Here is a 115,343-nt window from a genome sequence, read left to right as displayed (position 1 = left end):
CAGAGGTGGTTTAATTACAGAACAAAGAAATGTTAGGGCAAGACCTTTAGGTGATTTAGCTGTGAGAACTGTTGGGTATTCTGATTATAGAGGTAATGTTGGAGTAGAAGGAGCTTATATTAATTATTTAAAAGAGCACCACGGTTGGAGAAAGAAGCAAAGAATAGCTAAAGGTCAATGGAAACCTATTAACGATAAAAATGAAAAAGAACCTCAAGACGGGAGTGATGTGATTACTACCATTGACGTAAATATTCAAGATGTAGTGCATGCGGCTTTGTTAGAGCAGTTAGAAACTTTTGAAGCAGATCATGGTTGTGCTATGGTGATGGAAACCCAAACGGGAGAAGTTAGAGCTATTGTAAATTTGGGAAAATCTGCAAAGGGTAATTATTTTGAAAAAAGAAATTATGCCATTTATGAAGCACAAGAGCCAGGGTCAACTTTTAAACTAGCAAGTTTATTGGTAGGCTTAGAAGATAAAAAAGTAGATACTGGAGATATTGTTGATACAGAGAAAGGGGTGATGAAAGTTTACGGAAGAAGTATTATAGATTCTCATAGAGGTGGATATGGAAAAATATCTTTGGCCAGAGCAATTGAGGTTTCTTCTAATGTTGGAATTGCCAAAATGGTGATGAAGGCTTACAGTAACAATCCGCAACAATTTGTTGATGGAATTAACAAACTTGGGTTTGGAGAAAAAATAGGAGTGCCTATTAAAGGAGAAGGACAACCTTTTATTCCAGATCCAAAATATGTAAAAAGAGGAGACCCAAATAGTTGGAACGGTTTGTCTTTAGCTTGGATGGCATGGGGATATGGAGTAAAAGTAACACCATTACAATTGTTAACTTTTTACAACGCCATTGCCAATGATGGAGTCATGGTAAAACCGAGATTCATCAAAGAATTACGCCATCAAGGAGAGGTAGAGAAAGTGTTTGAATCGGAAGTTTTAAATCCTAAAATTGCATCCAAAGAAACCATCGAAGAGCTTCAAGCAATTCTTAAAAATGTGGTGATTCGTGGAACTGCTGAACAGTTATATTCTCCTAGTTTTTCTATGGCAGGTAAAACAGGTACTTGTCAAACAGAATATTGGACAGGGAACACACAGTACGTGTCTTCTTTTACTGGATTTTTTCCAGCAGAAAATCCAAAATATACTTGTGTGGTTGTGGTAAACAAACCCAACAAGCACAAAGGATATTATGGAGCAACCGTTGCAGCTCCTGTTTTTAAAGCGATTGCTCAAAAAATATATACCAGTTCTTTAAAAGAAAAAAAGGTAATGTTGGATTTACCAACATTGACATCTTTAGAAACAGATTATCAAGAATATCAAAAAGAAAATTTAGAGACCAAAACCATCATGCCAGATGTTAGAGGCATGGCTTTAATGGATGCGGTTTCTGTTTTAGAGAATAAAGGATTGTTGGTAGATGTTCAAGGAGGATTGGAATATGTAAAAAGACAATCCATTACTAAAGGAGTAGATATCAAAAGAGGTCAACAAGTAGTATTATATTAATATGGAATTAAAAGATTTATTTAAAAAAGTAGCGACTCTAAATCAAATCAACTTTAACGAAAAGGTTGAGGCGAATGCTATTGCTTTTGATTCTAGAAAAGTTATCAAAGGAACTTTGTTTGTGGCTCAAAAAGGAGTGCATGTTGATGGACATCAATACATTTCAAAGGCCATTGATTTAGGAGCAAACGTAATTGTTTGTGAAGAAATTCCTCCAGCAATTGTTGATGAAGTGGTTTATGTACAGGTTGAAAACGCTAATGAAGCTTTAGCAATGTTGGCGGCTAATTTTTACGATCATCCTTCAGAAAAACTAAAGTTGGTTGGTGTTACAGGAACCAATGGAAAAACTACTGTTGCGAGTTTGTTGTATCAGTTATTTCACTTGTTAGGGTATAAAACAGGCTTGTTATCTACCGTAAAAGTTGTGGTAGATCAACAAGAATTTACAGCCACACACACCACACCAGATTCTTTAGCTATTAATATGTATATGGCAGAAATGGTAAAAGTTGGCGTTGATTATTGTTTTATGGAAGTGAGCTCTCATGGAATTCATCAAGAAAGAACTTTTGGATTGGATTTTAATGGTGGAGTATTTACCAATATTACGCATGATCATTTAGACTATCACAAAACTTTTAGTGAGTATAGAGATGTTAAAAAATCGTTTTTTGACCATTTATCTCAATCAGCTTTTGCATTAACCAATACCGATGATAAAAACGGAATGGTGATGTTGCAAAATACCAAAGCCACCAAAAAGACCTATTCTCAAAAAACATTGGCCGATTATAAGGTGAGGATTTTAGAAAAGAGTTTTTCTGGTATGTTATTACAAATCAATCAACATGAAGTTTGGGTGCAATTGGTGGGAGGATTTAATGCTTCAAATTTAGGGGCTATTTACGGAGTGGCTTGTGAATTAGGAGTTGATGAAATGGAATTGTTAACTGCTTTGAGTCAGTTAAAAAGTGTAGATGGTCGTTTTCAGTATCAAGTTTCTAAAACGGGAATTGTAAGCGTGGTAGATTATGCACACACACCAGATGCCTTAAAAAACATATTAAGCACCATTAAAGAAATGGTGAATTCTTCTGTAAATATTATTACAGTGGTGGGTTGTGGAGGTGATAGAGATAAAACCAAAAGACCTAAAATGGCTGCGATTTCGGCAGAGTTAAGCACACAGGTCATTTTAACTTCTGACAATCCAAGAACTGAAGATCCGGCTTTGATTTTAGAAGATATGGAAGCAGGGATTACAGCTGAAAAAGCACATAAAGTATTAACGATTTCCGATAGAAAACAGGCGATTAAGACAGCTTGTAAATTGGCTAAAAAAGATGATGTGGTTTTGGTGGCTGGTAAAGGGCACGAGACCTATCAAGAAGTAAATGGGAAAAGAACTCATTTTGATGATAAAGAGATATTAATAGAAACTTTTGAAACACTGAATAAATAATGTTGTACTACTTATTTGAGTATTTAGAAAAAGAATATCAACTGATTGGAGCTAGTTTGTTTCAGTTTATTACGTTCCGTTCGGCTTTGGCATTTATGGTTTCATTGTTATTGTCTACCATTTACGGAAAAAGATTGATAGATTATTTACGTAAACAACAAATTGGAGAAACGGTAAGGGATTTAGGGTTGGATGGTCAAGTGCAAAAAGCAGGAACACCAACCATGGGAGGACTGATTATTATTTTAGCCACTTTAATTCCAGTATTCTTATTTGCAAGATTAGATAATATTTATGTAATCATCTTAATCATCACCACTTTGTGGATGGGTGCCATTGGGTTTTTAGATGATTATATCAAAGTATTTAAAAAAGATAAAGAAGGATTAAAAGGGAAGTTTAAAGTTTTAGGTCAAGTTGGTTTAGGATTGTTTGTTGGAGCGATGTTCTATTTTCATCCTGCCGTGACCATGAAAAAAGAATTGCCTTTTTCTCAAAAAATAGCCAATACACATTTGTTTGGAGAGGAAATCAAATCAGTAAAAACTACCATTCCATTCTTAAAAAATAATGAGTTTGATTATGCTTCTGTCATCAGTTGGATGGGAGAAAATGCTGCTGATTACGCTTGGCTTATTTTTATTCCTGTAGTGATATTTATTGTAACGGGAGTTTCTAACGGAGCTAATTTAACTGATGGTATTGATGGTTTGGCAGCAGGAACTTCTACCATTATTGTAGCGGTTTTAGGAGTTTTTGCTTGGGTGTCAGGGAACATTGTTTTCTCAGATTATCTAAACGTGATGTATATTCCAAACTCAGGGGAAATGACCATTTATATAAGTGCTTTTGCCGGTGGTTTGATTGGTTTTTTATGGTATAACACATTTCCTGCACAAGTGTTTATGGGAGATACAGGAAGTTTAACCATTGGAGGAATCATTGCAGTAATTGCCATTGCAGTTCGTAAAGAATTGTTGATTCCAGTGTTGGCGGGAATTTTCTTGGTAGAGAACCTGTCTGTTATTATCCAAGTTTTTTGGTTCAAGTACACAAGAATAAAGTTTGGCGAAGGAAAACGTGTTTTTTTAATGGCTCCATTACATCACCATTATCAAAAGAAAGGATATCACGAAAGTAAAATTGTAGCAAGGTTTTTAATCGTAGGTATTTTATTAGCAGTGTTGTCTATTGTGACTCTAAAGATGAGATAAAAAAGTATCAAGTATGTAGTAGTTAGTATCAAGACAATATGTTAAAATACCAACGACTAGATACCCGATACCAGATACTAAAAAATATGAAAAGAATTGTTGTTTTAGGAGCAGGTGAAAGCGGAGTAGGAGCAGCCATTTTAGCAAAAAAGCTAGGAATGGATGTTTTTGTGTCTGATAAATCTGCGATTAAAGAAAAATATTTACAACAATTAAAAGAAGAGAATATAGAATTTGAATCTGGAAAGCATACAGATACATTGATTTTAAATGCTGATTTGGTCATAAAAAGTCCAGGAATTCCAGATCATATTCCATTTATAAAAAATATAGTAAAGCATGGAATTTCTGTGATTTCTGAAATAGAATTTGCAGCCAATCACAGTCCAGCAAAAATTATTGGAATTACAGGTTCTAACGGTAAAACCACTACCACAATGTTAACACATCATTTATTAAAAGAATGTGGATTTAATGTTGGAATTGCTGGTAATATAGGAGAAAGTTATGCAGCGCAAGTTGCAAATCATGATTTTGAGAACTACGTTTTAGAGTTGAGTAGTTTTCAGTTGGATGGTATTGAAATGTTTGCACCACATATTGCAATCATCACCAATATTACACCAGATCATTTAGATAGATATGATTACGATTTTGATAAATACATCGCTTCAAAATTTCGTATCACAAAAAATCAGAAAGCATCAGATTATTTGATATATGATGCAGATGATGCCACCGTTGTAGAGGGCGTAAAAAAATACAACCCAAAGGCTCAATTAGTACCTTTTTCAATTGAAAAAAAGTTGGAATACGGTGCCTATGTTGACCAAAAAGAGATAGTGATTAACATTAACAAAGAAGAAATTAGAATGAGCATTTCAAAATTATCGTTACAAGGTAAACACAATACCAAGAATGCCATGGCTGCATCATTAGCGGCACAATTGCTTAAAGCAAGAAAACAAACTATTTTAGAGTCCTTAGAAAACTTTGAAGGAGCAGAACACAGATTAGAACATGTGTTAAAAGTAAATGGAGTAGAATATATTAACGATTCTAAAGCAACCAATGTAAATGCAACTTTTTACGCCTTGGAATGTATGACTCACCAAACGGTTTGGATTGTTGGAGGAGTTGATAAAGGGAATGATTATTCAGAATTATATCCTTTGGTTAGAGAAAAAGTAAAAGCAATTATTTGTTTAGGATTAGACAATGCCAAAATTAAAAATGCTTTTGAGGGAATTGTAAATTTTATCGAAGAAACTACAAGTGCTGATGAAGCCGTTAAGATTGCTTATAAGTTGGCAGATAAAGGAGAAACTGTTTTATTATCTCCAGCTTGTGCAAGTTTTGATTTGTTTGAAAATTACGAGGATAGAGGAAGAAAATTTAAAGATGCAGTAAGAAATTTATAACATGAGTTCACTGTTACAAAATATCAAATCATACATAAAAGGTGACCTATTTATTTGGGCACTGGTCGCGTTATTGGCATTGTTTTCTTTTATGCCAGTATACAGCGCTAGTACCAATTTGGTATATGTGGCAGGGAATGGAACTACTATTGGGATTTTAATCAAACATGCAGTGTTGCTTTTAATGGGTTTTACCATCATGTTTTTTATCCATAGAACACCTTACCGATATTTCAGTGGAGTTTCGGTGGTTATGATTCCAATTGTAATTGTATTGTTAATTGTTACGCTAGCTCAAGGAACTACTATTGGTGGAGCCAATGCAGCTCGTTGGATTCGTATCCCAATTATTGGAGTAGGGTTTCAAACGTCTACTTTGGCGGGATTGGTGATTATGGTATATACCGCTAGATATTTGGCAAAACGAAAAGATAGCATCATAGATTTTAAAGAAAGTTTATTAAGGTTGTGGGCTCCAATTGCTTTGATTTTAATGTTTATTCTACCAGCCAATTTTTCTACCACAGCCATTGTTTTTATGATGGTGTTGATGTTGTGTTTTGTAGGAGGATATCCGATAAAATATTTAGCGGGAATTATTGGAGCGGGAATCGTAATCTTGTTATTGTTTGTGCTAACCGCAAAAGCTTTTCCAGGATTAATGCCTAACCGTGTTGATACTTGGATGAGTAGAATAGAATCTTTTTCTGATGACGATTCTAAGGAAGGTTATCAAGTAGAAAATGCAAAAATTGCCATTGCTACAGGAGGATTAACAGGAAAAGGCCCAGGGAAAAGCGTACAGAAAAACTTTTTGCCACAATCTTCTTCGGATTTTATTTTTGCCATTATTGTGGAGGAATATGGATTATTCGGAGCAGGATTGGTGCTGTTGGTTTATTTTGTGTTGACTTTTAGATTGTATGTAGCAGCTAAAAAAGCGGGAACCATATTTGGAAAATTATTGGTGGTTGGTGTAGGTTTTCCTATCGTTTTTCAGGCTGTGATTAATATGATGGTGGCAACAAATTTAGGGCCTGTTACAGGACAAACTTTACCGTTAATAAGTAGTGGTGGAACGTCTATCTGGATGACTTGTTTGGCAATTGGAATGGTGTTGAGTGTAACGGCAAGTGCAAATGTTACTGAAGAGCAATTGGCCACAGAGAGTGAAGATCCGTTAGAAAAATTATATCACACAGAAGAAATTGAGGAGGCATAATTATGAGCAAAACTAAAAAAATATTGATTAGCGGAGGAGGTACAGGAGGACATATTTATCCTGCGATTGCCATTGCTAACGAATTAAAACTTCGTTATGCCGATGCTGAGTTTTTATTTGTAGGAGCTCAGGATAAAATGGAAATGGAAAAAGTGCCTCATGCAGGTTATCCAATTAAAGGATTGTGGATTGCTGGTTTACAGCGCAGTTTAACCTTTAAAAACATGCTATTTCCTATAAAGTTAATCAGTAGTATCTGGAAATCTAAAAAAATTGTTCGTCAGTTTAAACCAGACGTGGTGATAGGAACAGGAGGTTTTGCTAGTGGACCTGTATTGCATGTGGCTAGCAAAAAAGGAATTCCGTGCTTAATTCAGGAACAAAATTCTCATGCGGGAATTACCAATAAAATATTATCAAAAAAAGTAAATAAGGTTTGTGTGGCTTATGAAAATATGCAACGTTATTTTCCAAATGATAAAATTGTATTTACTGGAAATCCTGTAAGGCAAGATTTGTTAAATGTGAGTTCAAAAAGAGTTGAAGCACAAGCTTTTTTTAAGTTAGATCCTAATAAAAAAACATTGTTGGTTTTAGGAGGAAGTTTAGGGGCTAGAGCCATCAATCAAATGATTGAAAATAGCGTAAAAGGTTTACTTGCTCAACAAATACAAATCGTTTGGCAAACAGGTAAGTTTTATATTAAGGAGTATAAAAAGTTTGATGATTTAGAAGGCGTGCAAACACATGCTTATTTATCAAAAATGGATTTGGCTTATGCTGCTGCTGATATTATTGTGTCGAGAGCAGGAGCTAGTTCGGTGTCAGAATTATGCATAGTAGGAAAACCGGTGATATTTATGCCATCACCTAATGTAGCAGAAGACCATCAAACAAAAAACGCAATGGCCATTGTGAATAAAAATGCAGCCATTATGTTAAAAGAAACAGAGAAAGAATATTTGATGACCAAAGTACAGTATTTGTTGCAAAATGAAGACAATGTAAATCAGATGTGTGATAACATGAAAGCTTTGGCAAGACCCGAGGCAACTAAGAGAATTGTTGAAGAAATAGAAAAAATAGCCAAGTGGAATTAAACAACATACATAACATCTACTTTGTAGGAATTGGTGGTATTGGAATGAGTGCCATTGCTAGCTATTTTGTGTCGAATGGGAAATTGGTGTCGGGTTATGACAAAACACCATCGGTGGTGACCAAAGCATTGAATGAGCAAGGAATTAAGATCTCTTTTGTAGATGAAGTTGCTACGATTGAGGAATCATTTTTAAATCCAGCAGAAACATTGGTGGTTTATACCCCAGCGATTCCTAAGGATGGTAAAATATTAAACTATTTTCAGCAAAACGGATTTAAGGTCTTAAAAAGATCAGCACTTTTAGGCTTGATTACCAAAAATAGTATTTGTTATGCGGTAGCGGGAACTCATGGTAAAACCACTACATCGTCTATTTTAGGACATATTATGCATGTTTGTGGTACAGGAGCAACATCGTTTTTAGGAGGGATTACAGAAAACTACAATTCTAATTTAATATTAGGAGAAGACAAAATATCAGTAGTAGAGGCAGACGAGTTTGATCGTTCGTTTTTACAACTATCTCCAAACGTGGCTTGCATTACCAATATGGATGCAGATCATTTGGATATTTACGGAGAGAAAGAAGCTTTAGAAACTTCGTTTAGAGAGTTTGCTAACAAAGTGTCGGATACTTTAATTGTAAAAAAAGGATTGCCAGTTGATGGTTTGACTTACGGAGTAGAAGAGTCAGCAGATTATATTGCTCAGGATGTAAAAATTGAGAATGGTTCTTTTGTGTTTGATGTAAAAACACCGAACGGATTTGTAAAAGACGTGGTTTTTCATTTACCAGGAAGACATAATGTGTCTAATGCTTTGGTGTCTATAGCGATGGCTGAAAAACATGGGTTGGATTTAGAAGAGATCAAAAAAGCGTTGAGTTCTTATAGAGGAGTAAAAAGAAGATTTTCTTATAAAATTAAGCAAGAGGATTTTGTGCTGATTGATGATTATGCACATCATCCTACTGAAATTGAGGCAGTTGAAAATGCGGTAAGAGAAATGTATCCTGGTCAAAAAATATTAGCGGTTTTTCAACCACATTTATTTAGTAGAACTAGGGATTTTATTGATGATTTTGCCAAAAGTTTATCGAAATTTGACGAAGTAATTTTGTTAGATATTTACCCTGCTAGAGAGTTGCCAATAGAAGGAGTCACTTCTGCTTGGTTGTTGGGTAAAATAGAGAATCAAAACAAATCATTGCAAACAAAAGAAAACGCAATTGTTAGTATTAAAAACACAGATGCTACTGTTGTGGTGATGATTGGAGCAGGAGATATTGGTGTATTGGTAGAAGAAGTAACAACGGTGTTAAAACAAGAAATAAAAAGCAACGAATAACAACAGATGAAAAAGTACTTTGTATACATAAAGACTGTTTTATTCCTAATATTTATAGGATTGATTTTGGGCTTTACGTCCAAAAGAAATGCCATGCGAAAAATTGAAAATATTGACATTGTTTTTGCCAATGAAGATAATTTGTTTTTAACACACCAAATGGTTGATAACTTGTTAATACAAAATAAGAAGAGAGTACGAAACCAAGCAAAATCCTTGATAAATTTACAAGAGTTGGAACAGATTGTGCAATCACACCCCATGGTGGAAACCGCTCAGGTATCTGTAGGAGTAGTTGGTGATTTGAAAGTGAGTGTAATACAACGTAAACCACTTGCCAGAGAGTACAGTCAAAATGGTGTTTTTTATATAGATTCAAAGGGGTTAAAAATGCCTTTGTCTAAGAGTTATTCGGCTAGAGTTCCAATAATCAACAACAAAAACGGCTTCATAAAGTCAGAAGAAGTATTTCCATTAATTCAAAAAATTCATCAAGATGAGTTTTTAACAAAGTTAGTGGTTACCATAAAAAAGGATAGTGAAGGATATTGGTTGCAAACAAGATTCAACCATCAACAAGTATTGTTAGGAGAGTTAAATAATACTTCTGATAAATTAAAGAAATTAAAAGTGTTTTACAACTATATGGAAAACGATAGTTTGTCTGCCACTTTCAAAAAAATAGATTTACAGTACAACAATCAAGTTGTGTGCTCAAAATAAGGTAAGGATGGAAAATAACCGCATTGCTATTGGATTAGATATTGGAACAACTAAAATTGTTGCCATGATTGGTCGTGAAAACGAGTATGGTAAAATTGAGGTGTTAGGTATAGGAAAAGCAAAAAGCCTAGGAGTAAAAAGAGGTGTTGTAAATAATATTACACAAACCATACAATCTATTCAACAAGCTGTTGAAGAAGCAGAAAATGTGTCAGGGTTAAAAATTGATACGGTTACTGTGGGTATTGCAGGACATCATATTAGAAGTATTCACCATAGCGATTACATCACAAGACAAGATGCTGAAGAGGTGATTGATGAAAAAGATATAGAAAATTTAATCAATCAGGTTCATAAATTGGTGATGCTACCGGGTGAAGAAATTATCCATGTGTTGCCTCAAGAATTTAAGGTAGATAGTCAAGCAGATGTTTCAGAGCCTATCGGAATGTATGGTGGTAGGTTAGAAGCTAATTTTCATGTAGTAGTAGGTCAGGTTTCTCAAATTAAAAATATTGGGAGATGTGTAACCAATTCAGGTTTAGGATTGTCAGCCATCACCTTAGAGCCATTGGCTTCTGCAGAAGCAGTGCTAAGTCATGAAGAAAAAGAAGCAGGAGTTGCTTTGATTGATATAGGAGGTGGAACGACAGATTTGGCCATTTTTAAAGATGGAATTATTCGTCATACAGCAGTAATTCCTTTTGGAGGAAATGTCATCACAGAAGATATAAAAGAAGGTTTTTCAATTATAGAAAAACAAGCTGAATTGTTAAAAGTAAAATTTGGATCAGCTTGGCCAGGGGAAAATAAAGACAATGAAATTGTTTCTATTCCAGGATTAAGAGGTAGAGAACCAAAAGAAATTACTTTAAAGAGTTTGTCTCAAGTCATTCATGCTCGTATTACAGAAATTATTGAGCAAGTGTACTTAGAAATCAAAAATTATGGGCACGATACTCAGAATGGAAAATTAATTGCTGGAATTGTATTAACAGGTGGTGGTGCACAAGTTAAGCACTTAAAACAATTGGTGGAGTACATTACAGGAATGGATACAAGAATTGGATATCCTAATGAACATTTGGCAGGTGGTTCTGATGAATCATTGTCAAGTCCTGTTTTTGCAACTGCTGTAGGTTTGTTAATGGAAGGATTAGAAAAAATGCCAAAGCAACAACCAGTAGCTCCAGAAGAACCTGTTTTTGAAAAAATAGAAGAGAAAAAAGAAGAAATTATTGCAGAGCATCAGGAAGAGCCAGAAATAGTGGAAGAACCTAAAGCTGTAAAACAACCAAAGAAAAAAGTGAATAAAAAATCTTGGCTAGATAAGTTTACCTCTGGATTAAAAGATTTTTTAAACGAAGCAGAATAACATTCACCCATAAATCCCATTTATTATGAGCGATACACCATTTAACAACGTTGCATTCGATATGCCAAAATCACAATCAAGTTCTATAAAAGTTATAGGAGTTGGAGGTGGAGGTAGCAACGCCGTGAACCACATGTTTACCCAAGACATTAAAGGAGTAGATTTTGTGATCTGTAACACAGATGCACAAGCTTTACAAAACAGTCCGGTACCCAATAAAATTCAGTTAGGAGTTAGTTTGACTTCAGGATTAGGAGCAGGGGCAAATCCTGAGGTTGGTGAAAAAGCAGCGCAAGAAAGCATTGAAGAAATTCAGAAAATGTTGACTTCGCAAACTAAAATGGTATTTATTACTGCTGGTATGGGAGGTGGTACTGGTACAGGTGCTGCACCAATTATTGCTGGGATTGCTAAAAAAATGGACATTTTAACAGTTGGGATTGTTACCATGCCGTTTCAGTTTGAGGGTAGAATGCGTGCAAAACAAGCTCAAAAAGGGATTGACGAGCTTAGAGAAAATGTAGATTCTTTAATTGTTATCAACAATAACAAATTAAGAGAGGTGTATGGTAATTTAGGATTTAAAGCAGGTTTCTCAAAAGCAGATGAGGTTTTATCTACTGCATCAAGAGGAATTGCAGAAGTAATTACACATCACTACAAACAAAATATAGATTTACATGATGCGAAAACAGTACTTTCTAACAGTGGTACTGCCATCATGGGGTCTTCAAAAGAAGCAGGAGAGAACAGAGCTCAAAATGCCATTAAGAAAGCTTTAGATTCTCCGTTGTTAAATGACAACAAGATTAGAGGAGCTAAAAATGTATTGTTGTTAATTGTTTCTGGAGCTGATGAAGTGACTTTAGATGAAATCGGAGAAATCAACGATTATATTCAGGAAGAAGCAGGTTACGAAGCCAACATTATTATGGGGGTTGGTGAGGACGAATCTTTAGGAGATGCTATTGCTGTAACGGTAGTTGCTACTGGTTTCGCTATAGATCAACAACGAGACATTACCAATACTGAGGTTAAAAAAGTATATCATACTTTAAACAACGAACAAACAGCTCATTATAATTTTGAAGATGAGCAAACAGTGGTAAGACCAAGAACCACTCGTATTATAGAAGAGCCTATTGAAGAGAAAAAAGTAGTTCATCAATTGGTAGACGAAGAACCAGAAAAAGTAGTTTTTACACCTAAGAAAAAAGTTGAAAACGAATTGATTGAAACATCAACAGCTATTGAGAATTTAGAAGTTGTTTTTGAAGAAGTTAAAAAAGAAGCATCAGAAATAGTTGAAGAAGAAGAATCTTATGACTTTGTTAGCGAAGATGATTTTGTGATTAATGACATCACGCCAAATTTATTTTCAGAATTAGAGGAAGAGCCAGTTGCTAAAGTAAATGTGTTTGATTTACCAGTGAATTCGGTTGTTGAGGTTAAAAAAGAAGAGCCTATCAATATTTTTGATATCCCTGTAATAGATGCTGAGGAGATAAAGTATGAGGCTAAAGAAGAAGTTTTTAACGTGTTTGATTTGCCTGTAATTGATGCTGAAGAAGTCGTTTTTGAAAGAAAACTTGAAGAGTCTCCAAAAAAAACGGTTTATGTTTTAGAAGATGAGCAGGAAGATATTAATGAAATAGAAGTTGTAGAAGCAAAAGAAATATCTGCACAGCCTATAGCAAAGCAAGAAGAAAGTTTATCAGGGATTAAAAGATATACTTTAGGTCATTTTGATGCACAGCCAACGATTAAAAATTCTTCTTCTTTAGAAATAAAGAAGAAAGTTGAAGCTACAGAAGTAAATGATGTTGAAGAAATTAAATTTGAAGTTAGAGAGCCAAAACAAATGGAGGTAATTGACCACGAAGAGGTTTCTCCTTTAAATTTAACCATCTCTGAAGTGCAACGAAGTGCTGAAAAACGAAAAAATACCTTCAAAAAATATAATCATAGATTTAAAACATCAGCATTTAATGAAGATGTAATTGATGATATTGAAAAGGAACCAGCCTATAAAAGATTAGGTTTAGAGCTACATAGCAAACAAGATGTAAACAATAGATCAAGAACCTCTATAGATGTTGACAAAGACAATGAGGTAACGATTAGAAAGAATAATTCTTTTTTACATGATAATGTAGATTAGTCTTAGTTATATATAAAAACAAGTGCTTTAAAACCCGACCATTGGTTGGGTTTTTTTAATACTTTTGTAGTCCAATCATCAAATCCAAATAAAATGAGTTTATCAACAGAAGTCATGGCAAAAATGAAAGATGCCATGAGAGCAAAAGATACCGTAGCCTTAGAAGCATTAAGAGCTGTAAAATCTGCAATTTTATTAGCACAAACAGAAAATGGAGCTAAAGAAGAGTTAACCGAAGATGCGGAGATTAAATTGTTGCAAAAATTGGTAAAACAACGTAAAGATTCAGCAACCTTATATACAGAACAAGGAAGAGCAGATTTGGCAGAACCTGAAATAGCACAAGCGGAGATTATTTCTCAGTTTTTACCAGAACAAATGAGTGAAGAGGAATTAAAAGCGGCTTTGTCTAAATTAATTTCTGAAACAGGAGCTTCATCAATCAAAGATATGGGGAGATTAATGGGAGTTGCTTCTCAACAATTTGCTGGTAAAGCAGATGGAAAGGCAATTTCTGCAGTCATCAAACAATTATTGTCATAATAATATTACGAATATTAAAAAAAGCGACTCATTCGAGTCGCTTTTTTTATGAAATTATTTATCGTTGTTTAATCTGTCTCTAACAAATTCTACTTCTGTTTTACCATGTGGTTTTGGTTTTCCATCATCACCTAAATTAACCATAATAATATTATCTACTTTGATAATGGTTTCACGAGTCATTTTGTTTCTGACTTCACAATTTAAGGTTAAAGATGATTTTCCAAATTTTTCTACCTCCATTCCAATTTCAACAATATCCCCTTGTCTTGCAGAGCTTAAGAAGTTAATTTCAGACATGTATTTAGTAACGACTCTACTGTTTTCAAGTTGTATGATAGAATATAAGGCAGCTTCTTCATCTATCCATGCTAATAATTTCCCGCCAAATAAAGTTCCGTTAGCGTTTAGGTCTTCGGGTTTTACCCATTTTCTTGTGTGAAATCTCATCTGTTTTAAATGTTTGTGTAAAGGTACATTTCACAATATGAATTAACAATTTTATAGCTTAGATAAAACCTATATGGTAATAATGAATAACTATTGTGGTTTCAAAATAGCTTCTTAAGAATTGTAATTTAGCTTTAAAAAGTTTTTGGTAGAGCTTCTCATGACCAAATCTGTTTTAATAATTTTGGTAACGTAAGGAAGATTGTCAACTTCTGTCTCAATTCTTTCAATCAATAATTTAGCAGCTTTAGCACCCATTTTTTCGCCATGTTGACTAATAGTGGTCATTTGTGGACTGGCGTGTCTTGCTAAAATTCCATTTGAAAAAGCGATGACAGAAAAGTTTCCAGGAATATTATATCCTAATTTCAAGGCTACTTTTTGAGCAGCAATGGCTGTAGCTTCGTTGGTAGTAATGACTCCGTCTATTTTATTTTTTTCTAAAATAGGCGTTAGTAATTTTTCGTATTCTTTGTAGTTATAATCAGATAAGTCAATAATAAGTTCTTCGTTTACAGGAAAATTATATTCCTCTAAAGCTTGTAAATATCCTTTTTTTCTTTTTTTAGTACTCCCAAGTTTTCTATGGGTTGATATAAATGCAATGTTTTTACAACCGGTATTTTTTAGGTGTTCCACAGCGTTAAAAGTTGCTTTATGGTCTTTAATCATCACTTTGTCACACTCTAATTCTTTAGGAACCCTATCAAACATCACAATAGGAAAACCTTCATCAATGACGTTCTGAAAGTGTATATAATCCTTATTAATGCTACTTTCTAAAGCAGGAGAAATAATAAAACCATCAATACTACCATTAGATAACATTTCTAGAATTTCAATTTCTTTGCTTGTTTTTTCGTTAGATACACAAGTAATAATTTTATAGCCAGCCTCATTGGCAACTTGTTCAATTCCATTAAAAACTTGTGCGTAAATATATTTTAGCATATTAGGAATCAATACGGCTATGGTCTTGGTTTTTTTGTTTTTTAAACTAAGCGCATTAAAATTAGGCTTGTATTTAAACTCTTTAGCATAGGCCTGAATACGTTTTTTGGTAGCTTCAGCAATTTCGTGGCTATCATTAAGAGCTTTAGAAACCGTTGAAATAGAAACATTTAGTTCCTTTGCAATGTCTTTAATGGTTAACTTTTTTTTCATAGAGTACGTTTGGTGAAAAAAAATAATCAATCTATTCCGTTCCAATGTCAAATATACTCATAATTAATAAGTTGTAAATTAATATACAACGATTTCTTAAAATTGTAAATTAGCTTTATGCAAGTAGAATATATTATTGTAGGTTTTGGATTGGCTGGGATGGCTATTTCCAAAGAGTTAGAAGATCATGGACACTCTTTTGTGGTGTTAGACAATGCATCGCAAGTGTCTTCCAGAGTGGCGGCAGGCGTTTTTAACCCTGTTATTTTAAAACGTTTTACTCCTGTTTGGAATGCGGATGAACAATTGGACAATTTATTTCCTTTTTACAAAGACATCAGTAAAAGATTGGGAGGACAGTATCTTACTTTTTTTGATACGCTAAAAGTTTTTAAATCTGTAGAAGATCAAAACAATTGGTTTATGGCTTGTGACAATCCATTGTTAGAAAAATACATGGATCCTAAAATCATCAAGGTAGAAAAGAACGGAATTACACATTATGAAGGTTTTGGAAAAGTAAATGGAACCGGAAGGGTGTTGGTGACGAATGTGTTAGATGATTATATCAAATATTTAAAAGAAAAAGAGCAGTTTTTGGATATTCCTTTTATGCATGGCGAATTGGACATTCAGGAAGATAGCATTACTTATAAAAATATAACGGCTACTAAAATTATTTTTGCCGAAGGATATGGTTTAAAAGAGAATCCATTTTTTAATTACTTACCTTTAACAGGAACCAAAGGAGAAATGCTCTTTATTAAAGCTCCAGATTTAAAGATAACAGAACAAATAAAATCAAGTTTGTTTGTGTTGCCTGTTGGTAATGATATTTATTGGATTGGAGCCACTTTTAATTGGACAGACAAAACTTTAGATCCTACAGAAAAAGGAAGAAAAGAATTGTTAGATAAATTAGAAACCATGATTGATGTTCCTTATGAGATTGTCAATCAGTTTGGAGGAATAAGACCAACGGTGAAAGATAGAAGACCTCTGGTAGGGAAACATCCAGAATATAAAAACTTAATTGTTTTTAACGGGTTGGGAACTCGTGGAGTAATGATTGCACCAACTGTGGCAAAACAATTGTACCAACATATAGAACATAATAAACCTTTGTCTAAAGAAATTGATATTCAAAGATTTTTACCCAATAGCTAAAAGAAAAAGAATCATTAAAATTTAATATTATGAACTTAGAAAAGAAAACAAAATCATTGATCATTGGAAAATTAATTTGCGCATTGCTAATTTTTGTTTCAGTTGCGTGTTCTGGCAAAAAAGAAGAAGCACCTGTAAAACAAGAAGTAGCCACTCCATTGAAAAAGGAAGAAGTGAAACAAGAAATAGCAAAGCCGGTAAATGTAATTTCTTATGGAGTGCAAATTGGAGCTTACAAAAAGTTTGACATAGAGTTTGAATCGAGCATTAAGAATATAAAAAACAATGGTCTTAGCAATTATGTTTTAGGGGATTTTAAAACAATAGAAGAAGCTCAAGAATTCCTTAAAATTATGAAAGATTTAAGTATTAAAGATGCTTTTGTTGTAAAAATGAAAGATGGAAAAATTGTAAAAGAGTAATTTTTATTTTACTCTTTTTTCTGGGTCTTTTTGGTATTTTACAAATAGGTGAATCCAAATTACTCTAGAAATTCTTAAACTCCACGGAGCCAATATAAAAAGACCTCCCGCAATCACAAATAAGCTTTGTCTCATGCTCAATCCAAAAAAGACAACGCTTATAAAGTATAAGGCAATGGCCATGGCAACACTCAGTCCATAACCCACATACATCGCTCCATAAAAAAAGGAAGGTTCCCTCATGTATTTTAAATTACATTTAGGACAATGACTTTTGGTTTCGGTAGTTTTTAAGATTTTAAAAGAAAGTTTGTTCTCAAAAAAATCTCCTTCATGACATTGTGGGCATTTAGATTTAAAGATGCTGTAGAGTTTGCTTTCTTTTGTAAACATGGTCTGTATATTTATGGTACTTTTGCATCGTCTAAAAGACGTAATAGCAATTTAAAGGTTCTTAATATTCATCAAATATAGTTCCTATTTTTTTGATAAAAGCAACAAAAGTTACATATGGTTAACGTACATAATTTAACAGTTACATTTAATGGTACAGATCTTTTTTCGGGGATTACTTTTAAGTTAGAAAAAGGAGATAGAGTAGGATTGGTAGGGAAAAACGGAGCAGGAAAATCTACCTTGTTAAAAGTGCTTTCTAAAGATTTACCAAGCGATGGCGGAACCATGGCTTTTGATAAAGACATCCAAATTGGTTTTTTACGTCAGGATATAGATTTTATCCCGGGTAGAACCATTTTAGAAGAAGCTTATCAAGCTTTTGAAGAAATTAAAAAAATAGAAGTTGAGTTAGAAAAAATCAACAATGAATTAGCAGAAAGAACAGATTACGAAAGTGATTACTATGTAAACTTAATGCACAGTTTAGAAGAAAATACTACTCGTTACGAACTTTTAGGAGGATACAATTACCAAGGAGAAACAGAAAAAATACTTCAAGGATTAGGGTTTCAACGAGCAGATTTTAATAAACTAACCGATACTTTTTCCGGAGGATGGAGAATGCGTATTGAATTGGCAAAATTGCTTTTGCAACAAAATGATATTTTGTTATTAGATGAGCCTACCAACCACTTAGATATTGAATCTATTATTTGGTTAGAAAATTTTTTGAGAAATTATGCAGGAGCAGTAGTTTTGGTGTCTCACGATAAAATGTTTTTAGACAATGTAACCAACAGAACTATCGAAATTTCTTTAGGTCAGATTTACGATTATAAAAAATCGTACTCTCAGTTTATGTTGTTGCGTGATGAGATTCGTGAAAAGCAAATTCAAGCTCAGAAAAATCAAGAAAAAGAAATCAAAGCCAAAGAGGAATTGATAGAAAGATTCCGATACAAAGCAACCAAAGCTTCTTTAGCACAATCGTTAATCAAACAATTAGATAAAGTCCAGCGTATTGAGGTAGATGGAGAGGATAATGCGGTGATGAATGTTCGTTTTCCAATATCAAAAGAACCAGGAAAAATTGTGGTAGAAGCAGAAAAGGTATCTAAAAGTTACGGAGACAAACATGTGTTGGCCAATGTAAACATGATGATAGAACGTGGTTCTAAAATTGCCTTTGTGGGTCAAAACGGACAAGGCAAATCAACTTTAGCCAAAATGATGGTTGGAGAAACCGAATACCAAGGAAGCTTAAAGTTAGGACACAACGTAGAAATAGGATATTTTGCTCAAAACCAAGCAGAACATTTAAATGGGGAAATGACTTTGTTAGAAACCATGGAAAATGCAGCGAATGATAGTAATAGAGCAAAAGTAAGAAATATGCTAGGTTCTTTTTTATTTAGTGGAGATGATGTAGAGAAAAAGGTAAAAGTATTATCTGGAGGGGAACGTAATAGATTGGCATTGTGTAAAATGTTACTAGATCCGTTTAATGTGTTGGTGATGGATGAGCCTACCAACCACTTAGATATTGCTTCTAAAAATGTGCTAAAACAAGCTTTAGAAAATTTTGAAGGAACCTTGATTTTAGTGTCTCACGATAGAGATTTTTTACAAGGTTTAACGGAAAAAGTATTCTACTTTAAGGACAAAGAAATTAAAGAGTATTTAGGAGATTTAGACTATTTCTTGGCAGAGCATAAGTTAGAAGACATGCGAGAAGCGGAGATGAAAACGGTGGTAGCCTCAGAAAAATCTAACGAACCTAAAAGCGGAAAATTAAGTAGAGAAGAAGAGAAAGAACTTAAAAAGTTAAAAAATAAGTTTAGTAAAATAGAAAGAACCATTTCTGATTTAGAAAAAGACATTAAAAAAATGGATGATCAGTTGGCAGAAGATTATGAAAAACACGCTGCTGATGGAACTTTCTTTGAAAAATATCAGGCTAAAAAAGACGAATTGGATAATTTAACCGAAGAACTTTTTGAGTTAGATGATGAGATTTCGTCTAGAGAAGGATAGTTAATGTATTCTCTCCCGAATCTTCGGGATGCTTGAATACCTTGGTCATCGAGCGGAGTCGAGATGTAAACAAAATATTTATGATTTCCAAAAACATACAAATCAACCTTCCTCTTTTACAAGAAAAAGAAGTCGAGTTGTACGTAAAGAGAGAAGACTTGTTACATCCTTTTATTTCGGGAAATAAATTCAGGAAATTAAAATACAATCTACAAGAAGCCAAGAAACAAAATAAAGAATGTTTGTTAACTTTTGGAGGAGCTTATTCCAATCATATTTTGGCCACAGCTGCTGCTGGAAAAGAATATGGTTTTAAAACTGTTGGAGTGATTCGTGGAGAGGAATTAGGAATAGAGGTAGAAAAAACATTGAATCAAAATCCGACTTTAAAACAAGCACATCAATTTGGAATGGAATTCCTATTTGTGTCTCGTACTGAGTATCAACAAAAAAACGAAACGGATTTTTTAACCTCACTTTTAATAAAATATCCTAATAGTTATATCGTTCCAGAAGGAGGAACCAATGTATTGGCAATTAAAGGTTGCGAAGAAATTTTATCGGAAAATGACAAAGAATTCAGTTATGTTGCATGTGCCATGGGAACAGGAGGGACGGTTACGGGAATTATTAATAGTAGCACTGCTGAACAGCATATTTTAGTGTTTCCATCGTTAAAAGGAAATTGGATGGTAGATGAGATCAACAGCTTGAAACCAAATAAACAAAATTGGGAAGTAATTCCTGATTTTCATTTTGGAGGCTATGGGAAAGTATCCGATGAAATCATTACTTTTATCAATCAATTTAAAAACCAAACCAACATTTTATTAGATCCTATTTATACAGGAAAAATGCTGTTTGGTATTTTAGAGTTAATCAAAAACAATCACTTTAAAAAAGGAAGTAAAATTTTGGCTATTCATACCGGTGGATTGCAAGGAATAGCAGGAATGAACCTTCTTTTAAAGCAAAAAAATAAAACAATTATCAATGAATAAATTTTTAGTTTTTCTTTCAGTATTCATCATTGTTTCTTGTAGTTCTAGTAAAAAAACAACAAGTAGAAAAAGAACCAAAGTTGTAAATGTGGCTACCGATCATGAAGTAAAAGTGGTGGCGAGCAAAGAGGCTTTAAAAGAAGTAGAAAAAGTTGTAGCAGAAACCAAGAAAGATGCTAAAGATTATTTAAGCGATTATACGCTAACTTATATTGAGCAATATGCCCCAATTGCAATGGAAGAAATGCGAAAATTCAAAATTCCGGCTAGTATTACTTTGGCTCAAGGAATTTTAGAATCGGGAAGTGGAAGAAGTAATTTGGCTTTAAAATCTAATAATCATTTTGGAATTAAATGTCACACGGGTTGGAACGGTGATAAAGTATATCATGATGATGATGAAAAAGGAGAATGTTTTAGAAAATATGAATATCCAGCAACTTCTTATCAAGATCATTCTTTGTTTTTAACCACTCGTTTTAGATATGCAAGTTTGTTTGGTTTAGACAAAGACGATTACAAGCGATGGGCAAAAGGTTTAAAAAAAGCAGGGTATGCTACCGATCCAAAATATCCAGATAAATTGATAAATTATATTGAAAAGTACGAATTGTACAAGTATGATGAAATGGTTTTAAAAGGGAAAAGTTTAGAATACGTATCTGTTAATGAGGACGAAATTAAATCGACGATAGAAGATTACAAGGAAGAATCAAAAAGGCGAAAAAAAATTAACAGAAAAGGAATTCATGTCGTAAAAGATGATGATACTTTATATTCAATTTCTAAAAAATACGGAATTCCAATTGATGAAATCAAAGTTTTAAATGGTCTAAATGATAATATTATTCATGAAGGAGAAGAGTTGAAACTAAGAAGTGATGCAGAACGCAGCGATTATCATGTTGTAGAGAAAAAAGAAACTTTGTATTCTATTGCTAAAAAATATAATTTAACGGTTGATGAGTTAAAAAGAATGAATCATTTAAGAAGCAATGATTTGTCTATAGGGCAAGAATTAAAAGTAGAAGATTAAAAAAAGCGATTCTAAATTTAGAATCGCTTTTTTATTAATAAGATTGTTAATTTATACCCAATCAAAAGTTTCAATAATTTCTTTATAAATAACTTCTCCTTTAGAAATATTTAAACCTTTTTTAAGACCTTCATCAGAGGCTAAAGCTTTTTCCCAACCCATGTTTGCTATTTTAAGAGCGTAACTTGTTGTTACATTTGTTAGAGCTAAAGTTGAGGTATAAGGAACTGCTCCTGGCATATTGGCTACAGAGTAATGAACAACATCATCTATAATATAGATAGGATCCTCGTGTGTAGTTGGTTTAGTTGTTTCAACACATCCTCCTTGATCTACCGCAACATCCACAATTACAGCACCAGGTTTCATTGTTTTAAGCATGTCTCTAGTGATTAAATTAGGAGCTTTTTTACCTTTAAGTAAAACTCCACCAATAATTAAATCGTGAGTTTTTACGTTTGTTCTAATATTATACTCATTAGAGAACTCAGTAACACAGTTGTTTGGTAATACATCATTAGCGTAACGCAAACGTTTCATATCTATGTCTAATATAGTTACTTGAGCTCCTAAACCAGAAGCCATTTTAGCAGCTTGCATACCAACAATTCCTGCTCCTAAAATTAATACCTTTCCAGGAGATACTCCTGGAACTCCCCCTAATAAAAGACCACGACCTTTTACAGGTTTTTCTAAGTATTTAGCACCTTGTTGAATAGACATTCTTCCTGCAACTTCTGACATTGGAGTTAATAAAGGTAAACCACCATCTTTGTCTTCAACAGTTTCGTAAGCAATACAAATTGCTTTACTCTTAATCATTGCTTTAGTTAATGCTTCGCTAGATGCAAAATGGAAGTAGGTAAATACTATTTGATCTTTTTTAATTAAATCATATTCTTTTTCAATAGGCTCTTTAACTTTTACAATCATTTCTGCAACTTGATATACTTCTTCAATAGTATTAAGAATTGTAGCTCCAGCATTTACATATGCTTCATCTGAAAAACCACTATTGTCGCCAGCGGTTGTTTGTATGAAAACTTCATGATTATTTTTAACGAGTTCGTAAACACCACCAGGTGTCATACCAACACGATTTTCATTGTTTTTAATTTCTTTAGGTATACCTACTTTCATGTTGAGTTATTTAATAAGGTTTAAGAGGTTAAGATTTTAATTTGTCATTCTCAAATTTGAAAAAAATAGTTATGATAAAAAATAAAAAGCAGTTAAAATATTCTTAGATAATTGATAATTAGTTTTTTAACAAATATCGAATTTGTTTGTGATGATATGTTTTAAAAAATGATAAACGTTTAATCAAATTCGTAAAAAAAATCTTCTTTTTTTTATTCACCTGTTTTGTTTGTATATATCTAAAGCTTATTATAGATTGTTTACTTAAGATAAGTGTGGTTTAAAATTAAAAATCATATCAAATAGTTGAGTTTTTTAATTTTACTATGGTCATGGTGTTATGTGTCCTTATCCTTAATAGATAATCTTACGAAACAGATATTGTTATTCCTTTTAATCAATGTATCTTTGCAAAATGGAACAAGAGTTAAGACTATCAAGCTGGTTACCAACAACTAAGAAAGAATGTAAAATTAGAGGTTGGGAGGAATTAGATGTAATTCTATTTAGTGGAGATGCCTATGTGGATCATCCATCATTTGGACCTGCAGTAATTGGTCGTTTGTTAGAGAGTTACGGGTTAAGAGTTGCTATTGTTCCACAACCGAGTGTGACTGATAATTTACAGGATTTTGAAAAACTTGGGAACCCAAGATTGTTCTTTGGAGTGACTTCTGGAGTGATGGATTCTATGGTAAGTAATTATACAGCTAGCAAACGTAAACGAGATAAGGATGCTTATACGCCAAATGGTGATATTGGTTTTAGACCCGATTATGCTACAACAGTTTACAGTAAAATATTAAAAGAAAAATTCCCTGATACACCTGTGTTAATTGGTGGGATTGAAGCTTCGTTAAGACGTGTAACTCATTATGATTATTGGTCTGATGCTTTAAAACCAAGTATTTTAAAAGAATCTGGAGCAGATATTTTGGTATACGGAATGGGGGAGCAACCTCTTAAAGAAATTGTAACCTTAATGCAAAAAGGAGTTCCTTTTTCATCGTTAAAAACCATAAAGCAAACGGCTTATTTGCAACCTAAAATAGACCCTTTACAAAAAAATAAAAATTGGGTAGATAAAAGATTAAGTTCTCATGAAGATTGTTTAGCAGATAAAAAAACTTTTGCAGCCAATTTTAAAATTGTAGAGCAAGAATCTAACAAAACCTACGGAGGTAGAATTTTACAAGACATAGGAGATGATGTTTTGGTGATCAATCCACCTTATCCAACCATGCTGGAAAAAGAAATTGATGCTTCTTTCGATTTGCCTTATACTCGTTTGCCGCATCCTAAATACAACAAAAGAGGTCCTATTCCTGCTTTTGAAATGATTAAATTTTCTATCAACACGCATCGTGGATGTTTTGGTGGATGTAGTTTTTGTACCATTTCTGCGCATCAAGGAAAATTTATTGCAAGTAGAAGTAAAGAATCTATTTTAAAAGAAGTAGATCAAGTAGCAAATATGCCAGATTTTAAAGGGTATTTGTCTGATATTGGAGGGCCATCGGCCAACATGTATCAAATGAAAGGAAAAGTTCAAGAGATTTGTGACAAATGTGTAGCTCCTTCTTGTATCAACCCTGTAATTTGTTCAAATTTAGATACTTCTCACGCTGCTATGACGGACTTGTATCAGGCGGTAGATAAACATCCAAAAATTAAAAAATCATTTATTGGATCTGGAATTCGTTACGATATGTTGGTGCCAGATTTTAATAAAAATGCCGATCCTAAAGAGTTAGAGGCTTATACTGAAGAAGTAATTACCAATCACGTTTCTGGACGTTTAAAAGTAGCTCCAGAGCATACTTCAGATAAAGTATTGAGGTTGATGCGTAAACCATCTTTCTCTAACTTTCATGATTTTAAAAAGATTTTTGACAAAATCAATTTAAGAAAGAAGTTAAACCTACAATTGATTCCTTATTTTATTTCTAGTCACCCACAATCTGACATAGAGGACATGGCAAACATGGCTGCAGAAACCAAAGATATGGGATTCCAATTAGAGCAAGTACAAGGATTTACACCAACGCCAATGACTGTGGCAACGGTTATTTACTATAGTGGATACCATCCTTATACTTTGGAAAAAATGGATACGCCCAAAACGGCTAAGGAAAAAGAAGAGCAACATAGATTCTTTTTTTGGTATAAAAAAGAGAACCAAGCATGGATCCGTAAATCTTTAACCAAAATAGGGAGACAAGATTTATTGAATAAATTGTTACCTAAAGGAGGAGGTACTGGTTATAAAAAAGATTTTAAAGCAAAAAACACTTTTGATGATACTGTAGACGTGCCTAAAGGAATCATTCATAAAAAATCTAAACCTACAAGAGGAAAAAGAAATCAAGATGGGTTTGTGAGTGTTTTAGATAAAGATAGAACTCCTAAAGAAGATAAATTTTCGGATAGAAAAAGAAAACCGAAAAGAAGAAAGAGATAAACAAAAGAGCCTTACATTAAAAATGTAAGGTTTTTTTGTTGTGGTAAATTAAACCTTATGTGAAAAATAAAGTCACATTATAGATTGCAAGTAGTAGAAAGATATTTTTGGATATTACAGTGTAATTAGTTTAGTTAGTTTAAAACTCCTAGCCTTGGGTTAGGAGTTTTTTTATTAATAACATGTTTTATCTTTTTTGCTTAGGGGAGTCATAAATCTTTATTTTTGATGTGAAAATGGAATTACTCATGATGAGAATATTTATTTTTAAATAGTTTAAAGGGTTTTGAATGGTGTTTCGTTGATTAATATTTAGTAATTAAACTTAAATAGATGATAAAAAGTTGTTTATCTTTTATAGAAAAATATATTGTAGTTATGGCAGGAGTTTTTTTTGTCTTTCCATTTATAATTATATCATTTTTCAATAATCCTTCTTCGGATGATTATTGCTTTGCTTCTCAAGTAAAAGAATTGGGTTTCTGGGCGGCTCAAAAAGCAACTTATAATGGCTGGTCTGGTAGATATATTTCAACAGCTATTTTAAGTTTGAATATAGTAAATGAAAATAACCTTATTTGGTATAAGTTATTCCCAATTTTATTGTTAATGTTTTTATTAATTGGTATTTACTTTTTAGTTAAAAATTTTTTTAAAATAAGGAGTTTTGTAGTTAATGTTGAAATTTCAATTTTAATATTTTTGTTGTATTTAACCCAAATGCCAATTATTTCAGAAGGTTTATATTGGTGGTCTGGAGCAATTACTTATCAGGTTGCAAATATTTTAACACTTTTTTTACTAAGATCCTTAGTGGTTCTTATTAGAAATAAGAGTGTCTGTAATGTTTTTTTAGGTTCTTTAGTTGGATTTATAGTGGCAGCATGTAATGAAACCTCAATGATTTTGTTAAATGTGTTATTTGTGTCTGTTTTAATTGTCCGTACCTACTTAAACAAAAAAATAGATTACCAAATCTTAGTTGTTTTTTTAGCGATACTTATTTCTTCTGCAATTGTTTTTGTAGCACCAGGAAATTCAGTAAGAGGTAGTTTTTTCCCAAATCAACATAGGTTTTTGTTTTCTTCAGTGCTAGCTTCTTTAGATGGTTTTAGATATGTTTTAAGGTGGTCAGGCTTAACCTTTTTGATTTCTATTATCTTGTATCTGAAGATTTCAAAAAGTGTAGGACTGGAATTTTTAAGAGAAAAATTGAGTTTTTCTAGTTCTATTAGTTTAATGATTGTAGTTGCTGTTTTATTTTCAGGTTTTTTTATAGGTTTTTGGACGATGGGAAAACCTATTCCCGCTAGATCAGTAAATTCAGTTTATCTATTTTATATGGTAGGATTTATTTATATAGTTTTTAAGTATTTGGTCGATATAAAATTCAATCTAATTTTTTCCTTAAAACACACATCTTTATTGTTAATGATGATTGTGTTTTCAATTATGTTCGATAAAAAGAATATGATTAACGTAATTGATGATTTGGGAAGAGGTACCGCATATAATTATAATATTGAAGTTAAAGAGAGAGTTTTGAAGACTAAGCATTCAGAAAAAAACGAAACCTTGATTTTAAGGCCAATTACAAGGAGACCCATCACTCTCTTGGAAAATGACATGAAGAGTGATAGTGATTATTTTGGGAATAAGTGTTATGCTAATTATTGGGGTCTAAATGAAGTAATTGTAAAATATGAGTAATTTCTTTTTCTGTTCTTTTAAATATAATTTTTTATATATCTTGTTATAAAAGTTGATTTTTTTATTTAAAGGGCATACAAATCCGTATTTTTGATGTGAAAAATGAAAGCATCCATCATGAAAAAAATATACTTTTTATTCTATTTAATTTCTGTAAGCCTTTTTGCTCAAACAACTGATGAAACCAAAGTAGATTTGTCAAGTCCTTATAAAACCATTTATACACATTTACACTTTTTACAACCAGAGACTTATAACGAAGTAAAAGCCGCAAGAACTATTTATGGAGAATCTCCTGAGAAATCTATTGATATTGCCTTAAAAATTAAACAGGTTTTAGATGGAAAAGGATTGAAGATTGATTTTAAAAAGGTGCCCTTGGAAGCTAACTATAAAGATTCTATTTCAGGGGTAGAGATTAAAAATCAATATGTTTTGTTTTCTAAAGTGCCAGAAATTTATTTAGAAAGAATTAACGGGAAATGGTATTATAGTGAGGAAACAAATGAAAAAATTTATGCATTATATCATAATGTTTTTCCTGTAGGTACAGATTTTATTAAAAGTATAGTGCCTGGTTTTGGTCATATGGAATTGTTAGGAATAGAACTGTGGCAATATTTAGGAATTATTATTTTTATTGTAATTGGGGTCTTTTTAAGTTGGATCATCAATAAAATGATTTTCTATATTTTAAAATTCTTAGAATCTTCGTTTATGAGGTTTACTCATAATTCTTTAAGTAAAACACTGGATAAATTATCAAGACCTTCAGCGTTGTTAATAGTGTTTTATTTGGTAGAAATTTATATCCCTACGTTACAATTTCAAATAGATATCAATTCTTTTTTAATCAAAGGTTTAGAAATCGGTCAGATTGTTTTATGGATTTATGTCTTTTTAGAAATTGTTAGTGTCTTCATAGAGGTTTTTGTGTCCTATACTTCTAGAACTGAAAGTAAATTAGATGATCAATTGGCTCCTATTTTAAGTAGGCTGTTAAAAGTTTTGGTTGTGTTACTAGGAGTCTTAAAAATGTTAACTGTTTTTGGGGTGAATACCACAACGGTTATTGCAGGAGCTTCTATTGGAGGTTTGGCTGTGGCTTTGGCATCACAAGACACTGTAAAAAATCTAATAGGTACTTTTATGATTTTTTTAGACAAGCCTTTTCAGATTGGAGATTGGATTGAAGGAGGTGGTGTTGAAGGAACCGTTGAAGAAGTTGGTTTTAGATCAACAAGAATTAGAGCGGTAGACACTTCTATATATTCAATACCAAACAGTAAATTGTCAGAAATTGTCATTAATAATAAAGGATTAAGGCAATATAGAAGATATCAAACAAAGCTTGGAATCAGATATGATACCCCGCCAGAATTAATTGAAGCTTTTGTTGTTGGAGTTAGAAAAATAATTGAAATCCATCCAGAAACTTTAACAAAATCTTATAATGTAGAGTTTACTGGCTTTGGAGATTCATCTTTAGAAATTTTGTTGAATACTTATTTTCTTTCTTTAGAGTGGGGGGTAGAACAATCTTCAAAACATCGATTGCATATGGCTATTTTAAATTTAGCTGCAGAGCTAGGGGTAGATTTTGCTTTCCCTTCTCAAACAGTTATGATAGAAGAGTTTCCCGAGAAAAAAAATGTGAATATTAGTTACAATACTGAATCAGTAAGAATTGAGAATATCATAAGTAATGTTGTTGAAAATTTTAAGTAATATTAATTTTATCTATATTTTTTTAATATTTAACAAAAAATATATTTATATTTGATAATATTGAAATAAAAATAAATAATGTTTTGTTGAACTTATTGTTTCATAATTAATTGATTTAATTATATTCATGTTGATTATTTCTTCGCTGTCAAGCTGGTTACTTGACAGCGTTTTTTTGTTTTATATACATTTATTTAAAAGTTTGCTATGTCATTTTACCATAAAAGGTTTCATGATTTCTTAAAAAAGGAAATTGTATTTCTATTGAATCAATCAAAATATTTTTCTTTTATTTGATTTAATAATTGTACTTTTGCCACCTATTTTTTTATTTTAAATCATGCAGTTAGCAGGTGAATTATTTTTTTCTTCTTACTTTGTAGATATGTATATCTATAAAACTGTTGTTGTATGTTTTCGTAGACGACGATGTAGGGAATAGTAACTTTAAAAAGTGCTATTCACAATTATAGACAACATCAGAAAACATGAAAACAACTTATAAAATATATCATCAACAATGAAAATTGTAACTGCTAACAAATCACACTTTAAATACGCCGATGTCATCTGCGATACCATTGAAACTTCTGCAAGAGTAAGAGGAACAGGTATTGCTAAAAGAACACCGGAGTATATCAAAAAAAAATTAGAAAGTGGAGATGCAGTGATTGCCTTAGATGGCGTAAAGTTTGCAGGTTTCTGTTATATAGAAACTTGGGAAAATAAATCTTATGTAGTGCATTCTGGTTTAATTGTACATCCTGATTACAGAAATCAAGGATTGGCAAAACAAATCAAAACAAAAATCTTTAATCACTCTAAAGAAAAGTATCCTGATGCTAAAATTTTTGGAATTACAACCGGTTTGGCTGTAATGAAAATAAATTATGAGTTAGGGTATAAGCCTGTTACTTTCTCAGAACTTACTAGAGATGAAGCTTTTTGGAATGGATGTAAGTCTTGTAAAAACTTTGATATCTTAGAACGCAACGAACGAAAAATGTGTTTGTGTACAGGTATGTTACATGACCCCAAAGAGGTGGAGCGAAAAAAAGCGGCCAAAGAACCTAGTTGGGAATTTAAAGCAAAGTTGGCTAAATTGAAGGATAAATTCTTTCATAAAAAAGACTAAATTTTTTATACAAAAACATAATTCTGTTCAGGATTAGTGTTTTCAGGGGTTAATTTTTAATGTTTCATTCACATTCCGTATTTTTGCGGACTGAAATTGTTGGTTTATAAAGTTGAAGGTTAAAAAGTAAAAAGTTTAATCTAAAAATTCAACTTTAGAATAAAGCAAATAAATAGAAATAAGGAAATTAAGTTTTAGAAAAGTATAAAAAGAGAAGTAAAAACTTTACGAACTTTTAACTTTAAAACTTTACAAACTAAAATAATATCATGGATAAAGTAGTATTGGCATATAGTGGAGGTTTAGATACTTCGTATTGTGTAAAATATTTAATCAACGAATTAAAGCTAGAAGTACATTCAGTTTTGGTAAACACAGGTGGTTTTACCAAAGAAGAATTGGCTGCAGTTGAGAAAAAAGCTTACGAAATGGGCGTAACTTCTCATGAAAACAAAGATATTTTAGAAAAATACTACGATAAAGCTATTAAGTACATGGTGTATGGAAACGTATTAAAAAATAATACTTATCCATTATCTGTTTCTGCAGAGCGTGTATTCCAGTCTATAGAAGTAGTAAAGTATGCAAAATCTGTTGGAGCAAAATACATTGCACATGGTTCTACCGGAGCAGGAAATGACCAAGTTCGTTTTGATATGATTTTCCAAACTATTGCACCAGAAATAGAAATTATTACGCCAATTCGTGATTTAAAATTATCTCGTCAAACTGAGATTGATTATTTAAAATCTCATGGAGTAGATATGAACTGGGAAAAATCTAAATATTCTGTAAACAAAGGTATTTGGGGAACCTCAGTTGGTGGGGTAGAGACTTTAAAATCTCAAAAAGCATTGCCAAGCGAAGCATATCCAAGTCAATTAAAAAGAGAAGATGAAGAGCAAGTGACTTTGACTTTTGAAAAAGGACAATTCGTTGCTTTTAACGGAGTAAAAGACACTCCAGTAAATAATATTTTAAAGTTAGAAGAAATAGCTTCTGCTTTTGCCATTGGTAGAGACATCCACGTAGGAGATACCATTGTTGGAATTAAAGGACGTGTTGGTTTTGAAGCTGCTGCAGCAACAGTAATTATCAAAGCTCATCACTTATTAGAAAAACATACTTTGTCTAAAGCACAACAAATTACCAAAGAAGGATTGGGAACTACTTATGGAACGTTGTTTCATGATGGGCAGTATTTAGAGCCTTTAATGCGTAACATTGAGAAGTTTTTAGAAGATTCTCAAAAAACAGTATCTGGAGAGGTGTATGTAACATTAAGACCTTATCACTTCATTGTGACAGGAATTGATTCTAAATACGATTTAATGGCTTCAGGATTTGCTGATTACGGTGAAGAAAACAACGCATGGTCTAGTCAAGATGCCAAAGGATTCATAAAAATATATGGTATGCAAAACAAAATCTTTTACCACGTAAATAAAGATTTGTTAGAGGCATAACTAAAAGTTGTTTATAAGGTGAATCGTTTATTTGTTTAATCGATTTAACTAGAAACAAGAACGTTTAAAAGTTGTTAGGTGATCGAGCGTAGTCGAGATTATATAACTTTAAAAACTAAAAAAATGATAAAAGCAGGAATAGTAGGAGGAGCAGGATATACTGCAGGTGAGTTAATCAGATTGATTATGAATCATCCTGAGTTGACTTTAGATTTTGTGTACAGTACTTCTAATGCTGGAAATAAATTGTACAAAGTACATGTTGACTTGTTGGGAGATACTGAACAAGAATTTACAGATACTATCAATCCAAAAGTAGACGTATTGTTTTTGTGTTTAGGTCACGGAAATTCAACGGCATTTTTACAAAAAAATATTTTTTCAGACACTACTAAAATTATTGATTTAAGTAACGATTTCCGTTTGAATGCCGACATGGTTTTTGAAGGAAAAAAGTTTGTATATGGATTGCCTGAAGTGAGTAGAGAAGAAATCAAAACGGCAAATTATATTGCCAATCCTGGTTGTTTTGCTACTTGTATTCAGTTTGCTTTATTGCCTTTAGCAAAAGCTAAAAAATTAGGAAACGATATCCATATCAATGCCACTACAGGAGCAACAGGGGCTGGAGTATCACCAACGGAAACTTCTCATTTTCCTTGGAGAGATAACAACTTTTCAGTTTATAAACCTTTTACGCATCAACATTTAGGGGAAATAGGAGAAACTTTAGACAGTTTACAAGAAAGTAAAACAGGAGAATTGTTCTTTATTCCAAACAGAGGAAACTTTAGTCGTGGAATTTTTGCTTCGGTTTATACCAAGTTTGATGGAACTTTAGAAGAAGCTAAAGAAATTTTTACTCGGTTTTATGCAGATGCACCTTTTGTTCACATTACGGATGCACCTGTAAATATGAAACAAGTTGTGAATACAAACAAATGTGCCATTTCCTTAATCAAACACGGAGATCAAATTTTAATTTACTCTGCGATTGATAATTTATTAAAAGGAGCTTCAGGACAAGCCATTCAGAATATGAATTTGATGTTTGGTTTTGAAGAAACTTTAGGATTAAATTTAAAAGGAAGTGCATTCTAAATAGTACAAAGTACAGAGTACAAAGTAGTAAGAATACTCTGTACTCTGTACTCCGTACTTAATACTAAATCAAAATGAAATTATTTGACGTATACCCATTGTACAACGTAACTCCTGTAAAAGCAGAAGGAGCTTATGTTTGGGACGATAAAGGAGATAAATATTTAGACTTATATGGAGGTCACGGAGTGATTTCTATTGGTCACACGCATCCATATTATAAAACAGCTTTAGAAAATCAATTGAGTAAAATTGGTTTTTATTCAAATGCGATTCAAAATCCTTTACAGCAAGAATTGGCTGATAAATTAGGAGAATTGTCTGGGTGTGGAGAAGATTATGCTTTGTTTTTGTGTTCTTCGGGAGCAGAAGCAAATGAAAATGCGATTAAAGTAGCATCATTCTACAATCAAAAATCTAGAGTGATTGCTTTTAAAAATGGATTCCACGGACGTACTTCAGGAGCGGTTTCTATTACTGATAATCAAAAAATTATTGCTCCCATCAATGCACACAATCCGGTAACTATTTTACCATTGAATGATATTGAATTGGTAAAAGCAGAGATTGCTAAAGGAGATGTTTCTTCTGTGATTGTAGAACCTATTCAAGGAGTAGGAGGATTAGACATGCCAACCACAGAATTTTTACAAGAGGTAAGAAAAATTACCCAAGAAAACAACGTGTGTTTAATACTTGATGAAGTACAATCAGGATATGGACGTTCAGGAAAATTCTTTGCGCACCAACATCACGGAGTAAAAGCAGATATCATTCCGATGGCAAAAGGAATGGGGAATGGTTTTCCTATTGGTGGTGTTTTAATTGCCAATCATATTGAGCCTTGGTACGGAATGTTAGGAACTACTTTTGGAGGTTCTCATTTAGCATGTGCCGCAGGGATTGCAGTATTAGATGTGATGAAACAAGAAAACATTATGCAAAATGTTGTTGAGGTAAACGCATACTTTAAGGAGCAAGTAAAAGACTTATCTGGAGTGAAACAAGTAAAAGGAGAAGGGTTGATGCTTGGGTTGGAATTTAACTACGAAGTAGGTGAATTACGCAAGAAATTAATTTATGACCATAAGATTTTTACAGGAGGAGCCAACAATAAAAATTTGTTACGTATTCTTCCACCTTTAAATATTGTAAAAGCAGATATTGATGTGTTTGTGAAAGCACTGAAAGAATTATTATAAGATATATATTATTAGTAATTTTACAGAGTTCTTGAGTAATCAAGAACTCTTTTTTGTTAAGAAGAGAGCAAATAAACAATTTCACGATTCAAAGAATCCCATATTTATATGAAACACTACTTATCCATTCACGATTTACCAAGTATTAAAGACACGGTAAAAGAAGCGATTGAAATCAAAAAGAATCCATTAAAAGATCAAGCTTTAGGGAAAAACAAAACCATTGGTTTGTTATTTTTTAACAATAGTTTGCGTACGCGTTTAAGTACTCAAAAAGCAGCATTGAACTTAGGAATGGAGCCTATTGTAATGAACTTTGGTGCAGAAGGATGGCAGTTAGAGTTTGAAGATGGAACCATTATGGATCAAGGAAAATCTGAGCATGTAAAAGAAGCAGCTGAGGTGATTTCTCAATATTGTGATATCATTGCCATTCGTGCTTTTGCAGGATTGGAAGACAAAGAAAAAGATGAAGCAGAAGAAGTATTGTCTGCTTTTGTAAAATATGCTACGGTTCCTATTTTAAATATGGAATCATCAGTAGGACATCCTTTACAAGCTTTGGCAGATGCTATTACTATTGAGGAGCACAAACCTGCTAAAAAGAAACTAAAAGTAGTGTTGTCTTGGGCACCACATCCACGTGCTTTGCCTCATGCTGTAGGGAATTCATTTGCAGAAATGGCGTTGGCTCATGAAGATGGTTTTGAGGTGGTTATTACACATCCAAAAGGATATGAATTAAGTCCTGAAAGAACCAAAGGTGCTAGGATTGAATACGATCAAAAGAAAGCCTTTGAAGGAGCAGATTTTATTTATACCAAAAACTGGTCATCATATAAAGATTACGGAAAAGTAGCAAATACTGATAGTTCTTGGATGATTACAGCAGATAAAATGGCGGTGACAGACAATGCAAAATTTATGCACTGTTTACCCGTTCGTAGAAATGTAATTGTAGCTGATGAGGTGATAGATTCTGAAAATTCTATTGTCATCAAACAAGCAAATAACAGAACATATTCAGCACAGATTGTGTTAAAGAAAATATTAGAGAATTTATAAAGGTCATCGAGCGTAGTCGAGATGTTTTGTTCTCGACTACGCTCGAACACCATTTTGAAATATGAAACAAAAACTAACCATCGTAAAAGTAGGAGGAAACGTAATTAACAATGCTGAGGCGTTGGAAAGTTTCTTGTCTGATTTTGCAGCTTTAGAAGGGAATAAAATATTGGTTCACGGAGGTGGAAAACGTGCTACGCAATTGGCAGCTGATTTAGGAATAGAAGCAACCATGATCAATGGTCGTAGAGTAACTGATGAAGCGACGATTGAAATTGTAACCATGGTGTATGCCGGTTTGTTAAACAAAAACATAGTAGCTACTTTACAGAGTAAAAATTGTAATGCACTGGGTTTGTCTGGTGCTGACGGAAATTCTATTCAAGCTCACAAACGAAAAGTTGTAGACGTAGATTACGGTTTTGCTGGAGATGTTGATGGCATCAATGCACAAAACATAGCTACGTTTATTAAAGGAGGAATGACACCTGTTTTTTGTGCCATTACCCACGATGGAAAAGGACAATTGTTAAATACCAATGCAGATACCATTGCGAGTACTATTGCTGTGGGAATGTCAACGTTATATGATGTTTCTTTGGTGTATACGTTTGAGAAAAATGGAGTATTGACTTCTGTAGAGGATGATAATTCTGTGATTACAGACATCAACTCAGAAAAATATAATCAGTTAAAAGCAGATGGAATTATTGCGGATGGAATGTTGCCAAAAATGGAAAATTGTTTTGATGCTTTGCAGCAAGGAGTTTCTGAGGTGATTATTGGAAATCCAACGGTGATTATAAACAAAGAACAATTATTTACAACGTTGACGTTGTAAATAGTTGTTTGTTGCTAGTTGATTGTTGTTGGAGAAAGTGGATTTGTTAATTAAGCTATCAACCAACAACTAATAACCAACAACCAAAAATAAAATGATAGAAAAATTACAATCAGAAGCTTTAGAATTACTTCAATCTTTAATTCAAACCCAATCCTTTTCAAAGGAAGAAGAACCCACTGCCGAAATTTTAACAAAGTGGTTGATAGATAGAGGTGTTGAAGTAAAACGTGATTTGAATAATGTTTGGGCAACCAACAAATATTTTGATGAGCATAAACCTACTATTTTACTAAACTCTCATCACGATACGGTTAAACCAAATCAGGCGTATACAAGAGATCCTTTTGAAGCAAAAATAGAAGGAGACAAGTTGTATGGTTTAGGATCTAATGATGCTGGTGGATGTTTGGTAGGACTGATGTCTGCCTTTGTGTATTTCTACAATCAAGAAAATTTAAAATATAATTTTGTATTGGCGGCTACAGCTGAAGAAGAAATTTCAGGGGAAAACGGAATTGCTTATATGCAAGAGATCATGCCTAAAATAGATGTAGCGATTGTGGGAGAACCTACTTTGTTAGATTTGGCCATTGCAGAAAAAGGTTTGGTAGTTTTTGATGGAAAAGTAACAGGAACTCCTGGTCACGCTGCACACATTCCAAATCATCAAAATCCAATATTTAAAGCTTTAAAGGATTTAGAGTGGATCAATTCCTATAAATTTCCAAAAGTATCTCCTTTTTTAGGCGAGGTAAAAATGACAGTTTCTCAAATCAATGCAGGAAATCAACACAACGTAGTGCCATCAGAATTAACTTTTGTGGTAGATTGTAGAGTTACCGACCAATACACCAATGCAGAAATTGCCGAAATTATTGCTGAACATACCGAATGTGAGGTGATTCCTCGTTCTTTACGATTGAATTCATCATCGATAGATCCTAATCATGATATTGTAAAGTCTGGAGTTGCTTTGGGAAAAAAAACATATGGTTCTCCAACTTTATCTGATCAATGTAGATTGACATGTCAATCTGTAAAAATAGGTCCTGGAGATTCTTTACGTTCTCATTCAGCAGATGAATTTATCTATGTGCAAGAGGTTTATGATGGTGTAGCTTTTTACGTAAACTTATTAAAGAAAATAGTTTAAATTTAAAACCGTGATTATCACGGTTTTTTTATGAAACAAGCATTAAGACATTTTATAGAAAGTTTTCAGTTTTTAACCCCAGAGGAAGTCACTATTATTGTGGACAACACGGTGTTAAGAAATCCTAAAAAAGGAGAGATTCTTTTAAGGGAAGGAGACGTTTCTAGAGAATGTTATGCGGTTGTAAAAGGATGTATTCGTGAATATATTATTAAAGATGGGGTAGAAAAAACGGTGTCTTTTTTTGTAGAAGGAGACCCCGTAAATTCTTTTTCTAGCGAGGTTACAGGTTGTCCATCAAAATCATACTTTGAATGTTTAGAAGATTGTATTGTAACCGTGGGGAATGATTCTTTAATTGATGATATGATTGTGCGCGTTCCTAGATTGGAAAAACTTATCCGAAGAGAAGTAGAAAAAGAAGCTGGAAAAATGCAAGATAGAATGTCAAGTTTTATGATCTCTACTCCCGAAGAACGTTTTGTAACCTTAATCAACAATCAACCTAATTTAATTCATAGAGTTCCACAAGTATTAATTGCTAGCTATATTGGGGTGACTCCAGAGTCTTATAGTAGAATTAAAAAACGTGTTTTTGCGAAAATAAAAGAAAAAAATTAGCAGTAAGTTAATTACAGTTACTGCTAATGGTTTGATATGTTGAAAGGGAGGTGCTCGGAATGTTCTGGTTGTAATGCTTTTTAATACAAGTTAGATTTGGGTTTCTGTCTACTTTTAACTCAATCAGTTTTAAATTATTACTCACGTCTAAACTATTTAAATTATTACTAGTGATATAAAGGTGTGTTAAATTTCTATTGTTCTCTATACTGATGTTTTCAATTTGATTGTCAGAGGTTAATAAAGTTTCTAATTTAGTGTTAGAGCTTGTGTTTAAAAGGGTTAATTTATTACTTGTTAATAGTAGATTTTTAAGATTTATAGCTCCATCAATATTTAATTCTGTTAAAAGGTTTTGACTAATATGCAGAACTTCTATAGAGGGGTTTTGAATGTTAAAGGTTTCGAGATGATTCCAAGAAGCATTTAGTTTTTTTAGTTTTGTAGCATAAGAAAGCCCTTTTATACTTTCTAATTCGTTGGCTTGTATATCAATTAATACCAAGTTAGGGTTTTTTACAAAGCTAATTTCTTTAAGATGATTTCCTATTAAATATAGAGTGTCTAAAAGTTGATTGTTACTTAAATCAACAGATGTAATTTGATGACTGATAGCAGTTAATTTTGTTAAATTAGTAAAACCTTCAATACCTCTTAGGTCTTCTATATTTCCAAAGTGTTGCTCTTTGTTTAAGTCTAGAATACTTACTTTTTCAGCATCGCTTTTTAAAATTTTCCCGTTAACAGTATTATCAGAATCTATATTTTGTTCAATCAAAATTTTTTCAAAAGAACTGTCGGGTATGGAAATATATTTGTTAGCGGGGACTTCTGAAGTGTCAAGATCACTAGAGCAAGACAAAATAGAGAGTATTGCTAGAACAGTGTAAAGAGTATTGTTTTTTAGAGATCTGATTTTCATAGAATTAGTGTTTTGTTATATCATTAATAATAATATCACAAACAATGTTATTGTTTACATTGTTTAGAACGTGATTCGAGTTTTTAAATAATTGATAATGTTTTAAAGAAGGAAAAATCTTAATTGCTCTTTGTATCATTTTTTTACCAGGAAACATAAGGTCTTTCTCTGCTGCAAACAAGGTGATTGGTGTTTTTATAGAATTTGCTCTCTGTTTGGAGATGGTAGGCACTGGAGTAAAATCCATATTAAAGTTGGGCAATACTTTAGACATAAATTCTAGTGCAAATGGGTCTTTTTCGCTAAAAATTTCTTTTAAAAACTTTTCTAAATATTTTGTGTTTTTGCTTTTTATGAATTTTTTCATAGGGATAAAAATCTTAAACAAAGCTTTTAAAGGGTTTCCGTTTACAATGTATGCAGGTGCTGATAAGTATATTTTACTGATTTTATTTTCATCAACTTCCAATGTTTTTAATATCACCAAACCAGCAAAAGAAAAACCTGCTAGGGTAATATTTTTAATTTGTAGATGATCTATAATTTCGTGCATCCATTTTCCGTACGAATCATCTTTCATACTTAACCTTATCTCATCACTTTTATTGGGCTGAGCGAGTATATCTATAGCATAGACTTTAAAATGTGGAATTAATTTTTGATAAGTTTCTAGTGCAATAGGTGCACAAGCATTAGATCCGTGTAGGAGAATTATTGGAGGATTTTTTTCCTCCCCACAGGTAATAATATTGGTGTTTCCAAAGCTTGTAGAGACTGTTAAATATTCATAATTAACGTGAAGGCTTTCTAATTTTTGATCGTACAAATTAAAAATTTCCTTTTTTGATTCTTTAGAATTGTATAGTGACATGTTTTAATTTTTTTTAATCAACAAAAGAATGGCAAAACTTAATTCAGAAACGGCGGCAACTCCCAATAAAATATTTGCGAAAGTAGTAATAATAATGTTTTTAACTTCAAAAAAATACACAACACAATCTAATAAATAACCAACTCCTCCCATAAGAAGTAGCGTTGATAAAATTTTAGAAAATTGAATATGTTTACAGGTTAAAACAGATAACGAAATCATATGAATTCCAAAGAATACCTGCCAAATGTAAACGGTGTAGAAGTGAGCTTGCATACAAAAATTAAATATTTCAATAGAAGTATTTACAGTTTGAATATTGTATAATGGAATAATGTAATAGAGAATATTAATAGCCATGATGAAGGCCATAGCCAATCTAGAATATTTTGCTATTTCACTCCATAAAGTGTCGGTTTGTTTAAAAAAATGATACAATAAAATTGTGATGAACAACTCAAGAACAATCACAATTCCATCACCAAGAATACTAAGTTTAAATAACAGTAGGTTCTCTTGAATATTGATAAATGTTTGTGATAGGTTGTGAATGTCAATAAGTTCAATAGGAATATACCCCATACTAAAGCCACCAATAATAGCAATAGAAAGATAAAGTAGTCCAATAATTTTTGAGTTTTTCATGATGTTTTAATTTTAGATATTGCAAAGTTGAGGTATAAAAAAAATGCTTGCATTGACGTTTGGTAAGAAATAAGAAACGTTAAAAAAAGAGTATCTTTGCCAGCAGAATAAAAAACAACCGTATGAAACTTTGGGACAAAGGTTATGCAACCGATAAAAAGATTGACATTTTTACTGTAGGAAATGATAGAGAGTTGGATTTGCAATTGGCAAAGTACGATGTACTTGGGAATATTGCTCAATCTAGAATGTTAAATGCCATTGGAACTATTACAGATGAAGAGTTAGAGGGTTTAGTTGCAGAGTTAAACAATATTTTAAAAACGGTTGAAGATGGAACTTTTACCATTGAAGATTCTTTTGAAGATGTACATTCTAAAGTAGAGTGGTTACTAACTGAAAAGTTGGGAGATGCTGGAAAGAAAATTCACACGGCACGTTCTCGTAACGATCAAGTTTTATTAGATGTGCATTTGTATTCCAAAGATGCGATTCTTGAATTAAAAGATTGGGCTAAAAAACTATTCGATTTGTTGATTGAATTGGCCGAAAAATATAAAAATCACTTATTACCAGGTTACACACATTTACAAGTAGCCATGCCATCTTCTTTTGGTATGTGGTTTTCAGCCTATGCAGAAAGTTTGATAGACGATGTGTACTTTTTAGATGCTGCTTATAAAGTAGCAGATCAAAATCCGTTAGGTTCTGCAGCAGGTTATGGTTCTTCTTTCCCTATTGATAGAGAAATGACTACCAAAGAATTAGGATTTTCTGCTTTAAAAGTAAATTCTGTTGCAGCTCAAATGGGACGTGGTAAATTAGAAAAATCAATCTCTTTTGCCATTGCTAGTTTATCAGCAACTTTGGCAAAAATGAGCATGGATATTTGTTTGTATATGAGTCAGAATTTTGGATTTGTAACTTTTCCTGATGAATTAACTACAGGTTCTAGTATTATGCCTCACAAGAAAAATCCAGATGTTTTTGAATTAATTCGTGGTAAGTGTAATAAATTACAAGCCTTACCATACGAATTAACCTTAATCACAAACAATTTACCAAGTGGATATCACAGAGATTTACAATTGGTAAAAGAAGGATTGATTCCATCAGTATCTACTTTAAAATCTTGTTTAGACATGATGGTTTTTTCTTTAGAAAATATTATCATCACAGAAAACATTGTAGAGGATGATAAGTACAAATATATTTTTAGTGTAGAAGAAGTAAACGCTTTGGTACAAGCTGGAACGCCTTTTAGAGATGCTTATAAAATTGTAGGGGCCAAAATCCAGAATGGAGAATTTAAACCAGATTTAAATGTAAATCATACCCACATTGGTTCGGTAGGAAATCTAAGATTAGATTTGATTAAAGAAAAAATGGAAGCTAATTTTTAGGAAATTAGTTTTTTATAAAAAAGATAAAAGCCTCACTATTTTTAGTGAGGCTTTTTGTTTAACTGTCAAAATTAGTTAGAATTTCTTCTTAGGTTAATTTTATGATTCATATTGCTATTATCAAAAAGGGTTTTTACCAGAAAAAATAATATTTTAGTCTCCAATATATATTAAAACTACTGTCTTTTGTAGCAGTTATAGTTTATAAATATCAAGGTTATGAATAATTCGGAAGAATTAAAGTTATTAATAATGTTCTCTTTACTTGCTGCCATAAATTTAATGGTGCTTAGTTTCGTCTTATTATTTAAAAAGAATAACATATTAGCTAATAAAGTACTTGGGGGATTGGTATTTATACCAAGTGTTGTTTTAATGGCAAATGCCTTTTTGTATATGCAATACTTTTCTGTATCAGTATTGTTTGTTTTTTTAGGTTCATCTATCTGTTTTTTATTTGGTCCTTTATTACTTCTCTATATTCATTTGGTTCAAGAAAACACATATGACTTTAAAATAAAAGACCTTTTACATTTTTTTCCTGTTGTTACAATTACTTTTTACGGAGTGTATATTGGACTTCAGTCTAGTGAATCTATTCATGAAAATTATTTAAATATAGTAGCAGGAGAAGATATGGTAACGAATATTATTTACCTAGCTCAGTTAATTCATTTTGCGATATATATTACATGGAGTATTAGAAAGGTGAATTTGATAAAAATGAAAACCTATTTGTCTATTGTAGATAAAACCAATTATAAATGGTTAAAATTTTTTGTCACTCGTTTATTATATCTTAATATTTTAATACTGTTGGTATACGTGGTTCAAATCAGTTTTTTTCCAAGTTATGTAATATATTCAGATCTTTTGGCTACACCTTTAGCATCATCTTGTTTTTATCCAATTATGGTCTATAAAAGTTTTTCGAATAAGGTGACATATAACACAGGGTTTTTTGATAAAAAAGAAATAAAATCTAAAGAGGTTCAATTATCAGAGCCGACCTTTATTGTACAAGAAGAACATAATGAGGAATTAAATTCTGATAAAATATTAAGTTTTTTACAAAAAAATAAAACATACTTAAATAAAGATTATACCATCCATCAATTGGGAGCAGATTTAAATGAATCTCCAAGAACAGTTTCTAAAGTGATTAACTCAGAATTAAATAAAAGTTTTATTCAGTTAATTAATGAATTTCGAGTTGAAGAAGCTATTGTGCTTTTAAAATTAGAAAAGGATAAACTAACTATTGATGCTATTGCAGAAAAAGCAGGTTTTAAGAGTAGAAGCTCTTTTTATAGAGTCTTTAAAAATATCAAACAGACTAGCCCTTCTCAATATTTTCAGTAGATTTTGTCCTAAAAAATGTCTCAATTGCTGTTTTTGAGACATAGTTCAGTAAACATAATATGTTTTTGTTTGGGACTAGATGTAGTTTTGGTTAAAACTTAAACTTAATATCTAGAATGAAAAATTACATCATTGCAGCGAGTTTAATGCTTACTGCACTTTTTAGCTCTTGCTCTTCTGGTGATACTTCATTAACAGAAGAGTTAGAATTAACAACTGAACAAAAAGAATTTATATCCATTTTAAAATCTAATTATCCAACACAAAGTGTTTCTTTTAATACCAATACAGCTATATCGGGAGCACCATTCGTAGAGAATCAAAAAATAACTTTAACATTTTCTAGTTCTGGAATGTTATTCATAGATACTGATCCTGATAAAAATGATGGTGATGAAATAGAATTACCCGTTTTTACAATCAATGGAGATGAATATGTTTGGAAAGATACCAAAAACGATTTGTCTTATGCTTTATCTCTAAAAGCAGATAATTTTATCAATAAAATAAATGTTCTTAAAACATCAACCCACCTTCTTTATGCTTCACTAAAAGAAGTAATTGTAGGTGGTAACAATGGAGGAGATAAAACGGATTCATATTATTTTTTTGGAGATGATAAGATAGAGTGTACACCAATTTCACAAGGAAAACCTTTGGTTTCTACAGTTCATATTATTTCAAACCCATGTCAATCTAGTAGTGCCGCTTTAACATTTTATTTTGATTTGATGAAAGTTATCAATGCAGGTACTTATAATGTTTTAGCTTCTGAAGGAATTAATGTGGTTCCAGGGGTAGGAAAATTAACCATGGTGTTTTATAGTCATGATTCTAAGAATTGGTTTGCGCAATCAGGAACAGTTGAGGTTACTGTTAATGCTAGTGATTCCTCTAAAATAGATCTAAAGTTTAAAGATATAGTAATGAAAGCAGCAGATGGTTCAGAAACTACTTTTACGGGTCAAATTATAGGAGTTTAAAAATCTAATACAATTAAAATTTAAAAACAATGAAAAAAATTATATGCCTAGTTTTTGTGTTGATGTCAATGAATTTTTATGCACAACAGATTACGGAAGTAAAATTAAAAACGAAAGATTACAATCTTAAAAAAGCAAAAAAGCAAAATAAAATTTTCATCAACTCCTTTAGTGTCTATTTTGAAATTTATAAAGAAGTGGCAGATTCTAAACAAGGGTATAAAGGGACTAGAGGTAAGGTTACAGGAGATGCAAAGGTTAGGCTAGGTGTTGGTTTAAAAGGTGTTGATATTGATGCTGTTCAGGCCAAAACAGATTTGTTATACCAAGAAACGATTACAAAAATTAAGGAAAAAGGGTTTGAGTTAGTGGGGATTGAAGAAGCAAAAAAAATAGAGTTTTTTGAGGATTATTTAGTTGGAAAAGGACCTTTTATGATAGAGCAAGATCATTTACCGGGAGTCATACAAAGTGTTCCATCAGGATATTCTTTTATGTATAAAGATCCTAAAAAAACAGAGCTAGGAAAAGCAGTAAATAAGTTAACTAGTAAATTTAATTTTTCTCAGTACTCAGCAAAACAAAATATTTCTAAAGACCTAGGTGATGTGATGGTTATGGATATTAACATGTATGTAATGTTTACAGAGCAACCCAAAGGAGGTTTTAAATTACCAAGTAGTTTAGATAAAGTAGCAAAAGTTAAAATTGTTACAAATCTACGTTTGATAGACAATTATACAGTTGTAAAATCTGCCGATACAGAAAAAATGGGGTTATTGGGTAGTTTAGGTTCTAAAGGGGCTGCTGTGGCTACTGATGTAATATCAAGTGTAGATATTGTATATGGTAAAAATAAAATAGGAGGATCCCCATTGGCATCATATACAGGAGGTTTAAAAGATCCAGTGGAAATTTTAGGAGTTATGAAAAAGGATAAAATTAGCGCTTATCAAAGACAGCAAACAATATCACCTAGTTTAAATAGCAGTGCATATCAAAATATAGGAGGTATTAGTTTGGCAACCGTTGAAAATAGATTTTCTAAAAATGCTTCTTGGATAGAAGTTGATGGAGAGAAATATAGTGAAGGTTTGTATAATGTATGTCATGTATTTTTAGAAGAAAATATGAAAGAAATTTTTGATTAATGTTTGATTGATATGAAAAGGTAAGAGTAAAAAGCCTCACTAGAAATAGTGAGGCTTTTGTATTTTATCCGTTATGACTTCCGTCACAATAAGGTTTGTTATTACTGTTACCACAACCACAAAGTGCAACACCTCCATCTTTTTCAGCAGTAAAGAGAATTGGTTTTCCTCCTCCTTTGGTTGCATGAGCACTATCGCAAAATGGCATTACTTCTGAATGTCCACAAGTACAATATTTATAGGTTTTTCCTTTTTTTAGTTCTATTACAGGCATGTTTTATCTTTTTGGTTAAAGAATAAAATTAATTAGAATTCCCTTTAGATAGAATATAAATTAATGAGAACCATCGCAATAAGGAGCATTTTTAGTGCTACCACAAGTACACAAAAAAGCTTTTTCGTTTTCAGGAACTTTAAACAATAGAGGTTTGTATTCGGTTCCTTTATGGGTCCCATCACAATAAGGTTTGTCCTTGCTATTATTACATGTACAATAAGCATAAGCTTTGTTTTTAAGTAAATAACAAGCTCTAGGCGTTGGAATGGGTTTATTCATTACTAATTTTGGTTACAAATAATGTAAATTGGTATACAAATTTATGAGTATTGCTTTAAGCTTACTAACTTTATAGTAATTAAAAAATCAAATTATATGAAAGTTAAATTCTATCAATTGAGTGTTGTGTTGTTCTTTTTAGGAACCACTTTGTTTGCTCAAAAAACATTTACACTAACAAGTAAAACACTTGGAGGTGAAGCTACCATTACTGAAGAGTTTAATGGTTTTGGATGCACGGGTAAAAATGAATCACCACAATTATCTTGGACAAATGCTCCAGAAGAGACTAAAAGTTTTGCAGTAACCATGTATGATCCTGATGCTCCTACAGGAAGTGGATGGTGGCATTGGGTAGTTTTTGATATTCCTGCTGATGTAAACGAGTTGGTGAGCAATGCTGGGAATGTAGCCTTAAAACTAGCTCCTGAAAAAGCGATTCAAAGCGTTACAACCTTTGGAGTACCTGGTTACGGAGGTCCTTGTCCACCAGAAGGACATGGATTACATCAATACATTATTACGGTTCATGCTTTAAAAACAGATAAATTAGGTTTGGATGCGAATACCAATCCTGCAACCGTTGGTTATTATTTATGGAACAATACATTAGCCAAGGCAAGTATTGTAGCTTATTATAAAAGATAATTTTGTGTAAAAAAAATAAAAAATCCCTCTTGAAATTTTCAAGAGGGATTTTTTATGTTAATGAACACTTAGATGTCGTTATAATCCATAAGTCAGTACAACTCCAATGTTTAAGTTGTTTAAATTTAAAGCTTCAGATTTTTCTAGGTTAAAAGTATTCGTCTCTCTGCCATTATCAATAGTTAATTGAGAAATATTACTTGCAAAGTATCCTAAGTTTAAACCAATTTCACAAGAAGAATTAATATTTCTTAGATATCCAAAGTTGAAATCATATCCAATGTTTCCTCCAGTGGTTTTAATTTTTGTATTGATTCCAGATCTTTCATTGTACGATGCATACCCTACAGAATATTCAAAATAGAAATTATTTTTCTGTTTTTGTCCAAAACGAAAATCAGATCGACCTGATAAAGCAAAATAATTAACATTTGCATCAATACTAAGTGTTCCATTTTCAGTAGATCTTCCATCGTCAAAAGAAATGAATGCATTCCCTAACTCCCCACCATATTTCATGATTTTGTATTTTAAACCAAACCCTGAGTTTTTTATATTATTATAGTAGGCAGCAAAGGACATTCCATATCCGTTTTTTAATAGTTTAGAAACTTTTTGGTTAAATTCATTACTATTGTCTTCTTTTACTGTTCTATATAAGTAGCTAGCTTCATAAGTGAATAAAAATTTATTGTAAGAATTTTCTTTTTTTATTTTTTCAGCCAATGTAATATACTCTTGATTTGAAGAATCAATTTTTATGACATTTTCTCTTAAGAAATCAGCCGAAAATTGATGACAGGTAGATCCCCAAAAACTAGGTTTTATGTGTTTTGTTAAACCAATTAAATCTGCTCCATGTACTCTTGCAGAATCTTTAATAATATTAAGCATGGTTATGGAATCACAGTTTTTAGTAGCTCCTTTGTCTCCAATGATGATAGTTCCAATTTTTAAATCTCTAGAATTATTTCTATTCAAATAAATTTCAGGAGAAAGTACTTTAATAGAATCGTTAGATGTTAAACTAGCATAGTTTCTGGAAAAGTCACTTCTGATATAAGGACTACAAGAAGTGATGATGATTGAAATTAAAAAGATTAGCTTTTTCATAGTATTATTTTTTCTAGCAAAAATAAAAAGCACTTAGAATATCTAAGTGCTTTTTTTATGATTATTTGTGGTTTTATGTTAAGCGTGTATCGCCCTGTCAGCCGTAGCAGCCAAACAAGCTTCTTTAATAGCTTCGGTATATGTTGGATGTGCATGAGACATTCTAGAAACATCTTCAGCTGATGCTCTAAATTCCATAGCAACCACCGCTTCAGCAATCATATCTGCAGCACGAGCACCAATCATGTGAACTCCTAAAATTTCATCAGTAGTAGCATCAGCTAAAACTTTTACTACCCCATCAGTATCCATACTTGCTCTTGCTCTACCTAAAGCTCTCATATTAAAAGACCCCGATTTATAAGCAATACCTTCTTCTTTTAATTGTGCTTCGGTTTTACCAACAGCAGCAACTTCTGGCCAAGTATAAACAACTCCTGGAATTAAGTTATAGTTAATATGTGGTTTTTCACCAGCAATGATTTCAGCAACCATAGTTCCTTCTTCTTCTGCTTTGTGAGCCAGCATAGCACCTTTAACTACATCCCCAATAGCATAAATATTTTCGATGTTGGTTTGTAAATGCTCGTTGGTTTCTATTTGTCCTCTTTGAGTCGTTTTAATTCCAATATTGTTTAATCCTAATCCTTTTGTAAAAGGAACACGACCTACAGAAATTAAGGTATAATCTCCTTCAAAAACCACTTCTTCTCCTTTTTTGTTATCAGCAGTAACTTTTACACCATCACCAGTATTGGTTACAGAGGTTACTTTGTGACTTACGAAGAATTTAAGACCTTGTTTCTTTAAAGATTTTTGTAATTCTTTAGACAACATATCATCCATTCCTGGAACAATTTTAGGCATATATTCAATGACAGAAACTTCTGCTCCTAAACGCTTGTAAACTTGTCCTAATTCTAATCCAATCACCCCACCACCAATCACGATTAAGTGTTTAGGTACTTCTTTTAACTTTAAGGCTTCGGTAGAAGTAATTACTCTTTCTTTATCAATGTTGATAAAAGGTAAAGATCCTGGTTTAGATCCTGTGGCAATAATGGTTTTGGCAGATTCAATTTTTTCTACAGAACCATCATTTTTATGAATGTTAATGTGTGTAGTATCAAAAAACTCTCCACGACCTTCATAAACATCAATCTTATTTTTGTCCATTAAAAAATTGATTCCAGCAGAAGTTTGAGAAACAACTTCGGCTTTACGCTCAATCATTTTAGGAAAATCTAATGTGATGTTTTCTACACCAATTCCGTGTTTATCAAAATGAGACAAAGCATCATGATAATGATGAGATGAATCTAACAGTGCTTTAGAAGGAATACATCCTACATTTAAACAAGTACCACCCATAGTGCTGTACTTTTCAATAATAGCAGTTTTTAATCCTAATTGTGCGCAACGAATAGCTGCTACATATCCTCCTGGTCCAGAACCGATAACGGTTACATCGTACTTGTTCATGAAAGTGTTTTTTTCTTTATGTATAACAAAAGTAAATAAAAGCGAGCAAGTGTTTTAATCAAAAGACATCAAATAACGTTTTTTTACTTTTTGTTGATTTTTTTATACGTACTTATATAGGAAATCCTAACATTTTACCCATTCCTACTGTAAATAACCATCCACCGTAAATAAGATGTTCTACACTTACCCAAAAAATAGATTTTGTTTTTTGATAAGTATTTGCAAATAGCAATCCACCAATAAAGGTGATGATTAAAACCAAGGTACTTTGAAACATTAAATGTCCTAAAGAAAATACAAATGCATTTACCAAAAAGAAAGTGTTAGGAGATTTAAATAAATCTTTATAACGATGAAAATAGAGTACACGATAAACATATTCTTGTGGAATGACAGAAAATACAGTGTAAACAAAAATCATTTTTACCCATAGAACAGGTTGGGTTAAAATGGATATAAACAACAAGTCTTTGTTGGTAATAAGGATATAAATTAGAGAAGAAACAATTACCATTAACAATCTAAAACTAGTTGTTCTCCAAAAAGATGGAGGTTGCAGGAATTTTCTTTTGATAAATAACACTTTACGATCTAAATAACTAACATATAGCACATATGTAAAAACAAAGGGAACTGTGTAAAGTTTATAATTTAATGGAATGATAGAAATTGCTAAAAAAATAGGATACAAAATAAAAAACAAGATAAACTCTATACTGTTTTTAGGAAGTGTTTTTATCATAAATTACCAAGGAACAATGCCTCCCGTTAAGCGTTGACTATATTTTTGTTGAAAATAAATAAAATAATTATAGAGCAAATAATTGACTTCATAACCATATTTAATATTAGGGTCATAATCAATTCTCATGCCGTATAATTCTGATGAATACCTGCTAGGATTATTTACTCTAATATTCCATTCGGTAACATAAAGGTAATTTTTGTTTTCTAAATATTGTAATGAGTAAAAATTCCTTGGTTTGGCTCTTCCTAGCAACCACGAATTAAATCCAGCATCTATAATGATAACTTCATATTCTTCCTCTTCATTTACAATTTTAATGGTGTCTGTTTCTGTATGGATACTTTTATCAACCATATTTTTTTTCGCAGTACTACAGAAAGTAATGGAGCTAAAAATAATAATGGTTATAAGTATTTTTAAGAATAAAGATTTCATAGAAACAAGGTTTCTTTAAATTTACAAAAAAAGAGCTGATAACTAATTAATTAAAAATATTTTAACGCAACTAAATGGAGGTTATTACATCTTAGGGATATAAGAACTATACTACTCTAAAAAATTATGAAAAAAACGATTTATGTTATCAGTTTATTATTTGTCATTTGTTGTACACTCTCGTGTGAATCTGATGATTTGAATTATCAAAATGATTTTAAAAACAGTGAAAAAGCTTGGATTAGTTTTAAACAATCGTCTAATAATTCATATCAATATATTGTTACTGGTGGTTCGGTTTTTACTACTTATGGTTGGGAAACTACCATTACGGTGTATAACGGAGTCATTATAAAAAGACATTTTAAATATAACGCTGATCCAGAAAATATTCCTGAAGAGAATTTAGAATGGACAGAGAATGAAAATGAAATAAACAGTGAGGAGCATCAATATACAAGTGCAGCTACTGCTTTAACTTTAGATGAGGTTTATGATAAAGCAAAAAAAGAATGGTTAATCAAAAGAAAAGATGTTTCTATATATTTTGAGACTGAAAATAATGGATTGATCTCTACTTGTGGATATGTTCCAAAAAACTGTATGGATGATTGTTTTTATGGGATTACCATTAAAAGTATAGAGACTTTATCCGTTGATTAATGAGTAAGAAAATAAAAAAGGAGAGAAGTTTATTTAAACTTCTCTCCTTTTTTATAACAGTTAAGTTTTAAATTACAACAAACCAGCTCTTTTTAGCAAAGCATCTGGAGTAGGTTCATGTCCTCTAAATTGTTTGTATAATTCCATTGGTTTTTGAGTTCCTCCTTGGCTTAGTACAAAGTCTTTAAATTTTGTAGCTGTTTCTTTGTTAAATATTCCAGTTTCTTTAAAATATTCAAACGCATCGGCATCTAATACTTCTGCCCATTTATACGAATAATATCCAGCAGAATATCCACCTTGAAAAATGTGTGAGAAAGCTGTACTCATGCAATTTTCTGCAACATCAGGATACAATTGAGTACTCTTAAAAGCTTCCGTTTCAAATTCTTTCACGTCACAATTGTCATAACTATCCGGGCTGTGCCCGTGCCAAGCCATGTCTAAGAGACCAAAACTGATTTGTCTTAAAGTTTGAAGACCTTCTAAAAAGTTAGAAGCCTTTTTGATTTTCTGAATCAATTCATTTGGGATGATTTCACCAGTTTTATAATGTTTGGCAAATAACTCTAAAGCTTCTTGTTCAAAACACCAGTTTTCCATTACCTGACTAGGCAATTCCACAAAATCCCAAGAAACCGAAGTCCCCGATAAACTAGGGAAAGTAGTGTTGGCTAACATTCCGTGTAAAGCGTGTCCAAATTCATGGAACAAAGTGGTCACCTCGTTAAAGGTTAACAAGCTAGGTTTGGTAGCGGTAGGTTTGGTAAAGTTACAAACGATAGAAATATGAGGTCTAGAATTTTCACCGTCTAAAATCCATTGACTTTTATATCCTGTTTTCCAAGCTCCATTTCTTTTTCCAGGTCTAGGATGAAAATCGGCATAATAAACTGCAATAAAATCACCATTTCCGTTGGTCACTTTGTAGGTTTTAACGTCTTTGTGATATTTTTCAATATTGTTGACTTCTTCAAAATGCAAATCATATAAACGTTTGGCAATTTCAAAAGAACCGTTGATGACATTTTCTAATTGAAAATAAGGTTTTAAAATTTCCTCATCAAAGTCGAACAATTCTTGTTTTAACTTTTCGCTATAATAAGCACCATCCCATTTTTGTAATTCAGTAATTCCATCTTTTTTACGAGCAAATTCTTTTAATTGGTTAAATTGCTCTGTTGCTTTTGGTTTTGCTTTTTGAACAAAATCTTCTAAAAATTCTGTTACTTTATCAGCAGATTCTGCCATGCGTTCTTCCAAAACAAAATGTGCATGGGTTTTATATCCTAATAGTTGAGCACGTTTGGCACGTAGTTGTACTATTTTTAATACAATTTCTTCGTTGTTATTTTTGTTGTTTTGAAATCCTTTTTTACCCGCAGCAATAGACATTTCTTTACGAAGTTCTCTGTTGTCTGCATAAGTTAAAAACGGAATGCAGCTAGGGAAATCTAAAGTAAAAACCCAACCTTCTTTGTTTTTATCTTTGGCAGTTTGGGCAGCATCTTCAATAGCTCCTTCAGGCAATCCTTTTAAGTCAGCCTCATTGGTAATGTGTAACTCGTAGTTTTGAGTTTCAGCCAATACATTTTCTCCAAAAGTTAAAGATAGTTTTGATAATTCCGTATCAATTTTTCTTAATTCTTCTTTTTTATCATCGCTTAAATTAGCTCCGTTACGAGAAAAACCTTTGTACTTTTTTTCAAGTAACATCAATTCTTCAGGCGTTAAGTCTAAAGATTCTCGTTGATTGTAAACTTCTTTTACACGTTTAAATAGTTCTTCATTTAAACTCACGTCATTAGAAAAAGCAGTTAAAATAGGAGAAACCTCTTGTGCAATTTTTTGCATTTCATCATTGGTTTCTGCTGAATTTAAATTGAAGAAAATAGAAGAAATTCTACTCAATCTATGTCCAGAAAAGTCTAAGGCTTTAATGGTGTTTTCAAAAGTTGGGGTTTCTTTATTGTTGGTAATATCATCAATTTCCTGTCTAGCTTCTTTGATGGCTTGTTCAAAAGCAGGTTGATAATGCTCGTTTTTTATTTGTTCAAAAGGAGCAGTGTTATATGGAGTGTTAAATTCTTGTAATAATGGGTTGTTCATAATTATATTAAACCTTTTGATTTTATTTCTATATACTTATTAATGGCATCAATGGTTAAGTTTTTTGGAGTGGTTAAAATGGAATTTACTCCGTATTTGCTTAACTCTAAGACCATTTGTTCTTTGTCGTAAATAAATTTTTCGGCTACTGTTTTTTTAATAATTTCTTGTTCAGAATGGGTGCTTTTGTTGGCTAGTTCTACAATTTCACTATTCTTAAAAAAGATGACAATTAGCAAATGATTTTTATTGATGGCTCTAAGATAATTCATTTGTCTTTCTAGCGCATCCATGCTGTCAAAATTGGTATACAATAATAGTAAACTTCTTTGTTTGATGTTGTGTTTTACCGCACTGTACAAAACGCCAAAATCGGTTTCCTCAAAATTTGTTTTTACATTGTAAAGAGATTCAAGAATCATACCCATTTGGTGATTTCTTCTTTCAGCAGCCACATAGTCATTCACGTTTTTAGAAAAAGAAAACAATCCTACTTTGTCTTGTTTTTGAATGACCACATTACTCACAATTAAAGAAGCATTGATGGCATAATCTAACAAACTTAATCCATCGAAAGGCATTTTCATGGTTCTTCCTCTATCAATGAGCATGTAAACATTTTGAGCTTTCTCATCTACAAATTGATTCACCATCAATTGGTTTTTCTTAGCAGTGGCTTTCCAGTTGATGTCTCTAATATTGTCCCCTTGAACATATTCTTTAATTTGTTCAAACTCAAAAGAATTTCCAATTCTACGGACTCTTTTAATTCCGTAAGCGGAGGTCATGCTATTGATTGTTTTTAAATCGAACTGTTTTAGTTTTAAGAACGATGGATAGGTTTTTACCATTTTTTCATCTCCTAAAACATATCTTTTGGTCACAAGATTTAAAATCGAACGAACATAAATATTGGTGTTTCCAAAATGATATTCTCCTCTTTCTGTAGGTTTTAATTGATACGGAAATATTTTAGAGCTTTGTGCTTTTAGTTTTGCTTTGATGTTAAAATCTCTGATTTGAAATTGATCAGGAATTTCATCAATAATTTCTAAAAACACTTCTAGAGGATAATTGTTTTTAATTTCTAAAGTGATGTCATTATTATCTCCGTTAGAAAATTTTTCAGGTAAAATTCTCTTAGACTCAATCCCGTTTTTAAGTCTAAATACCACAAAAAGATCAAAACAAAAAACACCTGCAAAAATTGCAGTGAACAATAGGGTTAACACAAATAATTCTTTGATAAAAAAGCTTAAGACAAACAAAAATATATGACCAAACAAAATGTAAAAAAACAAATTGTTGATGTACACACTTTGGTATGCTTTTTTAAAAGGAGTAAAGATGTTTGTTTTTGGCATATCCTTAACTAGGAATTTCGGTAGATTGAATACTGTCGTTAATAATTTGTGCTGCTGTAATTCCTTCCATTTCTCTTTCAGGCGTTACAATTACTCTGTGTTGCAATACAGGAATGGCTACTTGTTTAATATCTTCAGGCGTTACAAAATCTCTTCCGTTAATAGCGGCAAACGCTTTTGATGCTTTTAGCAAGGCAATAGAAGCTCTTGGCGAGGCTCCTAAATATAAAAAAGAATTGCTACGGGTGCTCACCACAATGTCGGCAATGTATTTAATTAAATTAGGTTCAACAATTACTTGTTTTGCCAATTGCTGATAAGCCAATATTTGTTCTTTGGTAATGCTTGCTGTTATAAAATCTAATTTAGGTTGTGTAGCCAAATGTTCTCGGTTGATGATCTCTACTTCATCCATTAAATTTGGATAATCTACAGTAATTTTAAATAGAAAACGGTCTAATTGCGCTTCGGGTAATCTATAAGTTCCTTCTTGATCTACTGGGTTTTGAGTAGCCACCACCATGTAGGGAGAGTCTAAACTAAACTGATGTCCATCAATGGTAATTTGTTGTTCTTCCATTACCTCAAACAAGGCAGCTTGGGTTTTGGCAGGAGCCCTGTTAATTTCATCAATTAAAATAAGGTTTGAGAAAATAGGTCCTTTTTTAAATTCAAATTCTGATTTTTTTAAATCAAAAATAGAAGTTCCCAATACATCCGAAGGCATTAAATCTGGTGTAAACTGAATTCTTTGATAGTCAATAGATAAACTTTTAGCTAACAACTTTGCAGTAACCGTTTTGGCAACTCCTGGCACTCCTTCTATCAACACATGACCTTCGCATAACAAAGCAGTTAATAATAAATTAACCATGTTTTTCTGTCCAACAATTACTTTAGATATTTCTTTTTTTATGGTGTTAATTCCTTCGTGTAACTCGGTTAAATCTATACGGTTTGTAAACTCTAATTCTTCCATGTGTTTGTATTTTTATTAAAATCTTCTATTTCTTTATTCAGCTTTTTTAAAAGGGTAATTGAGGAGGTTTCTCTGACTTTAAGAGCATTCACAAAACGAATTAATTCTTTTGTTTTCTTAAGGTCATATCCCGATTTTAAACTCAATTGAGCGACCAATTTTGGATTGGTGTTGTCTGTTACAATATTATAGGCATTCCTAATGTTTTTGTAAAAAATATTGATTTTATGATGAATGATGGGTTGAAAATTATCGGCCTCTTCATAAAGAATCGCAATGGTTTCTACAAAATCTATACTGGTGTTTCTCACCTTTGGAATGATAGGAATAATTCTTTGTTTTCTTTTGGCGTTAATCAGCAAGAACATCCCTATGGCGATGATTAAAAGAATCCAAGCAGCATATAATTCCTTTTGACTTTTGATAAATCTTAAAGGAGAATTGGTAAGCGCATCATTTGTTTTAAAATTACTTTCAAAATAAATGGTGTTTTTACTAGGTTCAATAGTTACAAAGTCATTTGTTTTATAAGCCTCTAAATCACTGGAGATTTTAGTAGGAATGGTAGATAATACTTTGTTGATGTATTGGGTGTTAATAGCATTTAACAAGTGATAATTGGTAAATATTTCGGGTTGTGTATGTAAATAAAATAGACCTCTTTTATATTTTACTTCTATAAAATTGGTTTTGTTAGTGGCAATACTGTCTTTTTTAGTTGTAAAAGAAACTTTTCCTAAAGATTTAACATTACTACTGTCTTTAAAATATCCTTGCTGAAACTTAAATTTATTGTCATACTTTAAAAAAGCTTCACTTTTATTGATGGTAACTTTTAAACTATCTACCATCAATAAATTTTTGCTGTCATAGTTCTTACGAATTCCTAAAGTATCTAACAACGATTTAGAAAAACGATTTGCACTAATAAACGCCATGTTCCCTTTCCCAATAAATTCTAACAAGTTTTCTTCTGAACTAGGGTCGGGTTGGTATTGTTCATCAATGTTGATATAAGTACTGTTAGCGGTTAAACCTATAAAAGGTTTTTCCTGATAATACTCGTAAAAAGTATTTTTAATAGTCACAATTTTTTCCTCCTTAAAAATATCATTTAGTTGATCGTGAAATATTTTTAAATCAAAAGGACTGGTTTCTTTTTCGTTGTAAGTAGGGGTCCAGACTACTTTTTTGGGCGTAATGCTATCAATAATAGCTATGATCACAACAATTACAATCCCAAGAATAATAAATCCTTTCTTTTTCATGATTTGATGTTGTTTAATAGTTCTTTATAAATAGTTTCTACTTTATCATAAGCCGTTTTGTCTATGATAAATTCCCCATACCAAATGTAATTGTAGTAATAAGAAATGCTTTTAAATGTTTTGTGGTAAGGCGTGTCTTCTGTTTCTAATTGATAATCGGCATTTGTTTTTAGGTTACTCAATTCAATAATTTCTTTTTCTGCAAATTTTTGAAGCACCCAAAAATATCCATATTTCACTGCCAAACGATAATCTTCTTGTTGGGTAGCCTTTTTAATCAATTCCTCAAAATTGGCCATTTCAATAATTTCTACTTCGTTTTGGTAGGTTAAATTGTTTTGTGATTTGTTTTTTCTAAAAATCCATGCTCCTTCTTTATAAAAAAACATCCTAGCAATAATATAAATAGCAGCACCCGCAATTAGAGCATAAAAGCCAAGTTTGGTGTAATAAATACCTTTGTTAGTAATACCAAAGTTTTTTAAAAAATTATAGATTAATTGATTTAACCATAATTTAAAAGATTCCATAAAAGTAGGCTCACTATTGTATACGTAATCTTTAGAAGTATATGCTTCTTTAAAATTTTCGGGAATAGCTCTTTGTACTTTCTGAATAGTATCATTTGCTGCTAAAAGCATATTACTGAGTAGTAACATTACAATCGCAAAAATATTTTTTAAGTTTTTTGCCATCATACCAAAGAAGAATCAGAAGTTATTTTAGCCACTACTTTGTGTGGATAAATTAAAAAATAATAAGAAATTAGACTCAATGTGCTAAGAATAATAAAAAAGGCAAGTACTGTGGGCATATCATTTCCGTATCTTGATACAAATCCTTCTAAAAATCCGGCTGCAATGGTAAAAGGAAAAGTAGCAATCATCATTTTAATGCCGTCTCTCATCCCTCTTTTAAAAGAATCTAACCTTTTAAAAGTTTTCGGAAAAATAATACTGGCACCTAACATCAATCCAATAGCTCCTTCCATCACAATGGCAAAAATTTCCATGGCACCATGAATCCAAATTCCTTTTACACTTTGTAATAAAACCCCGTGTTTGGCAAAAAAGTATTGAAAAGACCCTAACATAATACCATTGTACAACATTACATAAGCAGTACCAATACCACCGGTAATTCCAAAGACAAATGCTTTTAAGCCCACGTATAAATTGTTAAAAGTGATGCCTATAAAACTTCCCCAATTAGATCCTGATTTATAAACCGCTGTAGGGTTTCCTTCTTTGATGTTTTCTAAAGTTTGATTGACATAACCATCAGACAAAATAAGTCTAACAAAGCTGTCATCATAAATAGCAGAAATCAATCCAATTCCTACCGAAACACCAAAGATGATAAATGAGTAATAAATGTATTTTTTGTAGTGATAAAAAAGCAAAGGAACATCTAGTAAAAAAAACTGTAAGACTCTGTTTTTTTCCTCCTTTTTAGATTTGTAAATTTTTTGGAAGGCCAAAATAGTCAAGTGATTTAAGTACACCACCAACTTGCTTTTTTTGTAATAAGTTTGAGCAAAAGCTAAGTCGTTAATTAAGTGTAAGTAAAGTTTTGATAACTCTTCTGGATACGATATGTTTTTTTCTTTGATTGCGCTTTCAAACTGCAACCATTTTTCCTTATTTTGTTTGATAAATGCAATCTCTCTCATAGTAAAACAAATAACCTGATAAAATGGCAGAAATACAAATAACCACTACGCAAAATGTAAACTTAGATTTTAAGTCTGCAGAGCTCAATCATCGTATGCTGGCATGGTTTATAGATTTTTTAATAAAAGGGGCTTATATATCAATATTAGCCTATATTTTATTTGGTCTTTTAGATCTTTTGAAAAGTTTTCAAGAGTTAGATACTTGGTCTATGATGGCGGTTGTAATTGTTTTAGGAATACCAGTTATTTTTTATACACTGGTCATGGAGTCTTTTTTTGACGGACAAACTGTAGGAAAGAAAGTGATGAAACTTAAAGTTTTAAAAATTGATGGTTATCAAACTGGATTTATAGATTTTTTTATCAGATGGATCATGCGTATTGTTGACTTAAATATGTTTTCAGGAATTATTGCTTTGGTGTTTATAGGGAGTTCTAAAAAAGCACAACGTTTGGGAGGAATGGCATCGGGAACGGCTGTGGTGAGTTTAAGAAATAAAGTAAATATAAGTCACACTATTTTAGATGAAACCATCTCAACTAATAACTATCAACCTACTTATCCTTCAGTAGTAAGATTGTCGGACAATGATGTAAGAATTATCAAAGAAAATTATTTAAGAGCAAAAGCAAAAAAAGATCATGATTTGTTATTAAAACTTAGAGAAAAAATAGTAGTAGTCATGAATAAAGAACCACTACCAGAACAAACTACGGAACAGTTTTTAGATACGGTGATTAAAGATTATAATTATTACACTCAGAATATGTAATGAATAAAAAAGCCTCTTTAAATTTAAAGAGGCTTTTTTATTTTAAGTTTTATGCTTGTGCAGTTCCAATTTCGTCTAATTCATCAGTAGGGTTTTTGGGGTCAGAACCGTATTCGTTTGGTCCTTCTTCTCCGTTTGTGCAAAGTAAGATAAGGTTGTAAATTGGAATTAAAATATACCATCCAGATTTTCCAACATCATGCATTCTTCTAACACCAACAGCAATACTAGGAACCATAACGGCCAATGAATAAATGGAGCTTAAAAAGATGAAGTTTATTTGTAAACCAATAAACATTAAAGTGTAGCTAGCAATCGCATTAAAAAGAATAAACATCCAATATTCTTTTCTTCTTGCTCTTCCGTTAAAGTCTGCGTACTGTTTTAATACTTTTAAATACCAATTCATTTTTTTATTGTTTTAAATTTTGGTTAAAATATTAAAAATCTATTAAAAAGAGCTTGTTACAGGTTGTTTTAATAACTTTTTTCTTTTTAAAAACACTCAAAATATTTAGAACTCAAATAATTTGGTTTATTAAAAATGAATGTTAAATTTGTGTCAATGAAATTAGATAGAAAAAATACTTGGTGGTGGTACACTCTTAATTAATTAAGCGTGAGTATCAATGTGTATTTTAAAAAAATAAATATATAAAGGCTTATCTCACGATAAGCCTTTTTTTATAGTTTATAACGTATGAAAAAATTACAGTTTAAGACCGTTATTAAAGAACAAATGGCCGATACAGTTACCCCTGTGTCGCTTTATTTAAGATTTAGAGATCGTTTTGCAAACACCGTTTTGCTAGAAGGTTCTGATTATCATTCAAAAGAAGATAGTTATTCTTTTATGGCTATAGATCCTTTGGTAAATATCAAAGTAGAAAAAGAGGCTTTAAATTTAGTGTATAGAGGAGAGTTGTTAACCAGTGCTCCTTTACAAAGAAATTTTCACGAAGTTTTTCAATATTACAGTGATTTAATTCAAACAGATTGTGATGATGCTCACAAAGCCTATAACGGTTTGTATGGATATTCTACTTATGATGCTGTTCAATATTTTGAAAATATTAAATTAAATGCTAAACCAGCAGCATCTGCCATTCCGTTTTTACAATATAGTTTTTACAGATATGTAATTGCCATCAATCATTTTAACGATGAAATGGTTGTGATAGAAAATGTGCCAGAAGGAGAGGAATCTAATATTGATGAAATTATTTCAATTATTAACAATCCAACCTATCAAACTCAAAGTTTTTCTTATGATGCAGATAGTGAAACATCAAGCTGTACAGATGAAGAATTTAAGGAATATGTAAGAAAAGGAAAAGCTCATTGTAAACGAGGAGATGTTTTTCAAATAGTATTGTCTAGACAATTTCAACAAAAATATCAAGGAGACGATTTTAACTTGTATAGAGCGTTACGTTCTATCAACCCATCTCCATATTTATTCTATTTTGATTATGGTAGTTTCCGTTTGATGGGTTCATCACCTGAAGCACAAATTAAAGTACAAAAAGGTGTGGCAACCATCAATCCAATTGCAGGAACGTTCAGAAGAACAGGAAACGCAAGAGAAGATCATTTGTTAGGAGAAAAATTATCAAACGATAAAAAAGAAACTGCAGAACACGTGATGTTGGTAGATTTAGCTCGTAATGATTTAAGTAAACATGCTAACAATGTAACGGTTGAGGTTTTTAAAGAAGTACAATATTTTAGTCATGTAATTCATTTAGTGTCTACTGTAGAAGGAAAAATCAAAGGAAATCCTTTAAAAATTGTAGGAGATACTTTTCCTGCAGGAACTTTAAGTGGAGCTCCAAAATACAAAGCCATGCAGTTAATTGATACTTACGAAGCGCAAGCAAGAGGTTTTTACGGAGGAGCAGTAGGGGTGATTGGTTTGTCTGGAGAGGTAAATTTAGCCATTGCCATTAGATCTTTTGTAAGTAAAAATAACACCTTGTATTATCAAGCAGGAGCAGGAATTGTTACAGATTCTACAGAAGAAGGAGAATTACAAGAAGTAAACAACAAGTTAGCGGCATTAAAGAAAGCTTTGGTGTTGGCAGAGAAAATATAAATTTAGTATCTGGTAACAGGTAGCAAGTATCAAGATATAGCTTATGCTTAAAAAAAGATACTAGATACCCTATACTAGATACCTGATACTAAGAGATATGAAAATATTAATATTAGATAACTACGATTCTTTTACTTATAACTTGGTTCATATGGTAGAAGAGATTACAGGAGAAACACCAGATGTTTTTAGAAATGATGAAATTCCGCTAGAAGTAGTGGGAGATTATGATTTAATTATGTTGTCTCCTGGGCCAGGAGTTCCTGATGAAGCGGGAATTTTGAAGGAAGTGATTGCTGAATATGCAGGAAAGAGACCTATTTTTGGGGTGTGTTTAGGTTTGCAAGCCATAACAGAAGTTTTTGGTGGAAAAATCATCAACATGGACAATGTTTTTCATGGTGTAGCTACAGAAATGAAAGTGGTGGATGATGATGCTTTAATTTTTAAGAACATACCAACTTTCTTTACAGCAGCTCGTTATCATTCTTGGATTGCTGATGGAGAAACCATGCCAAAAGAATTAAAAATTACTTGTTTAGATGAAGATGGTGGAGTGATGGCTATTCAGCATGAAAAGTATAACATTAGTGCGGTACAATTTCATCCAGAGTCTATCTTAACACCAGATGGTGAGGCAATGGTGAGAGAATTTATTGAGAACGCACAAAAAGAAATTAGTAAGAAGTAGTTAATAATTCTAGAGATTAAGACAAAATCTAATATACTAGTTCTAGTTACCTGCTGTTAGAGATCCAATACTAAAAAAATGAAGAAAATATTAGCGAGATTATTTGAGTACGAACATTTAACTCAACAAGAAGCCAAAGAAGTTTTTATACAAATAGCCAACGGAGGATGTAACCATTCTCAAATAGCATCATTTGTAACGGTTTTTTTGATGAGACCTATCACGGTAGCAGAACTTTCAGGGTTTAGAGAAGCTTTGTTAGAGTTGGCTTTAAAAATCAATTTATCAGACTTTAATACCATTGATTTGTGTGGAACAGGAGGAGATGGTAAGAACACGTTTAATATTTCAACCTTAACTTCTTTTGTGGTTGCAGGAACGGGACATAAAGTCGCTAAGCATGGTAATTACGGAGTGTCTTCGGCATCGGGTTCTTCAAATATGTTAGAACATTTAGGGTACAAGTTCACCAATAATGAGAGTATTTTAAAAAATCAAATAGACAAGGCCAATATTTGTTTTTTACATGCACCACTTTTTCATCCAGCTATGGCAGCCGTTGGGCCTGTTAGAAAAGAGTTAGGAATGAAAACTTTTTTTAACATGTTAGGACCTTTGGTAAATCCAAGTATGCCTCAAAACCAAATGGTGGGAGTGTTTAATTTGTATGTAGGTAGATTGTATAAAGAGGTGTTGAGCAAAACTTCTGATAATTTTGCGGTGGTTCATGCTCTAGACGGATATGATGAAATTTCTCTAACAGGAAATTTTAAAATGTACACCAAAGAGAAAGAACAAATTATTAAACCTCATGAAATTGGAATGGAGGTCATCAAACCTTCTGATATTTTTGGTGGAAATAGTGTTCCTGAGGCCGCCCAAATATTCACCTCTATTTTAGATGGAAAAGGAACTGAAGCACAAAATAATGTAGTGTTAACCAATGCTGCCTATGCTTTAATGACTTTTGATCATAGCAAGTCGTTTAAAGAATCTTTTGCAAAAGCCAAAGAAAGTTTAGTTTCAGGAAAAGCAAAACAGAGTTTAAAAACATTAATAGAGTTATAAAAGAAAGGTGTTCGAGCGGAGTCGAGAACAATTGTTTATAATTTGTAATGAATGATAATATGACAATTTTAGAAAAAATAATAGCATACAAAAAAAAGGAAGTTGCCAAAATTAAAAGTGAGGTGCCAGTTCAAAAATTGGTAGAGAGCCCTAATTTTAAAAGAACACCACTTTCTTTAAAAAAATCTTTGTTAGAAGTAGGTTCTACAGGAATCATCGCTGAGTTTAAAAGACAGTCTCCATCAAAAGGAATTATTAACGATAAGGCTGATATTTTAGAAGTAACCAATGGGTATTTAGATGCCAATGTTGCTGCTCAATCTATTTTAACCGATACTCACTTTTTTGGAGGTACCATGGTTGATTTGATGAAAGCACGTAGCATTAATGAAGTAAAGCCAATCCTTAGAAAAGATTTTATTGTTGATGGTTTTCAAATTGTAGAAGCCAAAGCTATTGGTGCCGATGTTATTTTATTGATTGCCGCTTGTTTAACCAAAGAAGAGTTAAAGAATTACGGACAATTAGCAACAGATTTAGGAATGGATGTTTTGTATGAAATCCATACCCAAGAAGAATTGGATAAGATTGATGCCCACGATAAAATTATCGGAATTAACAACAGAAACTTAAATACGTTTAAGGTAGATTTAGAACATTCTATAGAATTGGCTTCTAAAATTCCAGATAGCTGTATCAAAGTTTCGGAGAGTGGAATTAGTGATCCTAAAATTATTATGGGATTAAAACAATATGGTTTTCAAGGGTTTTTAATAGGAGAAAACTTTATGAAAACAGATAATCCGGGTCAAGCTTGTAAAGAGTTTATTGGGCAAATGTAAAATAGTATCAAGTAGCTAGTATTGAGTATCAAGAATTTTTAGATACCAGATACCAGATACCAGATACCAGATACCGAAAATAATGAAAATCAAAGTTTGTGGAATGAAATATGGGGAGAATATCAAAGCGGTAGCTGGATTACAACCAGATTACATGGGCTTTATATTTTATCCAAAATCGCCTAGAAATTTTGAAGGAGTAATTCCTGAAATTGATGAAAACATCAAAAAAACAGGCGTTTTTGTCAATGCACCTATTGGAGATGTAGTTCAAAAAGTAAATCAATACGGATTTAAAGCAGTACAATTACATGGATCGGAATCTGTAGCATATTGTCAAGAACTAAATAGTCACGATTTAGATATCGAGTTATTTAAAGTCTTTTCAATTAAAGATGAGTTTGATTTTTCTGTATTATCACCTTACGAATCTTTTGTAGATTACTTTCTGTTTGATACCAAGGGAAAAGACAAAGGAGGAAACGGTTATACTTTTGATTGGTCGGTGTTAAAAAACTATCCATCACAAAAACCATTTATTTTAAGTGGTGGAATTGGAGTAGAAGAAATAGAGAAAGTAAAAGAAATTTTAAAAACAGATTTACCTATTTATGCCTTAGATATCAACAGCAAGTTTGAAGTTGAAGGAGTAGAAAAAGATGTGAATTTGTTACAACAGTTTTTTAAAGAAATAAAGGGGGAGTGTGTTTAAAATAATAACATCTCGACTCCGCTCGATGACCTTACTATGATAGAAGGTGTTCGAGCGTAGTCGAGAACAGTTTATAAATAGAAATAAAAAAATGATTTGTTTTTTGATGAATCGTTGAGTCGATTTAGCAAATAAACAATTCAACAAATAAACATAAAGAGATGTCAAAATTTCAAGTAGACGAACATGGTTATTACGGGCAGTTTGGGGGAGCTTATATTCCTGAATTGTTGTATCCAAACGTAAAAGAATTGGAAGATAATTATTTAGAGATTATCAATTCTGAGGCTTTTCAAAAAGAGTATTTGTACTTATTAAAACAATATGTTGGAAGGCCAACGCCTTTGTATTTAGCACCTAATTTATCTAAAAAATATGGAGCGCATATTTATTTGAAAAGAGAAGATTTAAACCATACAGGAGCGCATAAAGTAAACAATACCATAGGACAAATTTTAATTGCCAAGCACTTAGGTAAAAAGAGAATTATTGCCGAAACAGGTGCAGGTCAACATGGAGTAGCTACGGCAACAGTTTGTGCTTTGATGAACTTGGAGTGTATTGTGTTTATGGGAGAGGTAGACATCAAACGTCAGGCTCCAAATGTGGCTCGAATGAAAATGTTAGGAGCAACAGTAGTAGCGGCAACTAGCGGTTCTAAAACCTTAAAAGATGCGACTAACGAAGCCATCCGTGATTGGATCCAACATCCAGAAGAAACTTATTATTTAATAGGTTCTGTGGTGGGACCACATCCTTATCCTGATATGGTGGCACGTTTACAGGCTATTATTTCAGAAGAAATAAAATGGCAGTTAAAAGAACAAACAGGAAAAGAAAATCCGGATACAATTATTGCTTGCGTGGGTGGTGGATCTAATGCTGCTGGAGCATTTTATCATTATATGGATGATGAAGAAGTGGCTTTGGTAGCGGTAGAAGCTGCTGGATTGGGAATTAATTCAGGAGAAAGTGCAGCAACCTCTCAGTTAGGACAAGTGGGAGTAATTCACGGTTCAAAAACCATTTTAATGCAAGATGAATACGGACAAATTACTGAGCCTTATTCCATTTCTGCAGGATTGGATTATCCTGGAGTAGGACCTTTACATGCACATTTGTTTGAAAGTGGTAGAGGAACTTTTATGAATGCTACCGATCAAGAAGCGTTGGATGCTGCTTTTGAATTAACAGAATTAGAAGGAATTATTCCTGCTTTAGAAAGTTCTCATGCATTGGCTGTTTTAGGTAAAATGGATTTGAAAAAAGATCAGGTAGTTGTGATTAATTTATCTGGTAGAGGAGATAAGGATTTAGAAACTTACATCGACGAATTAGAAAAAAGAGAAGCTAGAAAACATGAGTAAAATCAATCAACTATTTAAAGAAAAGCCAAACAGATTGTGTTCGGTATATTTTACATCCGGATATCCAAATTTAAATGATACGGCGACTGTAATTAAAGGTTTAGAGGCTGCTGGGGTAGATTTTTTAGAAGTAGGTTTGCCTTATTCTGATCCTATGGCAGACGGACCGACTATTCAAGAAAGTAGTTCTATTGCGTTAAAAAATGGAATCAATTTAGATCTTATTTTTAATCAACTAGATGAAATTAAGGATGAAATAAATATTCCTTTAGTTGCCATGGGATATTTTAACCAAGTGGTTAGATATGGAGCTGAGAGATTTTGTAAAAAATGTCAGTCTGTTGGTATAGAAACCTTGGTTTTACCAGACATGCCAATGATTGAGTATGAGAATACTTATAAAGCGATGTTCGCAGAGTACGGTTTGTCTAATGTGTTTTTAATCACCCCTCAAACTTCAGAAGAGCGTATTAAAAAGATAGATGAAATGACAGATGCTTTTATTTATGTAGTAGCATCCTCTTCTATTACCGGAGCAAAAGGAACTATTTCTGATAAACAAATAGCATATTTTAATAGAATTAAATCATACAATTTAAAAAGTACGTTAATTGCAGGGTTTGGAATTTCTAGCAAAGATACTTTTGATACAGTTTGTAATCATGTAAATGGAGCTATTATTGGTTCTGCTTTTGTAAAGTATGTGGGAACTAATGGCGTTGATCATATTGATGCTTTTGTAAAAGATATTATAGGTTAATAAAAGATAAATTGAAAAAGAAAAGTTTAATTTTTGTTGTTACATTGCTATGTGTAACCAAATTATTTAGTCAAAGTTTTACTTCGTATTTTAATGATGGCGAGGTTGGTGAAAATAAAAACTACATATATTTTTATAAAGGCGATAAAAAAGAGGTTAAGGGAATTGTCAGGGTAAAATCACCATTTTTAGGAAAACAAAAGGTTGAAGCTGATGGTGTAGAATACAATATATCAACAGTCCAGTTTTACAAAAGTGGAGAAGATTTCTATGGAAACATTTACAATGCTACAAACCGAAATTCTTTTGCTAGAAGAATTTTAAAAGGAAAAGTGAATTATTATGAATCTGAGTCAGCAGTTTATAATGCTCCTGCAATGGGTCCTAATGGTCAATTTATGGGAGGTGGAGGTTATTCTACCAGGGTAGACCGTTATTATAACAAAGGATTTGGACCAATGAAGAAGGCTAATTATGAAAATTTAGTTGTTGATTTGGTTGATAATCAGGAGAGTCTACTTCTTTTACAGAGTTATAAGAAAGTAAGGAATAGAGAAATTTTTACATATGTATTCGCAGCGGCAGCAACTTTAGGAGGCTTGCTAACTGCTTTTGAAGGTACCGGTGAAATGAAAAGTGGTTATAACTTTGATACTAATAGATATGAAACTTATGAAGAGAAGAAAATAAAACCTGTTAATTTAACTATAGGTTTGTTGGGTTTAACAACAGGGATTATTAATTATTTTACATCAAAAAAGAAGTATAGATATTTAGAAGATTCAATTCAAGTTTATAATAATTAAAACAAAAAAGAGGCTGTGTTTACAGCCTCTTTTTTATTTATGAAATTCTATAGATTTCTTGAATGTCATGAAGTTTTTCTTCAAAATCTATTTTTAAATCTATTAATTTTCCTGAGTGAATATCAAATACCCAACCATGAACCGTAACATTTCTATCAGTAAAAGCTTTTTGATATTGAGAAGTTTTAATTACGTTTACGCATTGTTCTTGTACGTTTAATTCAACCAATCTGTTATACTTTTCGTCTTCGTTTTCAATGGCGTTTAATTCTTTTCTATGAATTCTGTATACATCTCTAATATTACGTAACCAAGGATTTAAAATTCCTAAGTCTTCAGATTGCATAGCCGCTTTTACTCCACCACAGTAATAGTGACCACAAACAACTACATGGTTTACTTTTAAATGGGTTAAAGCGTAGTCAATCACAGACATGGCACTTAAATCTGTATTAGGAACCATATTGGCTATGTTTCTGTGAATAAATGCCTCACCAGGTCCAACTCCCATTAGTTCTTCAGCAGTTACACGGCTATCTGCGCAACCTATGTATAAAATCTCAGGGCTTTGTCCTTTAGATAAATCTTTGAAATAATCATTGTTTAATTCTAATTTATTCTTTACCCATTCTCTATTATTGTCAAATATTTTATTGATATCCATTTATGCTGTTTTGAGGTTAAATTTAAGAAAATCTATTTTTTAGAAGTTTAGATTTTACGTTTTTATAATTTTAAAATGAGGGAGTGGTTTTCCTTGTTTATGTAAATCTAAATCTACCACTGTGAGTTGAATATCTTTGTTTGAGGCTTTTATTACAAAATCTTGAATAATTTCAATAACATCATTATGGATAAACTGCGTTTTGGTTGCGTTGATTTCTACTTTACTTTTTTCAGGAATTTTATCTAACATTTTTAAGATAGAGGCTTTGTTTAAAAAGGTTACATCTTCAGAAAGTTCAATAAAATAAGTATGAATTAATCCATCCATATCTTTTTCTAAAAAATAAGGGATTTTATAATTGTTTCTTAAAACAATAAAAATAGCTATGGTAATTCCCATTCCAATACCCATTAATAAATCCGTAGCTACAATTCCTACAATGGTTACAATAAAAGGTAGAAATTGATCCCATCCTTCTTTGTACATTTTTTTAAAGTTAGAAGGACTTGCTAATTTATAACCAATAATTAATAAAATTGCAGCCAAAGTTGCTAGGGGTATTTTATTCAAGAGTGTTGGGATTAATAAAATACTAATAAATAATAAAATTCCATGAAAAATAGTAGAGGCTTTACTTTGTCCTCCTGCCTGTTGGTTGGCAGAACTACGAACAATAACTTGTGTTACAGGCAAACCACCAATAAGTCCAGCGCACATGTTTCCAATTCCTTGTGCAATTAATTCTTTATTGGTAGAAGTAGTTCTTTTTTTAGGATCTTGTTTGTCTGATGCTTCTACACATAATAATGTTTCTAAACTTGCAACTACAGCAATTACAATAGCGGTAGAATATACTTTAGGATTCGCTAATCCTACTCCAAAATTGGGGAAAGTAAAGTTGTTGAAGAATTCGGCTGGAGATGTAGCAATAGGTATTTTAACCAAAAATGTTGTATCAATAGATAGACTAAATAGTTGAAGTACAATTCCAATAATTACGGCCAATAGCGCTCCAGGAATGGCGGCTAAAAATCCAATTTTTTGAACAAATTTAGTTTGCCAAAACAATAAAATTCCCAAAGAAATTAAAGTTATTAGGGTAACATTTAAATGAATACCGTTAGCTATTTCTCCTATGGATTTAATTCCTAATGCATTTGGAATTTGTTTGTAAAAAATTAAGATCCCAATTCCAGCAAGCATTCCTTTAATTACTGAAGATGGAAAATAATAAGCAATGATTCCTGCTTTTAAAAGTCCCATAATCAATTGTATTAATCCGGCAATGACGATGGCTACAAGGAATATCTCAAAACTTCCTAAATCTGAAATGGCATGTAGTACAATGACTGCCAATCCAGCTGCAGGTCCACTAACTCCTAAGGCAGAGTTAGAGATACTACCAACAATAATTCCTCCAATAATTCCGCTAATAATCCCAGAGTATAAGGGAGCTCCAGAGGCTAGCGCAATTCCTAAACACAAAGGAAGGGCTACTAAGAAAACAACAATACTGGCAGAAAAGTCGTGTTTTAGATTTTTTTTAAATGAATAATAATTAACGTTAAGTAGTTTCATTTTTTTTTGTTTGAAGCCCAACAAACCATACATCTCAATATTAAATTAGGATCTGAATTTGTATAGCTATGGTTAAAGTAATTTATTAGCTAAAAACAATAAAAAATCAGGAGGAGGTGTGTGTATTTTTAAGTGTAGATTACTTGTGTGAAATACACATTGGTAAGTAGTAATTATATAGGGTAAGCTAACCGTTTTAAAAACAACATCTATAGGGTATAAAAATTTAGAAAAAAGTTCTTTTTCTTGAGAAGTATCTTTAAGGTCTTGGTTTTCTTCTGTTACTTGACAAGTCTTTTTAGAATTGTTAAGATTATTTATAACAGCTTTTAAAGTAGGAGCCAAAACAACACAAAACACCACGCCCAATATTATTATGTTTTTTAAAAGGCTTGCTTTGTGTTGTTTTGGCATGTATTTTTTTACTTAATATAGTCAAATCCTGTATAAGGAACTAATACTTCGGGTATTTTAATTCCATCAGGTGTTTGATAATTTTCTAAAATGGCAGCCAATACTCTAGGCAATGCCAAAGAACTACCATTTAAAGTATGGGCTAATTGACTTTTTCCTTCACTATTTTTAAAACGTAATTTTAATCTATTTGCTTGGAAAGTTTCAAAGTTAGAAACCGAACTAATTTCTAACCATCTGTCTTGTCCTGTAGAAAAAACTTCAAAATCATAAGTTAATGTTGAGGTAAAACCTAAGTCTCCTCCACATAAATTTAAGATTCTATATGGTAATTTTAATTCTCTTAGAATTCCTTTTACATGATCTACCATTCCGTTTAACGCCTCTGCAGAATTATCAGGATGTTCTATTCTTACAATTTCTACTTTGTCAAACTGATGTAATCTGTTTAATCCACGAACATGTGCTCCATAAGAACCTGCTTCACGTCTAAAACATGGTGTGTAGGCCGTTAAACAAATAGGGAAATCTTCTTCTTTAACAAGTTCATCTCTAAAAATATTGGTCACAGGGACTTCAGCAGTAGGAATTAAATATAAACCATCTTCATTAACATGGTACATTTGTCCTTCTTTGTCTGGTAACTGTCCGGTTCCCATTCCAGAAGCTTCGTTTACCAAATGAGGAACTTGCGTTTCTTCATAACCAGCAGCAGTGTTTTTATCTAAAAAGTAGTTAATTAAGGCACGTTGTAATCTTGCTCCTTTTCCTCTGTAAACAGGGAAACCAGCACCTGTGATTTTGTTTCCTAATTCAAAATCAATCAAATTATATTTTTTTGCCAATTCCCAATGTGGCAATGCTTCTGTGTGTAAAGTAGGAATATCACCTTCTTCAAAAATAGTTTCGTTGTCTTCTTCAGAAGATCCTGCTGGAACAATTTTGTTAGGTACGTTAGGAATGGTATATAATAGGTTTAATAAATCTTGTTCAGCTTTATTGTATTCCTCTTGTAAATCTTTAGAAGTTACCTTTAATTGCGCAGATTTTTCTTTTAAAATATTTGCTTTTTGTGCTTCACCAGATTTGTATAGTATTCCAATCTCTTTGTTTAAAGAGTTAGATTCGGCTAAAATAGTATCTAGTTTAACTTGAGTGCTTCTTTTTAATTCGTCTGTAGCAATTACTTCTTCAATAATTGCTTCGGCGTTTTTAAAATTACGCTTGGCTAAACCAATTAATACCTGTTCTTTATTTTCTCTAATAAAAGGGACTTGTAACATACCTATAATAATATTTGCAACAAAGTTAAACTTTCCGTTGAAACACAGAAACAATCTTTTGTTTAAGATGCGTTGCTAGATGTAATTGTTTGTAAGTATTCTAAGCTGTCTTTTTTGTCTTTTTCTAACTGCTCTTTAAGACCTTCAATAGACTTAAAATTTTGTTCTTCTCTTAAGAATTGTAAGAATTCAATTTTGATGTCATTACCATAAATATCAGAGTCAAAATTAAAAAGATGTGCTTCTATGGTTTTGTTTTTGCCACTCACGGTTGGTCTGTTTCCTATATTTAACATTCCGTAGTAAATATTTTCTTTGTGAGTAGCCTTTATAATATAAGCTCCATTTTTTGGGGTTAACTTATAAACTTGCGGAATTTCTATATTGGCTGTTGGGAATCCGATAGTGTTTCCAAGTTGTTGACCTTTTACCACCGTTCCATGAATAAAAAATGGAGTAGTTAAAAATTCATTAGCAGTTTGAATGTCTCCAGATTTTAAGGCGGTTCTAATTTTTGTAGAACTAACAGCAGTGTTATTAATATCTTGAGCTTTGATTTCTTTGATATTAAAATCAAAAGTATGACTGTATTCTTTCAACTGTTCAAAATCACCTTCTCTGTTTTTTCCAAAACGATGATCGTAGCCTACTACCAATTCTTTTACATTTAATTGATTGACCAAAACATCTCTCACAAAATCAAAAGCCCCAAGGTTAGAAAATTCTTTATCAAAAGGGTGAATGACTAAGTAATCCAAATCTGTTTTTGACAAAATTTCGATACGTTCTTCTATGGTATTGATTAATTTGATAGTGTTGTCTGCCTGAATCACCATTCTAGGATGTGGAAAAAAAGTAAGCAAGGCAGATTTTAATCCTTTCTTTTTAGACTCAGAAATAAGTTGATCTAAAATTTTTCTGTGGCCTACATGAACACCATCAAAGGTTCCTATAGTAACTACAGTACTGATGTTTTCTGGAAAATTATGATAGTTGTGAATTACTTGCAAATTCAAAATATTTGTGAGCAAATTTAAGAATACTATTTTAAAATCAATATCGATCAAACGATAATTAATAGCATCTATTTTTTGTTATCTTAATTAAACATTTTGTATATGTTTATTTTTTGTATTTTAGGTTAAACTTTATTTTATAACTAATGCTATGAGGACTAAATATTTATTCTTTATTATAATGATGTCTTGTGTTAATTTTTATGCGCAACAGACCATACATATTAAAGGAAAAGTTGTAGAAGAGAAAAATGGGAAACCAATAACAACAGCAACAATCATGGTTTTGGGTTCTTCTGAATTTGTAATTACCGATGCAAAAGGAGGTTTTGTTTTAGAGTTGTCTCAATCACTTCCTGTAGAAATTGTAGTAAATGCTTTAGGTTTTAATGATTATAAATATATCATTACCCAAAGAGAAGAAAACGTAACAATAAAATTAAAAGAGGGAGTCACTAGCTTAGATGCGATTGTTCTTTCTGCCTCAAGAACGCCGGAGAGTGTTTTTGAATCTCCTGTTTCTATTGAGCGTATGGGAACAAAAGAAATTGTAAGTACTACATCTGCTACTTTTTACGATGGTTTAGAAAATTTAAAAGGGGTAGATGTAAATACAAGCAGTTTAACTTTTAAATCTATCAACACTCGTGGGTTTGCCACTTTTTCTAATACTCGTTTTGTACAGTTGGTTGATGGAATGGATAATTCATCTCCTGGTTTAAATTTTCCTTTAGGGAACTTAATAGGTTTAAATGAGTTAGATGTTCAATCGGTTGAATTGTTACCAGGTGCCTCTTCTGCCTTATATGGAGCCAATGCTTTTAACGGAATCTTATTTATGCGTAGTAAGAGTCCTTTTAGTCAAGAAGGAACTAGTGTATATGGAAAAACAGGAGTGACTTCTTCAGAAAATGCAGGAGTAAATGAGTTTGTAGATGTTGGAGTTAGAGTCGCTAAAAAAGTAACAGATCAATTTGCAGTTAAGTTTACGACTTCTTTATTAAAAGCAACAGACTGGTTTGCTACTGATAAAAGAAATATAGATGATGATGGGAACATCATTGCAGGTGATAGAAATACAATTGATTATAACGGAATCAACGTTTATGGTGATTTAATTAAAACAGATATTAAAGAAGTTGCTAAAAAGTTAGAAAGTGCAGGTGCGACTACCATAGGAGGAAATCCAATTGATGCGGATGATTTTAATAAGGAAAATGTTTCTAGAACAGGATATAGTGAGCAAAGTTTAGTTAATCCTGATACAGATAGTTTTAGAGCCGCAATAGCCATGCATTGGAGACCGTTTAAGGGGAATGACGAAACGGAAATTATTTACAGCAGTAAGTTCGGAACAGGAAATACTATTTATCAAGGTGGTAGTAGGTATGCGCTGCGTAATTTCATCATGCATCAACACAAATTAGAAATACAGTCTAAACATTTAATGTTACGTAGTTATGTAACTTTTGAAGATGCCGGAGATTCTTATGACATACGTTTTGCAGGAATCAATACGTTAAGTGCTAATGGAACCAATGAACAATGGTTTGGAACGTATGCTACTATTTATGCTTCTGCAATTAATGGAGAGTTGGCAGGGAATGGGGTGCCTGGAGGAATTCCTGCTGCGGCTCATGCTGCAGCCAGAAATCAGGCAGACACGTCATTAAGGTTAGATCCAAATTCATCAGCATTTAAAACGTTATTCAACAGTGTTATTAAAAATCCTGATTTAACTCAAGGAGCAAAATTTGTAGATAGCTCAAGATTATATCACACAGATATCAATTATAATTTTCATGAATTAATCGATTTTGCAGAAGTGCAAATTGGAGGTTCAGCAAGAAGATATATGTTAAATTCTGATGGGACTATTTTTACAGACCCAACAGATGGAACCATTACTTATGATGAATTTGGTATTTATACCCAGTTACAAAAAAAGACAATGGACGATAGGTTAAAGTTAACGGGATCTATCCGTTATGACAAAGCCAAAAATTTTGATGGTAATTTCTCTCCAAGACTATCAGTGTCATTTAGTCCAGATGAAGAGAAGAATCATATTTTTAGAGCTTCTTATCAAACAGGATTTAGAAATCCAACAACACAAGATCAATATGTTGGGTTGAATTTAGGGAATACTATTTTAATTGGAACCGCAGCAGATAATTTAGATAGATATTCAAAATCATATTCAAATAGTGCAGGAGGACAAGGTTTAGGATTTGGAGCTACAGGAACTTTTACAGGTAGAAAAGCTTATGAGAATGCATTTACACTTTCCTCGGCACAGACTTTTGGTGCTAAAGCGGCTGTTGGAGATTTTGCTGGAGCTGTTACTTCTTTAAGAATGTCTGATGTTGATTTGGTAAAACCAGAACAAGTATCTTCTTATGAAGTAGGGTATAGAGGTAAAATAACATCAAAAATTATTGTAGACATGAGTACATACTACAATAAGTATAAAGATTTTATTTCACTGGTTACCGTATTGGCTCCAAATTATGGAAATACCAACTTAAGTGACATGGGTACTTTACCTGTCCCTGGTGCAGGATTGGTTACATTACCGAATGCTGCATGGGCATTGATTAATGGAGATAGAACAGTTACTTCTTTGTACACAAATACAGATGCTGATATTGCTTCTTATGGAGCTAATATTGGATTAGAAGCAAAAGTATTTGGTAATTATGATTTTGGAATTAACTATAGCTATGCCAAACAAGATTTTGATCAGTCTCAAGATCCAGATTTTGAAACGAGTTTTAATACACCTGAACACAAAGTAAAAGTGTCTTTTGGAAATACAAATTTTTACAAAGGATTAGGTTTTGGAATTAATGCGCGTTGGCAAGATGCATATTATTGGGAATCCTCTTTTATCGATGGTCAAATTGATGCGAGAACTTTGTTAGATGCTCAGATTATGTATGATATCAAAAGCTGGAATTCAAATATTAAAATAGGAAGAGCAAACATTTTAGGAAATGAATACGAAGCAGCACCAGGTACGGGAACAATTGGTTCTCAGTTTTATGGTTCGTGGACTTATAATTTCTAGCTTTTTTAAAATAAAATTGCAAATTCCTCAAGCAATTTAAATTATAATTAATAACAGCTCTATTTTTTTATGAAATGAGTTGTAGGCATTGATAAAAAAATTATCTTTGCAAACACTTAATTCAGACTGATTGAATTGAGGGAAAACTAGAAATTAAATTCTTTTAATAGTACAAAAATGTCTAAAACAACAGGAAAAATCGCTCAAATTATTGGACCAGTAATTGATGTTGCTTTCGAAACTGGGACTGAGCTTCCAAAAATTTACGATTCTTTATTAATTAATCGAGCTAATGGTAGTACGTTAGTCTTAGAGGTTGAACAACACATAGGTGAAGGTACTGTAAGATGTATTGCAATGGATTCTTCTGATGGATTATCAAGAGGTCAAGAAGTAATAGTTACTGGAGTGCCTATTAAAGTTCCTGTTGGGGATAACATCTACGGACGTTTATTTAACGTAAGTGGTGATCCTATCGATGGTTTACCAGCATTACCAACCGATGGTGATAATGGTTTACCAATTCACCGTGCAGCACCAAAATTTGAAGACTTATCAGTTTCTACTGAAGTTTTATTTACAGGTATTAAAGTAATTGACTTAATTGAGCCTTATGCAAAAGGAGGTAAAATTGGTTTATTTGGAGGTGCTGGAGTAGGTAAAACAGTATTGATTCAGGAGTTAATTAACAACATTGCAAAAGGACACGGAGGTTTATCTGTATTTGCAGGAGTTGGAGAAAGAACTCGTGAAGGAAACGATTTAATGCGTGAAATGATTGAGGCTGGAATTATCTCTTATGGAGAAGCGTTTGAGCATTCAATGGAGCAAGGTGGTTGGGATCTTGAAAAGATCGACCAAGAAAAAATGAAAGAATCTAAGGTAACATTTGTATTTGGACAAATGAATGAACCACCTGGTGCACGTGCGCGTGTTGCCTTATCTGGTTTAACAATTGCTGAATATTTCCGTGACGGAGCTGGACAAGGTGAAGGACATGGAAAAGACGTGTTATTCTTCGTAGATAATATTTTCCGTTTTACTCAAGCGGGGTCTGAGGTATCTGCCTTACTAGGTCGTATGCCATCAGCGGTAGGATACCAGCCAACATTAGCAACTGAAATGGGAGCTATGCAGGAGCGTATTACGTCAACAAAAACAGGATCTATTACATCTGTACAAGCGGTTTATGTACCTGCGGATGATTTAACTGACCCTGCACCAGCAACAACGTTTGCTCACTTAGATGCTACTACTGTATTGTCTCGTAAAATTGCTGAGTTAGGTATTTATCCAGCGGTAGACCCGTTAGATTCTACTTCTAGAATTTTAACAGCAGATATTTTAGGGAAAGAACACTATGAATGTGCTCAAAACGTAAAAGAATTGTTACAACGTTATAAAGAATTACAAGACATCATCGCTATTTTAGGGATGGAAGAATTATCTGAAGAAGATAAGTTAGTAGTTCATAGAGCTCGTAGAGCTCAACGTTTCTTATCTCAACCTTTCCACGTTGCGGAGCAATTTACAGGTATCCCAGGAGTATTGGTTGATATTAAAGACACCATTAAAGGATTTAACATGATTATGAATGGTGAATTAGATAAATATCCTGAAGCAGCATTTAACTTAAAAGGATCTATCCAAGATGCGATTGATGCTGGAGAGAAAATGTTAGCAGAAGCATAAATAAGTGATCAGTTGCCAGTAAGCCGTTAGCAGTTTGCTACTGAGTACTGAATACTGTAAACTGAAAACTATAAAAATATGTATTTAGAAATAGTATCACCAGAAGCTGTTTTGTTCTCTTCAAGAGTAGATTCAGTAACAGTTCCTGGAACTCAAGGAGAGTTTCAAATGTTGAATAATCACGCACCTATTGTTTCTGTGTTAAACAAAGGAACTGTGAAAATTCACATTCACACTCAAGAACACTTAGAGTTAGATCATTTGTCTGGTATTATTGAACCGCATGCTGATGATGATAAAGTATTAACTTTACAAATCAAAAGTGGAACAATTGAAATGAAGGATAATAAAGTTATCATTCTAGCAGATTAATTTATCTAATCAAAAATATAAAAAAACGCTACCTAAGTCTAGGTAGCGTTTTTTACTTTTGTACCATGCAGCAATTTCCATCATCATTACAGAAAAAATTAAACGATAGGCGTAAAGAAAATGCCTTAAGAACTTTACATGTTTCCAATTCTACAGAGGTCGATTTTTATTCTAATGATTATTTAGGGTTTGCAAAATCATTAGACATCGCAAAAATGACTGATGAAATTTTAAAAGAAAATGGAATTCAAAATGGAAGCACAGGATCTAGATTGATTTCAGGAACTCATCATTTACATTTATGGGTAGAAAAAGAATTGGCGATGTACCATAGAGCGGAGTCGGGATTGTTATATAATTCTGGTTATGATGCCAATGTGGGATTGTTTTCGGCCATTCTTCAAAAAAATGATGTTTTGCTATTTGATGAATTGATTCATGCCTCTGTAAGAGATGGAATTAGATTAAGTACAGCCAATAATTATAAATTTAAGCACAATAATTTATCGGATTTAGAGGCTAAAATGATTCGTTTTAAAGAGACTTCTTCGAATGTATATGTAGCAGTAGAAACTGTGTATTCTATGGACGGAGATATTGCTCCGCTTCAAGAATTAGTAATATTGTGTGAAAAGCATAAAGCATACTTAATCATTGATGAAGCACATTCTGGAGGCGTATTTGGTGAAAAAGGTAGAGGGTTGGCTTGTGAATTAGGACTAGAATCTAAAATTTTTGCAAGGGTGCATACGTTTGGAAAGGCCTTAGGTTGTCACGGTGCTATTGTGTTAGGAGGTCAGGATTTAAGAAATTATCTCATCAATTTTTCTAGAGCATTTATTTACACAACTGCTATTCCATTGCACGCGGTAGCAACAATTAAAGCAGCTTTTGCAGAAATAAGTCAAGGCAATGCAATGGATTTGTTAAAAGATAATATTGATTATTTTAAAAATCAACTTAGTGTCTATCAATTAAAAGATTACTTTATTGAGAGTATAAGTGCTATTCAGTGCTGTTTAATCTCTGGAAACAATCAAGTTAAAAAGGTAGCTTTAGAAATTCAGGAACAAGGTTTTTTAGTAAAACCAATTATGTCTCCAACGGTTCCTAAAGGACAAGAACGATTGAGAATTTGTTTACATGCTCACAACACCAAAGAGGAAATAAACAATTTGTTGCTATTGTTGAGTTCACTGATAAAAATAGAAGAAATATAACCCCATGTCAAAATCAATTTTTGTAACAGGTATTTCTACAGAAGTAGGAAAAACCTTAGTTTCTGCCATTTTGGTAGAGGCTTTAAAAGCAGATTATTGGAAACCCATACAAGCAGGAGAACTAGAACTTACGGATGGAGACAAAGTAAAAAGCTTGATATCTAATACAATTTCTACATTTCATCCCATAACTTATGCGTTAAATACTCCTATGAGTCCACATGCAGCAGCCGATATTGATGGAGTTACGGTAGAAGTAGAAAAAATTATCAAACCTCAAACAGACAATCATATTATTATTGAAGGTGCTGGAGGAATTTTAGTACCGATCAATCATCAGCAAACGATTTTGGATATCATCCCAAAGGAAGCATTGGTGGTAGTGGTTTCTAGACATTATTTAGGGAGTATCAATCATACTTTAATGACAGTTCAATTGCTAAAGCAAAAAGGTTTTGATATTGCTCTTGTTTTTAGTGGGAATGAGCATAAAACGACTGAAGACATCATTAAAAAAATGTCTGGAGTAAAAGTGATTGGTAGAGTGGAGGAAGAATCTAAAATAGATAAGTCCGTAGTAAAAAAATATGCAGATTTATTTAAAGAAAATTTATAAATGGATTTAAATAAAAGAGATCAAAAACACCTGTGGCATCCGTTAACACAGCATAAAATGACCAAAGATCATTTGGCCATTGCAAAAGCGGAAGGAGTATATTTATTTGATGAAGATGGAAATAAATACATAGATGCTATTTCTTCTTGGTATACGTGTGTGTATGGACACTGTCATCCTTATGTGGTGAAAAAAGTAACGGAACAGGTTTCTAAATTAGATCAGGTGGTGTTTGCAGGTTTTACCCATGAACCAGCAGTGGAATTGTCAGAAAAATTGATGGAGATTTTGCCCTCTAATCAACAAAAAATATTTTTTTCAGACAATGGTTCTACCACGGTTGATATTGCCATGAAAATGAGTTTACAATATCATTTTAACCAGGGGAAAAAGAAGTTGAGAATGATTGCTTTTGAAAATGCATTTCATGGAGATACTTTTGGGGCAATGTCTGTTTCTGGGTTAGATGTTTATAATGGTCCTTTTGAAGAGGTAGTTTTAACAATTGATAGAATTGATGTTCCGAATCAGAATAATTTAGAACAAGTAACTGCTGCATTTACAGAAATTGTATCTTCTGGTGAGGTGGCTTGTTTTGTATTTGAACCTTTGGTGCAAGGGGCTAATTGTATGCAAATGCATGAGGCAAAATACTTGGATATGTTAATAGAAATCGCTCAGAAACACGATGTAATTTGTGTGGCAGATGAGGTGATGACAGGTTTTGGGAAAACAGGAAATATATTCGCTTCAGAGGAATTAATGAACATGCCGGATATTATGTGTTTGTCCAAAGCTTTAACGGCTGGAATGGTTCCTATGGGATTGACCACTTGCACTCAAAAAATATACGATGCTTTTTATGCGGATGAGGTGGCTAAAGGTTTTTTTCATGGTCACACCTACTCGGCAAATCCTATTACTTGTGCTGCGGCTATTGCGAGTATAGAATTGATTCAATCGGATGAAATTCAACAAGGAATAAAAATGATTCATGCCAATCATGTAAAATTTTCTGAGTTTATAAAAGACCATGCAAGAGTTGAAAATATAAGAGTAAAAGGAGTAATTTTAGCCATAGATCTTGCCGTTTCTATTGATCGATACGGAAAAGATAGAAATGCGATTTTTAATTATTTTATGGATAAAGGAATTTATTTAAGACCTTTGGGGAATACGTTATATATTGTTCCACCTTATATTACAAAAGAAGAGGAATTAAAGTTTATTTATGATGAAATTCATCAATACATAAACACTTTATAAAACTTATATTTTTTTAGAAAGAAGAACAATTTGTTCTTCTTTTTTATTTGTGGTAAAAAATAAATAAATATCTCCTCCATCTTTAATTCCTGTTTTTTTACGAATGTTGGCCACACTTTCTTTAAAGTTTCTTGTGGTGATGTTTGCCTTTTTTGAGGGCAATCTTTTTAAAAGTTCCTTTTTGTTATATGACAAAACTTCTAGAATTTCAAACTGTCTTCCAGGAAAAGAGATCAACTTATCAGAAGTGTATAAATGAGAATGTTGATGTAATTTTCCTAGTTTAAATTGATAGGCAACTGCCGAAAATCCACCCGATTTTAAAATAGCACTATTGGGTTCGTATAAATATTTTAAAGGTAAGGAAAGTTCGTAATCGTATTCTTGTTGATAGGTGAATTCAAAATTTTGTGTTTCTTTTCCTAAATTGGTTGCTTTGATGATGATTTCATCTTGATAATCTTTTTTAATAAAAACCAAGACTTCTTTTACTTCGTTCTGTAAAGCAATGATGTGAATTTCTTTTACAAATTGCAATTCTTGAATACAACTTGTAATGTCCATCAAAGGAGAGTTTTTAATTAATATTTTATTACTTTTTTCTAACAAATCACTTAAATGTAATGGAACATTGGGTAAACAATCTTCTAGTAAAAAAACCTTTCCTTTGATGTCGTTTCTTCGTGACGGATCAATATAAATCCAATCATAAGTTGTGTTGTTATTGAGAATATAATCAATACCATTTCCATCAATAGTAGTGATGTTTTTAATTCCAAGTTGTTGAAGGTTGTGATTAACAATGGCTGATAAATCACTGTTTAATTCACAATGAGTAACTGCTTTAAAATGCTTTGAAAAAGCAACATCATCCACTCCAAAACCACCAGTAACATCAATAATGTTCTCTCCGTTGATTAAAGAACTCTTAAAGGTTGCAGTAGCTTCGGAAGAAGTTTGCTCTATATTTAATTTGTTTGGATAATAAATATTAGGGGCAGCAAACCAACTAGGTAGTTTTTTCTCGCATTTCTTTTTTGCCTCAATTTGTTCAATAAGTTCGGGTGTAGAAATGTTCTCAAAAGGACTTCCTTTTAAGATCAATTTGGTAAGATCAGCATTTAGGTTCTGTTGAATGAAATTTTGAACCTCTTTTTCTAAAATAGCTCCGTTCAAACTAAAAATCTTTGGTCAGTAATTTTACTGCTTTGTATTTAATAAAAAACTCTTTGGCAATTACTTTTAAAGCCGTGTAGACAGGAATAGAAATAACCATTCCTAAAATACCAAACAGGCTACCAAAAATCATAATGATCAAGAAAATTTCTAAGGGATGTGATTTTACACTTTTAGAAAAAATAACGGGTTGACTAACAAAATTATCAATTAGTTGGGCAATTCCATATCCAATCATAATATACATGGTGTTCGGTAAAATTTCTGATTGAAAATCTAAATCTAAATTGTTTGTGGTCGCTAAAATAAACATCACAACCGCTCCAATTAAAGGACCTATGTAAGGAATTAGATTAAACAAAGCACATAAAAGGGCTATGATAATAGGATTTTCAATATTAAAAATAGACAAAATCAATGTGTATATACAAAACAATACGCTTATTTGGATAACCAAGCCAATAAAGTAACGAGAGAGTAAATCTTTAATAGTCTCTATAGATCTAGCTGCGTGAATAAGGTGATGTTTTGGAATTAAAATAAAGGTTCCTTTGGATAGAATTTTAGCATCTAACATAAAGAAAAAAGTGATGAATAGTACAGAAAACAATCCCATGCTAAAAGAGCCTAATTTTGCTAGAATTATATTGATAATATTGGGGATGTTTTTTACACCAGGTAAAATATCTATGTTTTTGGTTTTTTCTAATATATCAATATTATGAATCAGTAAATATTCATTGACTTCGTTACTGATGTGACTGATGTTCTTTTTAAAAGTATCGGAATTTAATAAAGCAATATTTTCACTTTGTTTACTAATTAACGGGGCAAATAAGTTAATAATAACAGCTATAAAAAAACTGTAAATAAGAATGGTAGTAATGACTGCCAAGCTATTTTTAAATTTTAGTTTTTGTCTAAAAAAACGAATAATGGGTCTAGAAATCAAAGCCAATACTGCAGAAATTAATACGTAAACAATAATGGTTTGTATTTGTATAAAAAACCAAATTAAAGCAGCAATGCCTGCAAGAATTCCAATGGTTCTTAAGAGTCCGTTACTAATTATTTTTGCTGTCATAATTTTCTAAGTATGATGATGAAAACGCTTCTAATTCTTTAAAAAAGGCAGTAAAATCTTCTTCAAAAATAGTGTAATTCTCTTGAAGGTCTATCACGGCTTCATTCATTTTAGACAATCCTTTGGTTCTTACGTTCATGTCGTGAAGAATACTTGTAATTCCATGAATGGTTCTGTAGTTGTATAACCAATTTTGCTTGGACATATAAGGGAGTAAATGTTTAGCCCTATCAGGCAAAACATCAAAGTAATCAAATAACAAAGCGTAAATTTCTTGACTAAAAACATCTAAAGGAGTAGCTGAATATTGTTGCCAGTTTTTAGCTAAAAAATGATCATATATAATATCTATAATGACTCCTTTGTACAGTCTATATTTGTCATCTAATCTTCTTTTACTTTGTCTAAAAATAGGATGTTCATCTGTAAAAACATCAATAGCTCTGTGCATTTTAATCCCGAACTGAATTTTATCAGAAAAGTGATGAAATTTATTTCCCTTAATGGTATCAGCGATAAAATTACCAATGATAATTTCTTTATCAGTGTTGGCTAAATACAAATGGGCAAGAAAATTCATGGGCGGTTTTTTACAGGATGAAGTTAATAAAAAAAGGCGTTTCACACGAATGTGAAACGCCTTTTGAATATAGATAGTATAGTTGTTAGTTGCTTAACATAACAGGCATGACCAGCATGGTAATTTCTTCTCCCTCTTCGGTACCATCAGCAGGCGTTAAAATTCCGGCTCTGTTTGGTAAAGACATTTCTAATTGTACATTGTCTGAAGCTAAATTGTTTAACATTTCAGTTAAAAAACGAGAGTTGAATCCAATTTCTAAATCGTCTCCTTGGTAGTCACAATTTAAACGTTCGTTAGCTTTGTTAGAAAAATCAATATCTTCTGCAGAAATATTTAATTCTGTTCCTGCCATTTTTAAACGAATTTGGTGTGTTGTTTTGCTAGAGAAAATAGACACACGTTTGGTTGAGTTTAAAAAAGATCCTCTTGAAATGGTCAATTTATTTGGGTTTTCTTTAGGAATTACCGCATTGTAATTAGGGTATTTTCCATCAATCAATCTACAAGTTAAGGTTACATTGTCAAAAGTAAACTTTGCATTAGATTCGTTGTAAGAAATAGAAACTTCAGCATCAGAAGTTGCTAAAATTCCTTTTAAAATATTCAAAGGCTTTTTAGGCATGATAAACTCTGCTACTTCATCAGCCTTTACATCGGTACGAGTGTATTTTACCAATTTGTGAGCATCTGTAGCGACGAAAGTTAAGTTTTCTGTTCCAAACTGAAAGAATACTCCACTCATTACAGGTCTTAAATCATCATTACCTGCAGCAAAAATAGTTTTAGAAATAGCATTTGCTAAAACATTAGCAGGTACCAAAGTAGTGCTAGGGTTTTCTAAAGAAACTGCTTTAGGAAAATCACTTCCTTCAAAAAATGGCATTCCGTAATTTCCTTGTTCAGACGTAATTTCAACTTCGCTATTTCCTTCTATTTTAAAAGTCAATGGTTGGTTAGGAAGTGTTTTTAAAGTGTCTAATAAAATTCTTGAAGGAACGGCAATAGATCCCTCACTATCAGACTGTACTTCGATGGTAGTAGACATGGTTGTCTCTAAATCCGAAGCAGATATTTTTAGTTCGTTTTCGCTTAATTCAAATAAGAAATTATCTAAAATAGGTAAGGTGCTGCTTGCGCTAATAACACCGCTTAAAACTTGCAACTGCTTTAACAATTGTGAGCTTGAGACTATAAATTTCATATGGTTATGTTGTATGGAATAATACTTTAAATATAGTAGCTAATATAGGTGGAAAACCCGTTGATTCAAAGAAATGTTTTGAACATAATTCAGCAAAGTGTTAATAACCTTTTTGAATAGTTAAGAATTAAAAAGCAAAGAATTTGATATGTGAAATTTGATTTCTGAACTTCTTAACTATTTTTAGCGCTCTAAAACCTACGCTTTCTAATATAAAAATTAAAAAAACCAAAAATAGCCAAAATAGCTACAGGAATAATTAAGTTAATCAATTGCCATTTAATCTTTTCTTGATACGCTTTTGGTTTGTTAATTGTGTTGATGATTACTTTTTTTGAACGTAGCTGAATCAATCCATCATCATTCAATAAATAGTTCACAGCATTCATTAAAAACTCTTTGTTACTGTAAAATTGATTGTTCCATTTGTCTAGCCCAAGTTCCAAGGGTTGTCCTTTGCTGATTTGATTTGTACTGATGTCTCCATCTGCAATCACAATCATTTTGTTTTGAGTTCCTTGATTGATGAAATGATTTTGAAAAGGTTTGATTCTATTTCTGTAGGCAGATTTAAAATTTCCCTCTAATAAAACTCCTATAATTTTTGATCCTTCTTTATAGGTTTTAATGTCTGCGTTTTCAGCAATACTAGCCAAATCTACATAACTAGGAACGGTAAGAGTTTTGGTTAAATTAGAACTTTCTAATAAGGGCGTTTTTTTGATGTTTGGATTTAAAGTATCTATACTATTGGCGAATTCTAATTTTACTTCTCCAATATTTTTACTGATGACATGCTTGTTGTTGCTTTTGATGAGTGGATAATAATCCCATAAAAATTCATCAAACTGAGTGTTGTTTCCCACTTTTCCAGTAGCCAAAGGAATACTTGCAGCGTATAAATCTCTTATCAAGTGTTTTTTGATGCGAACTCCGTAGTTAAAAAGATAATCGGTTAAGTTTAAATCACGTTGATAAGCCAACACTTTTCCGTTTTGCATCAAACTATCTTTTGGCGTGTGAACCATATCTAACAACCAAATAGATTTTCCTCCGTTGATGGTAAATTGATCCATGGCAAACTTTTCTTTTTCGGTAAAAGCTTCGGTAGGTTTGCTGATAATTGCCAAATCGAATTGTTGTAATTCTTTTAATGTTTTCTCAGGATTGCTGGCAATTGAGTCCAACGTAAAAGGAGCCATGTAGTAATTTTCTCCTAAAGTTTTTAGCCAATCATATTGATAAATATCTTCTAATTCTCCATTTCCTTTTAGTACAGCTATTTTTTGTTTTTTTATAGCCGTTACTTTCTGAATGGCATCGGCAAAAGCAAATTCTAAATTCTGAATAGAGTTCTCTATTTGACTATCTTGATTCTCGAAATAAGAACTTTTTAATAGATCAACCAATGCTTTTTTCTTCCCGCTACTCACAATTGCGTAAGGAAAAATAACACTTTCGGATACTTTACCATCTTCTTGAACCGTTAACCTACTTGGATTCAATCCTTGTTTGATCAAACTTTCTTCTTTTCCTTGAGGGTTGACAAACCTAAAAATAATGTGATGGTTGTTTGTGTTGATTTCCTCTAAAAAGTAAGCTGTTTCTTTGCTTAATCTTTCAAAATCAAAAGGCAAATCTCCGGTTAAAAACACTGTAATAGCCACTTCTTTTTTTAGATTCTCTAATAGGAACTTGGTCGGTTTGGAAATGGAATAACGTTGGTCGTTGGTTACATCCCATCGGTAATGTGTGTTGGTAGCAATGATGTTCACTAAAAAAAGCAACACAACTATGAAAAGAATATGTTTTTTCTTTTTAGTCATTGTCTAGTTTTAATTTAGTGAAAGCTAAAAAAGCAACAGTGATAGAAGTGAAATAAACAAGATCTATCGTGTCTATTACACCACGACTAATGCTATCAAAATGAGCAGGAATTCCTAAAGTATTCCATCCATAAGTAGTCATTTCTGATAAATTTTCTAAAGCAGAAAACCCAAAATACAAGACCATATTGATCAGAATACTTAAAATAAAAGCACTGATACTGTTTCTCATCATGATGGAACTAAAAATTCCAATTCCAATATAAGTAGAAGACAATAAAATCAATCCAAAATAAGAAGCAAATGTACTTCCTAAATCAATATTTCCAATAGGATTTCCTAGTTGATAAGTACTGTAAACAAAAATTAATGAAGGAATTAAGGTGATGAAAATAATACCTACATAAGCCCAAAACTTTCCAAGAATAATGCTAGAGTGAGAAATGGGTAAGGTTTTTAAAATTTCTAAAGTTCCGTTGTTGTACTCATCAGCAAAACTTTTCATGGTCATGGCCGGAATTAAAAAAGCCAAAACCCAAGAACTGTTATTAAAAAAAGCATTGATATTAGCAAAGCCACTGTAAATAACATTGCTGTATCCTTTAAAAACCCAAAGTAACAATCCGTTTATAATTAGAAAAGAAGCGACTAACAAATAGCCAACAGCATTGCTAAAAAAAGATTGTATTTCTTTGTTAAAAATGGCTTTCATTAGGCAGAAGTCTCTTTTTCAAATTCAATACTGATACTACTTCTGTAATCCAGTCCTAACAAGCTTGAAGCTCCTCCAACGGTTTGCAGGTTACTTTTGTAAATGGCAATTTCTAAATAACTGCCAGAATTGAATAGAGCCAATTTACTACCAGCTGAATTTCGTTCGTTTATAGGCAGTTTAAAATCAACAATATCGCTATATTTATTTAGTACTTTTTTAAAGTTATATCTACCTGCCGATAAAGTAAATTTTCGTCCTTTACCTACTTGGTTAAATAGTTCTTTGGTGATGTTAGAAATAACATTTCCATAATTATCAATATAAATAACAGAACCAATAATTTTAGTTTCAGAAACAATTTGTGGTTGTAATTCAACCATTTTGGTAATCTCTGGCAATGGTTTTCCAATCACTTCTAAAGTTCCGCCTCTGGCAATATGACAAGCTACATTTACAAATACATCTAACACAGAAAAACTGGTTTCTATCCTGTCGTGAATGTTAATTTCTACCACTTTTGTTGGGTTGATTTCCGAAGCAATCATAGACATAATTCCATTGTCCGGACAAACAAAATAATGCCCATCTAGCAACAAGGCAATGTGCTTGTTTTCAGGGGTCATTTCAGAATCTACCCCAATAATATGGATGGTTCCTTTTGGAAAACTTTTATAAGCGTTTTTTAAAATATAGGCTGTTTCTGTAATGTTAAAAGGAGAGATTTCGTGAGAAATATCAACAATCTTAGCTTCTGGTAATAAGGTGTATATGGCTCCTTTTACTGCAGATACAAAATGATCTTTTCTTCCAAAATCTGTAGTTAGGGTAATAAATGCCATACAACGGGAGTGGTAATAAAGTTTTTTTTGATAATTATTCTAAGCAAATTTACAGAATTGTAAATGATATTTGTGTACTTTGTAAGGGCAATTTATAAACAGATTTTTAGCTTGAACGAACGCCTAATTACCCTAGAAGAAATCAATCCAATAGACTTTTTTGGATCTAATAATTCGCATTTAAATTTGATTAAATCTTACTATCCTAAATTAAAGTTAGTGGTAAGAGGAAATGTCATCAAAGCTTTTGGAGAACCTATTTTGTTAGATGAATTTGAAAAACGAATTCAGGTATTGGTTAATTATTTAATTAAATACAACAAGTTAGATGAAACCAGTATTGAACAATTGCTATTGGCTTCGCAAATAGAATTACAAAAAAAACGTGTGAACGATGACGTGTTGGTGCATGGGGTAGGAGGAACTTTTATCAAAGCCCAAACAGAGAATCAACGAAACATGGTAAAAGCCATGGCATTAAATGATATGTTGTTTGCTGTGGGACCAGCAGGAACGGGTAAAACGTATACCGCAGTTGCGATGGCGGTAAGAGCTTTAAAAGAAAAAGAAGTCAAAAAAATAATTCTAACAAGACCTGCTGTGGAGTCTGGAGAAAATTTAGGTTTTTTACCCGGAGATATGAAGGAAAAGTTAGATCCCTATATGCAACCATTATATGATGCTTTGCGTGATATGATTCCTGCCGAGCGATTGGCATCTCATATGGAAAAAGGAGTCATTCAAATTGCTCCTTTGGCTTTTATGCGTGGTAGAACTTTAGACAATGCTTTTGTAATTTTAGATGAAGCACAAAACACGACTCACAGTCAAATGAAAATGTTCTTAACTCGTATGGGAAAAAGAGCCAAGTTTGTGATAACAGGAGATCCTGGGCAAATAGATTTACCAAGAAAGCAAGTGTCTGGTTTAAAAGAAGCGTTGTTAGCCTTAAAAGATGTAAAAGGAATTGCACAGGTGTATTTAGATGGAAAAGATGTGATTCGTCATCGTTTGGTAAAAGAAATTATTACTGCTTATAAAAGTATTGAAACGGAGTAGGTTTTCTATTTAAGAATGGAGTTGTTTAGTTGTATTTCCTGTCTCATTTTTATTAGAAAATAGATTAGATTTTTATGAAAATTATAAGTTTATGTGTCATGAAAAATAACAATCTTCAATGTATTTTAAATAAGAATCTTATTTTTGAATTGTAATTCAAAAAATGGCTATGAAAAAAGTATTTGGTTACCTACTAACCTTATTTCTAATTTTTTTAATTGGGTGTAAACAAGATGAAGTAATTCAATCGGATTTTAATTATGAGAAATATGCAACAGAGAATTTAGAAATTAAAGGCTTTATGAGTCTAGATTCATTACAAAATAAAATTTTAAGAATAGATTTTGATTATAAAAACTTACCTGAAGAATATCAATTAGGAGTAGGTTATTTCTTAAATGAGTCTGGGCAAGAGATTGGAGAATATCAGAATAGTTACAGCTATCAATTGATTGGTAAGAGGGTTGCTTTTACTCTTAAAGATAAAATCTTTGAAAACGAAAATTATTCCATTATTCCATTCATTAAAGTTTATTCATTGTATAAAGATTATTTTAACGATGATGGTAATAATATTTATGATTATAAAATCAAAGGAGAGTATTATTTAAAAGCTGATGAAATAAAATTAAATTCCAAATTCTCTTACAATGTAGAATTAATTAGTATTGAGCCTAAACAAGCCTTTGTTGGTGATCTTCTAAAGATTAAGGGTCGTAATTTTTGTAATTCAGGATTAGATTTTACTTCTAGTTCTTCTATTGAAATAGCAGGAGTAGATCATCCCATTGTTTTTAAGTCAGACTCTTTATTGCTTTGTAATGTTACCGAAAATTTAGATGATATACGAAAAGGAGCTTTTCTCAAGAATTGTGGTATGGAGATTCCATTTCAAGGTGATTTTGGAATTAAAAAAGCGTTTATTGATTCTGTTTCTTCGGGTCCCTTAGCATCCAGGGAAACATTAAAAGTTTACGGAGATAACTTTGTTCCTGAGAGCTTTATTAATGGCCCAAGTCATGTTAGATTACGAAGTAAAAGCTCTAGTATTTTATATCATAACATTAAGAGTCAAGATGTTTATGGAGATAAAAAAATATTGAATTTGCCTCTGAAGGGTATGGTTTATGGGTATGGTGTTTTTGATTTGTTACTCATTCATTTAAGAGACACTTTGGAAATTAAGAATGCTTTAAATCTAGTAAGTAAACCTTTAGATGCTGATTTATATTTGGAAGAGGTAAAGCAACCAATAGTTTTAACTTTAGGTGATACTCTTAATTTTAGAGGAAATAATCTTAAAGATTTTTATAAGGGAACCTTTTTTTTAGGAAAATCCCAAACGGATTTAATTGTTACAGATACTTTAGTAAGTGTTATAATTGATCAATTGGGAAGCTCTTATTGGTCTAAAGAAAATAAAGAATATAAACTGGAGATAAAAATAGGTAATAGTTATAAATACTATGATGTTGAACTAAAAAAGCCTCAGATTATAAATGTAAGTAAGGAAAGTGTTAATTATGATGATCATTTGTTTATTGAAATTAAAGATTTGTTGTTTGTATATGGAGTAAAGGTCAATGATGTACAACTGATTAGCATTGAATCTTTTAAAAGAAAAAAAGATGGAGGGGTTTTAGAATTAGCCGTTAGAAAATTTCAACAGAGTCAAGAAGGTGATTTTGAAATAAAAATAGGGAACGATTTTACAGGGTATGACAGTGTATATGTAGGTTATAATGATCCTGAGATTAAAAGCGTAATTTATTTAAAAGAGAAAGATGCGTATTTGATAAAAGGAAAAAACTTTCATAGATATGGAGATGTTTTTGTTTATATAGACGGGATTGAGCTTTCAGAAGAAAACTTTCATCTCTTTTATAGGTATGACGATGAGGTTTTAATAAAATTAAATATTGATAATAAAGATTTTAAAATTTCATTTGTAATGAATAAAAAGACAACTAATCAATATCAATTTTAAGAAAAATTTGATCATGAGGAAATTACTTTGTTTATTTTTTGTATTGGTGTTGTTCATTAGTTGTGAGAAAGAGGAAGAGGTCGGTGTTTCTAATTTGGAAAGGCAGGAGGAGCTTGAGGGTCTTATAACAGTAACTGGTTGTTTAACAAAGGAGTTTGTTAAGACAGATGAAGATTTATTAAGATTTCATGTAGAGGTTGATTATGCCAATCTTGGTATATCAATGTATGCAGTAATTGGTTATGTAATTAAAGTAAATGGAATAGGTGAAGATTTGATTTATGCCTCCGATAGGTTTGACAAATATAGAACAACAGCTAATATAGATGTAAAAAAAGAATATTTGAATTCACAGGGAATAGAATTAGTACCGTTTGTTGAAGTTCTAGATGTCTATGAAGCAAATTTAAGCGATGGTGGTACTACAGAAAAGATTGATGGAGTCTATACAATTTATGGTGAGTCGACCAAGGTGGATACTGATTTAAGTTATAACTCAAGAATTGATTCAATTTTCCCACTTCAAACAGATATTGGGCAAATAATAACAATAAAAGGAAAAGGGTTTTGTTTGTATGGATTAGAGAGTGATGTTTTAACTTCCATAGAAATAGGAGGTGTTAAACATCCGGTAATTTACAAATCAGATTCAATTTTAAAGGTTGAGTTAAGTTCTGATATTAAAAAAAGAGTTTCAAAACCAATCTTAGAAAATTGTGGTTTAAGATTGGAGTATCAGTATCCAATTGAAATAAAATCGCATAATGTCAATAAGATTACTTCCTCTGTATATCCAGGAGAGGTTATAACTATAGATGGTAATGGTTTTAAAGAATATGCTCTCAATAAAGGTTTACTTAGTATCTTTCTTAAAGACACTTTAAATAATTATTACAATGTAGTTCCTGAAATAGTTAATGAAACTAAAATAACGGCTAAAGTACCCTATAGAACACCTTTTGGTAATTTAGAATTGGGTGTAGTTCAACTAGAGGATACTATTCTAGCAAAGGATCCAATTAAAGTAAAATCTGTTTTTATTAAAAACGTAGTCCCTGATAAATTTTACATTGGTGATACAATTGAAATATTAGGAGCTAATTTTTTATATAATACACAAGTAAACACAAACAGCTATGTGCGTGGAATATATAGTAGACCTACTTATACAGACCCTAGAGGTTTAAAAATTCTAGAGAAGACAGATAATTATATCAAAGCAGTTGTATATCAAAATTATTTAATAAATCAAGTTAGAGTTTATAATAGGATTAATGAATATGAAGGTGAGTGGACAAGTTTTTATGATTTTCCCGTAGAAATTTTGAAGCCTAAAATATTGAGCTTAAATGATGATGAGATGTACTTGTTTAATGATGATTTATTGATTGAGTTTAATGGAGAATCTACTAGTTTATTATATTATCAATATGATGATGAAGATTGGGGTGAAAATTTAAAGTCCATTGAATTAAATAAATATATAAATGAAAGAGAAGGATCTGTACTCAAAGCTAAAATTCCGATGAGTAAATTCTATAATAATGAATTATTGAAAGGGGGGTATAAACTAAGGTTATCAATTGGTAATATTTCGGGGTTTTCAGAAGTTCTTGAGATAAAATTAGAAAGACCTGAACCTAAAATTATCTCAATAAATAAAAATGAAGTTGTTTATGGTGATGAAATCATTTTAAAAGGTAAAAACTTAAAAGAATCTAAACTTTTGTTAAACACTAAAGAAGTCAGTTCTTATATAAAGTATACAAAAGATGAATTTGATAATGACGTTTTAACTTTTTTGCTGCCAAATTTTGCCAAAACAGGAGAGAATGAATTTCAATTTATTCTTTATGGAGGTTTATCAAATGTTGTGAAATTCACAATTCCTGAAGTAAAAATTAGTTCTCTAGAATATTTAAGAACAGATTCTTATGGAAATACGTTGTATAAAGTAAAAGGTGAAAACTTAGATTTGCTAAAAGAATATAATTCTAGACAAGGTGTTTTTTATAATGAAGGGGATAAATCAACTGCTCAATTTTTGTTGTTTAAAACTGTTTATAGTTCAGAATTAATTAATGTAAAGGTGTATTTAAGAGGAGGGATAGAAAAGAGTTTTATGATGGAAAATCCTTACTGGGCAAAATTTAAGCCCATTTATTTATCTCCAAATCTAGGCAAGACATCGGAAGATTATGCGGAATTTGTAGGTGTGTCGACTGGGAGAGATGTATTTTTTACTTATAAAGGTAGATTCTACAATTTAGTAACAAATTACAGGAAGATATCTCTTCTTAAATTTAGTGGTAGCAATTGGGTAACAGTTGAGTTACCTTCCTTTGGTGAATTTAGTAATACAAATTTTAAGTATTATGAAGGTAAACTATATACGGTAAATGAAGATGAGTTAATTTTTATTGATATGGATACTTTTCAGCTTTCTAGGAAAACTATTTCAGATTATATAGAGAATGATACAACAACATATAATCAGTATAAAGATGCTATAACTAAGCGTTATGTGTATTCTGCAAATAAATTATACATGTTTGTCTACAAAGATGTTTCTAGGAATTATAAACCAAATGCAGAGGTAGCTATGTATAGTGTTGATTTGTCAACAAAAGAAATTAAAGAATTTAAATCACCTGTAGATCCTACTGAGGGATATTTTCCTGAGTATTTTTATATATCAGAGAATAATATTTTTTGCACTTCTTCAAAAAATGGAGAAATTTATTTTTTCAATTTTCAATCTGAAAACTGGGATTCGATATTATTACCAAATAATTATTCAGGAGGCAATGATGTAAAGGGAGTCTCTTTATATGAGTCGGATGGATATTTGTACTTAACAGGGTTAGATGTATATAAAAAATTTGTTAACAATAATTTTTATGAAGCTAGTTTGATTTATAAATACGACTTAAATACAAAGAATGTGGTTAAGAAAATTATAGCTCCAAATTATAAAAAGGTTAGTGAAGATCCTGTTTATTCCGAACGAGTATATAGAAGCATGTATACTATGACTTTAATTAACAATAGTTTTTATTTACTAGGAGGAGTTATATATAAACCATATTATTATAATACCGAACAATATGATGAAGCATCAAGATCTAAAGATATAATAGAAATTGCAGATTTTTAAAAAGAAATATTAACTTACAAATAGGTTTATTTTCTTTATTACAAAACCCTTACTTTTGTATCAAATTAAATTCCGAGATGAGTAACACAATTAACGATACCAATTTTAATTTCCCAGGTCAAACGGCTATTTATAAAGGAAAAGTTCGTGAAGTATATACGGTAAACGAAAAATTAGTGATGGTAGCATCAGACAGGCTTTCTGCTTTTGATGTCATTATGCCAAAACAAATTCCTTATAAAGGACAGATTTTGAATCAGATTGCAGCTAAAATGTTAGAAGCAACTAAGGATATTTGTCCAAACTGGGTATTGGGAACGCCAGATCCTAACGTAACCGTTGGGTATGCTTGTGAGCCTTTTAAAGTAGAAATGGTAGTGCGTGGTTACTGTACAGGTCATGCTTGGAGAACTTATAAAAGTGGAGAAAGAGTGTTGTGCGGAATTACCATGCCAGAAGGTTTAAAGGAAAATGATAAATTTCCTACACCTATTATTACGCCAACAACCAAGGCAGATTTAGGAGATCATGATGAAGATATTTCTCGCGAGGAAATTTTAGCTAAAGGAATTGTTTCTCAAGAAGATTATGAGCAATTAGAAGCGTATACCTTGGCTTTGTTTAAAAAAGGAACTGAATTGGCTGCGGAAAGAGGGTTGATTTTGGTAGATACCAAGTATGAATTTGGAAAAACAGCGGATGGGAAAATTGTAGTGATTGATGAAATTCACACCCCAGATTCTTCTCGTTATTTTTATGCTGAAGGATATCAAGAAAGACAAGATAAAGGAGAGGCTCAAAAACAATTGTCTAAAGAATTTGTTCGTCAATGGTTGATAGAAAATGGATTCCAAGGAAAAGAAGGACAACAAATTCCTGAATTAACAGACGAAAAAATAGAAGAAATTTCTAATAGATATATTGAATTATATGAGCAAATTACAGGTGAGAATTTTGTAAAAGCAGATATTTCTAACGTGTTAGATAGAATAGAAAAAAACGTAACTGAGTTTCTTGCAAAGTAAACTTGGTTAAGATTTATATAAAAACAGCCCGAGCAATTGCTCGGGCTGTTTTGGTTTTTAATTTTCCTTAGTGTTGATGATATTTTTGTATTTGTTGTATAAAAAGGAAATCAATAATAAAATAATTCCGAGTAAAGTAAAGACTATGATTTTAGAAATGGTTCCTAAATGAGAGATGTCATACAAGAACAGTTTTATTAGAATAACACCAAACAATACCATGGCAATGATTCTTAAATGCTGTTTTTGTTTCCAAATTCCTAAGCAAATCAATCCTAAGGAATAAATGGCCCATAAAATACTCAAGCCCAATTTATACGAAGGTACAGTAGTAAATAAATCTAAGATATTGATGAGTTCACTGCTTAAAATCCATAATATAGTTAGGTGTAAAAAACAATCGAAAATTTTGCTAGAGATCACTTTTCTGTTAGGATATGTTGTGTAAAACAAAAGTCCTATAAATAGATACGAGAGATATCTAATGCTAATAAAATAAGTATTGGGAGATGGATTTAGATCATTTAGATAAGTATCTCTTAAATCACTTAAATTTAAAAGGCCAAAGGTTAAATAAATAAGCGTAAATAAAAAGGTAAAGATTATTGAAACCTTTGCTAAACTATTGTTTTTTATCTTTTTGTGATTGATGTAGTTTAAAATAGTCATAAAAATTAGGCTATAATTTATGAGCCAAATCACTTTAAATTTTAAGATACTTCGATTTAGAATCATCTCATCTTGATTCATCGATTTTGTATAAAGTTGTTCCCAATAGGTAGCAATTTCAAAATAAAAAGCCAAGTAGGTGCTCACGATTAAAAGGGAAGGAATGACATGTGAAAAAATAGAGTGTAAATTAGACTTGTTTTCTAGCTTGCTTTTGTGTTTTAGATGGATGAAATTAAGATAAGACATACAAGTAATAAACAAGACCGAGCTTAGAAAATATGGATTTAAAAATAAGTTGATTTTTGTTTCAGTACCTGAAGCATCATAATATTTAAACCAATAAATAAGCAGGCTATAAAAAGACAATACAATTAATGGATAGGAAAGTTTTTCATAAAATCCTTTTTGTTGAGTTCTACCAATCCAAAATAAAATGGTTGCTTCACCAATCCAAAAAATAGAAATCCAACTTCCCTCAAATTGTATAGGAAAAGTTAAGGTGATAAATAGAATACAAAATCCTATGACAAGTTGTTGTAGATTTTTGTCTTTTACGGATTGCTTGTATAAAAGTATGGCGACCAGTCCATGTAAAAAAGCAATATAAATGGTGAATAGCCCAATAATATTTTTAGTTGATGGATGACTGTTTAAAACAAGATATCCTAAGCAGAAAAACAAAAGGGTGTTGCTGAGAATTAAAATGACATCACCCGCTAAAAAAGGTTCTTTTTTGATCAATTTATAAGATAAAGAAATGCTATAAAAGGTAATATAAATAACACTTAAAAAACCAAAAGCAATTCCAAAATGCTGTTCGTATTCATAGTCATTAAAAAACCAAGAAATAAATAAAACCCATGTAACGCCAAAAGCATTATAAAATAGAGGCTTCCAATATCTTTTAATAGCAATATATGAAATACCAATATTGATAATTCCGACATAAACAAATAAAGCAGCTATGTTTCCATTGTTGCTACTAAGCAGCAAAGGGACGGCATAAGCACCAACCAATCCGATATGAGCAATGACTTGTTTGTTGAGTTTTAGAGCGGTAAAAACAGTTAAAATTGTTAAAGAACACATGGTTAAAAAGGCAAACCACATGGGTAACAATTGGTAAAAACTATAAGCAATAAATGTAATAAAATAGAGAATTGTGTAAGCTCCGCTAGTTAAAACAGCTGCATAGTTTGAATATTTTGTTTTTAATTTATATCCTAAACCTAGTAAGATAAAACCAGCTAAGTAACTTAAGAGAATTCTGGTAATTGGCGAAATTAAATCATGTTCAATAGAGTATTTTGCACCAATAGAAACTCCTATAATAGTAATGATGATTCCTATTTTATTGATAAGATTTTCACCAATTAATTTTTCAAAATTAAAAGAAACAGGTGTTTTTTCTTTCTTTTCAACTTTGATTTTTTGAATAGGTGTATAGGTTTGGTGAACAGGAACAGCTTGTTTAACAGGTTCGTGAAAATGTTGAATTTCCTGTTTTAAAACTTGTATTTCTTTTTGGAAAGAGAGCTGTTTCTGTTCCAGCACCTCAAGTCTTCTATATAATTCATCAATGTCTTTCATAGCTAACTTTAATTAGCTACAATGTAATAAAATTATAAACTCAAGTGGCTCCTAATTTTAAGACAAGTTTTGGTTTATTGTCCTATGTTATTTATGGCTTCTTTAATAGGGGTTGTTCCACTGTGCATGGAAATTACTTTTTTAAAGGTTGCTTTATTGTTTAAAACTTCAAGTAAGGTAGTGGCTACATCTTCTATAGCATTTTCACCAGGGTGTTGAATGTCTACTTCAATTTTCCCTGTACCAGTAGTCTCTGTTAAAGCACTTGGTTGCAATATGGTGTAGTTTAAGTTGGTGTTTCTAATCAACCATTCGTCTGCATAATGTTTAGCGATGTAATAATCTTTCAACTCATCAAATCCTTCTTCTTTCCATTTATTGGTTTCTAATGAAAATACAGCGCTTAGCATAATATATTGTTTTATGTTTTTGTTCTCAGCAATTTTCATGGTTTTAATGGCTCCATGTAAATCTAAAGCAAGTAAATTTTTAGCTCTAGATCCAGAAACAAAATAGATTGCATCAATATGATTAGGAATTTTTTCTTGTATCTCTTCTATTTCTCCAAGCAAGTCTAAAGAAATTTGTGTGTAATTTTGATTGCTAAAAAGAGATTCGTCTTGTCTGGTGGTTCCAATAACTTGATGATTGTTTTCTAACAATTTTTTTGTTAAAATTTTTCCAACTCTTCCGCTTGCTCCTATCACTAAAATTTTCATAAATATCTTTTTTAAGATTAAAATAGGCCTTGTTATATCAATAAAACTTGACCATTGATGTTTATAAATGGAGCAAGAAAGATGCCATAACAGGTTTTATTTAATTGATGTTAATCAAAGGAATCTGAGAGAACGTATTAAGTTGACGTTGGAAGTTATTACTTAAATAATAATTGTGTAGTCAAAGATTGTTTGATGAATTCATCATAAGCAATATTTACCTCATTTTCAGAAGCGTATTTTTTTAAAATTTGTTTGATATCTTTTTCTGTTAATGGATTTGCAGCTAAATGTTCTAAAACATCTACAAAGGGAATAGATAAATTGGTAAACTGAATTGAGCCTGTATCTGGATTTCTGTGCAGCGATACAAAATAAGAGCCTTTGTCTTTTTCTGTAATTAAGTTTGGGTTTTTAATATGTACAGGGTAAGAGAGCATCATCATATCTATTTCTGGATTTAGTGTATAAAAACCGTCTTTATATTTTTTATGAGGTACATCAGGCATCATAAATATTTCTATTTCAAGCCATTCAAATTCTAATAGGTTTTCTAAAAAAGGGTAGGTGATTAAAAGATCTTTTTCTTGTTCAATAAGGTAGTTTTTAAACTCTTCGGGCATTCTCCAAATTTGTGGACTCTTAATATTATAAGTGCTAAAAAAACGATTCACAATGGTTTCCCAACTTTCATCTCCTAATAAATTTTTAGTAATTGGATAGGCTGTTTCTAAAGTATCTAACACATTGTTAAAAACCAAACGTCTGTAGTGTGTTAAGTTTTTTTGCACAGCACCTTTTATCTCAACAGGATTTCCTGTTCGGCAATAAGTAGCCAAGTTGCTTTGGTGTTGATGTGTTTTAGCGAATAACATGGGAATGTTTTTTTAAACTATTGGTTTTAATGTTTTGTAATTGATTCATTTCACATTGTAAAATGTCCAATTCTGGAATGTTAAAATCTCGTTCTAACAATACTGGTACATCACGTTTTAGTTGTTGCATGGTAAAACCAAACAAATCATACACGGGATCTATAATGTTTTCTCCATGGGTATCAATAATCAAATCTTCTGAGACTTGAGTGTGACCTGCCATGTGTATATATTTTACTCTGTCTAAATCTAGGTTTGCTAAAAATTCTTGAGCATTGTATTGGTGATTAAAACTGTTGACATAAATATTATTTACATCTAATAATAAGTTACAATCAGCTTCTTTAATAACATTGTTAATAAATTCCAATTCGGTCATTTCTGCTGCAATCGGAGAGTAATAACTCACAATTTCTATGGCAATTTTTCTTTCTAAAATATCTTGAGCCAAACGAATGTTTTTGGCTACGTGTTTTACAGCATCTTGTGTAAAAGGAATGGGTAACAAATCAAACAAATGAGCATTATCACATTTAGAAAAACTTAAATGTTCTGAATATTCAACCGTGTTGGTATCGTCCAAAAATTGTTTTACTTGTTTTACAAAGTTAATATCAATTCCTTCGGGACTTCCCACAGATAAAGATAGGCCGTGTACAAAAAGAGGATGTTTTTCCAAAGCTTTATCAAACAGCTTTTTATAATATCCACCAACGTTCATCCAGTTTTCTGGAGCGACTTCTATAAAAGAAGGTGTTAAAACATTGTTATCTGCAAAATCTTCTGCAAAGTCTTTTCTGTATCCAATTCCTACCATAATTTTTTGTTTAAAATAGACGGATCAAAATGAGTTTGATCCGTCTAAAATTTAGGGATGGTTATTATTTTTTTTCACCACATTTAGCATCCTTAGCTTTTGCCTCACCACACTTAGCGTCTTTAGTTTTCGCTTCACCACATTTAGCATCTTTAGCTTTTGCCTCACCACACTTAGCGTCTTTAGTTTTTGCTTCACCACATTTAGCATCCTTAGCTTTCGCCTCACCACATTTAGCATCAGTAGTTTTCTTTTCTCCACATGCTCCTTGAATAGATTTTAATCCATCAACAGCAGATGATAAAAGATTATTTGTGTTGGCTAATAATTGTGTACGAACTTGTGATCCTGTTCCTAAATAATCAACAGTTAAATTTGTTGCAGTTGCATCAGTAGATGATACTAAAGCTCCAGCGATTAATGATCCTGTTAACAACGAGTTTTTTGTGAAATTTTTCATGAGATTTGAATTTAATGATTATTATTTATTTTTATTTAATTCTTTTTTGAGTTCCTCCTCCGAGTATATGGGGGGTGAGCAATAAGTTGAGGTGCACCTAAAAAGTACGTTCTCGTTAAAGCTTCCAAATAGTTCTTGCTTTTCTTTAGGGAGTTGATGAATCTTTCCAATATAAACCATACTGTAAAATGGCAACATGCTTTGTAAAACATGATTAAATTCATTTCCTTTTCCGGTATTTAGATACACATATTGTGTAGGTTCTCCTTTTAATTCATTGGCTAAAAGAAGTAATGAGGCTTCTGAATAATAATCTTTTGCTAAAGCCTCTGAGGTTAAAAACTGATATGTTTTTTTAGCAATGTCGATATAGTTATGGTCTTTTGAAGAATATCCATACCAATTAAAAATTCTAGCAATCTGAATATTTTCTTCTTTTAAAGGTTGAGCCATCAATCCGTTGTTTCCCTCAAAACTTTTAAAAGTACCATTTGGTAACAAATAGTTGTTTTTAATAAGTGAGCAAAGTGATTTTAGTTCTTGTTTTGCTTTACTATTTGTAATATCACTTTTAATAAGGTTGATTAAAAAATCAGCCATGGCTATTTGATCTCTTAAGCTTGTGATATTGTTGTTTTCGTTTCCATGTGCATATAAACCCGATACCTTTTTGCGTTTGTACAAAGCATTTTCTATGCTTTTAACTTTGTCTAAATATTTTTTTTCTTGGGTAACGTAATACATTCTTAATAAGGCACTACCCATAGCAGCATTATTATCTGTAAAAGTGTTGGTGTCAACTTTTGGAACACCTAATTTTCTTCTCTCTATATTATTTAGCTTAAAATAGTTAGCAGCATGTTCTCCTTGAATCAAATCTGCATCTTGTGCATTGTTGTACAATCCATTTGGGTTGGCTAAAAATCCATCAACGTACTCCACTATTTTTTTTGCGTACATTAAAGAACTTTTGTCATTGTTGTATTCATAATTCAGCAAGAAAATATGTAAGTATCTTGCTTGTATTTTTAATAGTTTTTCAAAGTGTAAATGCTTCCAATCTCCATGAGTTGAATATTGATAAATACCTCCCCAAATAGGATCACTAAGTTTTTTTGCTCCCTGAATACTTTTTGAAATCCATGTATTGATGTTTACGTTTTTACGATCAAACAATGCTTTTTCAAAAGTGGCATATTCAATATATTTTTGAGATTGATTAAATCCTCCTTTCTCAATATCTAAAGAATTGATAAAGTACTTTTCTAAGGTTGATATTAGTTGATAGCTATTTTGATTGTTATTGATGACTTTAGTAAAATCAGTAGATTTTTGTTCTGGACTTGGATCTTTAACAATGGCTTTTAACAATCTTAAAAAATTATCGGGAGCTATAAACCCAGCTCTTTTTACCACATCAATCCCGTCTGCATTGATAAAAATGGTAGCTGGCCATCCGTAATCCTTGTATCGGTTAGATAATTCTGGATGGGCATCTTGATCTGCTTTTACTGTAATAAAATGTTGGTTTAAGTAATTGATGACTTCTTTATTTGCATAAGTTTTGTCTTCCATTACATGGCACCAATGACACCAGTTGGCTTCTAAATTTAACAGAATGATTTTATGGTCTTTTTTGGCCTCCTCAAATGTGTTAGCAGACAATTCTTGCCATTCAATTGCATTTGCAAAAGAAGAAGAGAAAAGTAAGAAGATAAATAAATTACAAAAAAGTTTCATTTGATTCCGTTTGCAATATCTACGAGAAAGAAATCAAGATGGTTTTGTTTTAGAATAAAAAAATGAAAAAAGCCAACAAAAAAAGCCAACAAAATTAAATTTATTGGCTTTATGTGTTTGTAATAAAGTAGGTTGACTATTTTGTTGAAGGAATTCTTTTTTGTTTCTTTTTTCCAAAATACCACATTAATATTCCTCCTGTGGTGTACATCCAAATGGTATATGCGGCAGTTGGAATGGCCATTTCTATATTGTTTAATATAGAGGTAGCAATTACAATTCCAAGGGTAGCATTCTGAATACTTCCATCTACTCCTATGGAAATTGCATTTTTACTTCCCAAATTAAAAATTTTAGCAAGTAGAAATCCAGATCCAATAATACTGATATTTAAAAGGAGTGTTACAATACCAACTTTTTTTAGTGCCTGACCTATGGTGTTAAAATTAGTAGCCACAATACCAATAAAGATTAAAATGAAAATAATGGTAGAGGCAATTTTCATGGGTTTTAACATACGAAGGGCAAAGTTGGTTTTATAGGCATGAATGAACATTCCTATGCAAATAGGAAGCATGGTGATCATCATAATTTGAAACATTGTATCTAAAACAGGAAGTTCTATAGTGGTACCTGTGTGTGTGTTAAAATAGGTTAACGCAAAAGAAGTAACAAGTTGCGTAGAGATCACACTGGTAAAACTACCAACCGCAGTTAATGTTACCGATAATGCCAAGTTTCCATCACATACTTGCGCAATGATATTACTTGTAGGTCCTCCAGGACAAGAGGCTAGTACAATAAGTCCTACAGCCATGGTGGTATCAAGATGAAACAAAATAGCTAATAAAAAGGCAATGATGGGTAGTATAAAAATTTGATTGAAAAGTCCTATAATAATGGCTTTGGGTTGTCTAAAAACCCTGGTAAAATCATGAATGGTTAATGACATTCCCATACCTAACATAATAATAGCTAAAGATGAGGGTAAAAAGACTTTGAGTAAAAGGTCTGTCATGCTTGATGAAATTGTTTTGTAACCTAAAAATACTATTGATGAACAGCAAAAATAGGTGTTTTTAATTAGAACTAAAATTCAAAAATTAGAGCAGTTTTAGAAGGTGTTAAGTATAAGGAATAAAAAACCGCTCATGAAAAATTACATGAGTGGTTTTGAAGTTTTATAAAAACAAGAGAGTGTTTTAAGATTGTTGCTTACTTAAATAAAGGTGCGTATTTCTCTTTGTTTTCTACCATAGCCCAAATTAAAATAGTACTAAAAACAGCTGGTAAAATTAATTCATGGTCTGTAGTTAAATGGAAAAGTACAATTCCCACCATAACAGGTAAAAGAATAATAGCTCCCAGGGCTCTTGTTTTGTTAAAAATAAATAAAGCACCTCCTATTATTTCTACCACTGCAACCAATGGCATTAACCATTTTAAACTCATCATAGCAGTCATTGCGTCTAGTAATTCCTGAGGCATCTCCTCTGGCATAGGCATGTAGTTAAAGAATTTGTTGAAACCGGCATTGATAAACATCAGCCCAAATAATAAACACAATACAAAAAGAATTTTGTTTTTCATTTTTTAAGTTTTTTTGATTTAGTAATTTAAAATTACTCAAATTAAATCAAGTTTCTTATTTTTTTATCAGCTCGTAAACATCTGTTCTTCTATCTTTTAAGTTTCTAACGCTTCCGTGTTGGTTTAATTCTTTTAACAAACTCAAATCAACATCAGCAATTAAAATCATTTCTGTGTTTGGGGTTGCCTCGGCTTTAATTCCGTTGGTAGGAAAGGCAAAATCACAAGGGGTAAATACCATAGATTGTGCATATTGAATATCCATATTTTCTACTTTTGGTAAATTCCCTACGCTACCAGCAATGGCTACATAACATTCGTTTTCTATGGCTCTGGCTTGTGCACAATGCCTAACTCTGGAGTATCCGTTTTGAGTATCGGTTAAAAAAGGAACAAATAAAATGTCCATTCCGTCATCAGCCAATAGCCTGCTTAATTCAGGGAATTCAGAATCATAACAAATTAAAATTCCTACTTTACCACAATCAGTATCAAAGGTTTTAATTTCAGACCCTCCTTGCATTCCCCATATTTTTTCTTCGTCTGGAGTTACGTGAATTTTTTCATAACGCTCTATAGATCCATCACGTCTGCACAAATAACCTACATTATAAAGTTTGTTTCCCTTCATTTCGGGCATACTACCCGCAATGATATTGATGTTGTATGAGATAGATAATTCAGAGAATTTTTGAACTATATCGTGTGTGTGTTTGGCCAACTCTCTAATGGCTTCAGAAACAGGTAAATGATTGTTTTCTGCCATTAAAGGAGCATTAAAAAACTCAGGAAATAAAGCAAAATCTGATCTGTAACCAGAAACGGCATCCACAAAAAACTCGACTTGCTGTAATAAATCTTCCAAATCTTTATAAGGTCTCATTTGCCATTGAACCAATCCTAAACGGACTACTTCTTTGGTGTGAGCGGCAATTTTGTTTGGTTTTTGATAGTAAATATTATCCCAACGTAACAATACAGCAAATTCATTAGAAGCAGTATCGCCTTCTAAATAACCTGTCAAGATTTTAGTTGGATGAAAATCGTTAGAAATTTGAAAGTTCAAAACAGGATCATTGATTTCCTTACGTTTTACTTTCTCTATATATGTTTTGGGTTTAATTCTGTGTGCATATTTGTGGTAATTAGGAATTCTCCCTCCAAATACAATTCCTTTTAAATTTAAGTTTTCACATAATTCTTTTCGGTAATCATACAATCTTCTACCCAGTCTAAGTCCCCTAAACTCTGGTTTGATAAAGACATCAATTCCATAAAGCATATCTCCTTTGTCTGTGTGAGAATTAAAAGTATAATTTGCGGTAATTTCTTCGTAAGTATGATTGTCTGAAAATTTATCGTAATCAACAATGATGGATAATGCGCAACCAGCCAATTGTCCGTTTACTTTTATTACAATTTGGCCTTCTTTAAATTTATCTATCAAAGACTGTATTTGATATTTTTCCCAATAAGAATCATCTAAAGCCTTATAAGCTTCAATCATGGCTTCTTTTAAGTCTTGATAGTCATCAATATCTAAGTATTTTAATTCAATATTCTCTATTTCTTCAATATTCATAAAGGTTATTTGTTTCTTTGTTGATTTAGCTAAATATAAGGATTTAACTATAGGTTAGCAATGTTTTTAATTTCTTAAACTATGTTAAAAAAAATAGTTTTTAAAGTTTGGTATTAAATTTGATAAGGCATTCGCTTGTTTCTATGAAATACTTTATTATCTTAGTTAAATAGTCCATTCAACAGACTAAAAATAATTATGTTAAAACAAAGCTTAAATTTAAAATTATCTCAAAAGTTATCTCCTCAACAAATTCAGTTGATGAAGATGATTCAATTGCCTACACAAGCTTTTGAACAGAGACTAAAACAAGAGATAGAGGAAAATCCTGCTTTAGAGTCTGGAAAAGAGCAAGAAGAAACTTACGAGGAAAATTATGATGATTATGCAGATGAAGGAAATGAGTCCATTGCTGCTGATGATATCAATATTGATGAATATTTAAGTGATGATGATATTCCTAGTTATAAGTTACAGGCAAATAATTATTCCGCCGATGATGAAGATAGAGAAGTGCCTTATGAAGGAGGTTTAAGTTTTCATCAATCATTAATCAACCAATTAAATACGTTTACCTTAAATGATGAAGAGTATGCGATTGCTGAGTTTTTAGTAGGAAGTATTAACGACAACGGGTACTTAAGAAGAGATACCATTGATATTGTAGATGATTTAGCATTTACACAGAACATTTTTGTAGATGAAAACAAAGTAGATGATATTTTATATGAGGTGGTTCAAAAATTAGAACCTACGGGAGTTGGAGCTAGAGACTTAAAAGAATGTTTAATCATTCAGTTAGAGGCCAAAAACCCAACAAAATCAGTAGAATTGGCTATTAAAATATTAGAAACTGCTTTTGATGCTTTTGTAAAGAAGCATTACGATAAATTGTTAGCTAAATTTGATATTGTTGAAGAAGATTTAAAATTAGCCATTAAAGAGGTTGAAAAATTAAACCCGAAACCAGGAGGAGCTGTAGTAGGGAACTCTAAAATTGCCGAGCAAGTAGTCCCAGATTTTACCATTAGAATTTCAGATGGGGAGTTAGAATTATTGTTAAACTCTAGAAATGCTCCAGAATTACATATTTCTAGAGAATACAACAATATGTTAAAAGGATATCAAGAGGCTAAAATCAAAACCAAGTCCCAAAAAGATGCAGTACAGTTCATCAAACAAAAGTTAGATTCTGCCAAATGGTTTATCGATGCCATCAAACAACGTCAGCAAACCTTAATGGTGACCATGAGTACCATTATGGATATGCAAAAGGAATATTTGTTAACAGGAGATGAAAGCAAATTAAAACCAATGATTTTAAAAGATGTTGCAGAAAAAATAGACATGGATATTTCTACGGTTTCTAGGGTGGCCAATAGTAAATATTGTTCAACCCCTTATGGAACAAAGTTGGTAAAAGAGTTTTTCTCAGAATCGATGAAAAATGATCAAGGAGAGGATATTTCTACCAGAGAAATTAAAAGTATATTAAAAACGGTGATAGAAAATGAAGATAAAAAGAAACCGTTAACAGATGATAAATTGTCTGCCCACTTAAAAGAAAAAGGTTATTTAATTGCTCGTAGAACCGTAGCAAAATATAGAGAACAATTGGATATTCCTGTTGCGAGATTGAGAAAGGAAATATAAAGCATGGAAAAAGTATATAAGGTAATTTCAGTCATTTTTCATCCTATATTTTTACCTATGTTTGGGGCTTGGGTGTATTTAAATGTATTGCCTTTGCCCATTTCTAAAATGCAAATATATTTGATCTTTTTTATTGTAGCTGGAGCAACTTTTTTAGTGCCTCTGCTAACCATTTTTTTACTAAAATTGATGGGACAGATAAAAAGTATTCAAGTCACTACTGCTCATGAAAGAAAGTTGCCAGTTGCTTTAATGATGGTTAATTATTTGTTCTTAGCTCAGATGCTAGGGCGTATTTGGCAATTAAGAGAATTGACTGTTTTGGCTTACGCTACTGCCGCTGGTTTGTTGGTGACCATATTTTTTTTATTTAAAAACATAAAAATTAGTCTCCATATGTTGGGGATGGCAGGCTTGTTAGGGTTTACTATTATTTATGGATCTTCTTATTATTATCCTGTAATTGTCATTGCATTATTGTTTGCGATAACAGGGTGGTTAGCTACAGCAAGATTAAAATTACAAGCTCATAATTTTAAAGAGATTATTATTGGAACCTCTCTTGGTTTACTCTTGCCTATTTTGTTGAGTTTTGTTCTATAATAGATAAAACATCACTCCGATTTTTAATTGATTAAAGTTTAGTTTTTCTCCTGTTTCTGTTCTAAGACTATCTTTAAAAGGTGGATTTAGATAGTATTTTACATGAAAGTTCCAAGTACCAAAACCTATAGAAGTGTATAGAGTAAAATTGGTGCTATTTAACTGAGTAAGGTTGGTAAATTTAGTGGTGTTTCCGCTATTGTCATCAAAGCTTGCGCTATTTTGTAGGTTGTAAATTAAGGAAACACCCGAATAAATTCTCCAAAAACTATTATTGGTGGCAGTAGAGGTTCTCCATCTATATTCTAAAGGGAATTCTAAATTGTGAGAAGTAAAATCATATCTATTATAATTATTATCAATGTTAAAAACCATGTCATTACCATTTTTAGTAATGGCAATATTGGGTCTTAATACATCAAAATTATAACCAGCACCTATTCCTATGGCTTTATTTCTTTGTTTGTTAATGGGAATGTCTTTAATAAACCCAGCTTCTATACTAAATGGAACGCCGGTGTTTTTAAGTCCATTTTTAGTTCCCACAAGGAAATTGTATTGAACGCCTAAATAAAATTGGTCTTCAAGATAATGGTCATCAATATAAACTTCCGCATCATCCTCTTCTTGTTGAGCAAAAAGAGAACATGAAATGATAAACATTAAAAGAAAGCCTTTTATATTCATTATTTACCAGGTTTGAACTTTAAAGGTAAGTGAACCACTTTTTTAGTTTCAAAAAAATCTTCTTCAAAAAAGGTAGGTAAATCATACAACGTACAACCTGGAAAATCCTTTAGTTCTTCGGATAAATCTCCTCCTTTTAAATACAGTATTCCGTTTTTAAGTTTGTGGTTGTACTTTTTAGCACATTTATTTTTTACCCACTTCACAAAATCAGGCATGGCAGTAACAGCTCTACTGACCACAAAGTCAAATTCACCTTTTACTTCTTCTGCTCTCATGTGTTTTGCGGTTAAGTTGGTTAAGCCAATTCCTTGAGCCACACCATTCACCACTTTAATTTTTTTACCAATAGAATCTACCAATAAAAATTCTGTTTCAGGAAATAAAATAGCCAATGGAATTCCAGGAAAACCACCACCTGTACCTACGTCTAAAATTCTAGCTCCTGGTTTAAAGGGTTGAACTTTAGCAATTCCCAAAGAGTGTAATACGTGTCTAATATATAACTCATCAATATCTTTTCTAGAAACTACATTTATTTGAGCATTCCACTCTTTATATAAGTTTTCTAATTGTGTAAATTGAGTTATTTGTGTTTCCGTTAAATCCGGAAAGTATTTTAAAATTATGTCTACTGTTATCATCGTGATGCAAAAGTAATTGATTTCCGTTGAAAATAAATAGTAAACAGTTAGTTAAATGTTCTTTACATTTATAAGGAAATTGTAAAAATCTTAAATTTCTTAACGCCTAATTGAAATAAAGTGAATAAAAATTAGTTACTTTTGTAGGCTGAACATTCATAACAAATGCTACAAGTAAGTTTTTCAAGAGAAAGTAATAATCAATTTTTTAAAACTCTTAATCAGAGAGTTAACAAGTATTTTAAGGATAACAACCTTAAGCGTACAGGAAATTGGGTGCTTTATTCTAAAGCAATCTTAATGTTTTCCTTATTGTTTGTTCCATATATAGCATTAATGTTTTTCCCGATGGCCAATATTTACCGCATTTTGATGTGTATCATTATGGGCTTGGGAATGGCAGGAGTTGGAATGAATGTGATGCATGATAGCAATCACGGATCTTTTTCTAGCAAATGGTGGGTTAATCAATTGATGGGAAACAGTATTTATATTTTGGCAGGAAATGTTTACAACTGGAAAGTGCAACACAATTTATTGCACCACACGTATACAAATGTTGAAGGAATTGACGAAGATATAGATATTCAAGGAGTAATCAGGTTGTCTAAACACGAACCTTGGAAACGTTTTCATAAATATCAAAGATTTTATGCCTTCTTTTTATATGGTTTGTTAACCATACAATGGGCTTTGGTAGTAGATTTTAGACAAACACCAAAATACATCAAACATAAATTAAGTGCTGAAGGAGAGCTAAATGCAGCTAAAGAATGGTCTTTATTGATTATGACTAAAATAGTTTACTATTTATTTTGGTTAGTATTACCTTTATTGGTCATGGATATTGTTTGGTACCAGTGGTTAGTTGGGTTTTTAGTCATGCATTACGTAGCTGGTTTGGTATTAAGTGTAGTATTTCAATTGGCACATATTACAGATGTTGTTGAGGTAATATCTCCTGAAGAATTAGAGAGTGAAAAGAGAAGTTGGGCGGCACATCAATTACAAGAAACTGCAAATTTCGCGACAAAGAATAAGATAGTTTCTTATTTTTTAGGAGGATTAAATTATCAAATAGAACATCATATATTTCCAACAATATCGCATGTTCATTACAAAGATATTTCTAAAATTGTAAAAAAAACTGCTAAAGAATTTGAGTTACCATATCACGAATATGAAACGGTAAAATCAGCTTTAAGAGCGCATATCAATCAATTAATTATTTTAGGAAAACAACCCCAAATGGGATAAAGAATACATATTAAGTAAATTTCACAATGAAACAAGTTTTATCAGACAGAATTACGAGTTTACCAGCATCTGCTACCTTAGCAATGGCTGCAAAAGCAAGAGAATTAAAATCAGCTGGAAAAGACATCATTAGCTTGAGTTTAGGAGAGCCAGATTTTAATACGCCAGATTATATTAAAGATGCAGCGATCCAAGCGATTAATGACAACTATAATTCTTATAGTCCAGTTGATGGTTATGTTGAATTAAAAGAAGCGATTTCTTTAAAATTTAAAAGAGATAATAATTTAGACTATAAACCAAGTCAAATTGTGGTATCTACAGGTGCTAAACAATCTTTGGCTAACATTACTCAAGTATTGTTAAACCCAGGAGATGAGGTTTTATTACCCGCACCATATTGGGTGTCATATTCTGCATTGGGAATTTTAGGTGGAGCAACTTTTAAAGAAATTCCATCTACCATTGAAAATGATTTTAAAATTACACCTGCACAATTAGAAGAAGCAATTTCTCCTAAAACCAAAATAGTGTTCTTTAACTCTCCAAACAATCCAAGTGGAACTGTTTATACAGAAGAAGATTATAGAGCATTGGCTGCAGTGTTAGAAAAATATCCAGATATTTATATTGTTTCTGATGAAATTTATGAACACATCAACTACGGTACACCAAACTTTAGTATTGCTTGTATTCCATCAATGTACGATAGAACCATTACTGTAAACGGATTGGCAAAAGCTTTTGCGATGACAGGGTGGAGAATAGGATATATTGGTGCTCCTGAGTGGATTGCAAAGGCTTGTACTAAAATGCAAGGACAAATTACTTCTGGTACCAACTGTATCGCTCAAAGAGCAGCGATTACTGCTTTAACTGAACCTGTTTCTAGAATTCAATACATGGTTGTTGAATTTGAAAAAAGAAGAAACATGATGTTAGAGTTATTAGGAGAAATTGAAGGGTTTAAATTAAATGTTCCTAAAGGTGCTTTTTATATTTTCCCTGATGTATCAGCTTTTATTGGAAAAACAATTAAAGGACACGCAATTAATTCTGCAGCAGATTTTTCTATGTTGTTATTAGAAGAAGCAAATGTAGCAACTGTATCTGGTGAAGATTTTGGAGCTCCTACTTGTATTCGTATTTCTTACGCAGCATCTGAAGCTCAATTAAGAGAAGCCGTGGCAAGAATAAAAGCTGTGTTGTCTTAATAAAGACCGCTTTATCATCATAAATATCAAACCGCTTTTGTTTCAAAGGCGGTTTTTTTATTCGATTGAAGTTTCTTAAAAATGAACTTCAAATTGAAGTCTGTAGAGCAATCCTTCAGAAGTTTTATCAAGGGTGGTGTAGCTTACATCTGTTTGTATTTTTAAAGAATGTCCCACAATGTATTTAGAAACACCAACAGTATATTGCTCAGTAGTGTTTGCAATTCCCTTATAATCTATCTGAGTATATCTGGCAGCTATTTCATAGTTATTATTAAATAAATATCCTACCGCTAAGTTGTATCCTTTTCCTACTTTAACAGGTTTATTTCCTAGTTTAGGATCGTCAGCATTTCTGTACGCAAATTCTCCCATAGCGGAGTAACCTTTATGTTTGTACATAAAGTCTACAAAGCTTGTATTTATATCTGTCATAGCAAATACATGGTCTTCTGGACTTCCGCTGTCATCTATTAATTCTATAACACTTCCTTGACTACCTCTTTGTCTGGAAGCTCTATCATTGTGGTTATACGTTGCTCCAATAGACAGTTTGGGATGTTTTTCTCTTTTTAAATCACCTCCTGTATAATCTCCTTTACCCGTAAAGGCACCAAAAGGTAAAACTTCTATTCTACTTGTGTATTGCTGACCACCAACATTTCCTGTCGTAATATTTCTACCTTCTCCTTGAGTAATGGCGAAAACTTCTCTAATTAAAAATTGTTTACCAATGGTGTGGTGGTTCCTTAATTGGAATCCCATATCTCTATCTAAATTGAATTCTTTATTTAATAAAGATCGGTCTACCAATTGCATGTTTGCTGATGAAATTACACGTTCACGGTTTCCTGGTAATTTGGTTTGACCAGCCCATAACTCTAAGTTTTTGTAAAAGTTCCATTTTATCACGGCATCTAAAATTAACTTAGGACCTAATTTTGTGTATTCGTTTGCAGAACCTGTATCGTTGTTAGACATTCCTAACTCAATTTTATATTTAAGTTTTGGAGAAAGTACAAAACCATCAAATTTTAAACGATATCTTCTAACTTTAGTATCTGTTTGAAAATTACTCCCGTCAAAATCAAACTGATTGTGATCATCAGCATTTAAACCAATAGTGGTTAAGTATTGCATTCTTAATCCAAACTTCATACTCCATGTACTGTCTTTTGATACACTGTTAAAAATACCTTTTCCAAAAGTATCAAGCCCTATTTTTTGAGCACTTAGGTTTGTAACTGATAAAATTAGAATAAGTAACGTAAGTCTTAGTGTAGCTTTCTTCATATTGTTAGAATAAATAAAGCTGCGAATATACGTTAATTTTGTGTTAATTTAATGTAAACTGATTGATAGAGGATTACGTTTGTTTAAGTCTATGCAACATATTATAAATTAGGATTAACAAAAAAGCCCTCTTCATTTTAATGAAGAGGGCTTTTTTATATAATTGAAAAGATGTGGTTAATTATCTTTTTACGTTAGATTGTATTTCATTAATCAACTCAGATAAATTAATCAACGCCATAATTAAATCTTTAGATTCCATAATAATACCAAAGTGTAAAGTGGTGTTTTTTGGACTCGTTTCTACGGTTCTAATTCTATCAATTTGTTTTCCTAAAGAGTCAGAAACATTTTCTAACAAAGCTTGTTTTTTTTCTAAAATAGTAGAAAGTTCTTTAAAGTTTTGTTCTTTTAAGACAATTGAAATATCTGTTAATACAGCATCTAATCCTTTCATAATAGCTTTTAAATCACTAATCTGTTCCTTGTTTAAAGGTTTGTGATTGTTGTTAACATGCTTGTAGCTAATTTTGGAGATATAGCTGATAGATTGAGAAATATCTTCCAAATATCCTAAAACAGAAATATAAAATTTACTAGCCTCTACAGAACTTTTTTCTAATGACTTAATAAAGTAAAAAACATCATTACGTAACTCATCAATTTCTTGATTTAATTTGTTTACGTGTTTGTCATTCTTTTTAAGTTTATCTAAGTTTTGATCAGCTAAGTTGTTTACTACGTTAGAATATAGTTTTTGAACCCTACCCAATACTTGAATAATGTGGTCAGAACTTTCGTTAATCACACCATTAATAGTATCAATAGTTTCTTTTTTGATAGCTTTTTTAGCTTCTTTTTCTTTTTCTTTTTGTGAATGTTTTAAGTAGTTTCTACCAATTAGGAACAAGACGGTTAAAAGTAAAATAGCAACCATTAAAGGACCTCCTAGGTATATTAAGAAAGCTACAATTGCTGAAAAAGTAAAGGCTACCAATGCAGTTAAGAACCATCCTCCAATCACACTTAAAACTCCTGCAATTCTATAAACGGCACTTTCTCTACCCCAAGCTCTATCTGCCAAAGAAGTACCCATGGCCACCATAAAGGTAACGTAAGTGGTAGATAATGGTAATTTTAAAGAAGTACCTACAGAAATTAAAATACCTGCAACCACTAAGTTAATAGAAGCTCTTACCATATCAAATGCTGGAACTTCATAGCTTTTGTTTTTTGAAATCACAATTGAAGGTCTTTCAAATCTAGAATCGATGTATTTTCTTGTCTTTTCAGGAATAAAAAAGTTCAATCCAGTGTTAATTAACATTCCCATTCTTACAATTCCTCTAGAAGCTGGGTTTGGCTCAAATTTTTCATGTCCATCTCCTTGTCTAGATAGGTTTACTCCAGTTTCAATAACGGTTTTTGCTTTTTTAGAAAACCATAAAGTCACCACCATAACTCCACCAGCTAACATTAATAAGTAAGGATTAGAAGGGACTTTTTCTGCTAAAATTCCCATAGAGAATTCATTTGCTGCAATACCAGAAACAGACCATGCTTGGAATGAATTCCAAGCGGCTATAGGTACTCCAACAAAGTTTACCAAGTCATTCCCAGAGAAAGCCATGGCTAAAGAAAAGGTTCCAATTCCTATAATAACTTTTAAGATATCAACTTTAAAAAGGCTGATTAATAATTGAGAAATTAAGGTCCAAGCCAAAAATCCAATAACAAGAATATTGAAAGTTTGTCCTTCAATCAAATGTTTTGCATTTGAATAAAAAGGAGTTCCTTTCATTCCTTTTACAAAAATAAAGTAGGTAATAGCAGTAATTGCCAAACCTCCGAAAATTGCATTGATATAAGATTTTTTATCGTTTAAGTTAAAGGAGTATACAATTCTAGATAAGAACTGAACTAAGGCTCCAACGGTAAAAGAAATAGCAACAGAGAGTAAAATTCCAAATATAATAAGCAGTGCTTTTTCATGATTGATGTACTGCCAGATATCAGAAATGTTTTTTGAGTTATCTCCAGATATTTTAATTAATGCCATCGCAACAGCAGCTCCTAACAATTCAAATACAATAGATACCGTTGTAGAAGTAGGCATTCCTAGGGTATTAAAGATGTCAAGTAGTAAAATGTCTGTAATCATTACAGCCATAAAAATGTACATGATCTCATCAAAATAAAATTGACCAGGAACAAAAATTCCTTTTCGAGCAACTTCCATCATACCACTAGAAGTAACAGCTCCCATAAGAACTCCTATACTAGCAATAACCATTATTTTTTTAGGAGTGATAGCTTTGGATCCAATTGCTGAATTTAAAAAGTTTACGGCATCATTACTAACACCTACAACCAAATCAATTGCGGCTAATACAGCCAATGCAATGATCATTAAAAAATACACGTCTTCCATGGGGAAAATTTAAATTAGGGCTCAAAATTACTAAAAAAAAAGCAAGTTCAAATGTTAATTAAATGTTATGAAATTGCTTTACTTTGAATGTAAATCAAAGGATTAAAATTTACTTTTTTTGAGGAGTTACCATAAAATCTTTCAAATAAAATGGCTCAAAATAGGCAGTATCCTCAAAATGTTTTTCTTGATATTTCTCTTCGGCTAAAAAAGCCATTTCTTGTGCAGAGGGAAATTTGTTATCAATAAAATTGGCATTAGTATGTTGAATAATTCCCTTACACTTAAGGGCACCATCTCCTAAGAAATAAACGGGGTTTTCTGCCAATAAAGACTGATAGGAATGTTCATCAATAATTTCTGCTTCTGGCCCTCTAACATATTCATGGTTTAGGTTAAAAATGGCACTATAAACTTCTAATCTTCTTGCATCAATCATAGGAACAATAATGCCTTGTTTCACTTGAATGTTTTTAGCTAAGGCTTTTAAAGTGTCTACTGAAATTAAAGGTTTATTAATGGCATAAGCCAAGCCTTTTGCGGTTGAAACACCAATTCTCAATCCAGTATAAGATCCAGGTCCCTTTCCAACAGCAATTGCATCTAAATCTTTGGCCTTTAGGTTTTCTGATTTTAAAGCCTCTTCAATAAAAATATGTAGTTTTTCTGCATGTGAGTAATCACCTTTATTTTCTTCTTTTAAATAAATACATTCACCATCTTTCGCCAAGCCAACTGAACAGTTTTTGGTAGAGGTTTCTATATTAAGGATC

At 31.9% G+C, this 115,343-nt stretch carries 102 protein-coding genes (2 of these 102 only partly in view); 56 read left to right on the top strand and 46 right to left on the bottom strand.

What is annotated here, in order from left to right; all coding sequences use genetic code 11:
* The 11 genes from QVZ41_RS02910 to QVZ41_RS02860 form a co-directional block, all read left to right on the top strand.
* On the top strand, positions 1-1,534 hold the 3' portion of the coding sequence (locus QVZ41_RS02910; RefSeq protein ID WP_302883046.1) for a penicillin-binding protein. Its footprint begins 458 nt before the window's first position; only the last 1,534 of its 1,992 coding nucleotides appear in the window; the start codon falls outside the window, past its left edge; it ends in the stop codon at positions 1,532-1,534.
* Between the two features lies 1 nt (position 1,535).
* Positions 1,536-2,999 carry a UDP-N-acetylmuramoyl-L-alanyl-D-glutamate--2,6-diaminopimelate ligase gene (locus QVZ41_RS02905; protein WP_302883045.1) on the top strand — a complete coding sequence of 488 codons (1,464 nt, stop codon included), beginning with the start codon at positions 1,536-1,538 and terminating at the stop codon, positions 2,997-2,999.
* Entirely contained in the window at positions 2,999-4,213 is a 1,215-nt protein-coding gene (gene mraY / locus QVZ41_RS02900) for a phospho-N-acetylmuramoyl-pentapeptide-transferase (RefSeq protein WP_302883044.1), read from the top strand. Before QVZ41_RS02905 ends, mraY begins: the two co-directional genes overlap by 1 nt.
* 86 nt (positions 4,214-4,299) lie before the next feature.
* Positions 4,300-5,634 (top strand): UDP-N-acetylmuramoyl-L-alanine--D-glutamate ligase, encoded by a 1,335-nt coding sequence (gene murD / locus QVZ41_RS02895; protein WP_302883043.1) that lies wholly within the window; start codon positions 4,300-4,302, stop codon positions 5,632-5,634.
* A 1-nt stretch (position 5,635) separates the two neighbouring features.
* Positions 5,636-6,856 (top strand): FtsW/RodA/SpoVE family cell cycle protein, encoded by a 1,221-nt coding sequence (locus tag QVZ41_RS02890; RefSeq protein ID WP_302883042.1) that lies wholly within the window; start codon positions 5,636-5,638, stop codon positions 6,854-6,856.
* Between the two features lie 2 nt (positions 6,857-6,858).
* Positions 6,859-7,956 (top strand): undecaprenyldiphospho-muramoylpentapeptide beta-N-acetylglucosaminyltransferase, encoded by a 1,098-nt coding sequence (murG, locus tag QVZ41_RS02885; protein WP_302883041.1) that lies wholly within the window; start codon positions 6,859-6,861, stop codon positions 7,954-7,956.
* Positions 7,947-9,305, top strand: coding sequence for a UDP-N-acetylmuramate--L-alanine ligase (gene murC, locus QVZ41_RS02880; protein WP_302883040.1), 1,359 nt, complete (start codon positions 7,947-7,949; stop codon positions 9,303-9,305). The genes murG and murC overlap by 10 nt, the downstream gene beginning before the upstream one ends.
* Before the next feature lie 6 nt (positions 9,306-9,311).
* Complete coding sequence (locus tag QVZ41_RS02875) at positions 9,312-10,028, top strand: cell division protein FtsQ/DivIB (RefSeq protein WP_302883039.1); 717 nt, start codon at positions 9,312-9,314, stop codon at positions 10,026-10,028.
* A 7-nt stretch (positions 10,029-10,035) separates the two neighbouring features.
* Positions 10,036-11,403, top strand: a complete 1,368-nt coding sequence (gene ftsA / locus QVZ41_RS02870; protein ID WP_302883038.1) for a cell division protein FtsA — start codon at positions 10,036-10,038, stop codon at positions 11,401-11,403.
* Between the two features lie 25 nt (positions 11,404-11,428).
* Positions 11,429-13,564 carry a cell division protein FtsZ gene (ftsZ, locus tag QVZ41_RS02865; RefSeq protein ID WP_302883037.1) on the top strand — a complete coding sequence of 712 codons (2,136 nt, stop codon included), beginning with the start codon at positions 11,429-11,431 and terminating at the stop codon, positions 13,562-13,564.
* Positions 13,565-13,657: 93 nt separating this feature from the next.
* Positions 13,658-14,107 (top strand): GatB/YqeY domain-containing protein, encoded by a 450-nt coding sequence (locus QVZ41_RS02860; RefSeq protein ID WP_302883036.1) that lies wholly within the window; start codon positions 13,658-13,660, stop codon positions 14,105-14,107.
* Between the two features lie 54 nt (positions 14,108-14,161).
* Here the strand turns inward: QVZ41_RS02860 and QVZ41_RS02855 are convergent, their stop codons facing one another.
* Complete coding sequence (locus QVZ41_RS02855) at positions 14,162-14,557, bottom strand: acyl-CoA thioesterase (RefSeq protein ID WP_302883035.1); 396 nt, start codon at positions 14,555-14,557, stop codon at positions 14,162-14,164.
* A gap of 114 nt (positions 14,558-14,671) precedes the next feature.
* Positions 14,672-15,721, bottom strand: coding sequence for a LacI family DNA-binding transcriptional regulator (locus tag QVZ41_RS02850; protein ID WP_302883034.1), 1,050 nt, complete (start codon positions 15,719-15,721; stop codon positions 14,672-14,674).
* A 117-nt stretch (positions 15,722-15,838) separates the two neighbouring features.
* Here QVZ41_RS02850 and QVZ41_RS02845 point away from each other — a divergent pair, with 117 nt between their 5' ends.
* Together QVZ41_RS02845 and QVZ41_RS02840 are read left to right on the top strand one after the other, a co-directional pair.
* Entirely contained in the window at positions 15,839-16,888 is a 1,050-nt protein-coding gene (locus tag QVZ41_RS02845; RefSeq protein ID WP_302883033.1) for an NAD(P)/FAD-dependent oxidoreductase, read from the top strand.
* 29 nt (positions 16,889-16,917) lie between these two features.
* On the top strand, positions 16,918-17,310 hold the full coding sequence (locus QVZ41_RS02840) for an SPOR domain-containing protein (protein WP_302883032.1): 393 nt from the start codon (positions 16,918-16,920) through the stop codon (positions 17,308-17,310).
* 3 nt (positions 17,311-17,313) lie between these two features.
* Here QVZ41_RS02840 and QVZ41_RS02835 read toward each other — a convergent pair whose 3' ends face one another.
* Complete coding sequence (locus QVZ41_RS02835; protein ID WP_302883031.1) at positions 17,314-17,703, bottom strand: DUF983 domain-containing protein; 390 nt, start codon at positions 17,701-17,703, stop codon at positions 17,314-17,316.
* A gap of 117 nt (positions 17,704-17,820) precedes the next feature.
* Here QVZ41_RS02835 and abc-f point away from each other — a divergent pair, with 117 nt between their 5' ends.
* From abc-f to QVZ41_RS02820, 3 genes are all read left to right on the top strand, one after another.
* A complete protein-coding gene (gene abc-f / locus QVZ41_RS02830) occupies positions 17,821-19,740 on the top strand; it encodes a ribosomal protection-like ABC-F family protein (protein ID WP_302883030.1) in 1,920 nt (639 codons plus the stop codon).
* A gap of 80 nt (positions 19,741-19,820) precedes the next feature.
* Positions 19,821-20,741 carry a 1-aminocyclopropane-1-carboxylate deaminase/D-cysteine desulfhydrase gene (locus QVZ41_RS02825; protein ID WP_302883029.1) on the top strand — a complete coding sequence of 307 codons (921 nt, stop codon included), beginning with the start codon at positions 19,821-19,823 and terminating at the stop codon, positions 20,739-20,741.
* Positions 20,734-21,777: a glucosaminidase domain-containing protein gene (locus QVZ41_RS02820; RefSeq protein WP_338140790.1), complete on the top strand. Its 1,044-nt coding sequence runs from the start codon at positions 20,734-20,736 to the stop codon at positions 21,775-21,777. Before QVZ41_RS02825 ends, QVZ41_RS02820 begins: the two co-directional genes overlap by 8 nt.
* Before the next feature lie 51 nt (positions 21,778-21,828).
* On the opposite strand, the gene ald is transcribed toward QVZ41_RS02820, so the two are convergent.
* Positions 21,829-22,917, bottom strand: coding sequence for an alanine dehydrogenase (ald, locus tag QVZ41_RS02810; protein WP_302883028.1), 1,089 nt, complete (start codon positions 22,915-22,917; stop codon positions 21,829-21,831).
* Positions 22,918-23,332: 415 nt separating this feature from the next.
* Here ald and QVZ41_RS02805 point away from each other — a divergent pair, with 415 nt between their 5' ends.
* The 11 genes from QVZ41_RS02805 (at position 23,333) to QVZ41_RS02755 (ending at position 37,403) form a co-directional block, all read left to right on the top strand.
* Positions 23,333-25,378 (top strand): YgiQ family radical SAM protein, encoded by a 2,046-nt coding sequence (locus tag QVZ41_RS02805; protein ID WP_302883027.1) that lies wholly within the window; start codon positions 23,333-23,335, stop codon positions 25,376-25,378.
* Positions 25,379-25,711: 333 nt separating this feature from the next.
* The gene (locus tag QVZ41_RS02800; protein WP_302883026.1) at positions 25,712-27,088 is read left to right on the top strand and encodes a DUF6056 family protein; all 1,377 of its coding nucleotides are present in this window, start codon (positions 25,712-25,714) and stop codon (positions 27,086-27,088) included.
* 117 nt (positions 27,089-27,205) lie between these two features.
* Positions 27,206-28,816 carry a mechanosensitive ion channel family protein gene (locus tag QVZ41_RS02795; protein WP_302883025.1) on the top strand — a complete coding sequence of 537 codons (1,611 nt, stop codon included), beginning with the start codon at positions 27,206-27,208 and terminating at the stop codon, positions 28,814-28,816.
* A 520-nt stretch (positions 28,817-29,336) separates the two neighbouring features.
* Complete coding sequence (locus QVZ41_RS02790; RefSeq protein ID WP_302883024.1) at positions 29,337-29,951, top strand: GNAT family N-acetyltransferase; 615 nt, start codon at positions 29,337-29,339, stop codon at positions 29,949-29,951.
* Positions 29,952-30,220: 269 nt separating this feature from the next.
* Positions 30,221-31,417 (top strand): argininosuccinate synthase, encoded by a 1,197-nt coding sequence (argG, locus tag QVZ41_RS02785; protein ID WP_302883023.1) that lies wholly within the window; start codon positions 30,221-30,223, stop codon positions 31,415-31,417.
* A gap of 123 nt (positions 31,418-31,540) precedes the next feature.
* Complete coding sequence (gene argC / locus QVZ41_RS02780; RefSeq protein WP_302883022.1) at positions 31,541-32,518, top strand: N-acetyl-gamma-glutamyl-phosphate reductase; 978 nt, start codon at positions 31,541-31,543, stop codon at positions 32,516-32,518.
* Positions 32,519-32,592: 74 nt separating this feature from the next.
* On the top strand, positions 32,593-33,720 hold the full coding sequence (locus QVZ41_RS02775) for an aspartate aminotransferase family protein (RefSeq protein ID WP_302883021.1): 1,128 nt from the start codon (positions 32,593-32,595) through the stop codon (positions 33,718-33,720).
* Between the two features lie 108 nt (positions 33,721-33,828).
* Entirely contained in the window at positions 33,829-34,785 is a 957-nt protein-coding gene (locus QVZ41_RS02770) for an N-acetylornithine carbamoyltransferase (protein ID WP_302883020.1), read from the top strand.
* A gap of 61 nt (positions 34,786-34,846) precedes the next feature.
* A complete protein-coding gene (gene argB / locus QVZ41_RS02765) occupies positions 34,847-35,626 on the top strand; it encodes an acetylglutamate kinase (RefSeq protein WP_302883019.1) in 780 nt (259 codons plus the stop codon).
* A gap of 94 nt (positions 35,627-35,720) precedes the next feature.
* Positions 35,721-36,782, top strand: coding sequence for a M20 family metallo-hydrolase (locus QVZ41_RS02760; protein ID WP_302883018.1), 1,062 nt, complete (start codon positions 35,721-35,723; stop codon positions 36,780-36,782).
* A 30-nt stretch (positions 36,783-36,812) separates the two neighbouring features.
* On the top strand, positions 36,813-37,403 hold the full coding sequence (locus QVZ41_RS02755; protein WP_302883017.1) for a Crp/Fnr family transcriptional regulator: 591 nt from the start codon (positions 36,813-36,815) through the stop codon (positions 37,401-37,403).
* A gap of 7 nt (positions 37,404-37,410) precedes the next feature.
* Here the strand turns inward: QVZ41_RS02755 and QVZ41_RS02750 are convergent, their stop codons facing one another.
* The 3 genes from QVZ41_RS02750 to QVZ41_RS02740 are packed head-to-tail and all read right to left on the bottom strand — an operon-like array spanning position 37,411 to position 39,841.
* A complete protein-coding gene (locus QVZ41_RS02750) occupies positions 37,411-38,325 on the bottom strand; it encodes a leucine-rich repeat domain-containing protein (RefSeq protein WP_302883016.1) in 915 nt (304 codons plus the stop codon).
* 4 nt (positions 38,326-38,329) lie between these two features.
* Positions 38,330-39,196, bottom strand: a complete 867-nt coding sequence (locus QVZ41_RS02745; RefSeq protein ID WP_302883015.1) for an alpha/beta fold hydrolase — start codon at positions 39,194-39,196, stop codon at positions 38,330-38,332.
* A gap of 3 nt (positions 39,197-39,199) precedes the next feature.
* Positions 39,200-39,841, bottom strand: coding sequence for a DUF4386 domain-containing protein (locus tag QVZ41_RS02740; RefSeq protein WP_302883014.1), 642 nt, complete (start codon positions 39,839-39,841; stop codon positions 39,200-39,202).
* A gap of 122 nt (positions 39,842-39,963) precedes the next feature.
* Here QVZ41_RS02740 and argH point away from each other — a divergent pair, with 122 nt between their 5' ends.
* The 4 genes from argH to QVZ41_RS02720 all read left to right on the top strand — a co-directional run bounded on the left by argH (position 39,964) and on the right by QVZ41_RS02720 (position 44,740).
* On the top strand, positions 39,964-41,244 hold the full coding sequence (gene argH / locus QVZ41_RS02735; RefSeq protein WP_302883013.1) for an argininosuccinate lyase: 1,281 nt from the start codon (positions 39,964-39,966) through the stop codon (positions 41,242-41,244).
* Between the two features lie 219 nt (positions 41,245-41,463).
* A complete protein-coding gene (locus QVZ41_RS02730; protein ID WP_302883012.1) occupies positions 41,464-42,606 on the top strand; it encodes a helix-turn-helix domain-containing protein in 1,143 nt (380 codons plus the stop codon).
* Positions 42,607-42,722: 116 nt separating this feature from the next.
* Positions 42,723-43,589 (top strand): hypothetical protein, encoded by an 867-nt coding sequence (locus QVZ41_RS02725; RefSeq protein WP_302883011.1) that lies wholly within the window; start codon positions 42,723-42,725, stop codon positions 43,587-43,589.
* 29 nt (positions 43,590-43,618) lie between these two features.
* Complete coding sequence (locus tag QVZ41_RS02720) at positions 43,619-44,740, top strand: hypothetical protein (protein ID WP_302883010.1); 1,122 nt, start codon at positions 43,619-43,621, stop codon at positions 44,738-44,740.
* Between the two features lie 64 nt (positions 44,741-44,804).
* On the opposite strand, the gene QVZ41_RS02715 is transcribed toward QVZ41_RS02720, so the two are convergent.
* Together QVZ41_RS02715 and QVZ41_RS02710 are read right to left on the bottom strand one after the other, a co-directional pair.
* Positions 44,805-45,014: a CDGSH iron-sulfur domain-containing protein gene (locus QVZ41_RS02715; protein ID WP_302883009.1), complete on the bottom strand. Its 210-nt coding sequence runs from the start codon at positions 45,012-45,014 to the stop codon at positions 44,805-44,807.
* Between the two features lie 60 nt (positions 45,015-45,074).
* Positions 45,075-45,296 (bottom strand): CDGSH iron-sulfur domain-containing protein, encoded by a 222-nt coding sequence (locus QVZ41_RS02710; protein ID WP_302883008.1) that lies wholly within the window; start codon positions 45,294-45,296, stop codon positions 45,075-45,077.
* 96 nt (positions 45,297-45,392) lie between these two features.
* Here QVZ41_RS02710 and QVZ41_RS02705 point away from each other — a divergent pair, with 96 nt between their 5' ends.
* Positions 45,393-45,944 (top strand): YbhB/YbcL family Raf kinase inhibitor-like protein, encoded by a 552-nt coding sequence (locus tag QVZ41_RS02705; protein WP_302883007.1) that lies wholly within the window; start codon positions 45,393-45,395, stop codon positions 45,942-45,944.
* A gap of 78 nt (positions 45,945-46,022) precedes the next feature.
* Here the strand turns inward: QVZ41_RS02705 and QVZ41_RS02700 are convergent, their stop codons facing one another.
* The 4 genes from QVZ41_RS02700 to QVZ41_RS02685 all read right to left on the bottom strand — a co-directional run bounded on the left by QVZ41_RS02700 (position 46,023) and on the right by QVZ41_RS02685 (position 49,725).
* The gene (locus tag QVZ41_RS02700) at positions 46,023-47,057 is read right to left on the bottom strand and encodes a hypothetical protein (RefSeq protein ID WP_302883006.1); all 1,035 of its coding nucleotides are present in this window, start codon (positions 47,055-47,057) and stop codon (positions 46,023-46,025) included.
* Positions 47,058-47,135: 78 nt separating this feature from the next.
* Positions 47,136-48,539, bottom strand: coding sequence for a dihydrolipoyl dehydrogenase (gene lpdA / locus QVZ41_RS02695; RefSeq protein ID WP_302883005.1), 1,404 nt, complete (start codon positions 48,537-48,539; stop codon positions 47,136-47,138).
* Positions 48,540-48,651: 112 nt separating this feature from the next.
* Positions 48,652-49,284 carry a CPBP family glutamic-type intramembrane protease gene (locus QVZ41_RS02690; protein ID WP_302883004.1) on the bottom strand — a complete coding sequence of 211 codons (633 nt, stop codon included), beginning with the start codon at positions 49,282-49,284 and terminating at the stop codon, positions 48,652-48,654.
* Between the two features lie 3 nt (positions 49,285-49,287).
* Positions 49,288-49,725, bottom strand: a complete 438-nt coding sequence (locus QVZ41_RS02685) for a DUF6146 family protein (RefSeq protein ID WP_302883003.1) — start codon at positions 49,723-49,725, stop codon at positions 49,288-49,290.
* Positions 49,726-49,851: 126 nt separating this feature from the next.
* Here QVZ41_RS02685 and QVZ41_RS02680 point away from each other — a divergent pair, with 126 nt between their 5' ends.
* A complete protein-coding gene (locus tag QVZ41_RS02680; protein ID WP_302883002.1) occupies positions 49,852-50,388 on the top strand; it encodes a hypothetical protein in 537 nt (178 codons plus the stop codon).
* Positions 50,389-50,460: 72 nt separating this feature from the next.
* On the opposite strand, the gene QVZ41_RS02675 is transcribed toward QVZ41_RS02680, so the two are convergent.
* From QVZ41_RS02675 to QVZ41_RS02650, 6 genes are all read right to left on the bottom strand, one after another.
* Positions 50,461-52,497, bottom strand: coding sequence for a M3 family metallopeptidase (locus QVZ41_RS02675; RefSeq protein WP_302883001.1), 2,037 nt, complete (start codon positions 52,495-52,497; stop codon positions 50,461-50,463).
* A gap of 2 nt (positions 52,498-52,499) precedes the next feature.
* Positions 52,500-53,729 carry a DUF58 domain-containing protein gene (locus tag QVZ41_RS02670; protein ID WP_338140789.1) on the bottom strand — a complete coding sequence of 410 codons (1,230 nt, stop codon included), beginning with the start codon at positions 53,727-53,729 and terminating at the stop codon, positions 52,500-52,502.
* Between the two features lie 136 nt (positions 53,730-53,865).
* Positions 53,866-54,840, bottom strand: a complete 975-nt coding sequence (locus QVZ41_RS02665) for an AAA family ATPase (RefSeq protein WP_302882999.1) — start codon at positions 54,838-54,840, stop codon at positions 53,866-53,868.
* Positions 54,828-56,108 (bottom strand): DUF4350 domain-containing protein, encoded by a 1,281-nt coding sequence (locus tag QVZ41_RS02660; protein ID WP_302882998.1) that lies wholly within the window; start codon positions 56,106-56,108, stop codon positions 54,828-54,830. The genes QVZ41_RS02665 and QVZ41_RS02660 overlap by 13 nt, the downstream gene beginning before the upstream one ends.
* On the bottom strand, positions 56,105-56,803 hold the full coding sequence (locus tag QVZ41_RS02655) for a hypothetical protein (RefSeq protein ID WP_302882997.1): 699 nt from the start codon (positions 56,801-56,803) through the stop codon (positions 56,105-56,107). The genes QVZ41_RS02660 and QVZ41_RS02655 overlap by 4 nt, the downstream gene beginning before the upstream one ends.
* On the bottom strand, positions 56,803-57,780 hold the full coding sequence (locus QVZ41_RS02650) for a stage II sporulation protein M (RefSeq protein WP_302882996.1): 978 nt from the start codon (positions 57,778-57,780) through the stop codon (positions 56,803-56,805). Before QVZ41_RS02650 ends, QVZ41_RS02655 begins: the two co-directional genes overlap by 1 nt.
* A 23-nt stretch (positions 57,781-57,803) precedes the next feature.
* Here QVZ41_RS02650 and QVZ41_RS02645 point away from each other — a divergent pair, with 23 nt between their 5' ends.
* On the top strand, positions 57,804-58,556 hold the full coding sequence (locus tag QVZ41_RS02645; RefSeq protein ID WP_302882995.1) for an RDD family protein: 753 nt from the start codon (positions 57,804-57,806) through the stop codon (positions 58,554-58,556).
* Between the two features lie 49 nt (positions 58,557-58,605).
* On the opposite strand, the gene QVZ41_RS02640 is transcribed toward QVZ41_RS02645, so the two are convergent.
* The gene (locus QVZ41_RS02640) at positions 58,606-58,965 is read right to left on the bottom strand and encodes a DUF805 domain-containing protein (protein ID WP_302882994.1); all 360 of its coding nucleotides are present in this window, start codon (positions 58,963-58,965) and stop codon (positions 58,606-58,608) included.
* 291 nt (positions 58,966-59,256) lie between these two features.
* On the opposite strand from QVZ41_RS02640, the gene QVZ41_RS02635 reads away from it, so the two are divergent.
* The 8 genes from QVZ41_RS02635 (at position 59,257) to QVZ41_RS02600 (ending at position 66,897) form a co-directional block, all read left to right on the top strand.
* Positions 59,257-60,651, top strand: coding sequence for an anthranilate synthase component I family protein (locus QVZ41_RS02635; RefSeq protein WP_302882993.1), 1,395 nt, complete (start codon positions 59,257-59,259; stop codon positions 60,649-60,651).
* A 97-nt stretch (positions 60,652-60,748) separates the two neighbouring features.
* Positions 60,749-61,342: an anthranilate synthase component II gene (locus QVZ41_RS02630; RefSeq protein WP_302882992.1), complete on the top strand. Its 594-nt coding sequence runs from the start codon at positions 60,749-60,751 to the stop codon at positions 61,340-61,342.
* 78 nt (positions 61,343-61,420) lie between these two features.
* On the top strand, positions 61,421-62,410 hold the full coding sequence (trpD, locus tag QVZ41_RS02625) for an anthranilate phosphoribosyltransferase (protein WP_302882991.1): 990 nt from the start codon (positions 61,421-61,423) through the stop codon (positions 62,408-62,410).
* A gap of 59 nt (positions 62,411-62,469) precedes the next feature.
* A complete protein-coding gene (trpC, locus tag QVZ41_RS02620) occupies positions 62,470-63,252 on the top strand; it encodes an indole-3-glycerol phosphate synthase TrpC (RefSeq protein WP_302882990.1) in 783 nt (260 codons plus the stop codon).
* Between the two features lie 82 nt (positions 63,253-63,334).
* Entirely contained in the window at positions 63,335-63,964 is a 630-nt protein-coding gene (locus tag QVZ41_RS02615) for a phosphoribosylanthranilate isomerase (RefSeq protein WP_302882989.1), read from the top strand.
* 161 nt (positions 63,965-64,125) lie between these two features.
* Positions 64,126-65,331, top strand: coding sequence for a tryptophan synthase subunit beta (gene trpB / locus QVZ41_RS02610; RefSeq protein ID WP_302882988.1), 1,206 nt, complete (start codon positions 64,126-64,128; stop codon positions 65,329-65,331).
* Positions 65,324-66,091, top strand: a complete 768-nt coding sequence (gene trpA / locus QVZ41_RS02605; protein ID WP_302882987.1) for a tryptophan synthase subunit alpha — start codon at positions 65,324-65,326, stop codon at positions 66,089-66,091. Before trpB ends, trpA begins: the two co-directional genes overlap by 8 nt.
* A gap of 11 nt (positions 66,092-66,102) precedes the next feature.
* Positions 66,103-66,897, top strand: a complete 795-nt coding sequence (locus QVZ41_RS02600) for a hypothetical protein (protein WP_302882986.1) — start codon at positions 66,103-66,105, stop codon at positions 66,895-66,897.
* A gap of 37 nt (positions 66,898-66,934) precedes the next feature.
* Here QVZ41_RS02600 and QVZ41_RS02595 read toward each other — a convergent pair whose 3' ends face one another.
* The 5 genes from QVZ41_RS02595 to QVZ41_RS02575 form a co-directional block, all read right to left on the bottom strand.
* The gene (locus QVZ41_RS02595; protein ID WP_302882985.1) at positions 66,935-67,561 is read right to left on the bottom strand and encodes a carbonic anhydrase; all 627 of its coding nucleotides are present in this window, start codon (positions 67,559-67,561) and stop codon (positions 66,935-66,937) included.
* Positions 67,562-67,615: 54 nt separating this feature from the next.
* Positions 67,616-69,142, bottom strand: a complete 1,527-nt coding sequence (locus QVZ41_RS02590) for a SulP family inorganic anion transporter (RefSeq protein WP_302882984.1) — start codon at positions 69,140-69,142, stop codon at positions 67,616-67,618.
* 72 nt (positions 69,143-69,214) lie between these two features.
* Positions 69,215-69,556, bottom strand: coding sequence for a hypothetical protein (locus tag QVZ41_RS02585; RefSeq protein ID WP_302882983.1), 342 nt, complete (start codon positions 69,554-69,556; stop codon positions 69,215-69,217).
* Between the two features lie 8 nt (positions 69,557-69,564).
* A complete protein-coding gene (gene serS / locus QVZ41_RS02580) occupies positions 69,565-70,839 on the bottom strand; it encodes a serine--tRNA ligase (protein WP_302882982.1) in 1,275 nt (424 codons plus the stop codon).
* 62 nt (positions 70,840-70,901) lie between these two features.
* Complete coding sequence (locus QVZ41_RS02575) at positions 70,902-71,849, bottom strand: bifunctional riboflavin kinase/FAD synthetase (protein WP_338140788.1); 948 nt, start codon at positions 71,847-71,849, stop codon at positions 70,902-70,904.
* 157 nt (positions 71,850-72,006) lie between these two features.
* Between QVZ41_RS02575 and QVZ41_RS02570 the strand changes: the two genes are divergently transcribed.
* The 6 genes from QVZ41_RS02570 to bioA all read left to right on the top strand — a co-directional run bounded on the left by QVZ41_RS02570 (position 72,007) and on the right by bioA (position 80,091).
* Complete coding sequence (locus tag QVZ41_RS02570) at positions 72,007-74,925, top strand: TonB-dependent receptor (protein WP_302882981.1); 2,919 nt, start codon at positions 72,007-72,009, stop codon at positions 74,923-74,925.
* A 177-nt stretch (positions 74,926-75,102) separates the two neighbouring features.
* Positions 75,103-76,617, top strand: coding sequence for a F0F1 ATP synthase subunit beta (gene atpD / locus QVZ41_RS02565; protein WP_302882980.1), 1,515 nt, complete (start codon positions 75,103-75,105; stop codon positions 76,615-76,617).
* A 78-nt stretch (positions 76,618-76,695) separates the two neighbouring features.
* On the top strand, positions 76,696-76,989 hold the full coding sequence (locus QVZ41_RS02560; RefSeq protein ID WP_302882979.1) for a F0F1 ATP synthase subunit delta/epsilon: 294 nt from the start codon (positions 76,696-76,698) through the stop codon (positions 76,987-76,989).
* A gap of 65 nt (positions 76,990-77,054) precedes the next feature.
* The gene (locus QVZ41_RS02555) at positions 77,055-78,209 is read left to right on the top strand and encodes an aminotransferase class I/II-fold pyridoxal phosphate-dependent enzyme (RefSeq protein WP_302882978.1); all 1,155 of its coding nucleotides are present in this window, start codon (positions 77,055-77,057) and stop codon (positions 78,207-78,209) included.
* Positions 78,210-78,213: 4 nt separating this feature from the next.
* The gene (bioD, locus tag QVZ41_RS02550) at positions 78,214-78,825 is read left to right on the top strand and encodes a dethiobiotin synthase (protein ID WP_302882977.1); all 612 of its coding nucleotides are present in this window, start codon (positions 78,214-78,216) and stop codon (positions 78,823-78,825) included.
* The gene (gene bioA / locus QVZ41_RS02545; protein WP_302882976.1) at positions 78,826-80,091 is read left to right on the top strand and encodes an adenosylmethionine--8-amino-7-oxononanoate transaminase; all 1,266 of its coding nucleotides are present in this window, start codon (positions 78,826-78,828) and stop codon (positions 80,089-80,091) included.
* A 3-nt stretch (positions 80,092-80,094) separates the two neighbouring features.
* On the opposite strand, the gene QVZ41_RS02540 is transcribed toward bioA, so the two are convergent.
* The 7 genes from QVZ41_RS02540 to QVZ41_RS02510 all read right to left on the bottom strand — a co-directional run bounded on the left by QVZ41_RS02540 (position 80,095) and on the right by QVZ41_RS02510 (position 87,515).
* A complete protein-coding gene (locus QVZ41_RS02540; protein ID WP_302882975.1) occupies positions 80,095-81,267 on the bottom strand; it encodes a THUMP-like domain-containing protein in 1,173 nt (390 codons plus the stop codon).
* Position 81,268: 1 nt separating this feature from the next.
* Positions 81,269-82,351 (bottom strand): AI-2E family transporter, encoded by a 1,083-nt coding sequence (locus QVZ41_RS02535; RefSeq protein ID WP_302882973.1) that lies wholly within the window; start codon positions 82,349-82,351, stop codon positions 81,269-81,271.
* Positions 82,332-82,931 (bottom strand): acyl carrier protein phosphodiesterase, encoded by a 600-nt coding sequence (locus QVZ41_RS02530; protein ID WP_302882972.1) that lies wholly within the window; start codon positions 82,929-82,931, stop codon positions 82,332-82,334. Before QVZ41_RS02530 ends, QVZ41_RS02535 begins: the two co-directional genes overlap by 20 nt.
* Positions 82,932-83,016: 85 nt before the next feature.
* Complete coding sequence (dnaN, locus tag QVZ41_RS02525; protein ID WP_302882971.1) at positions 83,017-84,135, bottom strand: DNA polymerase III subunit beta; 1,119 nt, start codon at positions 84,133-84,135, stop codon at positions 83,017-83,019.
* A gap of 191 nt (positions 84,136-84,326) precedes the next feature.
* Positions 84,327-85,961: a gliding motility-associated ABC transporter substrate-binding protein GldG gene (gldG, locus tag QVZ41_RS02520; protein ID WP_302882970.1), complete on the bottom strand. Its 1,635-nt coding sequence runs from the start codon at positions 85,959-85,961 to the stop codon at positions 84,327-84,329.
* The gene (locus QVZ41_RS02515; RefSeq protein WP_302882969.1) at positions 85,954-86,673 is read right to left on the bottom strand and encodes an ABC transporter permease subunit; all 720 of its coding nucleotides are present in this window, start codon (positions 86,671-86,673) and stop codon (positions 85,954-85,956) included. Before QVZ41_RS02515 ends, gldG begins: the two co-directional genes overlap by 8 nt.
* Complete coding sequence (locus QVZ41_RS02510; RefSeq protein ID WP_302882968.1) at positions 86,673-87,515, bottom strand: SAM hydrolase/SAM-dependent halogenase family protein; 843 nt, start codon at positions 87,513-87,515, stop codon at positions 86,673-86,675. The genes QVZ41_RS02515 and QVZ41_RS02510 overlap by 1 nt, the downstream gene beginning before the upstream one ends.
* A 111-nt stretch (positions 87,516-87,626) precedes the next feature.
* On the opposite strand from QVZ41_RS02510, the gene QVZ41_RS02505 reads away from it, so the two are divergent.
* The 4 genes from QVZ41_RS02505 to QVZ41_RS02490 all read left to right on the top strand — a co-directional run bounded on the left by QVZ41_RS02505 (position 87,627) and on the right by QVZ41_RS02490 (position 94,743).
* Entirely contained in the window at positions 87,627-88,574 is a 948-nt protein-coding gene (locus tag QVZ41_RS02505) for a PhoH family protein (RefSeq protein WP_302883469.1), read from the top strand.
* 169 nt (positions 88,575-88,743) lie between these two features.
* A complete protein-coding gene (locus QVZ41_RS02500) occupies positions 88,744-90,561 on the top strand; it encodes a hypothetical protein (protein ID WP_302882967.1) in 1,818 nt (605 codons plus the stop codon).
* Positions 90,562-90,574: 13 nt separating this feature from the next.
* Complete coding sequence (locus QVZ41_RS02495; protein WP_302882966.1) at positions 90,575-93,718, top strand: IPT/TIG domain-containing protein; 3,144 nt, start codon at positions 90,575-90,577, stop codon at positions 93,716-93,718.
* Between the two features lie 77 nt (positions 93,719-93,795).
* Entirely contained in the window at positions 93,796-94,743 is a 948-nt protein-coding gene (locus tag QVZ41_RS02490) for a phosphoribosylaminoimidazolesuccinocarboxamide synthase (protein WP_302882964.1), read from the top strand.
* Positions 94,744-94,800: 57 nt separating this feature from the next.
* Here QVZ41_RS02490 and QVZ41_RS02485 read toward each other — a convergent pair whose 3' ends face one another.
* The 9 genes from QVZ41_RS02485 to QVZ41_RS02445 form a co-directional block, all read right to left on the bottom strand.
* Entirely contained in the window at positions 94,801-97,005 is a 2,205-nt protein-coding gene (locus QVZ41_RS02485; RefSeq protein WP_302882963.1) for a DUF2339 domain-containing protein, read from the bottom strand.
* Positions 97,006-97,079: 74 nt separating this feature from the next.
* Positions 97,080-97,724 carry an NAD(P)H-binding protein gene (locus tag QVZ41_RS02480; protein WP_302882962.1) on the bottom strand — a complete coding sequence of 215 codons (645 nt, stop codon included), beginning with the start codon at positions 97,722-97,724 and terminating at the stop codon, positions 97,080-97,082.
* Positions 97,725-97,882: 158 nt separating this feature from the next.
* Positions 97,883-98,599 carry an HvfC/BufC N-terminal domain-containing protein gene (locus QVZ41_RS02475; RefSeq protein ID WP_302882961.1) on the bottom strand — a complete coding sequence of 239 codons (717 nt, stop codon included), beginning with the start codon at positions 98,597-98,599 and terminating at the stop codon, positions 97,883-97,885.
* Positions 98,586-99,416 carry an HvfB family MNIO-type RiPP peptide maturase gene (locus QVZ41_RS02470; protein ID WP_302882960.1) on the bottom strand — a complete coding sequence of 277 codons (831 nt, stop codon included), beginning with the start codon at positions 99,414-99,416 and terminating at the stop codon, positions 98,586-98,588. Before QVZ41_RS02470 ends, QVZ41_RS02475 begins: the two co-directional genes overlap by 14 nt.
* A 64-nt stretch (positions 99,417-99,480) precedes the next feature.
* Positions 99,481-99,876, bottom strand: coding sequence for a hypothetical protein (locus tag QVZ41_RS02465; RefSeq protein WP_302882959.1), 396 nt, complete (start codon positions 99,874-99,876; stop codon positions 99,481-99,483).
* A 21-nt stretch (positions 99,877-99,897) separates the two neighbouring features.
* Complete coding sequence (locus QVZ41_RS02460) at positions 99,898-101,616, bottom strand: DUF255 domain-containing protein (RefSeq protein WP_302882958.1); 1,719 nt, start codon at positions 101,614-101,616, stop codon at positions 99,898-99,900.
* A 136-nt stretch (positions 101,617-101,752) separates the two neighbouring features.
* Complete coding sequence (locus QVZ41_RS02455) at positions 101,753-102,634, bottom strand: bile acid:sodium symporter family protein (protein WP_302882957.1); 882 nt, start codon at positions 102,632-102,634, stop codon at positions 101,753-101,755.
* A 197-nt stretch (positions 102,635-102,831) separates the two neighbouring features.
* On the bottom strand, positions 102,832-103,206 hold the full coding sequence (locus tag QVZ41_RS02450) for a DoxX family protein (protein ID WP_302882956.1): 375 nt from the start codon (positions 103,204-103,206) through the stop codon (positions 102,832-102,834).
* Between the two features lie 55 nt (positions 103,207-103,261).
* Positions 103,262-104,788, bottom strand: coding sequence for a bifunctional GNAT family N-acetyltransferase/carbon-nitrogen hydrolase family protein (locus QVZ41_RS02445; protein ID WP_302882955.1), 1,527 nt, complete (start codon positions 104,786-104,788; stop codon positions 103,262-103,264).
* A gap of 198 nt (positions 104,789-104,986) precedes the next feature.
* On the opposite strand from QVZ41_RS02445, the gene rpoN reads away from it, so the two are divergent.
* The gene (gene rpoN, locus QVZ41_RS02440; protein ID WP_302882954.1) at positions 104,987-106,441 is read left to right on the top strand and encodes an RNA polymerase factor sigma-54; all 1,455 of its coding nucleotides are present in this window, start codon (positions 104,987-104,989) and stop codon (positions 106,439-106,441) included.
* Between the two features lie 3 nt (positions 106,442-106,444).
* Entirely contained in the window at positions 106,445-107,044 is a 600-nt protein-coding gene (locus QVZ41_RS02435) for a hypothetical protein (RefSeq protein WP_302882953.1), read from the top strand.
* Here the strand turns inward: QVZ41_RS02435 and QVZ41_RS02430 are convergent.
* The gene (locus QVZ41_RS02430) at positions 107,039-107,707 is read right to left on the bottom strand and encodes an outer membrane beta-barrel protein (protein ID WP_302882952.1); all 669 of its coding nucleotides are present in this window, start codon (positions 107,705-107,707) and stop codon (positions 107,039-107,041) included. The two genes, QVZ41_RS02435 and QVZ41_RS02430, sit on opposite strands and share 6 nt — an antisense overlap.
* Positions 107,708-107,730: 23 nt before the next feature.
* Complete coding sequence (gene rsmG / locus QVZ41_RS02425) at positions 107,731-108,375, bottom strand: 16S rRNA (guanine(527)-N(7))-methyltransferase RsmG (protein WP_302882951.1); 645 nt, start codon at positions 108,373-108,375, stop codon at positions 107,731-107,733.
* A gap of 165 nt (positions 108,376-108,540) precedes the next feature.
* Between rsmG and QVZ41_RS02420 the strand changes: the two genes are divergently transcribed.
* Both QVZ41_RS02420 and QVZ41_RS02415 read left to right on the top strand, forming a co-directional pair.
* Positions 108,541-109,632 (top strand): fatty acid desaturase family protein, encoded by a 1,092-nt coding sequence (locus tag QVZ41_RS02420; RefSeq protein ID WP_302882950.1) that lies wholly within the window; start codon positions 108,541-108,543, stop codon positions 109,630-109,632.
* Between the two features lie 26 nt (positions 109,633-109,658).
* The gene (locus tag QVZ41_RS02415) at positions 109,659-110,846 is read left to right on the top strand and encodes a pyridoxal phosphate-dependent aminotransferase (protein ID WP_302882949.1); all 1,188 of its coding nucleotides are present in this window, start codon (positions 109,659-109,661) and stop codon (positions 110,844-110,846) included.
* Between the two features lie 75 nt (positions 110,847-110,921).
* Here QVZ41_RS02415 and QVZ41_RS02410 read toward each other — a convergent pair whose 3' ends face one another.
* The 3 genes from QVZ41_RS02410 to tsaB all read right to left on the bottom strand — a co-directional run.
* Positions 110,922-112,139: a porin gene (locus tag QVZ41_RS02410; RefSeq protein WP_302882948.1), complete on the bottom strand. Its 1,218-nt coding sequence runs from the start codon at positions 112,137-112,139 to the stop codon at positions 110,922-110,924.
* A 181-nt stretch (positions 112,140-112,320) separates the two neighbouring features.
* Positions 112,321-114,570 carry an inorganic phosphate transporter gene (locus QVZ41_RS02405; RefSeq protein ID WP_302882947.1) on the bottom strand — a complete coding sequence of 750 codons (2,250 nt, stop codon included), beginning with the start codon at positions 114,568-114,570 and terminating at the stop codon, positions 112,321-112,323.
* A 109-nt stretch (positions 114,571-114,679) separates the two neighbouring features.
* A protein-coding gene (gene tsaB / locus QVZ41_RS02400) for a tRNA (adenosine(37)-N6)-threonylcarbamoyltransferase complex dimerization subunit type 1 TsaB (protein ID WP_302882946.1) crosses the window boundary here: on the bottom strand, positions 114,680-115,343 show its 3' portion. Its footprint extends 8 nt past the window's final position; 664 of the gene's 672 nt are visible here — the last part of the coding sequence; its start codon lies off the right edge, out of view — the gene reads right to left on this strand; it ends in the stop codon at positions 114,680-114,682.

It is taken from the genome of Wenyingzhuangia gilva (genome assembly GCF_030519655.1).
Lineage (GTDB): Bacteria > Bacteroidota > Bacteroidia > Flavobacteriales > Flavobacteriaceae > Wenyingzhuangia > Wenyingzhuangia gilva.
This window is presented reverse-complemented; position numbering and strand designations above follow the sequence as displayed.

Coding starts and splice junctions, on each gene's coding strand:
- QVZ41_RS02710 (WP_302883008.1), bottom strand. CDS start 45,296: ATGAATAAACCCATTCCAACGCCTAGAGCTTGTTATTTACTTAAAAAC.
- QVZ41_RS02835 (WP_302883031.1), bottom strand. CDS start 17,703: ATGTTTACAAAAGAAAGCAAACTCTACAGCATCTTTAAATCTAAATGC.
- QVZ41_RS02460 (WP_302882958.1), bottom strand. CDS start 101,616: ATGAAACTTTTTTGTAATTTATTTATCTTCTTACTTTTCTCTTCTTCT.
- QVZ41_RS02450 (WP_302882956.1), bottom strand. CDS start 103,206: ATGAAAAACAAAATTCTTTTTGTATTGTGTTTATTATTTGGGCTGATG.
- serS (WP_302882982.1), bottom strand. CDS start 70,839: ATGTTACAAGTCCCTTTTATTAGAGAAAATAAAGAACAGGTATTAATT.
- mraY (WP_302883044.1), top strand. CDS start 2,999: ATGTTGTACTACTTATTTGAGTATTTAGAAAAAGAATATCAACTGATT.
- QVZ41_RS02825 (WP_302883029.1), top strand. CDS start 19,821: ATGATTTCCAAAAACATACAAATCAACCTTCCTCTTTTACAAGAAAAA.
- QVZ41_RS02420 (WP_302882950.1), top strand. CDS start 108,541: ATGCTACAAGTAAGTTTTTCAAGAGAAAGTAATAATCAATTTTTTAAA.
- QVZ41_RS02875 (WP_302883039.1), top strand. CDS start 9,312: ATGAAAAAGTACTTTGTATACATAAAGACTGTTTTATTCCTAATATTT.
- QVZ41_RS02455 (WP_302882957.1), bottom strand. CDS start 102,634: ATGACAGACCTTTTACTCAAAGTCTTTTTACCCTCATCTTTAGCTATT.
- QVZ41_RS02700 (WP_302883006.1), bottom strand. CDS start 47,057: ATGAAAAAGCTAATCTTTTTAATTTCAATCATCATCACTTCTTGTAGT.
- QVZ41_RS02850 (WP_302883034.1), bottom strand. CDS start 15,721: ATGAAAAAAAAGTTAACCATTAAAGACATTGCAAAGGAACTAAATGTT.
- QVZ41_RS02570 (WP_302882981.1), top strand. CDS start 72,007: ATGAGGACTAAATATTTATTCTTTATTATAATGATGTCTTGTGTTAAT.
- QVZ41_RS02555 (WP_302882978.1), top strand. CDS start 77,055: ATGCAGCAATTTCCATCATCATTACAGAAAAAATTAAACGATAGGCGT.
- QVZ41_RS02500 (WP_302882967.1), top strand. CDS start 88,744: ATGAAAAAAGTATTTGGTTACCTACTAACCTTATTTCTAATTTTTTTA.
- trpC (WP_302882990.1), top strand. CDS start 62,470: ATGACAATTTTAGAAAAAATAATAGCATACAAAAAAAAGGAAGTTGCC.
- bioA (WP_302882976.1), top strand. CDS start 78,826: ATGGATTTAAATAAAAGAGATCAAAAACACCTGTGGCATCCGTTAACA.
- QVZ41_RS02745 (WP_302883015.1), bottom strand. CDS start 39,196: ATGTCACTATACAATTCTAAAGAATCAAAAAAGGAAATTTTTAATTTG.
- QVZ41_RS02645 (WP_302882995.1), top strand. CDS start 57,804: ATGGCAGAAATACAAATAACCACTACGCAAAATGTAAACTTAGATTTT.
- QVZ41_RS02470 (WP_302882960.1), bottom strand. CDS start 99,416: ATGGTAGGAATTGGATACAGAAAAGACTTTGCAGAAGATTTTGCAGAT.
- QVZ41_RS02845 (WP_302883033.1), top strand. CDS start 15,839: ATGCAAGTAGAATATATTATTGTAGGTTTTGGATTGGCTGGGATGGCT.
- QVZ41_RS02515 (WP_302882969.1), bottom strand. CDS start 86,673: ATGAAAGCCATTTTTAACAAAGAAATACAATCTTTTTTTAGCAATGCT.
- QVZ41_RS02430 (WP_302882952.1), bottom strand. CDS start 107,707: ATGTTTATCATTTCATGTTCTCTTTTTGCTCAACAAGAAGAGGATGAT.
- QVZ41_RS02635 (WP_302882993.1), top strand. CDS start 59,257: ATGAAAAAATTACAGTTTAAGACCGTTATTAAAGAACAAATGGCCGAT.
- QVZ41_RS02530 (WP_302882972.1), bottom strand. CDS start 82,931: ATGAATTTTCTTGCCCATTTGTATTTAGCCAACACTGATAAAGAAATT.
- QVZ41_RS02490 (WP_302882964.1), top strand. CDS start 93,796: ATGAGTAACACAATTAACGATACCAATTTTAATTTCCCAGGTCAAACG.
- QVZ41_RS02480 (WP_302882962.1), bottom strand. CDS start 97,724: ATGAAAATTTTAGTGATAGGAGCAAGCGGAAGAGTTGGAAAAATTTTA.
- ftsA (WP_302883038.1), top strand. CDS start 10,036: ATGGAAAATAACCGCATTGCTATTGGATTAGATATTGGAACAACTAAA.
- QVZ41_RS02855 (WP_302883035.1), bottom strand. CDS start 14,557: ATGAGATTTCACACAAGAAAATGGGTAAAACCCGAAGACCTAAACGCT.
- QVZ41_RS02665 (WP_302882999.1), bottom strand. CDS start 54,840: ATGGAAGAATTAGAGTTTACAAACCGTATAGATTTAACCGAGTTACAC.
- QVZ41_RS02640 (WP_302882994.1), bottom strand. CDS start 58,965: ATGAATTGGTATTTAAAAGTATTAAAACAGTACGCAGACTTTAACGGA.
- QVZ41_RS02720 (WP_302883010.1), top strand. CDS start 43,619: ATGAAAAAAATTATATGCCTAGTTTTTGTGTTGATGTCAATGAATTTT.
- QVZ41_RS02715 (WP_302883009.1), bottom strand. CDS start 45,014: ATGCCTGTAATAGAACTAAAAAAAGGAAAAACCTATAAATATTGTACT.
- ald (WP_302883028.1), bottom strand. CDS start 22,917: ATGAAAGTAGGTATACCTAAAGAAATTAAAAACAATGAAAATCGTGTT.
- QVZ41_RS02820 (WP_338140790.1), top strand. CDS start 20,734: ATGAATAAATTTTTAGTTTTTCTTTCAGTATTCATCATTGTTTCTTGT.
- QVZ41_RS02465 (WP_302882959.1), bottom strand. CDS start 99,876: ATGAAAAATTTCACAAAAAACTCGTTGTTAACAGGATCATTAATCGCT.
- QVZ41_RS02615 (WP_302882989.1), top strand. CDS start 63,335: ATGAAAATCAAAGTTTGTGGAATGAAATATGGGGAGAATATCAAAGCG.
- atpD (WP_302882980.1), top strand. CDS start 75,103: ATGTCTAAAACAACAGGAAAAATCGCTCAAATTATTGGACCAGTAATT.
- QVZ41_RS02650 (WP_302882996.1), bottom strand. CDS start 57,780: ATGAGAGAGATTGCATTTATCAAACAAAATAAGGAAAAATGGTTGCAG.
- QVZ41_RS02725 (WP_302883011.1), top strand. CDS start 42,723: ATGAAAAATTACATCATTGCAGCGAGTTTAATGCTTACTGCACTTTTT.
- QVZ41_RS02410 (WP_302882948.1), bottom strand. CDS start 112,139: ATGAAGAAAGCTACACTAAGACTTACGTTACTTATTCTAATTTTATCA.
- dnaN (WP_302882971.1), bottom strand. CDS start 84,135: ATGAAATTTATAGTCTCAAGCTCACAATTGTTAAAGCAGTTGCAAGTT.
- QVZ41_RS02680 (WP_302883002.1), top strand. CDS start 49,852: ATGAAAAAAACGATTTATGTTATCAGTTTATTATTTGTCATTTGTTGT.
- QVZ41_RS02435 (WP_302882953.1), top strand. CDS start 106,445: ATGGAAAAAGTATATAAGGTAATTTCAGTCATTTTTCATCCTATATTT.
- QVZ41_RS02890 (WP_302883042.1), top strand. CDS start 5,636: ATGAGTTCACTGTTACAAAATATCAAATCATACATAAAAGGTGACCTA.
- argG (WP_302883023.1), top strand. CDS start 30,221: ATGGATAAAGTAGTATTGGCATATAGTGGAGGTTTAGATACTTCGTAT.
- QVZ41_RS02675 (WP_302883001.1), bottom strand. CDS start 52,497: ATGAACAACCCATTATTACAAGAATTTAACACTCCATATAACACTGCT.
- argC (WP_302883022.1), top strand. CDS start 31,541: ATGATAAAAGCAGGAATAGTAGGAGGAGCAGGATATACTGCAGGTGAG.
- QVZ41_RS02860 (WP_302883036.1), top strand. CDS start 13,658: ATGAGTTTATCAACAGAAGTCATGGCAAAAATGAAAGATGCCATGAGA.
- argH (WP_302883013.1), top strand. CDS start 39,964: ATGAAACTTTGGGACAAAGGTTATGCAACCGATAAAAAGATTGACATT.
- QVZ41_RS02485 (WP_302882963.1), bottom strand. CDS start 97,005: ATGAAAGACATTGATGAATTATATAGAAGACTTGAGGTGCTGGAACAG.
- QVZ41_RS02740 (WP_302883014.1), bottom strand. CDS start 39,841: ATGAAAAACTCAAAAATTATTGGACTACTTTATCTTTCTATTGCTATT.
- murG (WP_302883041.1), top strand. CDS start 6,859: ATGAGCAAAACTAAAAAAATATTGATTAGCGGAGGAGGTACAGGAGGA.
- trpB (WP_302882988.1), top strand. CDS start 64,126: ATGTCAAAATTTCAAGTAGACGAACATGGTTATTACGGGCAGTTTGGG.
- QVZ41_RS02905 (WP_302883045.1), top strand. CDS start 1,536: ATGGAATTAAAAGATTTATTTAAAAAAGTAGCGACTCTAAATCAAATC.
- murD (WP_302883043.1), top strand. CDS start 4,300: ATGAAAAGAATTGTTGTTTTAGGAGCAGGTGAAAGCGGAGTAGGAGCA.
- abc-f (WP_302883030.1), top strand. CDS start 17,821: ATGGTTAACGTACATAATTTAACAGTTACATTTAATGGTACAGATCTT.
- trpA (WP_302882987.1), top strand. CDS start 65,324: ATGAGTAAAATCAATCAACTATTTAAAGAAAAGCCAAACAGATTGTGT.
- QVZ41_RS02595 (WP_302882985.1), bottom strand. CDS start 67,561: ATGGATATCAATAAAATATTTGACAATAATAGAGAATGGGTAAAGAAT.
- QVZ41_RS02495 (WP_302882966.1), top strand. CDS start 90,575: ATGAGGAAATTACTTTGTTTATTTTTTGTATTGGTGTTGTTCATTAGT.
- QVZ41_RS02690 (WP_302883004.1), bottom strand. CDS start 49,284: ATGATAAAAACACTTCCTAAAAACAGTATAGAGTTTATCTTGTTTTTT.
- QVZ41_RS02750 (WP_302883016.1), bottom strand. CDS start 38,325: ATGAAAATCAGATCTCTAAAAAACAATACTCTTTACACTGTTCTAGCA.
- QVZ41_RS02775 (WP_302883021.1), top strand. CDS start 32,593: ATGAAATTATTTGACGTATACCCATTGTACAACGTAACTCCTGTAAAA.
- gldG (WP_302882970.1), bottom strand. CDS start 85,961: ATGACTAAAAAGAAAAAACATATTCTTTTCATAGTTGTGTTGCTTTTT.
- QVZ41_RS02630 (WP_302882992.1), top strand. CDS start 60,749: ATGAAAATATTAATATTAGATAACTACGATTCTTTTACTTATAACTTG.
- QVZ41_RS02655 (WP_302882997.1), bottom strand. CDS start 56,803: ATGGCAAAAAACTTAAAAAATATTTTTGCGATTGTAATGTTACTACTC.
- QVZ41_RS02685 (WP_302883003.1), bottom strand. CDS start 49,725: ATGAAATCTTTATTCTTAAAAATACTTATAACCATTATTATTTTTAGC.
- QVZ41_RS02585 (WP_302882983.1), bottom strand. CDS start 69,556: ATGCCAAAACAACACAAAGCAAGCCTTTTAAAAAACATAATAATATTG.
- QVZ41_RS02560 (WP_302882979.1), top strand. CDS start 76,696: ATGTATTTAGAAATAGTATCACCAGAAGCTGTTTTGTTCTCTTCAAGA.
- QVZ41_RS02790 (WP_302883024.1), top strand. CDS start 29,337: ATGAAAATTGTAACTGCTAACAAATCACACTTTAAATACGCCGATGTC.
- QVZ41_RS02510 (WP_302882968.1), bottom strand. CDS start 87,515: ATGGCATTTATTACCCTAACTACAGATTTTGGAAGAAAAGATCATTTT.
- bioD (WP_302882977.1), top strand. CDS start 78,214: ATGTCAAAATCAATTTTTGTAACAGGTATTTCTACAGAAGTAGGAAAA.
- ftsZ (WP_302883037.1), top strand. CDS start 11,429: ATGAGCGATACACCATTTAACAACGTTGCATTCGATATGCCAAAATCA.
- QVZ41_RS02800 (WP_302883026.1), top strand. CDS start 25,712: ATGATAAAAAGTTGTTTATCTTTTATAGAAAAATATATTGTAGTTATG.
- QVZ41_RS02730 (WP_302883012.1), top strand. CDS start 41,464: ATGAATAATTCGGAAGAATTAAAGTTATTAATAATGTTCTCTTTACTT.
- rpoN (WP_302882954.1), top strand. CDS start 104,987: ATGTTAAAACAAAGCTTAAATTTAAAATTATCTCAAAAGTTATCTCCT.
- QVZ41_RS02405 (WP_302882947.1), bottom strand. CDS start 114,570: ATGGAAGACGTGTATTTTTTAATGATCATTGCATTGGCTGTATTAGCC.
- QVZ41_RS02475 (WP_302882961.1), bottom strand. CDS start 98,599: ATGTTATTCGCTAAAACACATCAACACCAAAGCAACTTGGCTACTTAT.
- QVZ41_RS02535 (WP_302882973.1), bottom strand. CDS start 82,351: ATGACAGCAAAAATAATTAGTAACGGACTCTTAAGAACCATTGGAATT.
- QVZ41_RS02415 (WP_302882949.1), top strand. CDS start 109,659: ATGAAACAAGTTTTATCAGACAGAATTACGAGTTTACCAGCATCTGCT.
- lpdA (WP_302883005.1), bottom strand. CDS start 48,539: ATGAACAAGTACGATGTAACCGTTATCGGTTCTGGACCAGGAGGATAT.
- QVZ41_RS02805 (WP_302883027.1), top strand. CDS start 23,333: ATGGAACAAGAGTTAAGACTATCAAGCTGGTTACCAACAACTAAGAAA.
- QVZ41_RS02660 (WP_302882998.1), bottom strand. CDS start 56,108: ATGAAAAAGAAAGGATTTATTATTCTTGGGATTGTAATTGTTGTGATC.
- QVZ41_RS02590 (WP_302882984.1), bottom strand. CDS start 69,142: ATGAAACTACTTAACGTTAATTATTATTCATTTAAAAAAAATCTAAAA.
- QVZ41_RS02760 (WP_302883018.1), top strand. CDS start 35,721: ATGATAGAAAAATTACAATCAGAAGCTTTAGAATTACTTCAATCTTTA.
- QVZ41_RS02795 (WP_302883025.1), top strand. CDS start 27,206: ATGAAAAAAATATACTTTTTATTCTATTTAATTTCTGTAAGCCTTTTT.
- trpD (WP_302882991.1), top strand. CDS start 61,421: ATGAAGAAAATATTAGCGAGATTATTTGAGTACGAACATTTAACTCAA.
- QVZ41_RS02840 (WP_302883032.1), top strand. CDS start 16,918: ATGAACTTAGAAAAGAAAACAAAATCATTGATCATTGGAAAATTAATT.
- QVZ41_RS02445 (WP_302882955.1), bottom strand. CDS start 104,788: ATGAATATTGAAGAAATAGAGAATATTGAATTAAAATACTTAGATATT.
- QVZ41_RS02705 (WP_302883007.1), top strand. CDS start 45,393: ATGAAAGTTAAATTCTATCAATTGAGTGTTGTGTTGTTCTTTTTAGGA.
- argB (WP_302883019.1), top strand. CDS start 34,847: ATGAAACAAAAACTAACCATCGTAAAAGTAGGAGGAAACGTAATTAAC.
- QVZ41_RS02755 (WP_302883017.1), top strand. CDS start 36,813: ATGAAACAAGCATTAAGACATTTTATAGAAAGTTTTCAGTTTTTAACC.
- QVZ41_RS02770 (WP_302883020.1), top strand. CDS start 33,829: ATGAAACACTACTTATCCATTCACGATTTACCAAGTATTAAAGACACG.
- rsmG (WP_302882951.1), bottom strand. CDS start 108,375: ATGATAACAGTAGACATAATTTTAAAATACTTTCCGGATTTAACGGAA.